This is a genomic window from Pseudarthrobacter sp. W1I19 (assembly GCF_030817835.1).
Classification (GTDB): Bacteria; Actinomycetota; Actinomycetes; order Actinomycetales; family Micrococcaceae; genus Arthrobacter.
Genome location: NZ_JAUSZR010000001.1, coordinates 1,313,576 through 1,428,918 on the forward strand (window position 1 = coordinate 1,313,576; position 115,343 = coordinate 1,428,918).

At 65.7% G+C, this 115,343-nt stretch carries 101 protein-coding genes, 2 tRNA genes, 1 pseudogene and 1 riboswitch (2 of these 105 running past the window's edge); of the genes and pseudogenes, 62 read left to right on the forward strand and 42 right to left on the reverse strand.

The genetic code is table 11. The features are described from left to right. A protein-coding gene (locus tag QF038_RS06160) for a hypothetical protein (protein ID WP_307609357.1) crosses the window boundary here: on the forward strand, positions 1–145 show its 3' end. It extends 467 nt beyond the left edge of the window; the window shows 145 of its 612 coding nt (coding positions 468–612); its start codon lies off the left edge, out of view; the stop codon is at positions 143–145. 19 nt (positions 146–164) lie between these two features. Here QF038_RS06160 and QF038_RS06165 read toward each other — a convergent pair whose 3' ends face one another. Together QF038_RS06165 and dapD are read right to left on the reverse strand one after the other, a co-directional pair. Continuing rightward, positions 165–1,022, reverse strand: coding sequence for a hypothetical protein (locus QF038_RS06165; protein WP_307609358.1), 858 nt, complete (start codon positions 1,020–1,022; stop codon positions 165–167). Positions 1,023–1,030: 8 nt separating this feature from the next. Then, positions 1,031–2,059: a 2,3,4,5-tetrahydropyridine-2,6-dicarboxylate N-succinyltransferase gene (dapD, locus tag QF038_RS06170; RefSeq protein ID WP_307609359.1), complete on the reverse strand. Its 1,029-nt coding sequence runs from the start codon at positions 2,057–2,059 to the stop codon at positions 1,031–1,033. A 50-nt stretch (positions 2,060–2,109) separates the two neighbouring features. Here dapD and dapE point away from each other — a divergent pair, with 50 nt between their 5' ends. Then, complete coding sequence (gene dapE, locus QF038_RS06175) at positions 2,110–3,246, forward strand: succinyl-diaminopimelate desuccinylase (RefSeq protein ID WP_307609360.1); 1,137 nt, start codon at positions 2,110–2,112, stop codon at positions 3,244–3,246. 114 nt (positions 3,247–3,360) lie between these two features. Here the strand turns inward: dapE and QF038_RS06180 are convergent, their stop codons facing one another. The 4 genes from QF038_RS06180 to QF038_RS06195 form a co-directional block, all read right to left on the reverse strand. Then, positions 3,361–4,200, reverse strand: coding sequence for an amino acid ABC transporter permease (locus tag QF038_RS06180; protein ID WP_307609361.1), 840 nt, complete (start codon positions 4,198–4,200; stop codon positions 3,361–3,363). Then, a complete protein-coding gene (locus tag QF038_RS06185; protein ID WP_091415348.1) occupies positions 4,197–4,847 on the reverse strand; it encodes an amino acid ABC transporter permease in 651 nt (216 codons plus the stop codon). The genes QF038_RS06180 and QF038_RS06185 overlap by 4 nt, the downstream gene beginning before the upstream one ends. Positions 4,848–4,931: 84 nt before the next feature. Further along, positions 4,932–5,819: a glutamate ABC transporter substrate-binding protein gene (locus QF038_RS06190; protein WP_307609362.1), complete on the reverse strand. Its 888-nt coding sequence runs from the start codon at positions 5,817–5,819 to the stop codon at positions 4,932–4,934. Positions 5,820–5,889: 70 nt separating this feature from the next. Beyond that, entirely contained in the window at positions 5,890–6,645 is a 756-nt protein-coding gene (locus QF038_RS06195; protein ID WP_050054449.1) for an amino acid ABC transporter ATP-binding protein, read from the reverse strand. A 104-nt stretch (positions 6,646–6,749) separates the two neighbouring features. Between QF038_RS06195 and QF038_RS06200 the strand changes: the two genes are divergently transcribed. The 4 genes from QF038_RS06200 (at position 6,750) to QF038_RS06215 (ending at position 9,722) form a co-directional block, all read left to right on the forward strand. Continuing rightward, positions 6,750–7,532 (forward strand): TIGR00730 family Rossman fold protein, encoded by a 783-nt coding sequence (locus QF038_RS06200; RefSeq protein WP_307609363.1) that lies wholly within the window; start codon positions 6,750–6,752, stop codon positions 7,530–7,532. Positions 7,533–7,563: 31 nt separating this feature from the next. Next, positions 7,564–8,076, forward strand: a complete 513-nt coding sequence (locus QF038_RS06205) for a DivIVA domain-containing protein (RefSeq protein WP_307609364.1) — start codon at positions 7,564–7,566, stop codon at positions 8,074–8,076. A gap of 116 nt (positions 8,077–8,192) precedes the next feature. Further along, positions 8,193–9,320: a hypothetical protein gene (locus tag QF038_RS06210; RefSeq protein WP_307613413.1), complete on the forward strand. Its 1,128-nt coding sequence runs from the start codon at positions 8,193–8,195 to the stop codon at positions 9,318–9,320. A 234-nt stretch (positions 9,321–9,554) separates the two neighbouring features. Beyond that, positions 9,555–9,722, forward strand: coding sequence for a DUF3117 domain-containing protein (locus QF038_RS06215; protein WP_083435355.1), 168 nt, complete (start codon positions 9,555–9,557; stop codon positions 9,720–9,722). A gap of 46 nt (positions 9,723–9,768) precedes the next feature. On the opposite strand, the gene QF038_RS06220 is transcribed toward QF038_RS06215, so the two are convergent. Then, complete coding sequence (locus tag QF038_RS06220; RefSeq protein ID WP_307609365.1) at positions 9,769–10,401, reverse strand: O-methyltransferase; 633 nt, start codon at positions 10,399–10,401, stop codon at positions 9,769–9,771. A gap of 230 nt (positions 10,402–10,631) precedes the next feature. Here QF038_RS06220 and sigE point away from each other — a divergent pair, with 230 nt between their 5' ends. From sigE to QF038_RS06235, 3 genes are all read left to right on the forward strand, one after another. Next, positions 10,632–11,246, forward strand: a complete 615-nt coding sequence (gene sigE / locus QF038_RS06225) for an RNA polymerase sigma factor SigE (RefSeq protein ID WP_142061599.1) — start codon at positions 10,632–10,634, stop codon at positions 11,244–11,246. 7 nt (positions 11,247–11,253) lie between these two features. Then, positions 11,254–12,105 (forward strand): anti-sigma factor, encoded by an 852-nt coding sequence (locus QF038_RS06230; protein WP_307609366.1) that lies wholly within the window; start codon positions 11,254–11,256, stop codon positions 12,103–12,105. Positions 12,106–12,174: 69 nt separating this feature from the next. Then, positions 12,175–12,588 carry a Sec-independent protein translocase TatB gene (locus QF038_RS06235; protein ID WP_307609367.1) on the forward strand — a complete coding sequence of 138 codons (414 nt, stop codon included), beginning with the start codon at positions 12,175–12,177 and terminating at the stop codon, positions 12,586–12,588. A gap of 18 nt (positions 12,589–12,606) precedes the next feature. Here QF038_RS06235 and QF038_RS06240 read toward each other — a convergent pair whose 3' ends face one another. Genes QF038_RS06240 through QF038_RS06250 form a run of 3 tightly spaced genes read right to left on the reverse strand, consistent with a single transcriptional unit; the run spans position 12,607 to position 15,712 of the window. Continuing rightward, complete coding sequence (locus tag QF038_RS06240) at positions 12,607–13,746, reverse strand: Mrp/NBP35 family ATP-binding protein (RefSeq protein ID WP_307609368.1); 1,140 nt, start codon at positions 13,744–13,746, stop codon at positions 12,607–12,609. Further along, a complete protein-coding gene (locus QF038_RS06245) occupies positions 13,747–14,445 on the reverse strand; it encodes a DUF1003 domain-containing protein (protein WP_373461526.1) in 699 nt (232 codons plus the stop codon). It lies immediately after the preceding gene. Further along, a complete protein-coding gene (locus QF038_RS06250; protein WP_091415376.1) occupies positions 14,429–15,712 on the reverse strand; it encodes a magnesium transporter MgtE N-terminal domain-containing protein in 1,284 nt (427 codons plus the stop codon). The genes QF038_RS06245 and QF038_RS06250 overlap by 17 nt, the downstream gene beginning before the upstream one ends. A 77-nt stretch (positions 15,713–15,789) precedes the next feature. On the opposite strand from QF038_RS06250, the gene QF038_RS06255 reads away from it, so the two are divergent. Beyond that, entirely contained in the window at positions 15,790–16,683 is an 894-nt protein-coding gene (locus QF038_RS06255) for a general stress protein (RefSeq protein ID WP_307609369.1), read from the forward strand. A gap of 72 nt (positions 16,684–16,755) precedes the next feature. Here QF038_RS06255 and QF038_RS06260 read toward each other — a convergent pair whose 3' ends face one another. Further along, entirely contained in the window at positions 16,756–18,336 is a 1,581-nt protein-coding gene (locus tag QF038_RS06260; RefSeq protein WP_307609370.1) for an aminopeptidase P family protein, read from the reverse strand. Between the two features lie 80 nt (positions 18,337–18,416). On the opposite strand from QF038_RS06260, the gene QF038_RS06265 reads away from it, so the two are divergent. Then, on the forward strand, positions 18,417–19,265 hold the full coding sequence (locus QF038_RS06265) for a PHP domain-containing protein (RefSeq protein WP_307609371.1): 849 nt from the start codon (positions 18,417–18,419) through the stop codon (positions 19,263–19,265). 69 nt (positions 19,266–19,334) lie between these two features. On the opposite strand, the gene QF038_RS06270 is transcribed toward QF038_RS06265, so the two are convergent. The 4 genes from QF038_RS06270 to thiE form a co-directional block, all read right to left on the reverse strand. Beyond that, positions 19,335–20,207 carry a site-specific DNA-methyltransferase gene (locus tag QF038_RS06270; protein WP_307609372.1) on the reverse strand — a complete coding sequence of 291 codons (873 nt, stop codon included), beginning with the start codon at positions 20,205–20,207 and terminating at the stop codon, positions 19,335–19,337. An 8-nt stretch (positions 20,208–20,215) separates the two neighbouring features. Next, a complete protein-coding gene (locus QF038_RS06275; RefSeq protein ID WP_307609373.1) occupies positions 20,216–21,913 on the reverse strand; it encodes a DEAD/DEAH box helicase in 1,698 nt (565 codons plus the stop codon). Positions 21,914–22,202: 289 nt separating this feature from the next. Further along, positions 22,203–23,690 (reverse strand): RNB domain-containing ribonuclease, encoded by a 1,488-nt coding sequence (locus QF038_RS06280; RefSeq protein ID WP_307609374.1) that lies wholly within the window; start codon positions 23,688–23,690, stop codon positions 22,203–22,205. A 134-nt stretch (positions 23,691–23,824) separates the two neighbouring features. Beyond that, positions 23,825–24,562: a thiamine phosphate synthase gene (gene thiE, locus QF038_RS06285; protein WP_307609375.1), complete on the reverse strand. Its 738-nt coding sequence runs from the start codon at positions 24,560–24,562 to the stop codon at positions 23,825–23,827. A gap of 27 nt (positions 24,563–24,589) precedes the next feature. After that, a riboswitch (TPP riboswitch) is annotated at positions 24,590–24,708 on the forward strand. On the opposite strand from thiE, the gene QF038_RS06290 reads away from it, so the two are divergent. The 4 genes from QF038_RS06290 (at position 24,701) to QF038_RS06305 (ending at position 27,535) form a co-directional block, all read left to right on the forward strand. Then, positions 24,701–26,098, forward strand: coding sequence for an FAD-dependent oxidoreductase (locus tag QF038_RS06290; RefSeq protein ID WP_307609376.1), 1,398 nt, complete (start codon positions 24,701–24,703; stop codon positions 26,096–26,098). Its footprint overlaps the riboswitch before it by 8 nt. Further along, the gene (gene thiS / locus QF038_RS06295; RefSeq protein WP_307609377.1) at positions 26,095–26,331 is read left to right on the forward strand and encodes a sulfur carrier protein ThiS; all 237 of its coding nucleotides are present in this window, start codon (positions 26,095–26,097) and stop codon (positions 26,329–26,331) included. Before QF038_RS06290 ends, thiS begins: the two co-directional genes overlap by 4 nt. Before the next feature lie 3 nt (positions 26,332–26,334). Beyond that, on the forward strand, positions 26,335–27,144 hold the full coding sequence (locus QF038_RS06300) for a thiazole synthase (RefSeq protein ID WP_307609378.1): 810 nt from the start codon (positions 26,335–26,337) through the stop codon (positions 27,142–27,144). Between the two features lie 52 nt (positions 27,145–27,196). Beyond that, the gene (locus QF038_RS06305; RefSeq protein WP_307609379.1) at positions 27,197–27,535 is read left to right on the forward strand and encodes a 4a-hydroxytetrahydrobiopterin dehydratase; all 339 of its coding nucleotides are present in this window, start codon (positions 27,197–27,199) and stop codon (positions 27,533–27,535) included. 78 nt (positions 27,536–27,613) lie between these two features. Here the strand turns inward: QF038_RS06305 and QF038_RS06310 are convergent, their stop codons facing one another. Genes QF038_RS06310 through QF038_RS06320 form a run of 3 tightly spaced genes read right to left on the reverse strand, consistent with a single transcriptional unit; the run spans position 27,614 to position 28,897 of the window. After that, positions 27,614–27,916, reverse strand: a complete 303-nt coding sequence (locus tag QF038_RS06310; protein ID WP_307609380.1) for a hypothetical protein — start codon at positions 27,914–27,916, stop codon at positions 27,614–27,616. A 40-nt stretch (positions 27,917–27,956) separates the two neighbouring features. Then, complete coding sequence (locus QF038_RS06315) at positions 27,957–28,181, reverse strand: DUF3107 domain-containing protein (protein WP_091415405.1); 225 nt, start codon at positions 28,179–28,181, stop codon at positions 27,957–27,959. Positions 28,182–28,231: 50 nt separating this feature from the next. Next, positions 28,232–28,897 carry a TetR/AcrR family transcriptional regulator gene (locus tag QF038_RS06320; RefSeq protein ID WP_050054471.1) on the reverse strand — a complete coding sequence of 222 codons (666 nt, stop codon included), beginning with the start codon at positions 28,895–28,897 and terminating at the stop codon, positions 28,232–28,234. Between the two features lie 84 nt (positions 28,898–28,981). On the opposite strand from QF038_RS06320, the gene moeB reads away from it, so the two are divergent. Beyond that, positions 28,982–30,181, forward strand: a complete 1,200-nt coding sequence (gene moeB / locus QF038_RS06325) for a molybdopterin-synthase adenylyltransferase MoeB (protein ID WP_307609381.1) — start codon at positions 28,982–28,984, stop codon at positions 30,179–30,181. Positions 30,182–30,255: 74 nt separating this feature from the next. On the opposite strand, the gene QF038_RS06330 is transcribed toward moeB, so the two are convergent. After that, positions 30,256–31,581, reverse strand: a complete 1,326-nt coding sequence (locus tag QF038_RS06330; RefSeq protein ID WP_307609382.1) for a glutamyl-tRNA reductase — start codon at positions 31,579–31,581, stop codon at positions 30,256–30,258. A gap of 158 nt (positions 31,582–31,739) precedes the next feature. Here QF038_RS06330 and hemE point away from each other — a divergent pair, with 158 nt between their 5' ends. The 10 genes from hemE (at position 31,740) to hemL (ending at position 42,905) form a co-directional block, all read left to right on the forward strand. Further along, complete coding sequence (gene hemE / locus QF038_RS06335; RefSeq protein WP_307609383.1) at positions 31,740–32,834, forward strand: uroporphyrinogen decarboxylase; 1,095 nt, start codon at positions 31,740–31,742, stop codon at positions 32,832–32,834. Between the two features lie 3 nt (positions 32,835–32,837). After that, on the forward strand, positions 32,838–34,259 hold the full coding sequence (gene hemG, locus QF038_RS06340; RefSeq protein ID WP_307609384.1) for a protoporphyrinogen oxidase: 1,422 nt from the start codon (positions 32,838–32,840) through the stop codon (positions 34,257–34,259). 106 nt (positions 34,260–34,365) lie between these two features. Further along, positions 34,366–35,391 (forward strand): hypothetical protein, encoded by a 1,026-nt coding sequence (locus QF038_RS06345; protein ID WP_307609385.1) that lies wholly within the window; start codon positions 34,366–34,368, stop codon positions 35,389–35,391. A 114-nt stretch (positions 35,392–35,505) separates the two neighbouring features. After that, on the forward strand, positions 35,506–36,207 hold the full coding sequence (hemQ, locus tag QF038_RS06350) for a hydrogen peroxide-dependent heme synthase (RefSeq protein WP_307609386.1): 702 nt from the start codon (positions 35,506–35,508) through the stop codon (positions 36,205–36,207). Then, entirely contained in the window at positions 36,204–37,487 is a 1,284-nt protein-coding gene (locus QF038_RS06355) for a ferrochelatase (RefSeq protein ID WP_307609387.1), read from the forward strand. The genes hemQ and QF038_RS06355 overlap by 4 nt, the downstream gene beginning before the upstream one ends. Beyond that, positions 37,484–38,482: a hydroxymethylbilane synthase gene (gene hemC, locus QF038_RS06360; RefSeq protein WP_307609388.1), complete on the forward strand. Its 999-nt coding sequence runs from the start codon at positions 37,484–37,486 to the stop codon at positions 38,480–38,482. Before QF038_RS06355 ends, hemC begins: the two co-directional genes overlap by 4 nt. Positions 38,483–38,539: 57 nt before the next feature. After that, positions 38,540–39,409 carry a uroporphyrinogen-III synthase gene (locus tag QF038_RS06365; RefSeq protein WP_307609389.1) on the forward strand — a complete coding sequence of 290 codons (870 nt, stop codon included), beginning with the start codon at positions 38,540–38,542 and terminating at the stop codon, positions 39,407–39,409. A gap of 79 nt (positions 39,410–39,488) precedes the next feature. After that, complete coding sequence (hemB, locus tag QF038_RS06370; protein ID WP_307609390.1) at positions 39,489–40,469, forward strand: porphobilinogen synthase; 981 nt, start codon at positions 39,489–39,491, stop codon at positions 40,467–40,469. Next, a complete protein-coding gene (locus QF038_RS06375) occupies positions 40,469–41,560 on the forward strand; it encodes an LLM class flavin-dependent oxidoreductase (RefSeq protein WP_307609391.1) in 1,092 nt (363 codons plus the stop codon). The genes hemB and QF038_RS06375 overlap by 1 nt, the downstream gene beginning before the upstream one ends. Before the next feature lie 13 nt (positions 41,561–41,573). After that, positions 41,574–42,905 (forward strand): glutamate-1-semialdehyde 2,1-aminomutase, encoded by a 1,332-nt coding sequence (gene hemL / locus QF038_RS06380; protein ID WP_307609392.1) that lies wholly within the window; start codon positions 41,574–41,576, stop codon positions 42,903–42,905. Between the two features lie 159 nt (positions 42,906–43,064). On the opposite strand, the gene QF038_RS06385 is transcribed toward hemL, so the two are convergent. From QF038_RS06385 to QF038_RS06400, 4 genes are all read right to left on the reverse strand, one after another. After that, positions 43,065–43,802: an amino acid ABC transporter ATP-binding protein gene (locus tag QF038_RS06385; RefSeq protein ID WP_307609393.1), complete on the reverse strand. Its 738-nt coding sequence runs from the start codon at positions 43,800–43,802 to the stop codon at positions 43,065–43,067. Next, positions 43,799–44,563, reverse strand: coding sequence for an amino acid ABC transporter permease (locus tag QF038_RS06390; RefSeq protein WP_091415441.1), 765 nt, complete (start codon positions 44,561–44,563; stop codon positions 43,799–43,801). Before QF038_RS06390 ends, QF038_RS06385 begins: the two co-directional genes overlap by 4 nt. Before the next feature lie 16 nt (positions 44,564–44,579). Beyond that, entirely contained in the window at positions 44,580–45,515 is a 936-nt protein-coding gene (locus QF038_RS06395; protein WP_307609394.1) for an ABC transporter substrate-binding protein, read from the reverse strand. A 322-nt stretch (positions 45,516–45,837) separates the two neighbouring features. After that, positions 45,838–46,548, reverse strand: a complete 711-nt coding sequence (locus QF038_RS06400; RefSeq protein ID WP_307609395.1) for a 3'-5' exonuclease — start codon at positions 46,546–46,548, stop codon at positions 45,838–45,840. A gap of 63 nt (positions 46,549–46,611) precedes the next feature. Here QF038_RS06400 and QF038_RS06405 point away from each other — a divergent pair, with 63 nt between their 5' ends. The 3 genes from QF038_RS06405 to QF038_RS06415 all read left to right on the forward strand — a co-directional run bounded on the left by QF038_RS06405 (position 46,612) and on the right by QF038_RS06415 (position 53,893). Next, positions 46,612–47,028, forward strand: a complete 417-nt coding sequence (locus QF038_RS06405; protein WP_307609396.1) for an MGMT family protein — start codon at positions 46,612–46,614, stop codon at positions 47,026–47,028. Between the two features lie 104 nt (positions 47,029–47,132). Then, the gene (locus QF038_RS06410; RefSeq protein ID WP_373461621.1) at positions 47,133–50,381 is read left to right on the forward strand and encodes an ATP-dependent helicase; all 3,249 of its coding nucleotides are present in this window, start codon (positions 47,133–47,135) and stop codon (positions 50,379–50,381) included. Next, positions 50,378–53,893 carry an ATP-dependent DNA helicase gene (locus QF038_RS06415; protein ID WP_307609398.1) on the forward strand — a complete coding sequence of 1,172 codons (3,516 nt, stop codon included), beginning with the start codon at positions 50,378–50,380 and terminating at the stop codon, positions 53,891–53,893. The genes QF038_RS06410 and QF038_RS06415 overlap by 4 nt, the downstream gene beginning before the upstream one ends. Before the next feature lie 10 nt (positions 53,894–53,903). Here QF038_RS06415 and QF038_RS06420 read toward each other — a convergent pair whose 3' ends face one another. After that, entirely contained in the window at positions 53,904–55,196 is a 1,293-nt protein-coding gene (locus QF038_RS06420; protein ID WP_307609399.1) for a macrolide 2'-phosphotransferase, read from the reverse strand. A gap of 153 nt (positions 55,197–55,349) precedes the next feature. Here QF038_RS06420 and nudC point away from each other — a divergent pair, with 153 nt between their 5' ends. The 3 genes from nudC to QF038_RS06435 are packed head-to-tail and all read left to right on the forward strand — an operon-like array spanning position 55,350 to position 59,211. After that, complete coding sequence (nudC, locus tag QF038_RS06425; protein WP_307609400.1) at positions 55,350–56,372, forward strand: NAD(+) diphosphatase; 1,023 nt, start codon at positions 55,350–55,352, stop codon at positions 56,370–56,372. A 56-nt stretch (positions 56,373–56,428) separates the two neighbouring features. Next, a complete protein-coding gene (locus tag QF038_RS06430) occupies positions 56,429–58,561 on the forward strand; it encodes an ATP-dependent DNA helicase UvrD2 (protein ID WP_307609401.1) in 2,133 nt (710 codons plus the stop codon). Then, positions 58,558–59,211: a M48 family metallopeptidase gene (locus QF038_RS06435; protein ID WP_307609402.1), complete on the forward strand. Its 654-nt coding sequence runs from the start codon at positions 58,558–58,560 to the stop codon at positions 59,209–59,211. The genes QF038_RS06430 and QF038_RS06435 overlap by 4 nt, the downstream gene beginning before the upstream one ends. A gap of 6 nt (positions 59,212–59,217) precedes the next feature. On the opposite strand, the gene QF038_RS06440 is transcribed toward QF038_RS06435, so the two are convergent. Continuing rightward, complete coding sequence (locus QF038_RS06440; protein ID WP_307609403.1) at positions 59,218–60,690, reverse strand: zinc-dependent metalloprotease; 1,473 nt, start codon at positions 60,688–60,690, stop codon at positions 59,218–59,220. Positions 60,691–60,826: 136 nt separating this feature from the next. On the opposite strand from QF038_RS06440, the gene QF038_RS06445 reads away from it, so the two are divergent. The 5 genes from QF038_RS06445 to QF038_RS06465 all read left to right on the forward strand — a co-directional run bounded on the left by QF038_RS06445 (position 60,827) and on the right by QF038_RS06465 (position 66,756). Continuing rightward, a complete protein-coding gene (locus tag QF038_RS06445; RefSeq protein ID WP_373461528.1) occupies positions 60,827–62,041 on the forward strand; it encodes a PDZ domain-containing protein in 1,215 nt (404 codons plus the stop codon). Positions 62,042–62,191: 150 nt separating this feature from the next. Beyond that, positions 62,192–65,170, forward strand: coding sequence for a UPF0182 family protein (locus tag QF038_RS06450; RefSeq protein WP_307613416.1), 2,979 nt, complete (start codon positions 62,192–62,194; stop codon positions 65,168–65,170). A 132-nt stretch (positions 65,171–65,302) separates the two neighbouring features. Next, positions 65,303–65,376 (forward strand) — tRNA-Met (locus QF038_RS06455). 234 nt (positions 65,377–65,610) lie between these two features. Next, positions 65,611–65,684, forward strand: a tRNA-Met gene (locus QF038_RS06460). A gap of 139 nt (positions 65,685–65,823) precedes the next feature. Next, on the forward strand, positions 65,824–66,756 hold the full coding sequence (locus QF038_RS06465) for a cytochrome b/b6 domain-containing protein (RefSeq protein WP_307609404.1): 933 nt from the start codon (positions 65,824–65,826) through the stop codon (positions 66,754–66,756). A 44-nt stretch (positions 66,757–66,800) separates the two neighbouring features. Here the strand turns inward: QF038_RS06465 and QF038_RS06470 are convergent, their stop codons facing one another. From QF038_RS06470 to QF038_RS06480, 3 genes are all read right to left on the reverse strand, one after another. After that, on the reverse strand, positions 66,801–68,231 hold the full coding sequence (locus QF038_RS06470) for a deoxyribodipyrimidine photo-lyase (protein WP_307609405.1): 1,431 nt from the start codon (positions 68,229–68,231) through the stop codon (positions 66,801–66,803). Between the two features lie 108 nt (positions 68,232–68,339). Next, a complete protein-coding gene (locus QF038_RS06475) occupies positions 68,340–69,131 on the reverse strand; it encodes a PspA/IM30 family protein (protein ID WP_142059404.1) in 792 nt (263 codons plus the stop codon). Positions 69,132–69,253: 122 nt separating this feature from the next. Beyond that, positions 69,254–71,305, reverse strand: a complete 2,052-nt coding sequence (locus QF038_RS06480; protein WP_307609406.1) for a TPM domain-containing protein — start codon at positions 71,303–71,305, stop codon at positions 69,254–69,256. Positions 71,306–71,591: 286 nt separating this feature from the next. Between QF038_RS06480 and QF038_RS06485 the strand changes: the two genes are divergently transcribed. The 4 genes from QF038_RS06485 to QF038_RS06500 all read left to right on the forward strand — a co-directional run bounded on the left by QF038_RS06485 (position 71,592) and on the right by QF038_RS06500 (position 76,074). Next, complete coding sequence (locus tag QF038_RS06485) at positions 71,592–73,253, forward strand: trypsin-like peptidase domain-containing protein (protein WP_307609407.1); 1,662 nt, start codon at positions 71,592–71,594, stop codon at positions 73,251–73,253. Positions 73,254–73,522: 269 nt separating this feature from the next. After that, positions 73,523–74,323 (forward strand): electron transfer flavoprotein subunit beta/FixA family protein, encoded by an 801-nt coding sequence (locus QF038_RS06490; RefSeq protein WP_307613417.1) that lies wholly within the window; start codon positions 73,523–73,525, stop codon positions 74,321–74,323. A gap of 14 nt (positions 74,324–74,337) precedes the next feature. Next, positions 74,338–75,291, forward strand: coding sequence for an electron transfer flavoprotein subunit alpha/FixB family protein (locus QF038_RS06495; RefSeq protein WP_307609408.1), 954 nt, complete (start codon positions 74,338–74,340; stop codon positions 75,289–75,291). Between the two features lie 3 nt (positions 75,292–75,294). Beyond that, positions 75,295–76,074, forward strand: a complete 780-nt coding sequence (locus QF038_RS06500; RefSeq protein ID WP_307609409.1) for a PIG-L deacetylase family protein — start codon at positions 75,295–75,297, stop codon at positions 76,072–76,074. A 78-nt stretch (positions 76,075–76,152) separates the two neighbouring features. Here the strand turns inward: QF038_RS06500 and QF038_RS06505 are convergent, their stop codons facing one another. The 4 genes from QF038_RS06505 to QF038_RS06520 form a co-directional block, all read right to left on the reverse strand. Continuing rightward, positions 76,153–76,992 (reverse strand): anti-sigma factor, encoded by an 840-nt coding sequence (locus QF038_RS06505; protein WP_307609410.1) that lies wholly within the window; start codon positions 76,990–76,992, stop codon positions 76,153–76,155. 10 nt (positions 76,993–77,002) lie between these two features. Beyond that, complete coding sequence (gene sigK / locus QF038_RS06510) at positions 77,003–77,593, reverse strand: ECF RNA polymerase sigma factor SigK (protein WP_307609411.1); 591 nt, start codon at positions 77,591–77,593, stop codon at positions 77,003–77,005. Between the two features lie 253 nt (positions 77,594–77,846). Then, positions 77,847–78,314, reverse strand: coding sequence for a tRNA (cytidine(34)-2'-O)-methyltransferase (locus tag QF038_RS06515; RefSeq protein WP_091416013.1), 468 nt, complete (start codon positions 78,312–78,314; stop codon positions 77,847–77,849). A gap of 37 nt (positions 78,315–78,351) precedes the next feature. After that, complete coding sequence (locus tag QF038_RS06520) at positions 78,352–79,290, reverse strand: J domain-containing protein (protein WP_307609412.1); 939 nt, start codon at positions 79,288–79,290, stop codon at positions 78,352–78,354. 214 nt (positions 79,291–79,504) lie between these two features. Here QF038_RS06520 and QF038_RS06525 point away from each other — a divergent pair, with 214 nt between their 5' ends. Next, complete coding sequence (locus QF038_RS06525) at positions 79,505–80,203, forward strand: hypothetical protein (RefSeq protein WP_307609413.1); 699 nt, start codon at positions 79,505–79,507, stop codon at positions 80,201–80,203. On the opposite strand, the gene QF038_RS06530 is transcribed toward QF038_RS06525, so the two are convergent. Then, positions 80,200–80,580 (reverse strand): hypothetical protein, encoded by a 381-nt coding sequence (locus QF038_RS06530; protein WP_373461622.1) that lies wholly within the window; start codon positions 80,578–80,580, stop codon positions 80,200–80,202. The genes QF038_RS06525 and QF038_RS06530 overlap by 4 nt on opposite strands. Before the next feature lie 157 nt (positions 80,581–80,737). Between QF038_RS06530 and QF038_RS06535 the strand changes: the two genes are divergently transcribed. From QF038_RS06535 to QF038_RS06575, 9 genes are all read left to right on the forward strand, one after another. After that, positions 80,738–81,376 carry a metalloregulator ArsR/SmtB family transcription factor gene (locus QF038_RS06535; RefSeq protein ID WP_307609415.1) on the forward strand — a complete coding sequence of 213 codons (639 nt, stop codon included), beginning with the start codon at positions 80,738–80,740 and terminating at the stop codon, positions 81,374–81,376. A 31-nt stretch (positions 81,377–81,407) separates the two neighbouring features. Then, positions 81,408–82,637: a cysteine desulfurase family protein gene (locus QF038_RS06540; protein ID WP_307609416.1), complete on the forward strand. Its 1,230-nt coding sequence runs from the start codon at positions 81,408–81,410 to the stop codon at positions 82,635–82,637. Between the two features lie 140 nt (positions 82,638–82,777). Beyond that, the gene (mnmA, locus tag QF038_RS06545) at positions 82,778–83,908 is read left to right on the forward strand and encodes a tRNA 2-thiouridine(34) synthase MnmA (protein WP_307609417.1); all 1,131 of its coding nucleotides are present in this window, start codon (positions 82,778–82,780) and stop codon (positions 83,906–83,908) included. A 237-nt stretch (positions 83,909–84,145) separates the two neighbouring features. Continuing rightward, a complete protein-coding gene (locus tag QF038_RS06550; protein WP_307609418.1) occupies positions 84,146–85,783 on the forward strand; it encodes an ABC transporter substrate-binding protein in 1,638 nt (545 codons plus the stop codon). 97 nt (positions 85,784–85,880) lie between these two features. Further along, positions 85,881–86,963 (forward strand): ABC transporter permease, encoded by a 1,083-nt coding sequence (locus tag QF038_RS06555; protein ID WP_307609419.1) that lies wholly within the window; start codon positions 85,881–85,883, stop codon positions 86,961–86,963. Continuing rightward, positions 86,963–87,964 carry an ABC transporter permease gene (locus QF038_RS06560; protein WP_307609420.1) on the forward strand — a complete coding sequence of 334 codons (1,002 nt, stop codon included), beginning with the start codon at positions 86,963–86,965 and terminating at the stop codon, positions 87,962–87,964. The genes QF038_RS06555 and QF038_RS06560 overlap by 1 nt, the downstream gene beginning before the upstream one ends. Further along, positions 87,961–89,676, forward strand: a complete 1,716-nt coding sequence (locus QF038_RS06565; RefSeq protein WP_307609421.1) for an ABC transporter ATP-binding protein — start codon at positions 87,961–87,963, stop codon at positions 89,674–89,676. The genes QF038_RS06560 and QF038_RS06565 overlap by 4 nt, the downstream gene beginning before the upstream one ends. An 89-nt stretch (positions 89,677–89,765) precedes the next feature. Further along, positions 89,766–90,173, forward strand: coding sequence for a chorismate mutase (locus tag QF038_RS06570; protein WP_307609422.1), 408 nt, complete (start codon positions 89,766–89,768; stop codon positions 90,171–90,173). Positions 90,174–90,232: 59 nt separating this feature from the next. After that, a complete protein-coding gene (locus tag QF038_RS06575; protein ID WP_373461623.1) occupies positions 90,233–91,237 on the forward strand; it encodes a hypothetical protein in 1,005 nt (334 codons plus the stop codon). 4 nt (positions 91,238–91,241) lie between these two features. Here QF038_RS06575 and QF038_RS06580 read toward each other — a convergent pair whose 3' ends face one another. From QF038_RS06580 to QF038_RS06605, 6 genes are read right to left on the reverse strand one after another with little or no spacing between them, the layout of a single operon-like run. Then, on the reverse strand, positions 91,242–91,955 hold the full coding sequence (locus QF038_RS06580) for a DUF4166 domain-containing protein (RefSeq protein ID WP_307609424.1): 714 nt from the start codon (positions 91,953–91,955) through the stop codon (positions 91,242–91,244). A gap of 46 nt (positions 91,956–92,001) precedes the next feature. After that, positions 92,002–93,294 carry a DUF58 domain-containing protein gene (locus tag QF038_RS06585; RefSeq protein ID WP_307609425.1) on the reverse strand — a complete coding sequence of 431 codons (1,293 nt, stop codon included), beginning with the start codon at positions 93,292–93,294 and terminating at the stop codon, positions 92,002–92,004. Then, positions 93,294–94,304 (reverse strand): MoxR family ATPase, encoded by a 1,011-nt coding sequence (locus tag QF038_RS06590; protein ID WP_307609426.1) that lies wholly within the window; start codon positions 94,302–94,304, stop codon positions 93,294–93,296. Before QF038_RS06590 ends, QF038_RS06585 begins: the two co-directional genes overlap by 1 nt. Further along, positions 94,301–95,518: a DUF4350 domain-containing protein gene (locus QF038_RS06595; protein WP_307609427.1), complete on the reverse strand. Its 1,218-nt coding sequence runs from the start codon at positions 95,516–95,518 to the stop codon at positions 94,301–94,303. The genes QF038_RS06590 and QF038_RS06595 overlap by 4 nt, the downstream gene beginning before the upstream one ends. Next, the gene (locus tag QF038_RS06600; protein ID WP_307609428.1) at positions 95,515–96,162 is read right to left on the reverse strand and encodes a DUF4129 domain-containing protein; all 648 of its coding nucleotides are present in this window, start codon (positions 96,160–96,162) and stop codon (positions 95,515–95,517) included. Before QF038_RS06600 ends, QF038_RS06595 begins: the two co-directional genes overlap by 4 nt. Next, positions 96,152–97,453 (reverse strand): hypothetical protein, encoded by a 1,302-nt coding sequence (locus tag QF038_RS06605; protein WP_307609429.1) that lies wholly within the window; start codon positions 97,451–97,453, stop codon positions 96,152–96,154. The genes QF038_RS06600 and QF038_RS06605 overlap by 11 nt, the downstream gene beginning before the upstream one ends. 184 nt (positions 97,454–97,637) lie before the next feature. On the opposite strand from QF038_RS06605, the gene mtrA reads away from it, so the two are divergent. From mtrA to secA, 7 genes are all read left to right on the forward strand, one after another. Continuing rightward, entirely contained in the window at positions 97,638–98,312 is a 675-nt protein-coding gene (gene mtrA, locus QF038_RS06610) for an MtrAB system response regulator MtrA (RefSeq protein WP_091415523.1), read from the forward strand. Continuing rightward, a complete protein-coding gene (mtrB, locus tag QF038_RS06615; protein WP_373461624.1) occupies positions 98,287–100,194 on the forward strand; it encodes an MtrAB system histidine kinase MtrB in 1,908 nt (635 codons plus the stop codon). Before mtrA ends, mtrB begins: the two co-directional genes overlap by 26 nt. Continuing rightward, positions 100,191–101,909 carry an LpqB family beta-propeller domain-containing protein gene (locus QF038_RS06620; RefSeq protein ID WP_307609431.1) on the forward strand — a complete coding sequence of 573 codons (1,719 nt, stop codon included), beginning with the start codon at positions 100,191–100,193 and terminating at the stop codon, positions 101,907–101,909. The genes mtrB and QF038_RS06620 overlap by 4 nt, the downstream gene beginning before the upstream one ends. A gap of 86 nt (positions 101,910–101,995) precedes the next feature. Further along, positions 101,996–102,919 (forward strand): ComF family protein, encoded by a 924-nt coding sequence (locus tag QF038_RS06625; protein WP_307609432.1) that lies wholly within the window; start codon positions 101,996–101,998, stop codon positions 102,917–102,919. Positions 102,920–103,063: 144 nt separating this feature from the next. Beyond that, positions 103,064–103,789 (forward strand): ribosome hibernation-promoting factor, HPF/YfiA family, encoded by a 726-nt coding sequence (hpf, locus tag QF038_RS06630; RefSeq protein WP_091415531.1) that lies wholly within the window; start codon positions 103,064–103,066, stop codon positions 103,787–103,789. A 32-nt stretch (positions 103,790–103,821) separates the two neighbouring features. Then, positions 103,822–105,048: a winged helix-turn-helix domain-containing protein gene (locus QF038_RS06635; RefSeq protein WP_307609433.1), complete on the forward strand. Its 1,227-nt coding sequence runs from the start codon at positions 103,822–103,824 to the stop codon at positions 105,046–105,048. Between the two features lie 82 nt (positions 105,049–105,130). Then, a complete protein-coding gene (gene secA / locus QF038_RS06640; RefSeq protein ID WP_307609434.1) occupies positions 105,131–107,869 on the forward strand; it encodes a preprotein translocase subunit SecA in 2,739 nt (912 codons plus the stop codon). Between the two features lie 113 nt (positions 107,870–107,982). On the opposite strand, the gene QF038_RS06645 is transcribed toward secA, so the two are convergent. After that, positions 107,983–108,474 (reverse strand): Rv3235 family protein, encoded by a 492-nt coding sequence (locus tag QF038_RS06645; protein ID WP_307609435.1) that lies wholly within the window; start codon positions 108,472–108,474, stop codon positions 107,983–107,985. A 49-nt stretch (positions 108,475–108,523) separates the two neighbouring features. Beyond that, entirely contained in the window at positions 108,524–109,342 is an 819-nt protein-coding gene (locus QF038_RS06650) for a LysM peptidoglycan-binding domain-containing protein (RefSeq protein ID WP_307609436.1), read from the reverse strand. A 142-nt stretch (positions 109,343–109,484) separates the two neighbouring features. Here QF038_RS06650 and QF038_RS06655 point away from each other — a divergent pair, with 142 nt between their 5' ends. Next, positions 109,485–110,051, forward strand: a complete 567-nt coding sequence (locus QF038_RS06655) for a hypothetical protein (protein ID WP_307609437.1) — start codon at positions 109,485–109,487, stop codon at positions 110,049–110,051. A gap of 40 nt (positions 110,052–110,091) precedes the next feature. Here the strand turns inward: QF038_RS06655 and QF038_RS06660 are convergent, their stop codons facing one another. Continuing rightward, entirely contained in the window at positions 110,092–110,307 is a 216-nt protein-coding gene (locus tag QF038_RS06660; protein WP_306634455.1) for a helix-turn-helix domain-containing protein, read from the reverse strand. Between the two features lie 156 nt (positions 110,308–110,463). Between QF038_RS06660 and QF038_RS06665 the strand changes: the two genes are divergently transcribed. The 3 genes and pseudogenes from QF038_RS06665 to QF038_RS06675 form a co-directional block, all read left to right on the forward strand. Next, entirely contained in the window at positions 110,464–111,108 is a 645-nt protein-coding gene (locus tag QF038_RS06665) for a hypothetical protein (RefSeq protein ID WP_307609438.1), read from the forward strand. Beyond that, positions 111,105–112,413, forward strand: a pseudogene (locus QF038_RS06670) (CpaE family protein). Before QF038_RS06665 ends, QF038_RS06670 begins: the two are co-directional and overlap by 4 nt. A gap of 56 nt (positions 112,414–112,469) precedes the next feature. Continuing rightward, positions 112,470–115,343, forward strand: partial view of an NAD-glutamate dehydrogenase gene (locus tag QF038_RS06675; protein ID WP_307609439.1) — the 5' portion only. The gene runs 1,980 nt beyond the window's last position; only the first 2,874 of its 4,854 coding nucleotides appear in the window; it begins with the start codon at positions 112,470–112,472; its stop codon lies off the right edge, out of view.

Consider the following 115,343-nt stretch of genomic DNA (forward strand, 5'->3'; position numbering starts at 1 on the left):
CAAGCTGACCATCATTGAACTGCCGTTGAACGAACAGCGGGCCTGGTACTTGGAGCCCGACAAAATCATTATGAGCCACCAGTTGATGGGCCAGCCGGAGCTGTTCCGCAGCTACGTCCAGCCTGTGGTGGAAATCCTCGTCTAGAAAAGGCCGGACGGGCGCCTCAGGCTCCCGTGCCTGCCGGCGACACCGTAATCCGCACCTGGCCGTCCGGGACCGCCGACTCCCGCCAGCCGTCCCGCTCGTCGCGCTCCCAGGTCCGCCCGGCAACTTCCACCTGTGTCACCTTAAGGGTCTTGGCATTGGCTACGGCCCATTGCGCCACGGACCATGCCTGGTTGCCGTCAGCTTCCACCAGCAGGGTTTGGCCTTCAACGGCGGAAACAGAGAGTCCGTAGGCCTGGGAAAGCTTGTCAGAAACGGCCGCCGGATCTCCGGCGGCATCTGCCGAGCGGAGGGTGCATCGAATGGCTTCGGGGGTCTGGCCGGACAGCCCGGAGGCAAAAAAGCGCCCCATCTGCTCGTGCTGGGCGTAGGCGGTGGGAAACGCCGATCGCTGCACCCGCTGCGCAGCTTCGGTGATCTCCATCGACTCGTAGCCGGGGATCTGGACCAGTGCGTCGTAAAAGGCGTTCGTCGCGTAAAAGGGGTCCATGATCTGCTCTTCGCTTCCCCAGCCCTGTGAGGGCCGCTGCTGGAACAGCCCCCGCGAATCCGGGCCGGCCTGATCGCCATGTTCGATATTGCGGAGCTTGGACTCCTGCATGGCGGTAGCCAAGGCTATGGTGGCGGCCCGGGGCGGGAGGCCGCGCTGGACCGCAACAGCGGTGATCAGGGAAGCGTTGACAGCCTGGTCCGGAGCCAATTCCGCCGTCTTGCCACTGACGACGGCGGTGCAGCGCTCCGAAACAAGGGTCTCGGAGCGCTGCACAAAAAACACCGCCGCATAGACGCCGCCGGCCACGAGTGCGAGGGCAAGCAGCAGCACCAACAGGCGGCGCAGGCCGCGTCTTCGTGCCATGAAAGGGATCAGTTGGCGTGCAGGGCGTCGTTCAGTTCCACGGTCTGGCCGGCACGGGGGAGTACCTCCACGGCGCCGGTGGTGGAGTTGCGGCGGAAGAGCAGGTTGGGGACCCCGGAGAGTTCGGCGGCCTTGACGATCTTGGTGGTGTCCTCGCCCACCTCGTCCTTGGGGCCGGGTACACGCACGCGGGTCCCTGCCGTCACGTAGAGGCCGGCTTCCACCACGGAATCATCACCAATGCTGATGCCCACGCCGGAGTTGGCGCCGAGCAGGACCCGCTCGCCGATGGTGATCTTTTCCTTGCCACCGCCGGACAGGGTGCCCATGATGGACGCGCCGCCGCCGACGTCGCTGCCGTCGCCGGTGACCACGCCGGCGGAAATCCGGCCCTCAACCATGGAGGTGCCCAGGGTGCCGGCGTTGAAGTTGACGAAGCCTTCATGCATCACAGTGGTGCCCTCAGCGAGGTGCGCACCCAGGCGGACGCGGTCGGCGTCGGCGATCCTGACCCCGGTGGGCACAACATAGTCCACCATGCGCGGGAATTTGTCGATGCCGTAAACAGTCACCGCGCCGCGGCGGCGCAGCCGGGCCCGGGTCAGTTCGAAGCCTTCCACGGCGGCGGGACCGAAGTTGGTCCAGACAACGTTGGGCAGCTTGCCGAAAATTCCGTCCAGGTTGATCGTGTTCGGGCGGACCAGCCGGTGTGAGAGCAGGTGCAGGCGCAGGTAGGCGTCAGCGGTATCGGCCGGGGCCTCATCGAGGTTGATCTGGACGAAGACCACCTTCTGCTCGGTGCCGCGGTCCTCGTCTGTACCGGCGTCGGCGATCCGGGTGAGTGCCTCATCCGCGTTTTCCACTGCCCGCAGGTGTTCGGCAACGACGCCCAGCGAGGGCGCGGGGAACCAGACGTCCAGGACGGTGGCATCACCATTGGCAACGGCAATGGTGGCCACGCCGAAGCCATAGGCGGAGCGTTCTTCAGTGGGGGCAGTCTGGGTTTCGGGCACAGCGGAGGAAGCAGTCTCAGTCATTGCCCCAGTCTATCGACGGGCGGGGACCTGCTCCGAACTAGACTGGCTTCGTGACTGCCGAAACCGCTCCGGAATCTTCCATCCTTCCCCTCGACCTCCGCCAGGACGTTGCGCTCCTGACGGCAGCGATCATGGACATCAACAGTGTGTCCGGCAACGAAACGGAACTGGCTGACGCCGTCGAAGCCGCCCTGCGCGCCATCCCGCAACTGCACATTGTGCGGGACGGGGATGCCATCATTGCCCGGACAGAGCTGGGCAACGCCGAACGCGTCATCCTGGCAGGACACCTGGACACCGTTCCATTGCCCCTGGCCGAGGGGTCCCTGGGTACGGTTCCGTCCAGCTGGGAGTCCGGGATCCCCGGCGTTGGTGTCCTGTACGGACGCGGTGCCACCGATATGAAGGGCGGCGTGGCCGTGCAGCTCGCGCTGGCTGCCAGAATGTTCGACGGCGGGACCGCGCCGAAACGGGACGTCACCTTTGTTTTTTACGACCACGAGGAAGTGGAGGCTGTCAAGAGCGGCCTGGGCAGGCTGGTCCGGAACCACGGCGACCTGCTTGATGGCGACTTCGCCATCCTGCTCGAACCCACTGACGGCACCGTGGAGGGTGGCTGCAACGGCACCAGCAGGTTCGAAGCGACAACGGTGGGGGAGGCCGCCCACTCCGCCCGGGCCTGGATGGGCAGCAACGCCATCCACGCGGCGGCGCCGATCCTGGCCCGGCTGGCTGCCTACGAACCCCTGACGGTGAACGTGGACGGCCTGGATTACCGCGAGAGCCTGAACGCCGTAAGAATCAACGGCGGAACTGCCGGAAATGTGATCCCGGACCGGTGCGTGGTGGAGATCAACTACCGGTTTGCCCCGGACAAGACGCCGGACCAGGCCGAAGCCGTGGTGCGGAAACTCCTTGAAGGCTTCGACGTGGTCCGCACGGACGCTGCCGCCGGGGCACGGCCCGGGCTCCAGCACCCCGCCGCCGCTTCCTTTGTTGCCGCGGTGGGAGCCGAGCCAAAGCCCAAATACGGTTGGACCGACGTCGCCCGTTTCAGTGAGCTGGGAATCCCGGCGGTGAACTTCGGCCCGGGGGACGCCCTGCTGGCGCACAAAGACAACGAGCACGTGGATGCGGATGCCATCCGGAAGTGCCTGCGGGCGCTGGAGGAATGGCTGGCAGGCTGACCCTCAAGGGCCATGGGCGGAGGGTTTCTTAAACAGCAGGGTTTCTTAAACAGCAGTGGCCCGGACCGCGGGAACCCAAAAGGGGCGCGGTCCGGGCCACTGTTGTTTGATCTGTTATGGAACGGGGGCTTCGGCCTTTTCGGGTTCGGCCTTGGCCACACCGCCCGCTGCCTTCTTCGAACCCCTGCGCTCAATCATGACCGCAATCCGGGATACGAGGATGTTGATGGCGATGTAAATCGCCGCGGCCACAAAGAATATGGGGAACAGGAACTGGGTTCCAAGGAAGTCTGCCATCACCTGTACCGCACGCAGGAGCTCGCCGTACGCCACGATGTAGCCCAGGGACGTGTCCTTGAGGAGCACCACCATCTGCGCCACCAGCGAAGGCATCATGCGACGGATTGCCTGCGGCAGTTCGATCAGCATGCGGGACTTGAAGCTGGTCAGGCCAATGGCCAGGCCCGCTTCGCGTTGCCCTTTCGGCAGCGACTGGATGCCGGCCCGGATGATCTCCGCGAACACTGCCGAGTTGTACAGCACCAGGCCGGTGACGACGGCGATGAAGGGCGAGGTGCCAAACCCCAGCAGGACGAACAGCATCATCAGGACCACGGGCATGCCGCGGAGGAATTCCAGCACCACCCGGATGGGAATCCGGATGAACGCCACATCCGAGATGCGCAGCAGGCAGAGAGCCAGTCCCAACGGGAAGGCGATCACGGCGGCCAGTGCGGCGGCGCTGAGCGTGGCACCCAGGCCGTTGCCCAGCAGCGTCCAGACATCGGCGCGGGTGAAGATCTGCCACCTGCGGCTCTCAAAAATCCCCTGTTGGGCGAAGGTCATGATGATCCAGGCGAGCAGGCCCAGGATCAGCAGCGAACCGACAATTGAACCGATCAGGGAGATCCGGCGGGCTTTGGGGCCGGGAACGTCGTAGAGTACCGAGCTCATCGGGCAATCGCCACCTTTCGTTCCACCGTACTGGCCAGGATGCCCAGCGGAACGGTGAGGAGCAGATAGAAGAAGGCTACGCCGAGCAGGACGGGGATCACGGCGTCACCGTTGGCGTTGGCCAGTTGCCGGCCGTAGCCGAACAGTTCAAGGACAAAGAAGGCGCCGGCCACGGAGGAGTTCTTCACCAGGGCGATCAGGATATTGATCAGCGGCGGGATCACCGTCCGCAATGCCTGGGGAAGGATGATGAGGTTCAGGACCTGCCCGAAGTTCATGCCGATACTCCGGGCGGCCTCGGCCTGGCCCACCGGGACGCTGTTGACACCTGAGCGGACAGCTTCGGCGATGAACGCTGCGGTGTAAGTGCTGAGGGCGATAATTGCGGCTATTTCGAACTGCTCGAACTTCACTCCGAGCCGGGGGAGGACGATGGCTGCGAAGAAGAAAGCGATGGTCAGCGGAGTGTTCCGGAGAACTTCCACATAGACGGTGCTGAAGCCGCGGAGCGCTGCCACGGGGGAAACCCTGGCTGCCGCGAGCAGGGTTCCGAGCACCAGTGCGATGACCCCGGAAACTACGGAGAGGAAAAGCGTGCGGAGAAAACCGTTCCAATACAAGGGCAGGTTTTCAAGAATGACGTCCATTGGATCCTTTGGCTGTGGGCGTGGACGGGTATGAAGGCCGTGGTTGCCGGGGCAGTGGAACTGCCCCGGCAACCACTGCGTTACTTAGTAACGGTTGATTTCGGGCAGCTCAGGGGCAGTCTTGATGACTGAACCTGCGGTTGCTTCCCAGGCCTTCTTGTAAGAGCCGTCCTTGTCGAATGCCTCCAGCTGGTCGTTGATCCAGTTGCGGAACTCGGTATCGTCCTTCTTCAGGCCGATGCCATAGGGCTCCTTGGTGAAGGTCTCGTCGGAGGCGAGCTTGAAGGCATCCGGTTCCTTGTCCACGAAGCCGGCGAGGATCACGTTGTCCGTGGTGACGGCTTCAACCTGCTTGTTGCGCAGCGGTTCAAGGCAGGCGGAGTAGGTGGCGGCGGGGACGAGTTCTGCGCCGTACTTGTCCACGATGGTCGCGGCCGGGGTGGAACCCGTAACCGAGCAGACCTTCTTGCCCTTGACGTCTTCAGGCTTCTTGATGGTGTCGTTGTCCTTGTTCACCATCAGCGCCTGGCCAGCCTCGTAGTACGGCCCGGCAAAGCTGACAACCTGCTTGCGCTTGTCGTTGATGGTGTATGTGGCGATGACCAGGTCAACCTTGCCCTGCTCAATGAACGGTTCGCGGTTGGCGGACACCGTCTCGGACCACTCGATCTTGTCCGCGGAGATACCCAGCTTGGCGGCGATCAGCTTGCCGATTTCAACGTCGAAGCCGACAGGCTTGCCGTCCAGGCCGACCTGGCCGAAGAGCGGCTGGTCGTACTTGGTGCCGATCTTGATGGTGCCGGCCGAAGCGAGCTTTTCCATGGTGGTGCCGGCCGCGAAGGTGGGCTTCTCAGCCACGGTGGGGTCGCTGGTGGTACCGGTGCCGCCACCGCCGCAGGCGCTGAGGGACAGTGCGAGGGCAGCGGTAGCCGCCACAACAAATGACTTCCGCCGGGTCAAAAATGCCTTCATGACATTCCTTTCATTGGTGGCCGTGGGTCACGGCCTGGGTGCGAACTGGGAGTGTTTGTTCGTAGGTGTTTCAGTGTGTGAGGAGCTTGGAGAGGAAATCCTTGGCACGGTCGCTCTTGGGATTGGTGAAGAACTCTTCAGGCGTGGCGTCCTCGACGATCTGGCCGTCTGCCATAAAGACCACGCGGTCGGCAGCCTTGCGGGCGAAGCCCATTTCGTGGGTGACCACGATCATGGTCATGCCCTCCTTGGCGAGCTGGACCATCACATCCAGGACCTCGTTAATCATTTCGGGGTCCAGCGCTGAGGTGGGTTCGTCGAACAGCATGACCTTGGGCTTCATGGCAAGGGCGCGGGCAATGGCGACGCGCTGCTGCTGGCCACCGGACAGCTGGGCGGGCAGCTTCGGAGCCTGGTGTCCGACTCCCACGCGTTCAAGCAGCGCCATGGCGTCCTTGTCCGCGGTGGCCTTCGCAACACCCTTGACCTTGATGGGGCCGAGCGTGACGTTTTCGAGGATGGTTTTGTGCGCGAAGAGATTGAACGACTGGAAGACCATTCCGACGTCGGCACGGAGCTGCGCGAGTTCCTTGCCTTCCTCGGGGAGGACCTTTCCGTCGATGCTGATGGTGCCGCCTTCAATGGTTTCAAGACGGTTGATGGCGCGGCACAAGGTGGACTTACCGGAGCCCGAAGGCCCGATGACCACAACAACCTCGCCCTTGCGGACCTGCAGATTGATGTCCTTCAAAACGTGCAGCTGGCCGTAATGCTTGTTTACGGCGTTCAGGGAGACGAGGGCATCGCCGGGCACATGAGTAGTCATAGGAAGAATCTAGCGAACAACGGCACCTTATGACGGGAATCACCCCAGGTTCCTGCGGATCGTGATTCAAGAGATACCTCGCACGGGCAGGTTAGCCTAGGGGAATGAGCATCAGTGCAGATCCGGCCAAAAACACCCAGCCGCGCCGTAAGGGACCCCTTGAGCTTCGCCGCAAGCAGGCGGCCGTGGAAATGTCCGACCAGCATCTGCTTGATACCAAGGGGCCCGGCCAGTTTGTGCACACGGATCCGTGGCGCGTCATGAGGATCCAAAGCGAATTCGTGGAGGGTTTCGGGGCCTTGGCTGACCTTGGCCCGGCCGTGAGCGTCTTCGGATCTGCCCGGACAAAGCCCGGCAGCCACTATTACGAGATGGGCGTGGAGGTGGGCCGGAAGCTGGCCGAAGCCGGTGTCGCCGTTATCACCGGAGGCGGACCTGGTTCGATGGAAGCGGCCAACCGCGGCACCGTTGAAGGCAACGGGGTGTCCGTGGGACTGGGCATCGAGCTTCCGTTTGAGCAGGGGCTGAACCAGTGGGTGGACCTGGGCATCAACTTCCGGTACTTTTTCGCCCGCAAGACCATGTTCGTGAAATATGCCCAGGGATTCATCGTCCTGCCCGGCGGCCTTGGCACCCTGGACGAACTCTTTGAAGCCATGGTCCTGGTCCAGACCCGCAAGGTGACCTCGTTCCCGATCGTGCTGCTTGGCGTGGACTTCTGGGGCCCAATGATTGAGTGGATCAAGGGAACCCTGGTGGCCGAAGGCATGGTCTCGGCCAAGGACCTGGACTTGATCCAGGTGGTGGATGATCCGGCTGAAGCAGTGAACCGCGTGCTGGGCGTGGGGGTTACCCCTTCACTGAACGGCGAACAGCGGCCGGAGTAACCATGGCCGCCAGGTCTGGCACCATGGGGTAGTGAGCTTTTTCCTGGTCTTCCTTGCCGTGCTGCTGATCGGCGCCGTCATCTGGGCAAGCGTGGGGGGCCGGGCTGGCAAGCAGGGCGGCCGCCCGCTCCCGGCCGTGCTGGATGCCGGCCTGGCGGAGCCGCCGGCCAACTTGCCGCCGGTCCTTCTGCCCGCCAATGCCGTGCCCCAGGACGTGGACAGCGTCCGTTTCTCCCTGGGCCTGCGGGGCTACCGGATGGACCAGGTGGACCAGGTGCTTGACGAACTGCGGGACCAGCTGGCGGCCAGCCGGAATGAAGTGGAAACGTTGAAGGCCCGGCTTGCGGACGTGGACCTGCAGGGCCCTGCCGCGGGGACCGAAGCAGGGGAGGCCTTGCCGGGGGACGGGGGCCCGGAAGCACCTGAACCTGGAAACAACAGACCTGGAACTTCTGGGCCCGGTACACCTGTGCCCGGCGCAGCTGTGCCCGGCCCACATGAACCGGGTGCAGGGCAGCCGGCAGCAGGGGAGGGCCAGGCTTGAGTACTGCCACTGGCCGCCGCACGGGAGTGGCGGCGTCGGTCCACTCATTGTCGCTCCGCTACCGCGCGGCCGTCCGGGGCTGGCCCTGGTGGCTGCAGGTCACCGCCATCTATGTCATGGCCCGGCTCGTCAGTGCCGGCATTTTTATGGCAGCGGCCCTGCACCAGGGACCCAACCCCTGGTTCGCGCCAAAACCTGACTACTGGAATTTCATCAACATCTGGGACGCCCGGTGGTACGCCAGGGTCATCGAGGGCGGCTACCCCACCACCCTTCCCGTGGATGCCGCAGGCAACGTGCAGGAGAACACGTGGGCGTTTTATCCCCTGTACCCGTCCCTGGCGGGCGGACTGGGCAGCCTCACGGGGTTGAGTCCGGCCGCCTCGCTGACCATTATCGCGATGCTGTCCGGCCTGGGCGCCGCGCTGGTGGTCTACACGCTGTTCCGGCATTTGGCGTCCCACGGGACGTCAATGTGGGGAGTGGCCTTCTTCGCCACGTTCCCCGTGTCAGCCGTGCTCCAGGTCCCCTACGGCGAGCCGCTGTCGCTGCTGCTGCTCGCCGCTGCTCTGCTGCTGGTGATCCGGCGCGAGTACCTGTGGGCCATCCCGGTGGTGGTGCTGCTGTGTCTTTCCCGCCCGGTGGGAGTTCCCTTCGCCGCGACGCTGGGCATCCTGTTGATCTTCCGCCTTGTCCAGCGCCTCCGGCGCAGCGAAACGGGAGGGCATACAACGCCGGACCTCGTGGCCCTCACCACGCTGACCGCTGTGGCAGGCGCCTCGGCGTTGGCCTGGCCCGCCGCTGCCTGGGCAGCCACGGGGGATATCCAGGCCTATACCAAGACCGAAACCGTGTGGCGGGGCCATGACCTGGTTCCCTTCAAGCCCTGGTTCGATACCGGGGTGGACCTCTTCGGTCCGGTGCTGGGCATCCTGGCGCCGTTCGTTTTTGTGGCCCTCTTCGCGGCCGTGCTGTACCTGCCCCCGGTGGTCCGTCTCGGCGTCGAACTCCGCCTGTGGTGCGCCTGCTACATGGGGTACCTGGTCACGTTCCTCCACCCGCAGACCAGTACTTTCCGGATGCTGCTGCCGCTTTTTCCGTTGGCGCTGGGGGCCGCGCTGCTGTCCCGGTCCAAGGCTTACCGGGGGACCGTTGTGGTGATGTTCCTGCTGCTGCAGATCGTGTGGATTGTGTGGCTGTGGGCCTGGGCGCAATTGCCGGGCGGAGGCGATTATCCGCCGTAGAATTTTCGACTTCTTTGCTGGTCAAGGTGCAAATTGCGCCGTGCCGGAAATGTCCATCGATTAGCTACGCGCGGGTAATTCCGCGATAATGGTAGGTAAGCAAGGACAAAAAGCATTTCAGAATACGCGCGGCCCTGGCGGTGTCCACCCACTCCGTCATGGCAGCTTGATCTACATGCGGACACAGCCCGCCCGGGCTGATCAGTCCTGGGACTAAATGGAGGGGAATTCCTCATGGCGGCTATGAAACCACGCACCGGCGACGGCCCAATGGAAGTCACCAAGGAGGGCCGCAGCCTGATCATGCGCGTCCCGCTCGAAGGCGGCGGGCGCCTGGTGGTCGAACTGAATGCTGCCGAAGCGGCCAACCTTAGGGAATGCCTGGTCGGCGTCACCGAATAATCATGCGGGACAGGGTCCGCAGCCTCGAAAGGCTGCGGATCCTGTCTTATTTTTTGACCGCTACGAGCAGGCCGTCGCCGGTGGGAAGCATGGCTGAAGCCAGCCGGTCGTCGTCGCGGATGCTTTTGCCCACCTGGCGCAGGACCACTGTGGTTGCTTCGCGGCCGGCAGGGTTGGCCACCTTGTCCTTGTCCAGGGCGTCGTTGATGATGAGCAGGCCGGCGGGCTTCAGGAGCCGGATGGCCTGCTCCACGTAGCCGGGCAGACCGGGTTTGTCTGCGTCGATGAAAACGAGGTCGTACGCGCTGTCAGTGAGCCGCGGCAGCACGTCGCCTGCGCGGCCGGAGATGGTGCGCGTCCGGTTGGCGGGGCTGCCTGCCTCCGAAAAGGCTTCGCGGGCGGCCTTGAGGTGTTCAACGTCAACATCGATGGTGGTCAGGACGGCCTGCGGACCGAGGCCCCGGAGCAGGCAGACGCCCGACACTCCGGCTCCGGTTCCGATTTCGACGGCGGTCTGGGCTTTGGAGGCCGCTGCCAGTACGGTGAGGACGGCTCCCACGCCGGGCCCGATGGGGGTGACACCGAGTTCGAAGGAGCGCTCCCGGGCCCGAAGCATGACCTCATCCTCAGCGGGCAGATCTTCTGCATAGGACCAGCTGGTGGACTTGTCGGCGCTCATGGATGTTCGCTTTCTGGGCGGGAGGGGGGAGTATCCTCTACAGCCTACTGTGTCCGGTGCCGGCAACCGGGAAGGCGGGCTGTTGCGCCTACGGCTGAAGTTATCCTGCAGTCAGGAAATTCCCAGCCAAGTTTGAAATGATTATTATCCGCTCATCCATAGGGTGGTCGGCGCCGAATCAGAGATGTCAACAGTATCCGGGCGTTAGCATTCCACGAGGGGAGTGGACGATGTCATCATCAGTTGTGGCACCTGTCCCTGCAGCACATCATGCCGAGGCTGAGTGGGTCCGTCCCACTTGGGAGGAAGTGGTGACCAACCACTCCGCCAAGGTGTACCGGCTGGCCTACCGCCTGACCGGAAACAAGTTCGACGCCGAAGACCTCACCCAGGAGGTTTTTGTCCGCGTCTTCCGGTCGCTGGAGAACTTCAAGCCCGGAACGCTGGATGGCTGGCTCCACCGCATCACCACCAACCTCTTCCTGGACCAGGCGCGCCGGAAAACCCGGATCCGCTTCGATGCCCTTGCCGAGGACGCCGAGTCGAGGATCCCCGGGCGTGAACCCGGCCCGGAACAGAGCTTTGAGCTGAACAACCTCGACCTCGACGTCCAGGCGGCGCTTGAGGAACTCCCGCCAGACTTCCGGGCCGCCGTGGTGCTCTGCGACCTCGAGGGTTTGTCCTACGACGAGGTGGCGGAAGCCCTGGGCGTCAAGCTGGGTACGGTCCGTTCGCGGATCCACCGTGGCAGGACCATGCTCCGCGAGAAGCTCGCCCACCGCGATCCGCGTCCGCAGCAGTCCCGGCCCAAGCTGTCGCTGCCGCGCATCGCCGGCATCCTCTGAACGGCGCATGAGGCCCCAGTTTCCGCTCGGCCGCAGGCATCAGCGCACCGCCAGCCACATCCAGTCGTGCCACGAATGCGCCTCGGCCCTGCGCCGGGAGCGCCAGTACTTGGAGCGGCTGCGGGAAGCCCCCATACCGCCGGCAAGCGATGACCTGACCGCCCGGCTCCTCGCCAGGACCCAGGAGTTGGCGGCGCAGCCCCCGCTTCCCCACACCCACCGCCAGGCTCCCCGGGCAGCAGTCCGTATCCTGGCGATGTCTGCCGGCGGAACAGTGGCTGCGGCCGGCGTTCTCGCGGCCGGCGCGTTTGCGGTCGCCGGTGACCCTGCCGGGCCCGGCGGATCTGTGGCGGCCGCCACCCTCGCCCACGTGTCCTCGCAGACACCGGCCGACGGCAGGCCACTGAGCGCTGAGCGGCTGTCCGCCCTGCGGACCGAGGGCTGGGTATGCCCGGACCTTGAGGCAATGGGATTCCACCTCGAGTCAGCAAAGGCAATGGTGCTGGAGGGCGGGCCCGCCGTCGAGCTGAAGCTTTCCGACGGGACGCACTACGCAACGGTCACTGAACGCCATAGCGCAGGGCCGGAAGCTGAGGCTGACGTGGAGCCGCTGCAGGTCCTCGCGTCCTCGCCCTGGTCGGCCACCTACCGGGCGCCGGGACGGACGTTCACCTACCAGTCCAACCTGCCGGCAGAGCAAGCCGACGATGCCGTCCCCATCCTGCAGCAGTTGAGCGAGCGCGCGGCCGAAGGTGTTTTTGCCGAAGCCGTGGACCGGCCTCCGTCGCAGGGCGGGGAGCCCGTTGCAACCCGGCTGCAGCGCGGATTGAACAAGATCGTGGCTCTTTTTATCCCCTAATGGGGACGGATTCCGCCGGCTACGGACGGGAATCGTCACTGGCAGCCCGGAGAGGGTAATCTTCCTAAAGTGTTTGGAATCAACGGCCCGGAGTTCTTCCTTCTGCTGATCATTGGCGTCCTCGTGATCGGTCCCCAGCGGCTGCCCGAATACACGCAGAAACTGGCCAACCTGGTCAAGGAAGTACGCCGGATGGCCTCTGGTGCGCGCGAACAGATCAAGGAAGAAGTGGGGATCGACATCGACGATGTCGACTGGAAGAAGTACGATCCCCGCCAGTACGATCCCCGGCGCATCATCAAGGAAGCGCTGCTCGACGACGACACCAAGCCCGTCAGCGCCGGTGCGCCCGCAGCCGTTGCTGCTGTCTCGGGTGCGGCTGCCGTCGCCGCAGCTGACACTGCCGCTGCCCAGCGGCCCGAGCGGGTGCTGCAGACGCTGCCGCCCGGCGAAGCCGCACCGTACGATACGGAAGCCACCTAGCCAACCGTCCGGGGAAGGTCAGCGCGGCTGCAGCCCCAGCTTCATTCCCGCCAGGCCGCGCGGCCTGGCAGCCAGCCGGCCGGCAATCGCCGAAAGCGCCTCAGCAGCGGGTGTGCCTGACTGGCCCAGCACGATAGGCTCCCCGGTGTCGCCGCCCTCCCGCAGCTTGATATCGAGCGGAATCTGCCCGAGCAGCGGAACATCTTCGCCTATGGTTGCCGTCAGCCTCTCCGCAAGCACCGTCCCGCCGCCGCTTCCGAACAAATCCATCCGGCTGCCGTCGGGCATTTCCAGGTACGACATGTTCTCGATAACGCCGGCCACCTTCTGACCCGTCTGGGTGGCGATGGCGCCGGCGCGCTCGGCGACGTCCGCCGCAGCTGCCTGCGGCGTGGTGACCACCAGGATCTCGGCCTTCGGCAGCAGCTGGGCCACGGAGATGGCGATGTCGCCGGTGCCGGGCGGCAGGTCCAGGAACAGGGCATCCAGGTCGCCGAAGTACACATCAGTCAGGAACTGCTCCAGGGCGCGGTGCAGCATGGGACCCCGCCAGGCCACCGGCTGGTTGCCGCTGACGAACATCCCTATGGAAATGACCTTCACGCCGTAGGCAACGGGCGGAAGGATCATGTCGTCCACGCGGGTGGGCGCCTGGGTGATCCCCATCAGCGCGGGCACCGAGAAGCCGTAGACGTCGGCGTCCACGATGCCTACCCTCAGCCCCTGGGCGGCCAAGGCGCAGGCCAGGTTGACGGTCACCGAGGACTTTCCGACGCCGCCCTTGCCGCTTGCCACCGCGTACACCTTGGTCAGGGAATCGGGCTGGTTGAACGGGATGCCGCGCTGGCCTCCGGCGCCGCGGAGCAGCTCCTTGAGGGCGTCACGCTGTTCCTGGGTCATCACTTTGAGGACGACGTTGACGGCGGTCACCCCGGGGACTGCCTGCAGCGCCTTGGTGGCGTCCGCGGTGATGGTATCCCGCAACGGGCAGCCGGCGATGGTGAGCAGGACGGCGAGGGTGACCCGGCCGTCGTCGGCAATTTCCACTGACTCCACCATGCCCAGTTCGGTGATGGGCCGGCGGAGTTCGGGATCAATGACGGTGGCCAGGGCAGCGTTGACCGCCTCAGGGGAAGGGCTGGCGGGAAGTGCGCTCAATTAACGTTCCTGGGTTGAATGGCCCGGTTTGACCCGGGGAATCTGCTGGGTGCGCGGGTTCCGCTGCCGCTCACGCTGTTCCTTGAGCTTTTCCCGGACTTTGTCACGCGGAGACTCGTGCTGCCCCTGGCCGGTTGAATCGTGGGTGCGTAGTTCTTCCTGGGCTTCCAGCATGTCTTCCAGGAGCGAGCGCAGTTCGGCGCGGACGTAGTCGCGGGTTGCCACCTCGCGCAGGGCGATACGCAGCGAGGCCAGTTCACGGGTCAGGTACTCGGTATCGGACAGGTTGCGTTCCGCGCGCTGGCGGTCCTGCTGCAGCGAGACGCGGTCGCGGTCGTCCTGGCGGTTTTGCGCGAGCAGCAGCAGCGGCGCGGCGTAGGACGCCTGCAGGGACAACATCAGGGTCAGCAGGGTAAAACCGAGGTCGCGGGAGTCGAACTGCCATTCCAGCGGAGCCCACGTGTTCCAGGCAAGCCAGACAACAACGAACACCGTCATGTACACCAGGAACTGAGGCGTGCCCATAAACCGGGCAAAGCCTTCAGTGGCGTGGCCAAACGCGTCCGGGTCCGGCGAGAACTTGGGCAAAATCCGCTGGCGGCCGCTCAGCGGTGTATCGAGGCTGCCCACCGGCGGCGCCTTGGGTGAGGGCCGCTGGCCGGGGTTCTTTGGAATGCTGTTGTCAGCCAATACGGCCACCGAGCCTTCTTATCGGGGCTTCGCCATCGTGGGCGCGCCAGTCATCGGGCAACAGATGATCCAGAACGTCATCGACAGTCACCGCCCCCACAAGCCGGCCGGCGTCGTTAACCACCGGGAGGGAGTTCAGGTTGTACGTGGCCAGGGTCCGGGCCACTTCGCTGATATGGGCCTGGTCGGACAATGGCTCCAGGTTTTTGTCCACGAGGTTGCCCAGCGACTCGAACGGCGGGAACCGGAGGAGCTGCTGGATGTGGACCACACCTAGGAACCGGCCGGTGGGCGTCTCCAGCGGCGGCCGGGCGATGAAGATCGAGGAAGCCAGCGCGGGGGAGAGCTCCTCGCGCCGCACGTGCGCAAGGGCCTCGGCAACCGTGGCTTCGGGTGGCAGGATCACCGGCACGGGGGTCATCAGGCCGCCGGCAGTGTCCTCGTCGTATTCCAGGAGCCGCCGGACGTCCTCCGCGCCTTCGGGCTCCATCAGCTGGAGCAGTTCTTCTGCCTGCGCGGAGGGAAGCTCACCAAGGAGGTCGGCGGCGTCGTCGGGGTCCATTTCCTCCAGCACATCGGCGGCGCGCTGGACGTCCAGCGCGGAGAGGATCTCCACCTGGTCATCCTCCGGAAGCTCCTGCAGGACGTCGGCCAACCGTTCGTCCTGGAGCTCGCTGGCCACCTCGAAACGGCGTTTGTCACTCATTTCCTGCAGTGCTTCGGCAAAGTCGGCAGGCTTGAGGTCCTCGTGGTTTGCCACGAACTGGGTGGCGGCCTGCGGCTCCGTGCGGGGGCCCTGCAATGCGTCCGCCCAGTCGATGATCAGGGTTTCGTTGCGGCGCAGCCGGCTCAGCGGGGAGAGCGAATGGCCGCGCCGGACAAAGAGCTTGCTGACGAACCAGTCGCGTGAGCGGCTCTGGTCCATGGCTATGTCCTCGATGGTGGCGTCGCCGCTGCCATCACGGAGGGTGACGCGGCGGTCGAACATCTCGGCCACCACCAGCGTTTCGGCGCCGCGCTGTTCAAAGCGGCGTAGATTGACCAGGCCGGTGCAGATGATCTGTGTCTGGTCGATGGAGGTGATCCGCGTCATGGGCACAAAAACGCGCTTTTTGCCAGGGACTTCCACCACGATGCCCACCACGTGAGGGGCTCCCTGGGTCCCGCGGGACAGCACAACAACATCGCGCAGCCGGCCCAGCCGGTCGCCAAGCGGGTCGAAGACGTCGAGTCCCAGCAGGCGCGCCACGAAGACGCGGGTAGGTGTTGTGCTCACTCCTACAGGCTACCGAGTCTGCTCTCTTTTAGCGGAATTTACAGGCAGCACACATGCTGATGGGCAAGAATGGGACTATGGCAAACATATTTGGCGCTCCCAAGGCCGGCGGCCCCAACGGCATGGACGAAGCCAGGGCCGTTCCCACCGGCGACACTGTCGGCTCCTACACCTCTTACCTCGACGCCCAGAAGGCGGTGGACTACCTCGCGGACCAGCAGTTCCCCGTGCAGATGGTGTCCATCGTGGGCAACGAACTGAAGATGGTGGAGCGGGTAACGGGGCGCCTGAGCTACCCCCGGGTGGCCTTGTCCGGTGCGCTGAGCGGCATGTGGTTCGGTTTGTTCGTTGGCGTGATGCTCTCCTTCTTCGCGCCGTCGCCGGGATACTTTTCCATCCTGACGTCCGTGCTGATGGGTGCTGCCTTCTTTATGCTCTTTGGCATTGTCACGTACGCCATGCAGCGGGGAAAGCGCGACTTCACCTCCACCAGCCAGGTGGTGGCCACCAGCTATGACGTGATCGTCTCGCCCGAGGCCGCGCACGAGGCACGCAGGCTCCTGCAGCAGCTTCCCATGACGCGCTCGGACGCTGCCGCCGCCAACGGTCCCTACACGCAGCGCGATTACCAGAACCAGCCCTACCAGCAGCCGGGCCAGGGCCCCGCCCGCCCTAACGGCTGGAATGATCCCTACGGCCAGTCTCCTGGTTCATCTGCGCAGGAAAGCCCGGCCTACGGCGCCCCTGCCGGGCAGCCGGACGACGGCGGCGCGCAGCAGGCTTCCCCGGCGCCCGCCAAGCGTTACCCGGACCTGCCCGACGGCCGGCCCCAGTACGGCGTCCGGCTTCCGCAGCCTGGTCCGTCCGCCGACGCGCCGGCCGCGCCCCAGCGCCCAGCCGAAGACCAGGGCCCCCTTGAGGAGCCTCGTCCCGTGGATGAGCAGCGCCCGTCGGGCGATTCGCGGCAGTAGCCGTTCCCACAACGCAAAAGCGGGGTCACCGGAGGAACTCCGGTGACCCCGCTTTTTGGGTGATACGGGGATTTAGTGTGTCCCCTCGGCTTCGCGGTAAATGCCGGCCATCCAGTTCTCCACGTCCTCCGCCTTGCGGGGCAGGGCGGCACTGAGGTTTACGGGGCCTGCGGCGGTCATCAGGATGTCATCCTCGATCCGGACGCCGATGCCGCGGTACTCCTCCGGGATTGCGAGGTCCTCTTCCTTGAAGTACAGGCCGGGCTCAATGGTGAACACCATGCCTTCGGTGAGGATGCCGTCCAGGTAGAGCTCCCGCTTGGCCTGCGCGCAGTCGTGGACATCGAGGCCCAGGTGGTGGCTGGTGCCGTGCGGCATCCAGCGGCGGTGCTGCTGGCCCTCCGGGCTGATGGCCTCCTCCACGCTGACGGGAAGAAGGCCCCATTCGGCCAGCCGCTCGGCCAGTACGGTGGTGGCGGCAGTGTGGATGTCGCGGAATTTTGTGCCGGGCTGCGCCGCGGCAAACCCGGCGTCTGCGGCGTCGAGGACAGCCTCGTAGACCTTGCGCTGGACGTCGCTGAACACTCCGGTGGCCGGCAGGGTCCGGGTGATGTCCGCGGTGTAGAGCGAGTCGGCTTCCACCCCGGCGTCCACCAGCAGGAGCTCGCCGGCGTTGATCTTGCCCGTGTTGCGGGTCCAGTGCAGGACGGTGGCGTTGTTGCCGGAGGCGGCGATGGTGTCATAGCCGAGTTCGTTGCCCACCTCCCGGGCGCGGGCGAAGAAGGCGCCTTCCACCACCCGTTCACCCCGGGCGTGTGTCAGCGCGCGGGGGAGGGCCTTTACTACCTCTTCGAACCCTTCCACAGTGGCGGCGACGGCGAGTTTCATCTGCTCGACCTCCCACTCGTCCTTGAGCAGGCGCAGCTCGGAGAGGGCTTCGCTGAGCTTCTCATCCAGGGCATCCAGTACGGCGAGGTCCAGGTTGTCCGGGTCCTTGGCGGTGTTGTACCGGGCGGTGTCCACCAGGGCGTCGATGTTCTCGTCCACTTTGCGCACCAGGCGGATGGAGATGCCGCCGATCTCCGGGGCGCCCACATCCTTGGTGATGGCGGTCTCGAGCTGGTCGATATGGGCAGTGGCCAGGCCCAGGCGGGCCTCGAATTCGGCCAGCGTGGGGCGGGCTCCGATCCAGAACTCGCCGGACCGCGAATCGGCGTAGAACTGTTCGGTATCGCGCCCGGCCAGGGGCCGGAAGTACAGCGTGGCACGGTGGTTGCCGCCGTCGTCGCCCTTTCCTTCCTCCACAGGCTCCAGGACCAGGACGGCGTCCGGCTCATGGTCAAGGCCGAGCCCGGTGAGGTGCGCGAACCCCGAGTGGGGGCGGAAGCGGTAGTCGCAGTCGTTGGAGCGGACCTTCAAGGGCCCGGCAGGGATGACCAGGCGTTCGCCTTTGAACAGGCCGGAGATGGCAGTGCGCCGGGTCGCGGCGTAGCTGGCCACGGCGTCGCGCGCCGGGAGTTGCTGGCTGGATGGCGCCCAGTTGCTGGCCATGAAGGCCTTGAAGGCGTCGGAACTGGGCCGCTGGGAGCGGTTGTTGACGCGCTCGTCCAGGGGCTGGGAAGCAGAATCGGGGGTGTTATCGGCATCGTTCACGGCACCATCGTCTCACCAGCATGAAGGCTTGTGCGAATACCTGCATGATCAGGGGAGCCGGGGTCAACTAGGCTGGGCAGGTGAGGATTGACCTGCATGCCCACTCCAATGTTTCCGACGGCACGGAAAAACCGGCCGACGTGATGGCATCCGCTGCCCGTGCCGGGCTGGACGTGGTGGCGCTGACCGACCATGACTCCACCGCGGGCTGGGCCGAGGCTTCCGCTGCTGCCGTGGAGCACGGCGTTGCGTTGGTGCCCGGGATGGAGGTCTCGTGCCGGACGGAGCAGGGGATCAGCGTGCATCTGCTGAGCTACCTGCATGATCCCGACCACCCAGGGCTGCTGGAGGAAATCACCAAGGCCAAGGATGCCCGGCTGACCCGTGCTGAGCGGATGGTCACCCTGCTTGCGGAGGATTACCCGCTCACCTGGGACGACGTTATCCACCACGTGGCGCCGGGCGCCACCCTGGGCCGCCCGCACATCGCCGACGCGCTCGTGGCGGCCGGCGTGGTCGAGGACCGGTCCGAGGCGTTTGCGTCCATCCTCACCTCCCGGTCCCGCTACTTCATCCAGCATTATGCGCCGGACCCTGCCACCGCCGTCGCACTTGTCCGTGCGGCGGGAGGCGTTCCCGTGTTCGCCCACCCGGTGGCCTCGTCCCGCGGCCGCATCGTGGACGAGCGCGTCTACCAGGAGATGATCGACGCCGGGCTGGCCGGCCTGGAAATCGACCACCGCGACAACCCGGAGGAAGGCCGCGGGTTCCTGCGAAGGCTCGCGGCGAAGCATGATCTGCTGATTACCGGGTCCTCGGACTATCACGGGACCGGCAAGCCTAACCTTCTCGGCGAGAACGTCACCGCCCCTGAGGTCCTCGCCAGGATCGAGGAACTCGGAACGGGGACCGCCGTCGTCCGCGCCTGACCCCCTGCCCCTCCCAACTGACTGGCATTTAACGCTCCGAAAACGCGTTTTGAGGACGTTAAGTGCGAGTCAGTTGGGCGGGAAGGACGTGAACTGCGCGTGCGCACCGAGACGCTTGGCCATGATGTCGATGGCGGGCTGGTTCTGGTCCACGCACACAAACTTCCGGCCGAGCTTCGCCGAGACGGCACCCAGGGTTCCCGAGCCTGCGAAGAAGTCCAGGCACCAGTCGCCGGGCCGGCTTGAGGCTGCCACCACGCGGCGGACCAGGCCTTCCGGTTTCTGCGTGGGGTAGCCGGTTTTTTCCTTGCCGGTGGGGGAGACGATGGTGTGCCACCAGACGTCAGTGGGCAGCTTTCCCAGTTCCCGTTTGGCAGGCGTTACCAGTCCCGGGGCCATGTACGGCTCGCGGTCCACCTCGGCGCTGTCGAAGTGGTACTTGGCCGGGTTCTTGACATAGACCAGGATGTTGTCGTGCTTGGTGGGCCAGCGGTTCTTGGCCCGGGCGCCGTAGTCGTAGGCCCAGATGATCTCGTTCAGGAAGCATTCCCGGCCGAAGATCGCGTCCAGCATCACCTTGGCGTAGTGCACCTCGCGGTAGTCCAGGTGCAGGTAGAGGGTGCCGTCGTCGGCCAGCAGGCGCCACGCCTCAACGAGCCGTGGCTCGAGGAAGGACCAATAATCACTGAACGCATCGTCGTAGCGGTGCAGCGCGCCCTTGATCGTGTCGTAGGAGCGCCCCTTGAAGCCCAGGCGGTCGCCGGTGCCGTCAGCATTGGCGACCATGGTGGTCTGCTGCCGCTGCTGGGGCCTGCCAGTGTTAAACGGCGGATCCACATAAATCAGTGTGAAGGCGCCGTCCGGCAGCGAGGGGAGGAAGTCCGCGTTGTCCGCGTGAACCACCAGGCTGCTGCCGTCCGGCGCCCAGACAGTGTCAGTCATGAAGGGGTTTAGGCCTCGGTGCTGCCAGGCTGTGCGGCCTTGTCGCCGGCCACTACCTCACCGTTGCGGCGGCGGGTCCGTGTCCGCGGGCGGCGGGTCCGCGAGGGCTGTTCCGTTTCGGTGGCAGCGGGGGCCTCACCGGCGGCGGCAGGGCTTTCGGCTGCATCGGAAGTACGACGGCGGCGCTCACCGGAGCGGCCGGTGTCGCCGCCCGTGCGTCCGCCTTCGCGGTTTCCGCCCCTGTTGTCGCGGCCGCGGCTGGTGCGGTCCCGGCCGTCGCGCTCCCGTGAGGGCCCGCTGTCACGGCCGCCACGGCTGTTCTTTTTTCCGGTTTCACCCAGGTCTTCGAGGACCTCAGCGTCAACGCCCGCCAGGGTGCGCTTGTCACGGGGCAGCCGGCCCTTGGTGCCCACGGGAATATCGAGTTCCTCGAAGAGGTGCGGCGAGGAGGAGTACGTTTCCACGGGCTCCGGGACACTCAGGCCCAGGGCCTTGTTGATCAAGCCCCAGCGGGGCATGTCGTCCCAGTCAACGAAGGTGACCGCGGTGCCCTTGTTGCCGGCACGGCCGGTGCGGCCCACGCGGTGCAGGTAGATCTTTTCGTCTTCGACGCACTGGTAGTTGATGACGTGGGTGACGTCGTCGACGTCAATGCCGCGGGCGGCGACGTCGGTGGCCACGAGGACATCAACCTTGTTGTTGCGGAAGGCGCGCAGCGCCTGCTCGCGGGCGCCCTGGCCCAGGTCGCCGTGGATCGCGGCGGCGGCGAACCCGCGGTCCACCAGTTCCTCGGCCACCTTGGCGGCGGTGCGCTTGGTCTTGGTAAAGATGATGGTGCGTCCGCGGCCCTTGGCCTGGAGGATGCGGGCCACCACCTCGATCTTGTCCATGCTGTGCGCGCGGTAGATCAGCTGGCGGATGTCGCGCTTGGTCAGGCCTTCATCCTCCGGGTCCGCGGCACGGATGTGGGTGGGCTGCGTCATGTAGCGGCGGGCCATGGCGATGACGGGGCCGGGCATGGTTGCGGAGAACAGCAGGGTCTGGCGGACGGCCGGCGTGGCGGCAATAAGGGTTTCGACGTCGGGCAGGAAGCCAAGGTCCAGCATCTCGTCGGCCTCGTCCAGGATCACGATCTTGACGTTTTTCAGGCTCAGGTGCTTCTGCTTGTAGAGGTCGATGAGGCGGCCCGGGGTGCCCACAACAACCTCCACGCCCTGCTTCAGGGCTTCCACCTGGGGCTCGTAGGCGCGGCCGCCATAGATGGTGGCAATGCGGGCGTTGCGCTTGCGGGACGCGGTCTGCAGGTCATTGGCCACCTGCACTGCGAGTTCGCGGGTGGGAACGATGACCAGGGCCTGCGGCGCACCGGGGACCGCGAGCTTGTCATAGCCGGGATCGTCCTGGCCCACCACGCGCTGCAGCGCGGGGATGCCGAAACCGAGGGTCTTGCCGGTACCGGTTTTGGCCTGGCCGATGATGTCGTGGCCGGACAGGGCCACCGGCAAAGTCATGGCCTGGATGGGGAACGGGTGTGTAATTCCGGCGTCGGCCAGGGATTCCACGATGTCGGCGCGCACGTTGTAGTCAGCGAAGGATTTTTCCGCGATCTCATGCGGCTTCTCGTCCGAGATGATGGTTTCTTCGGGCTCGATGGTTTCGGTGCCGGACTCGTCGGTCAGAAGCTGGTGGGTATGCAATTCACTCACTGGGGAGTTTCCTTATTCATTTGGGCAATGGCGCTGCCTGCTCAACGGGCCTGCCGTAAGGCTGTTCCGGAGCACGCTCGGGCGCACAAGCAATTCCAGTGGAAGCCGATCGCGGGCTATCTAAATGCTGGCACTGGTGACCAGCGGGTAATTCTCAAGATCGCGTAGGGGCGGGCTTGTTGGTTTCAAATCAAGGAAATCAACGACCGGGCATCCATTTCTACTCCTTCAGTCTAGCCGCAGCGAGCCCAAATACCGGCTTTGGGCCTTCAACACCGCCCCGGTGCTGCTATTGCACCAGCTCGAAATGGACTTCCCGCGTTGCGATATCCGAGGAAACCAGGCGCACCCGGACCTTGGTTCCGGGCTCCAGCTCGCCGGCACAGCGGGCCGTCACCGCGGGGTCCGCGATCTGGATGGTCCCCGAACTGCCGTTCCCGTTGCCGTTCCCGTTCTTGCCGTTGCCGTTTTTCCCGTTGTCCTTTTGGGGCTTCGACCCGGAAATGACAATCGCGTCGAACTCCTGGCCCACGTGGTTGACCAGCAGGGCCGCCTCCACAGTGTCCAGGGCCATTTTCTCCATGCGCGACGCCAGCTGGTCCGATCCGGCCATGATTTCGGGCAACGTTGGCAGGGCCTCCCGCGCCCAGCCCGGTACCTTGCCGCCGTTGCTCAACGCCTCACAGATGACCAGGACAAATCGGTCCACCAGGCGGCGTAGCGGGGCAGTGGTGTGCGCATAGGCGGCGCCGATGGCGGACTGGATGGCATCTTCGGGCACGGATCCGTCAAAGGCTGTGTAGGCAGCGCCGCGGAACAGCATCCCGGCGGAGTGCATGATGGCCAGCTGGCGGGGATCGGTGGGGTCCAGGCTCCGCAGGTACTCTCCGTAGCTGACCTCACCGTCCCAGGGCTTGCCCAGCGCTTCGGTCTGCAGCCGGAAATGGTTCAGCGAGCGCTCATCGGGCGATGGCATGGTGCGCAGGATGCCCACTTTTCCCGTGAGCATAAGGCGGGCGGCTGCCATTCCGGTCATCAGCGAGATCTGGGCGTTCCAGTCCTCCACGGGAAGCTGGGGAGCGGCGGCGATCCGGTAGCTGCCGTCGGGCAGCTGGACGATCTCCTGGTCGGGCATGTTCAGGCTGGCGCCGCCACGCGCCCGCTCCAGTTCCACACGCTTGAGCCCCACCTCTTTGAGGAGCCGCAGCACCGGCGGGGCCGTTCCGGCGTCGAGTTCCGACTGTGTGCCCTTGTAGCTGAGTTTGGCCCGGCTGCGGATACGGGCCCGCCTGACGGCGACGGATGTAACCTCCGCGGCGCTGTCCAGGCGGAAATCCCAGACGAATGCAGAGCAGTCCTGGTCCGGAAGGAGGCTGCCGGCCTGTTCGCTGATGATTTCCGGATGCAGCGGGATCCGCCCGTCGGGGACGTAGAACGTCTGTCCGCGGCGCCTTGTTTCCGCGTCCAACGGTCCGCCGGGCATAACGAATGCGGGCACGTCGGCGATGGCATAGAGCACGTGGTACCCGTCGCCGTCGGGCTCGATGAACAGCGCCTGGTCCAGGTCGGTGGAGGAAGCGGGATCAATGGTGACGAACTCGACGGCGGTCAGGTCGTAGGCAGGCAGCTGCAGGGATTCCACGGCTGCTTTCGCATCAGCCACGGCGTCGTCAGGGTAGGCGCCGGGCAATTCCAGTTCGGTCCGCAGCGCACTGAGTGCCGCCTCGAGCGCGTTGTTGTGCTCGTGGACGTTGGGAGCCAGCCGATGGTGTGACACGAAAATCAGCCTAACTCGAATTCCGGCGATAATGCAGGCATCCGGGCCGGGAAGGGCGCGACGGTAAAAGCAGGGTAACGAGCGTCAGCAGACGGAATCGGCAGTGGGCCGCATCGCCAGTGGCCGGGGCAGCCTCAGGAACCGGGGGCATCCAGGGCCGCGAGGAGCGATGCGGCGGCGGCTGCCGGATCGTCGGCTTCCGTGATGGCCCGGACCACCACGATCCGGCGGGCGCCTGCTTCCACCACCTGCTCAACATTGCCGTGGTCAATGCCCCCGATGGCAAACCAGGGGACACCGCCGTCGGACTGTCCTTCCTGCCCCGCAGCACTGGCAGCCGCGGCGGCGTACTTCACCAGCTCAAGCCCGACGGCGGCCCGCCCTGGTTTGGTGGGCGTCGCCCACACGGGGCCCACGCAGAAGTAGTCCAGCCCCGCGGGCCCGGCGGCTGCCGCGAGGGCTGCGTCCACCTGCTTCGGTGCATGGCTGGACAGTCCGATGGCTGCATTGCCGTTGAGCAGGGTGCGCGCGGCAGCGAGGGGGAGGTCTTTCTGGCCGATGTGGAACACGGGCGCGCCGGACAGCACGGCGATGTCAGCCCTGTCATTGACAGCCCACAGCCGGCCGTGGCGCTCCGCGGTTTCCTTCAGCATGGCCAGGAGTTCCAGCTCCTCCGCGGCCTCGATGGTTTTGTCCCGGAGCTGGATGATGTCCACGCCGCCGGCAAAAGCGGCATCTACGAACTGCCCGAAATCGCCTCGGTCCTTGCGGGCATCCGTGCAGAGGTACAGGCGCGCGGAGCTGAGGCCGTTGCTGATTTTGGTGGTGCTGAGGACATCGGTGCCGGCGGCAGGAGTGTGGGACACATTCATGGGGGCAAGCCTAGTTCCTCTACACTTGCCTCGTACTGCGGGAGCCCGCGGCAGCTGTCACAAAGCGCCGGGCTGAGAGGGCGTCAGAGCCGACCGCTTGACCTGATCCGGCTAGTACCGGCGTAGGGAAGGAGACACATGGGCGCACTATCTGGCCGCGGCGCAACGGAACAACAGGCCGCGCGCGCCGGCGGCACCGTCCGGGCCGATGTCGCCGTGATTGGCGGCGGAGTGACCGGCCACGGCATCGCCTGGGAGGCACAACGCTCCGGACGTTCCGTGGTGCTCATCGACGACGCCCCGGGTTCCGGGGCCAGCTGGGCGGCCGCCGGAATGCTCGCCCCCGTCAGCGAACTGCACTACCAGGAGGAGGGCCTCCTGGAGCTGATGCTGGACAGCTCGACGCGGTGGCCCGCTTTTGTTGCCGGGCTACGGGCAGCATCCGGTGCTGATCCGGGATACATCACGACGCCGACCCTCGCCGTGGGTGCCGACGCCGCGGACCGCCGGGCGCTGATGGACCTGCGCGGAGTACAGCAGGCCAACGGACTCACCGTGGAACCGCTCACCGTCCGCGAAGCCCGCCGGAGGGAGCCACTTCTAAGCCCGGCCATCGCCTGCGCGCTGGACACCCCGGCCGATCACCAGGTGGACCCAAGGCTGCTGGTGGACTGCCTGCGGCGCGCGCTCGCCGGCCACCGCGGCCAAGGCAGCGGCAGCGACGCGAACGGGACCAGGGACGAGGGTGCCAACAGTGGGACCGGGGGCGATGGCACGGCTGTGGCCGGCGCCGCCGACGGCTACTCCGTGCCGGACAAAGCACGAGGGCTGCTGTGGCAGGACGGGGCTGTTGCCGGCGTGCAGTTGGCCGGTGGCGGAACCGTGCTGGCCGGCGAGACCGTAGTTGCAAACGGGCTGCAGGCGGCGGAACTGGAGTCCCTCCCGGAGGGTCTGCACCTTCCGCTGCGGCCCGTCTATGGGGACATCCTGCGGTTGGCAGTGCCCCGGCATTTGCAACCGTTGGTGGCGTCCACCGTCCGCGGACTGGTGCGCGGGGTCCCGGTGTACATCGTTCCCCGCCGGGACGGCACCGTGGTGATCGGGGCGACCCAGCGTGAAGACGCGCCCTCCGCGACCGACGCCGTTTCTGCCGGCGGCGCCTACCAACTCCTCCGCGACGCGCAGGTGCTGCTTCCCGCCGTCGCCGAACTCGAACTGCTCGAATGTACCGCCCGCGCCAGACCTGGAACCCCGGACAATGCCCCGCTGCTGGGGCGCGTGCCCACAACGGAGGGCGCGGGCCAGGCCGGCGGACACACCCCCGGGCTCATCATCGCCACCGGGTTCTTCCGGCACGGCGTCCACCTGACGCCGGCCGCAGCCGCCATCTGCCGGGACCTCCTGGACGGCCACGAGGACCCCCGCTGGGCGCCCTTCAACCCGGCCCGCTTCAGCGGGGTACCTGCACCCGCCGCACCTACCCGCTTCCCAACCGGCCACCCGAGCCACCAACCGCCCACAAAGGAAACAGTATGAACATCACCTTGAACGGAACCCCGCACCCAGTGCCGGATGGTGCTTCCATCACGCAGCTCGTCAGCCAGGTCACCGGCCGCCACCTCAGTGCGGACGGGCAGGCCACGGATGGCCAAAAGCTCGGTGTGGCCGTGGCACACAACGCACAGGTAGTGCCGCGCAGCCAGTGGTTTGCCACTGCGCTCGCGGACGGCGACGAGGTCGAACTCGTCACGGCCGTGCAGGGAGGCTGACCCATGGGCGGAACCATCACCACCTCAACCTCCCCGGCGCTGCAGGACCCGCTGGTCATTGACGGCGTCGAACTGGAATCCCGGCTCATCATGGGCACCGGCGGCGCCCCCAGCCTGGACGGCCTCGGCGCTGCGCTCCTCGCTTCCGGCACCAGCCTGACCACCGTGGCCATGCGCCGCTACTCGACCGCGGAATCAGGCTCGCTGTTCCAGCTGCTCGTGGACCACGGCATCCGGGTGCTGCCCAACACCGCCGGCTGCTTCACAGCCCGGGACGCCGTGCTCACGGCGGAACTGGCCCGTGAAGCGCTGGAAACCGACTGGGTGAAGCTGGAAGTCATTGCCGACGAACACACCCTCTTGCCGGACGCCGTGGAACTGGTGGACGCCACTGAGCAGCTCGTCAGCAGAGGCTTCAAGGTGTTCGCCTACACGAACGACGATCCTGTCCTGGCCCTCCGGCTCGAGAACCTTGGCGCCACGGCTGTAATGCCGCTCGGATCACCCATCGGCACGGGGCTTGGCATCCTGAATCCGCACAATATTGAACTGATTGTGTCCCGGGCCTCGGTTCCGGTTGTGCTCGACGCCGGCATCGGGACGGCCTCGGACGCAGCCCTGGCCATGGAACTGGGCTGCGACGCCGTCCTGCTGGCCACGGCCGTGACCCGGGCCCAGAATCCTGCGCTCATGGGGGAGGCCTTCAAACACGCGGTAATCGCCGGTAGGCTGGCGAAGACGGCCGGCAGGATACCGCGCCGCGAACATGCACTGGCGTCGTCGGCCATGGAAGGCCGGGCCGAGTTCCTCTAGCCCTTCCGGCCAAGCGGCGGCCCGGGCATGCGCAACGCACAAAGGAGCAGCCATGTCCAGCAAGGACGTTCTTTCCCCCGAACGGCTCGAGGACGCCCTGGCAGTCCTGCCCGACTGGCGCTATCGCGGCGGCGCCCTCCTCACCGTGTATAAAATGCCGACGTCGGCTGCCGCGCTTGAGCTGATGGCCGCCGTCGGGCGCCTTGCCGAGGAACAGAACCACCACCCGGACCTGGACTGGCGGTACAACAGGGTGTTCCTCCGCTACACCTCCCATGACGCCGGGGGAGAGGTGACCGCGCGCGACGTCGGAGCGGCTGAGGCAGTCAGTGAGGCCGCCGCCGCGGTCCATGCCGTTGCGGAGCCCGCGAAGCATCCAGCAGCCGCCTGATCATGCCGCGCGTTCAAACGCCTGTGACCACTGCCCAGGGCAGTGGTCACAGGCGTTTAGCGTTGAGGGTGCCGCCGGTTAGAGCCGCAGGATCGCGGTGAGCCGTTCCAGATCCCGCTTGGCCCGGACGCGGCCCAGGAAGATGACTGCCGCCACGGCCGCTGCTGATCCGAGCACCATGGGAAGGACCCACGGCATCCAGGTCAGCCCCGGACGGTACCCGAAACCTGCGGCCATCAGGATGATCCAGCTCAACGCTCCCACGGCCACGGCGACGCCGGCCGGCACGCCAACCCCGTATTTCGTATGGCGTTTGTCGTTGGCCCAGACGATGAAACCTGCGGCGGCTGTCACCAGCACCACGATGGTCAACGAAAGCATGGCTCTCCTCGGAATAACCGCCCTGTCCGGACGGCAGCGGCTAGAACTGGCCGAAACCTACGCGGCGCTGTTCTTCGGCGCCGATTTCGACGTATGCCAGGGCCTTGCCGGGAACAATGATCAGGCGTCCCTTGTCATCCTTCAGGCGCAGGTCACCGCCGTTGCTGATGGCTTCCTCGACAACCTTGGCCACGGAGTCTGCGTCCTCGTTTGACTCGAGCACAATTTCGCGGCCAACGTTCTGAACGCCGATCTTTACTTCCACAGGGGGCCTCCCAGCCAGTTCACGTTTCTCGGTTATGTCTTATTTGTAGTCTAGGACTCTTTGGGGAAGCGAGAGATTCCGCGCCAAGCTAAACGGTAAATGAGGTCGCTGGCCACATCGAGGTCCAGGTTGCCGTCTGTTTCCAGCCAGTAGCGCGCACTTACCTGGGCCATACCGGCAAGCCCGCGGCCCAGCAGTTCCGCTTCCAGATGGGGAAGTTTGGTGTCCTCCGCGATGACGCGGGCAATGGCATCCGCGAACGTCCGGTTGAAAGTCTCCAGCCGCGAGCTGACATCGGGATCATTGATCAGGTCAGACTCGAAGACCAGCCGGTGGGCCTGGTCATCGTTGGCGATGAACTGGAAATAGGCGCGCATAACGGCCTGAACGCGTTCATCGTTGTCCGTAGTCGAGTTCAGCGCCCCGAGCATCAGCTCGGTGAGGGAGGCCAGATGGCTTTCCAGAAGGGCCAGGTACAGCTCCCGCTTTGAGGGGAAATGCTGGTAAAGGACAGGCTTGCTGACGTGGGCGGTCTCGGCGATCTCGTCCATGGCGGCGCCGTGGTACCCGTTTGCCACAAAAACTTCCTGTGCTGCGGAAAGGAGCTGTGCGCGTCTTTCGTCCCTGGGAAGCCGGGCGGACCGTTGCCCGGCGGGGCGCGGGGCGGTTTGCGGTTCGGCTGCGGACGGGCGGCCGGCCCGTGCTTCATGGACCACAGTTGTCCTTCTTTCCCTTGCTGTTACCCCCACTCTACTTCGGGGTAATATGACCCGGCGGTATCCCGGGGCATACATTGAAGTATGGCTTCGACATTCACCGCAAATGTTTCAACAGTTTCACTGGATCCGCTGGTTGAACCGGCTGGTGAGCTGACTGCTGCCGAGGTGGAGCGCTACTCGCGGCACCTCATCATTCCCGAGATCGGCGCGCTGGGACAGCGGCGGCTCAAGAATGCAAAGGTGCTGGTGATCGGTGCCGGCGGGCTGGGGTCACCGGCGCTGCTGTACCTCGCCGCCGCAGGGGTGGGCACCCTGGGCATCATCGACGACGACGCCGTTGACCTCAGCAACCTGCAGCGCCAGGTTATCCACGGCGTAGCGGACGTGGGCCGGCCCAAAATCGAGTCGGCACGGGACTCCATTGCCGCCCTCAACCCCTTGGTGGACGTCCGGCTGCACGATGTCCGGCTGGATGCCAGTAATGCCCTGGAGCTGTTCGCTGACTATGACCTGATCCTGGACGGCGCCGACAACTTCGCCACCCGCTACCTGGTCAACGACGCCGCCGCCATCCTGGGCAAGCCCTACGTCTGGGGCTCCATCTTCCGGTTCGACGGCCAGGTGAGCGTCTTCTGGGAGAAGCATGGCCCCACGTACCGCGACCTCTACCCTGAAGCGCCACCCGCCGGCTCGGTGCCTTCCTGCGGTGAGGGCGGTGTGTTCGGCATGCTCTGCGCCGCCGTGGGATCGCTGATGGTGACGGAGGCAGTCAAGCTGATCACCGGCGTCGGGCGTTCACTGCTGGGCCGCGTGGCACTCTTTGACGCCCTGGGCGGAAGCTGGCGCGAGATCCGCGTGTCGAAAGACCCCGCGGCCGCGCCCATCACGGAGCTGACGGATTACGAGGCCTTCTGCGGCATCACGCCGGCGGCCCCGTCGGATACTGAACACACCGTTACGGCAACTCAACTGGCCACCATGCTGGCGTCGCGCAAGGCGGGGCTGAAGGACTTCGAACTGGTGGATGTGCGGGAATCGGGGGAGTACGACATCGTCCGGATCGACGGCGCCACGCTGATCCCGCAGGGCCGGATCCTGGCCGGCGAGGCGTGGAATGAACTGCCGCAGGACAAAGAGATTGTGTTCCACTGCAAAGCCGGCACCCGGTCCGCCAACGTGCTGGCTGCGGCGCAGAAGGCGGGCTACCAGCGGGTGAGCCATCTCGACGGCGGCATCCTCGCCTGGGTGCGCGACGTGGAACCCCACAAGCCCGTCTACTGAGGCACTTGAGCTATCACTTTTGGTCCCCAAAAGGGCGGCAAAGGGACCAAAAGTGATAGCTCAAATGGGGGTGGTCAGGCCGTTTCGCGGCCGATGTCATCGTGGTCCACCGGGCACTCCGCCGGGGGGACTGCGCGTGCGGCGGGCTGCTCAACGGTGATGCCGTAGAGCGCTTCCAGGGCGGCCACATATTCGTCCTGCTGGCCGTTGGCTGCCAGTTCGCGGGCGCGGACGGTGGGGACGTGAAGCAGTTGCTTGACCATGCGTCGGAGGGCGAACTCCACTTCTTCGGCAGCAGCGGTGCAGCCGTGCCGGGCGCGGACTTTCTCCATTTCCGCGTCGAGCACGTTCATGGTGTGCCGCCGCAGGGCAACAATGGCGGAGTCCACGGACCGGGCCTCCCGCTCCTGCTCGAAGGCCTTGGCAGCGCCGCTGACGATGCCGCTTGCCTGGGCCAGGGATTCTGCCTGTTCCTGCGGTGCGGCCAGGCGCACGGACTCCAGGGTCAGCAGCTCGACGCCGTCCAGCTCGCCCACGCCGGGGTCAAAGTCGTGGGTGAGGGCGAGGTCTATGGCGATCAGCGGCTGGGGCGAATCTGCACGGACCTGCGCAAGCTCGTCGGCCTCAACCCGGGTGTCCGAACCGCTGCAGCCGATCATGACGTCCGCGGCGGCAACGGCAGGCCGGAGAGACTCTTCGTTAAGGGCGGTGCCCCCGCGGGTGGCCACAAAGCCTTCGGCACGGCCGGAGGAGGAGAAAACGGAAATGTCGGTGCAGCCGCGCTCACGCAGCAGCGCCATGGTGGCGCCGGCGTAGGCGCCGGTTCCGAAGACCACCACCTTTTTGGTGGTCCAGTCAGGGTTTTCGGAAAGATCGGTGGCGAGGTCGAGGGCCACCGAAACGATCGACAGGCCCCGGGATCCGAGGGCAGTCTGGGCGCCCACGTCCTTGGCCGTTTTGGATGCGGCCTGGAACAGCCGGACGAGGCCCGAACTGGCGGTGCCTTCGTGCTGCGCGGTGATCAGGGCGCGCCGTACCTGGCCGGCGATCTCGCGTTCGCCGACGACGGCCGAGTCCAGTCCGGCACTGACGGCGAACAGGTGCTGTGTGACTTCGGGACCTGTGCGGGTGCTGAAGGAGCGGGAGACGAGGGGTTCACTCAGTCCGCTGGCTTCGCTGATCTGGGCAACGAGGGCGGCGCGTGCGGCTTCCACATCGTCCGGATGGGGCGCCTCACCGTAGATTTCGTACCGGTTGCAGGTGGCAAGGACAACCGCACCCGTCACTGCCGGCGATCCGGAGAGAGCGGATGTGGCGATCTCCGAAGCACCGTTGCTCAACTGAGCAACGGTCTCAAGATCGATGTCGGCGTGTGTTGCCACCAATGAAAAAAGAACCACAGCAGGTCAATCATAGCTTTTTCGTTCCGCGGTAGAACAACTGTCCGGCCCGGGAGCGGCAGCCAGGGCCTGTGATTCCTGACACGGGGCGGGCAGTGCCCTTTAGCGTGACAGCCTGTCGTTATCTTTTGCCGCCGTTTTTGGGCACAATCGGAGGCATGACTTCCAGCCCTGCCATGTCCGCTGCCGGCGCCCTCGCTGCAGACCATCCGCTCATGGACGGTCGCACCGCTGACTCGCCGCTGATTACGGCGTACCGGGGCGGCAAGCCGTCCAGGCGCCCCGTCTGGTTCATGCGGCAGGCAGGGCGCTCCCTTCCGGAATACCTGAAGGTCCGCGAAGGCATCGCGATGCTGGACTCCTGCCTTCGGCCGGAACTGGCGTCGGAAATCACGCTCCAGCCCGTCCGCCGCCATGACGTCGATGCCGGCATCTTCTTCTCAGACATCGTTATTCCACTGAAGCTGGCCGGCGTTGGCGTGGACATCGTTCCGGGTGTGGGCCCGGTCCTGGACAGGCCCGTGCGGACAGCGGCGGACGTTGCTGCACTGCCCCAGCTGACCTGGGAGGCACTGGAACCCATTCGCGAGGCTGTGCGGCTCACCGTTGCCGAGCTCGGCAAAACACCCCTGATCGGCTTCGCCGGGGCACCTTTCACCCTGGCGGCCTACATGGTGGAAGGCAAACCCTCCCGCGACCACCTCGGCCCGCGGACCATGATGCACGCTGACCCCGAGACCTGGAGCGCGCTGGCCAACTGGGCAGCTGACGCATCCGGCATGTTCCTCCGGGCACAGCTCGAGGCGGGCGCCTCCGCCGGTCAGCTCTTCGACTCCTGGGCGGGCTCCCTGGGCCTGGCCGACTACACCAAGTACGTAGCCCCTGCATCCGCCCGTGCCCTCGACCACGTGCGGCACCTTGGCGCGCCGCTGATCCACTTCGGTACCGGAACTTCCGAGCTCCTGGTGGCCATGCGCGATGTGGGCGTGGACGTGGTAGGGGTGGACTACCGCCTTCCGCTGGATGAGGCCAACCGCCGGCTGGGCGGGTCCGTCCCCCTTCAGGGCAACATCGACCCCGCCCTGTTGTCCGCCCCGTGGGAGATCCTCGAGGCCCACGTGAGAGCCGTCATCAAGGCCGGCTCAGCGGCTCCGGGCCATGTCCTTAACCTCGGTCACGGCGTCCCTCCGGAAACCGACCCTGCCGTCCTGACCCGGGTTGTAGAGCTCATCCACTCCATCTCCCCGGAGTAAACCGTGGACGCCAACAAGGCCGGGACCGCGGACGCCCTGGTGCTGGGCGGGGGGATCTCGGGGCTGCTGTCCGCCCGGGAACTCGCCGCTGCCGGGCACCGGGTAACGGTCCTGGAAGCGGGCCTGGAGTGGGGTGGTTGCGTGGGCAGCCACAAGGTTGCCGGCGTTACCCTGGACAGCGGGGCCGAATCCTTCGCCACCCGCTCCGACGCGGTCGCCACCCTGGCTGGCGAACTCGGCCTTTCCAGCCGGATCGTCCAGCCCCGGCCAGGCGGCGCCTGGGTGCAGCTCCCGGACGGTCCCCGCGAACTTCCCAAAACCGGTGTCCTGGGCATCCCCGCCAACCCGTGGGAGCCGGAAGTACGCCGAACCCTGGGCCTGCTTGGTTCCCTGCGGGCGTCCCTGGACCGGATCCTTCCCGCCTCCGCAGGCGCCACCGCGGAGGTTGTAAGCGTGGCCGCGCTGGTCAAGGCGCGGATGGGCAGCCGCGTCCTGGAGCGCCTCGTGGCGCCGGTAGTCGGAGGCGTCCACTCGGCTGATCCGGCCCTGCTCGACGTCGACATGGTGGCACCGGGACTCCGGGCCGGACTCCGCAAGCACGGCTCGCTGGCCGCCGCCGTAGCCGCCCAACGGCGCAACAGCGCCGGACCCGCCAAGGCAGGCTCCGCCGTCGCCGGCCTGGAAGGCGGCATGCACACCTTGGTCAGCGCGCTGGTCAGCGATCTCCGGGCCCGGGGCGTCACGCTCCTGGCCGGCACACGCGCGGTGTCGGTGGCCAGGACATCGGAAGGCTGGCGCGTGGACGCTGCCGGAAAGACGTACGACGCCGGCCTGCTGGCAGTTGCCGTCGATGGTCCGGCTGCCGTCGGCCTGCTGGAGTCAGCGGTTCCCGCCATCGCGGGCAAGAAGCCGGGCTCGGGGCCCGACGTGCAGCTTGTCACGCTGGTACTGGACAAGCCTGACCTGGACAGCCGTCCGCGCGGCACCGGCATCCTCGTTGCGCCCCAGACCCCGGGCGTCCGGGCCAAGGCCCTGACGCACGCCACCGGCAAATGGGACTGGCTCGCGGACGCCGCGGGTCCCGGACGGCATGTCCTTCGGCTCTCCTACGGGCGGATCGAGCGGACGGGCAGCCAGGCCGCCGGCCTTGGTACCGATGACGAACTCCTGGCCGCGTCGCTGATCGACGCTTCGGCGCTGCTGGCCGTCGGCATCAGCCGGCAGGACGTTGTGGACTGGGACGTTGTCCGGTGGCCCGGGTCCCTGCCGTTTGCCGCCGTCGGACACCGTGCACGGGTGAACGCGATCCGGGAAGCCTGCAGCGCAGCCGGAGGCCTGGCCCTGGTGGGTGGCTGGGTAGCGGGCAACGGACTCGCCGCAGTGGTATCCGACACAAAAGACCAGATACGGAAGCTCACTTCCTGAACGTTGTTACTGGTCAGCCCGGCGAGTCCTCCGAAAGGGCCTCCCGGTGGCCACCGTTCCGGGCTTTCGCCGGCTTTCATTTCCCCGCGGAGCATCGTTAGGGTCGATGACTATGGTTCAACACAAGTCCGAGCTTTCAATGTCCCGGACTGGTATCCATGGGGGAATCCGGCGCGGCGCTGCAGCCGCGGCAATCGGAGCGGTACTGGTTCTGTCCACAGGCGTCCCGGCGTCCCAAGCCGTGGAAGGAACAGGCGATCCCGGCGACCCTTCGGCTCCGGCCGTGGACACCGCATCCCTGCCGCTGGTGGTCCCGCTGACGGCGCAGTCTGCCGAGGCGCGAGGGGACGCGGCCGGCCGGAACCGCGACAAGAGCCGCAACTCCGCCCGTAACGGCACTCCTGATGCACGTCCGGCAGCCACTGCCTCCGCTTCCGTTTCGGCGGTTCCCTCGGCGCTCCTGCCGGCCATCACCGCCACACTCTCGCCCAATGCGGGGTCGGCGCCGGCGACTACCACTACGCCCTCACCCGTTCCGACGGCGGGCGGCGCTCCAACGTCCAGCACTCCGACGGCCACCCGGCCTGCCACGTCCGCTCCTTCGGGCTCCGCCGCCGTGCCGCAGGGACCTGCTGCGTCTCCCGCGTCCTCCGCCCCGGTCCAGGCCCCCGCCCCTGCATCTTCCGCCGCCGGAACCCCGGCGCCAGGGACGCCGGCTGCTGCCATCCCGTCAGCTGCTGCCCCTGCCGGGCCGGCTACCGCTGGGCAAGCCCCCGGCGCACAGGAAACGCCGGCGGGTGCGGCCGGTGCCACGGCAGAGCAGCGCAGCCCGGCCGGATCCGGTCCAGCGGATCTTCCCGGGACCGCCAACGGCCAGTCCGGAACCGAAGCAACCGCAGGGACTCCATCCAGTGCGGCATCAGCCGCGCAGGCGCCGCTCTATGCAGTGCCTGAGCCCAACTCGGGGTGGACGCCGTCCTATGGTGGAGCCACCCAGGCCAGCAGCGTGCGGAGCAACGCGGAGCTGAATACGCAGGCGGAGCCCAAGAGCGCACTGGTCTGGCTGGGCTCGGGACTGGTGGGAGTGGCCGGGGCTGCGGGGCTGGTCTTTTTCCGCCTGCGGAATCCCTAGGACCGTCCTCCGGTCCGGGCGGGAAACGAATGCGCATGTGACTTTAAGCACTTCTACGCTGTGTAGAACTTGCTGGTTTCGACTTGGCGGGTGTGAAGGGGCAAACTTGTAACCATGAGCCACACTTCTGCCGAATCTGTCACTAAAACCGAAGAATCAGCCGAGCAGTTCTTCACCCTCTGGACGGTCTTCAAGCGCTCCGAAACCCTGATCCGCAGCGCAGACGCTGCCCGTGACTTCGAAGCGCTGCTGGAACGGCTGGCCCAGGGCGGCGTGACACACCGCGGCAGCTACGACGTTTCGGCCATGCGTGCTGACGCGGACGTGATGGTGTGGCTCCACGGACCCAAGCCTGAAGCCCTTCAGCAGGCTATCCGGGACATCCGCCGCAGCACGCTGTTCGCCGGAACCGAGATTGTCTGGTCAGCCATGGGTGTGCACCGCGAGGCTGAGTTCGCCAAGAACCACACTCCTGCATACTCCCGGGGTGTCGCACCGGCCGAGTGGCTTTGCGTGTACCCGTTCGTGCGCTCGTACGAGTGGTACATCCTGCCGGAGGCCGAGCGCGGCAAGATGCTCCGCGACCACGGCCTGCTGGGCCGTGACTTCCCGCAGGTCATCTCCAACACCGTTTCCTCCTTCGCGCTGGGCGACTGGGAGTGGATCCTGGGGCTGGAGGCACCCGAGCTCGTGGACCTGGTGGACCTGATGCGCCACCTGCGCGCCACCGAGGCACGCAACCACGTCCGGGAGGAAATTCCGTTCTACACCGGCCGCCGCATCTCCGCGGCCGAGGTTGCCGAGGTGCTAGCATGAGCCCGCTCGAGGCACGGGAACCGGCCGAAGTTACGGCCGTGAACCCCGTCACCGAGGCAGGACGGATGGCGCCGAAGAACTACGACGCCGTCCTCCTGGCCTCCTTCGGCGGACCCGAGGGCCAGGAGGACGTCATCCCGTTCCTCCGCAACGTCACCCGCGGCCGCGGCATCCCGGACGAGCGGCTCGAGGAAGTGTCACACCACTACCGGGCCAATGGCGGCATCAGCCCCATCAACCAGCAGAACCGTGAGCTCAAGGCGGCCCTCGAGGCTGAACTGTCCGCCCGCGGCATCGATCTGCCCGTGCTGTGGGGCAACCGCAACTGGGCACCGTACATCCCGCAGACCCTGCAGGATGCTTACGACGCCGGGCACCGCCGCCTGCTGATGGTCACCACGAGTGCCTACTCCTGTTACTCCAGCTGCCGCCAGTACCGCGAGGACATCGGCATGGCACTGACCGAAACCGGCCTGGACGGCAGGCTCGAGGTGGACAAGGTGCGCCAGTACTTCGACCACCCCGGCTTTGTGGAACCCTTCATCGAGGGCACCGCCGCCGGCCTGGCTTCGGTCCGCGAACAGCTCGCCGCTGCCGGCACCCCTGACGCGCCGGTCCAGATCCTGTTTGCCACCCACTCCATCCCCACCCGGGACGCCGAAGCGGCAGGCCGGTCAGAGGGTGAACCGCGCGAATTCGAAGAGGGTTCCGCCTACGTTGCCCAGCACCTGGCCACCGGTGCCGCAGTAATGCAGCGTGTCGAAGAGGAATCGGGCCTCACTGCGCCGTGGTCCCTGGTGTACCAGTCCCGATCCGGTGCGCCGCACGTGCCCTGGTTGGAGCCGGACATCAACGACGCCATTGAGGAGTTGGCCGGGCAGGGCGTTAAGGGCATTGTTATTGTGCCGCTCGGGTTTGTCAGCGACCACATGGAAGTCGTCTGGGACCTGGACACTGAAGCCCTGGAAACCTGCGCCAACCTTGGCCTTGCCGCCATCCGGGTGCCCACCCCCGGCACGCACCGCAAGTTCGTTAATGGGCTCGTGGACCTGATTTCCGAGCGGACGGTGGCCAACAACATCAGCGAGCGTCCCGCCGCGACCGCCCTGGGGCCCTGGTACGACGTGTGCCGGCCGGGATGCTGCGCGAACTTCCGCGGGGAAAAGCCAACCGTCGCCGGAGCGGACACCACCGTGGGCACGGGCCACGATCCCTACCCGGGTGAAACACCTGCCGGCCAGGCCGCGTCCAATACTGCCGGGGGAGCGCCGCAGCAGTGACGGTCCGCATCGGAACCCGCGCCAGCAAGCTCGCGCTCACCCAGACGCAGCAGACGGCGGACCAGCTGGCCGCCGTCGGAGGCTTCGCGGTGGAGCTCGTCCATATCAGGACTGACGGCGATGTACTCACCGGTTCCCTGTCGCAGATGGGCGGGACTGGCGTTTTCGTCGCCGCCCTGCGAGACGCGCTGCTGCGCAGCGAGTGCGACGTGGCGATCCACTCGCTCAAGGACCTGCCCACCGGGGCCGCAGTGGGGCTCAGCCTGGCGGCCACCCCGAAGCGGGTGGACGTCCGCGACGTCCTGTGCGCCCGTGACGGGCTCAAGCTTGCCGATCTCCCGTCCGGAGCGACAGTAGGGACGGGTTCGCCCCGCCGGGCTGCCCAGCTCCGCGCCGCCCGCCCGGACCTGGACATCAAGGACATCCGCGGCAACGTGGACACCCGCCTGGGCAGGGTCCCCGGGCTGCCGGGCAACGCCACCGCCGAGGTGGTTCCGGGAAAGTCCTGTGACCTGGATGCTGTGGTGCTGGCCGCAGCCGGCCTGGAACGCATCGGCCGGCTGGACGCCGTCAGCGAATTCCTCGAGACGGACGTGATGCTGCCCGCCGCCGGCCAGGGATCGCTTGCCATCGAGTGCCGCACCGCAGACGCTCCGCCTCGGCCGGGTTCAAGCGAAGGCTCCAAGGAAGTCCTGGCCCAGGCACTGGCCGCGCTGGATGATCCGGACACCCGGCTGGCTGTGACTGCCGAACGCGCACTGCTGGCGCGACTTGAGGCAGGCTGCGCCGCGCCAGTAGGGGCGTACGCCTACCGCAAGGGCAGCATGCTCCACCTCGAAGCCGTGGTGTGCGCCGTGGACGGCACCGCTTCGGTCAGGGACAAGCGGGCAACGGACGGCCTGACGGAAGTGGGCGCCACCCTGTTGGGCATCGAACTCGCCGAGGTCCTCCTGGCCGCTGGTGCCGCCGACATCGCAGACCTGCAGGCTTCCTGAGCCCGCCATGGCACTGCTTTCGCGCCACCGGAACCCCGTTCGCGGGGGTTGTTGAGCATGCCTCCCGGCGCCGGCAGCCTGCCCGGCAGCAAGCCGCTTGACGGGGTGCGGGTCCTGATTACCCGTAGCCCGGAGCGTTCGCTGCCGCTTGTGGCGGCCCTTCAGGAGGCCGGCGCGCAGGCGGTGCTGCTTCCGCTGATCGACTTCGAACGCGCCGCGGACCAGCATTCGCTGGACGTGGCCTGCGATGCACTGGGCGCCGGTGCCTTCGACTGGCTGGTGGTCACCAGCGCCACCACGGTCCATGTGCTCCTGGCCAAGGCGGCCGAACGAGGCCTCAGCCTGCGGCAGTGGATTCCTGCCGGCACCCGGATCGCAGCCGTGGGACCGGCGTCCCGGAACCTTCTGGAAAGAGCCGGCCTGCCGGTGGAACTGACGCCCAGGGACGAACAATCTGCGGCGGGGCTCCTTGAAGTATGGCCGGCCAATGCCGGGAAGGTCCTGCTGCCCCAGACGGAGATCGCATCGGCTCGCCTCGCCGAAGGGCTGAGGGCGGCAGGCTGCCTCGTCACGGCAGTCACCGCCTACCGTACCGTTGATTACCCGGCGGCAGCGGGGCGCAGGCTCGCCATACCGGTGGAGGACGGGGCACCCGGCCAGGTGCCGCCGTCGTACTCCCTGGTGGCGCCGGAAGCAGCGGCCGCGGAAATCGCCGCGGGACGAATCCACGCGGTAGTGGCCGCCTCGCCCAGCGCGGCGCGGCGGATCCATGCAATCTCGCCGCTGCACGGCTGCCGGCTGGTGGCGATTGGACGGTCGACGGCGGAACAGGCCGCCGCGCTTGGCCTTCCGGTGGCGGCCATTGCCGCAGAGCCGACGCCGCAGGGCCTGGTGGCCGCGGTCGAGACGGCGCTCGCCCCGGGTTGACGGGCCGGCGCATGCCGCAGGGTGCGGACAGCCGCCAGCGGGTACACACATTCCACAGACAACGTGAAGGACGTCGAACATGACATTTCCGAGCCAACGCCCCCGCCGCCTGCGCACGACTCCGGCCATGCGGCGGCTGACCGCCGAAACCCGGCTGGCGCCGGCCGAGCTGATCCTTCCCGCCTTCATCCGTGAAGGCCTGGCCGAACCCAACCCCATCACGTCGATGCCCGGCGTTGTGCAGCACACCACTGACACGTTGAAACGGGCAGCGGCGGAAGCCGTTGAGCTGGGCCTGGGCGGAATCATGCTGTTCGGCATCCCCGAAACGCGGGACGCGGAGGGCACCGCCTCCCTGGATCCTGAGGGAGTCCTGAACAAGGCCATCCGGGATGTCCGGGCGGAGGTCGGCGATGACCTGGTGATCATGAGCGACGTGTGCCTGGACGAGTTCACTGACCACGGGCACTGCGGTGTGCTGGACGCCGACGGCTACGTTGACAACGACCGGACCGTTGAAATTTACGCCAGGATGGCAGTGGCACAGGCCGACGCCGGGGCCCACATGCTGGGACCGTCCGGAATGATGGACGGCCAGGTGGCCGCCATCCGGTCGGCGCTGGATCAGGCCGGGCATACCAACACCTCGGTTGTTGCCTACGCCGCCAAGTACGCGTCGGCCTTTTACGGGCCGTTCCGTGAAGCGGTGGACTCGCAGCTCAAGGGTGACCGGCGGACTTACCAGATGGACGCCGGCAACCGGACCGAAGCCCTCCGGGAGGTGGAACTGGACCTTGCGGAGGGAGCGGACGTGGTGATGGTGAAGCCCGCCATGAGCTATCTGGACATCGTTGCCGATGTTGCAGCAATGAGCCCGGTCCCCGTAGCCGCTTACCAGATCTCGGGGGAGTACGCGATGATCGAAGCCGCCGCTGCGAACGGCTGGATCGACCGCCGCGCCGCCATCACCGAATCGGTGCTCGGCATCCGACGCGCAGGTGCCCACGTGGTCCTGACCTACTGGGCCGCTGAGCTGGCCGGCTGGCTGAAGGAGTCCTGATGACTGAAGTCCCTGCCAGCCCCACAGCTCCCGTGGGCCCGCAGCGGATCCTGCTGGGGCTGAACACCTTCGGTGACGTTGGCGAGAACCCGGACGGCAGCCCGCAGCCGCATGCCCGGGTGCTGCGCCAGTTGCTGGAACAGGCGGAACTGGCGGACGCCGTCGGACTTCACGCCTTTGGGGTGGGGGAGCACCACCGCAAGGACTATGCCGTGTCCGCGCCCGAGGTCTTCCTGGCCGCAGCCGCGGCGCGGACCACCCGGATCCGCCTGGGTTCGGCCGTCACGGTGCTGAGCTCCGATGATCCCATCCGGGTGTTCCAGAGATTCTCCACGGTGGATGCCCTCTCCAACGGCCGGGCCGAGGTGATGCTGGGGCGGGGCTCGTTCATCGAGTCCTTCCCGCTGTTCGGGCTGGACCTTGCCGACTACGAGGTCCTGTTCGAAGAGAAGCTCGAGTTGTTCGACAAAGTGCGGGCACAGAAGCCGGTGCACTGGGAAGGCCGCACCAGGCCCGCCCTCGCCGGCCTGAGTGTGTACCCGCCCCTGGAGCACCACCTGCTGCCCACCTGGATCGGCGTCGGTGGCACCCCTGAATCGGTGCTCCGCTGCGCGCAGTACGGCTACCCGATCATTTTCGCAATCATCGGCGGGCAGCCGCGCGGCTTCCGACCCCTGGTGGAGCTGTACCGCGAAGCCATGGCGAAGTACGGCCACCCGATGCAGCAAATTGCCACGCACTCACCGGGCCACGTGGCCGACACTGACGAACAGGCGCGCGAGGAACTCTTCCCGCACTGGCTGAAGCTGCGGAACAAGATCGGAGCCGAGCGCGGGTGGGGACCTGCCGGACGGGGCGAGTTCGATGCCCTGTGCGCTCCGGAGGGTGCCCTGTATGTCGGGTCGCCGGAAACGGTGGCGCAAAAAATCGTCCAGCTCAAGCAGAACCTCGGCGTGGACCGCTTCGACTTCAAGTACAGCAACGGCCCGCTGCCGCACTCGGCGATGATGCGGTCCATCGAGCTGCTGGGGACTGCAGTGGCGCCGCGGGTGGCTGAACTGCTCGCCGCCGGTATCCAGCCGGCTACCTGAGAGAATAGGAACCATGACTTCCAGCAATCCTCGCAACGAGGCACTCTTCGACCGCGCCCGCCAGCTGATGCCGGGCGGGGTGAACTCGCCAGTCCGTGCCTTCGGGTCGGTGGGCGGAACGCCCCGCTTTATGGTTTCAGCCAAGGGCCCGTACCTGACGGACGCCGACGGCAAGGAATACGTGGACCTGGTCTGCTCCTGGGGTCCGGCACTGCTGGGCCACGCGCATCCCGCCGTGCTGGAGGCGGTCCACGCCGCCGTGGACCGCGGCCTCTCCTTCGGCGCCTCCACCCCGGATGAGGCGAACCTGGCGGAAATCGTCAAGGAGCGCGTGCCCGCCGTCGAACGCCTCCGGATGGTCTCCACCGGCACCGAAGCCACCATGACCGCTGTCCGGCTGGCCCGTGGCTTCACCGGCCGGAACCTCATCATCAAGTTTGCCGGCTGCTACCACGGCCACCTGGACGGCCTGCTCGCCGCTGCCGGCTCGGGCGTGGCAACGCTGGCCCTGCCGGGCTCCGCCGGCGTCACCGAAGCCACCGCCGCCGAAACCCTGGTGCTGCCGTACAACGACCTCGCCGCCGTCAAGGAAGCGTTCGCCACCCACGGACCCAACATCGCCGCCGTCATCACCGAAGCGGCACCCGCCAACATGGGTGTGGTCACGCCGGAGGAAGGCTTCAACCTTGGCCTGTCCCGCATCACCCGGGAGCACGGCGCCCTGCTGATCGTGGACGAGGTCCTCACCGGCTTCCGCACCGGCTACTCCGGCTACTGGGGCCTCACCGGCGGCGCGGCGGATGCGGCCGAGCCGTGGACGCCGGACCTGCTCACCTTCGGCAAGGTCATCGGCGGAGGAATGCCGACGGCGGCCCTCGGCGGGCGTGCCGACGTGATGGACTACCTCGCCCCCACCGGCCCCGTGTACCAGGCGGGCACCCTGTCCGGAAACCCGGTGGCCATGGCCGCCGGCGTGGCAACGCTGACCCACGCCACCCGGGATGTCTACTCCTTCATCGATGTCCGCTCGCTGGAACTGTCCTCGGCGCTCTCCAACGCCCTGGACGCCGCGGGAGTGGACCACTCCATCCAGTTCGCCGGGAACCTTTTCTCGGTGGCTTTCGGCACGTCGGCCCGTGGCGTCCACAACTACGCCGACGCCCAAGCACAGGAAGCCTTCCGGTACGCGCCGTTCTTCCACTCCATGCTGGAATCCGGCGTCTACCTGCCGCCGTCCGTCTTCGAAGCCTGGTTCCTGTCCGCCGCGCACGATGACGCCGCCATGAACCGGATCTTCGACGCTCTTCCGGCGGCAGCCAAGGCGGCAGCAGCCGCCCAGGGGTAGAGACCCGGGCGAGTCCCGCCGTCGTCCGTCTCTCTCCCGCGAGATGGCACTTAACAGCAATCCCTGCGTGTGGAACTGCCGTGAAGTGCCATCTCGCGGATAAAAGGAAATCCCCGGTTGCATTCCGCAACCGGGGATTTTCTTTTAGAGCTTCAGGAACTACAGGACGTCCGAGAGGAAGCCCTTCAAGCGCTCGGTTTCCGGGGCGCTGAAGATCTTCTCGGGCGGACCGGACTCCACCACCACACCGGCGTCCATAAACGTCACCGTGTCCGACACATTGCGGGAGAAGCCCATTTCGTGGGTCACCACCACCATGGTCATGCCGCCCTTTGCCAGGTCCGCCATCAGCGCCAGGACACCCTTGACCAGTTCAGGGTCCAGTGCGGAGGTGGCCTCGTCAAAGAACATCACTTCCGGCTTCATGGCCAGTGCACGGGCGATGGCAACGCGCTGCTGCTGGCCGCCTGAGAGGTTGGCGGGACGGGCTTCGGCCTTGTGCTTCAGGCCCACCAGGTCCAGCTGCTCCAGGGCCTCGGCGCGGGCCTGGTCCTTGGACAGCTTACGCAGCTTGCGCAGTGCCAGGGACACGTTGTCCACCACCGTCTTGTGCGGGAACAGATTGAACTGCTGGAACACCATGCCGATACGCTGCCGGAGCTCATCCGGGTTGTCCTTCAGCACTGAGCGGCCATCGAGGAGGATATCGCCCTGGTCCGGCTCGATCAGCCGGTTCATCACGCGAAGGAGCGTGGATTTGCCGGAACCGGATGGGCCGATCACCGAAGCTGTGGTGCCCTTCTCCACGTGCAGGTCAATGCCGCGCAGGACATGGTTGTGCCCGAACGAGAGGTGCAGGTTCTTGCCGGTCAGGGTTCCGGAAGCGAATTCCGTCATGCCTGTGCCCCCTTGCCGATAGGTGCCGCCAGCTCATCCGGTTCCTTCTTTTCCGGCTTGCCGGTGCGGAGCCGGTTGTCGATGAAATTCACGAAGTGGGTGAGCGGGACGGTCAGGATCAGGTACAGCACACCGGCTGCCACCAGCGGCGAGAGATTGCCCGTGTTGGCCATGGCGTCGTTGCCGATCCGGAAGATTTCCCGGTCTGAAGCAGCGAGGCCGAGCATAAACACCAGCGAGGAGTCCTTCAACAGCGAGATGAACTGGTTCACCAGCGCGGGAAGGACCCGCCGGATACCCTGCGGCACCACCACGAGGCGCATCGAACTGCCGTAGCTGAAACCAAGCGCCCGCGAGGCCTCCAACTGTCCCTTCTCCACGCTCTGGATGCCGGAGCGGAAGATCTCACCGATGTAGGCGGCCGCGATCAGCGTCAGGGCAAGGATGCCCAGCGGGTACGGGTTCCGGGACCCTGTGATTTCCCGGGCAATAGGGCTGAGCCCGATGCCGATCACCAGGATCACCAGGATGGCCGGGAGGCCGCGGAAGATATCGGTGTAGATGCGTGCCACCCAACGGGCTCCCGCATTGCGGGAGATCCCCATCATGGCCAGGCCCAGCCCCAGCAGGGAGCCGAGGATGCCGGAGGCAACGGCCAAGATCAGGGTGTTGGGCAAGCCCACCATGAGCAGGGCGGGAATGACTTTGGCCATTTCCTCCCAGTTGAAGAAGGTGTCAGCCAGCTGGTCCAAGAGATCCATGAACGTCCCGGCTCAATCAGCTCTGGGGAACCGTGGCGGCCTTGCTGCCCGGCTTCCAGTCAGTCGGCATCTCGCGGTCCGGGTACCATTCCTTGGTCAGTTTGGTCCAGGTTCCGTCGGCGATGACAGCGTCCAGGCCGGAGTTCAGCGCGTCGATCAGCGGCTGGTTGTCCTTGGCCACTGCGTAGGCGGTGAAGTTCTGCGTGTTGACGACGGATTCGACGATCGCGGTGCCGTCACCTTCCTTGACCTGGCCGGTGGCCTGCTGCGACGGGGCCACCCAGGCATCAACCTGGCCGTTGCGCACGTTGGCGTAAACGGTGGCGTAGTCCGGGAAGCGGATCGGCTCAAGCTTGAGGGTGTTGGTGACGTAGTCGTCCTGGACGGTGCCCTGGACCACGCCGATGCGCAGATCGCCCTTCAGGTCGTCAAAGCCCTTAATACCGCTGTCGGTCTTGGCAACCACTGCCATGAAGCCGAAGTCATAGCCGTTGGTGAATCCAACGTTCTGGCGGCGGGCATCCGTGGTGGAGATGGAGGAGGATCCGACGTCAAACTGCTTGGTGGAAACCTGGGAGAGCAGGGCGGAGAAGTCCGTGGCAACGAATTCGACCTCAAGCCCGAGCTTGCCGGCGATGGCGCGCAGCAGTTCGTTGTCGTAACCGGTGAACTTGCCGGAAGGGTCAATGAAGATGTTCGGCGGGGCGTCGGAGAGGGTGCCCACCTCGAGCTTGCCTTCGGTGTTCAGGCCCAGCTTGGTCTTGTCGATCTGGTCCACCGGCGTAACGCTGGCGGTCGTGTATTTGTCCAGCGTCTGCTGGTCGCTGCCGGCGAGGGCGTCCGTCGGGGTGCCGCTCGGCTGGGCGGATCCTGAGCCGCACGCTGCCAGGGAAACCGCCAGGGCGATTGCCACGGGAGCGGTTGTCAGCCACTTCATCGCTTTGATTTTCATCAGGTAGTCGCTTTCATTGAGTCATAAGTCAACCGGGCCGCAAGGCTGCGCTGGTGGCGCCTGGCACCTGCCCGGTGCTGGTCCAGCAAGGCCGGGGCAGGGGTGACCGCAAAACTAAATTGTCTCACTTCACCCTTTTGGGCCCGTGAGCTGAATAATCAGGAGGCGTTGGGGGAAGGAGTCCGAATAAAGTTCGGAAAAACTGCGCCAGCTGCATGCAGCTGCTTTAGGAGCAGGCTGCTCAACGAATCCTGAGACGAAGAAGTCAGCCCACTTATTAAGCGATGTGACTGATATCTCCCGCCGGGACTGTCAGTCTTGGCTAGAAACCGCCGGTGCTGGCGTCCTGTGGTGGGAGCACAGGCCAGTCGCCTTCGATAACGGCAGCGGGCTTGGTCTTGCGCAGGTAATCCTGGAAATCCGCGGCCTGGCTCACGGCCCAATCCACCTGAAGCTGGTGCAGCTGACTGGCGGGCATGCTGAGTTTGGGAAACTTACCGGCCATGGCGTCCAGGACCCGCAGGGTTGCCAAGGCATCCGCAGCGGACGTGTGGGCATTGTCCAGGACCACACCGTACTCTTCGCACAACGCCGTGAGGGTCCGCTTGCCCTTGCGGTAGCGGTCCACCTGCTTGTTCATGATGTACGGGTCCAGGACCGGAAACCGGGTAAGTTGCGGCACCCCGTAGCGTGCTGATTCGGCCGCGAGCACCGTGAAGTCGTAGCTGGCGTTGAACGCAATAACAGGTACGCCGTCGTCGAACAGGCCCTGCAGCACGGCCGCGAGCTCCTGCGTCACTTCGTGGGCCGGCCGGCCGTCACGCCTGGCCTGCTCAGTGGTGATGCCGTGGACGTCACTGGCCTCGGTGGGAATTTCAACGCCCGGGTCAGCCAGCCACTCATGTTCGGCGATGACGTCGCCCTGGTGGTCCACCACTGTGACAGATGCGGTGACAATGCGGGCCGAGCGCGAGTTTCGGCCGGTGGTTTCGAGGTCGAAGGCTGCGCGGGGAAGGGTGTTCCAGGTGCTCATGAATCCACGCTAACGGGGACCGCCGACAATTCCCGGGAGCGCCACTGCCGATAGATTGGATCAATGCGGATTGAGTATGTGGAGGCGGTGTTGGCCATCGTGCGGCTGGTGCCGCCAGGGTCCGCAGTCTCGTACGGGGACGTCGCCGAACTCCTGGGATCGGGCGGGCCCAGGCAAGTTGGCTCGGTCATGAGCCACTACGGCAGTGGCGTTCCATGGTGGCGGATCCTCAAATCGAGCGGACACGCGCCCGAAGGCCATGTTGGTGAAGCGCTCCGCCACTACCGGCAGGAGGGAACCGCCCTCCTCGGCGCTTATGAGGCCTACCTGCGGACGGGGGAAGGCTCCTGGCGCGTGGACCTTGCAGCTGCGCGGTGGGCCCCGAACGATGGAGACTTTGAGCACATCGACGCAATTGCGGCCCAGCTTGAGCGCGGGCTCCAGCAATTGTCGGTGGCTGATGATGGAATGTCGGCGTGACAGTAACAGTTCCTTTTACAGATCCGCTCGACGAGTACCGGGAACCGGCAGAGTCTGACGCGGAATTTGATGCCCTGCCGGGAGCCGTTCACGACGACGGCACCCTGCCTCGGGATGCAGGGCACCAGCGTGCCACAGGCTTTGGGGGCCTCAGGCTCCTGCCGCCGCGGAACCTCCATGCCGAGGCGCCGTCGCTGACGCCCGATCAACAGGCAGCTGTTGACGTGGTCCAGGGGTCCGGGCCTGTGCTGGTTGCGGGTGCGCCCGGAACGGGTAAAACCACTGTCCTCATCGAAGCGGCAGTCACACGGGTCTTCCGCGACGGGCTGGATCCCGAACGGATACTGATCCTGGCCCCCAGCAGGCTCGCGGCCGATTCCCTCCGGGACCGGTTTACGGCCCGGCTCAACAGAAGCCTCAGTACCACCCCCGCCCGGACGTGGGCATCCTATGCCTTTGACGTGATCCGCCGCGCCAAAGCTGAGGGTGTGCTGCCGCTCGCGAGGCCGCCCCGGCTCCTCTCCGGACCGGAGCAGGACCTCATCATCAAGGAACTCCTTGAGGGCCACCGCCTGCCGGGGCTGGAACTGCCCTGGCCTGACGATCTCGCCGGAGCGCTGGAGACACGGGGTTTCCGGCACGAGGTGCGCCAGCTCTTCGACCGCGTTATCGAATCGGGCCTGACCGCCGGTGACCTCGCGGACCTTGGCCGGCAGTGCGGCAGGCCGGACTGGTCGGCCGCCGCCGCTTTGTACGCCGAGTATCGGGACGTCCTTGACCTGCGGATGCCTGAGGCTTTTGATCCTGCCGGCATCATCACTGCTGCCCGCCAGGTCTTCCAGGATGCCCCGGATTTCCTTGCCGCCGAGCGCGCGCGCCTGCAGCTGATCGTGGTGGATGACGTCCAGGAAGCCAACCCCGCCGTCTTCGAGCTCCTGGCGGACATTGCCCGCGGGCAGGACTGCTATGTGGCCTCCTCGCCGGACACCGTAGTCCAGGGGTTCCGGGGAGCCCGGCCGGACCTGGTGGCTGAACTCCCACGGCTGCTCTCACCGGATGGGCCGGTCCTCGAACGTCCCCTCCGGTACGCGCACAGGCACGCGCCGGAGCTGACCGAAGCGTGGCTGGGGGTGGCCGCCCGGATCTCCCAGCGGGCCGGAGGGCAGTTGGCCAGGCAGCTCGAGCCGATGGAGGGCCGGCCGCACGGAGCGGTGGAGGCCCATCTTGTCCCGTCCCCCGTGCACGAGCTCAGGTACGTTGCCCAGCGGATCCTTGACCAGCACATAAACCACGGCCGGGATCTGTCCGAGATGGCGGTCATTGTGCGCAACGGGGCACAGGTCAGCGAACTGCAGCGGTATCTTTCCGGCCAGGGGATTCCCGTCCGTGTTCCGGTAGCGGAATCTGCCGTCCGGGATGAGGTGGCAGTACGTCCGCTGCTCGACGCGTTCGCCGTTGCCCTCGATCCTGACCTGCTGACCCCCGAAACAGCTGTATCCCTTCTGACTTCGCGGGTGGGGGGCGCCACCTCCATCGAGTTGCGCCGGCTGCGGCAATCACTGAGGCGCGAAGAGCTTCTGGGGGGAGGGGGACGCACCAGCGACACCCTGCTCGTTGAGGCCCTCCTGGAGCCCGGGGCCCTGTCCACCCTTGGCATGGAGGGCAGGGCTGCGCGTCGTACGGCAAGGATGATCCAGGCCGGGCGGCAGGCCGCCGCCGAACCCGGCGCCAACGCGGAATCAGTCCTGTGGGCATTATGGAATGCCACCGGCCTCGCTGCCGCCTGGACAGAGACAGCCCTTGCCGGCGGACCGCACGGAGCCAGGGCTGACCGCGACCTTGACGCCATGATGGCACTGTTCCACACGGCGGAGCGCTACGTCGACCAGGTTCCGGGCGCCGGGCCGGAGCAGTTCCTGGAGTACCTGTTGAACCAGGAGCTGCCCATGGACACCCTGGCTGCCAGGGCCCAGGTGGATGACGCCGTCGAACTAATGACACCGGCAAGTGCGGCCGGCCGGGAATGGCCGGTGGTCCTGGTGGCCGGCCTCCAGGAAGGCGTGTGGCCCAACACCAGGCTCCGCGGCGAACTTCTGGGCAGCACGCTGTACGCCGATGCGGTTGAGCACGGAGTCGAGTATGCGCTGCAGCGGGACCCGCTCAGCCGGCTCCGGGATATCCGCTACGACGAACTGCGCAGCTTCTCCACCGCAGTATCACGGGCCCGGGAACTCTTGATCTGCACGGCCGTCTCCTCGGAGGACGATCAGCCCTCGTCCTTCCTGGACTATGTGGCACCGCTGGATCCGGGCCAGGAAGGCAGGGCATTTACACCAGTTGAACGCCCCATGACCTTGCGGGCACTCGTGGCCGAACTCCGGCAGTATGCCCAGCTGGACGGAAGGCATGAAGCTGAGGCTGCTGAAGCGGTGAAGGTCCTCGCCGGGCTTGCGGCTGCGGAGCCGCCGGTCCCCGGGGCGCATCCGGACAGCTGGTGGGCATTGCCGCCGCTGACGTCGTCCGAAGCTGTGGTTCCGGCGGGCGGAACGGTATTTGTGTCGCCGTCGAAGGTGGAGACAGTCCGGAAGTCCCCGCTTGACTGGTTTGTGCAGGCCGCCGGAGGTGAGGCCGCCACCGACTTTGCCAGAAGCCTGGGCACGCTTGTCCATGCCATCGCCCAGGAACTTCCCGATGCCTCCGGCGCCGAGTATGTGGCCGAGCTGGTCCGCCGCTGGCCGGCCCTCGGCATGAAGGACAACTGGGAGGGCCGGCTGGACTACCAGCGCGCGGAAGCGATGGTGCGAAAGCTTGCCCAGTACGTGCTGGTCATGAGGAGCGAGGGCAGGAGCCTGCTGGGCGTGGAACAGGACTTCGACGTTGCCCTCCCTGAGGTTGCTGTTGATGATGGGCCGGCCCGCGCCGCGGTCCTTCGTGGACAGGTGGACCGTCTCGAGATCGACCCCGAGGGCAGGCTGGTCATCGTCGACCTCAAAACTGGTAAGCGCCAGCCGGGCAAGGCCGAATTGTCGGCGCATCCGCAGCTGGGCGCGTACCAGGCCGCAGTCCTAGCAGGCGGATTTAACACAGGGGAGGACGGTGCCCCAAATATTCCTGGCGGCGCGGTCCTCGCCCAGCTGGGGACCGGGGCCAAGAGTCCCGCCATCCAACAGCAGGATCCCCTGGATCCGCGGGAGAACTGGGCCATGGACATGGTCACGGAGGCCGCTGCCGTGATGGGCGGCAGCGCATTCGAAGCCAGGCATGACCCTTCGAAGGGGAGCCATGGCGGCCACGGCTGCCGGCTGCCGGAAGTGTGTCCTTTGTGCGTGCGGGGAAGGCAGGTTACGGAATGAGCCCGGATACAAACGTGAACAGGCCTGGCGTTCCCGAACCGCGGTTCACCCCGGAAGAGCTTTCCCGGCTGCTGGGCGAGAAAAATGTTCCCACGCCGGAGCAGTCCGCCATCATCAGTTCACCCCTGGCGCCCCGGCTGGTCATCGCCGGCGCGGGTTCGGGCAAAACCGCCACCATGGCTGACCGCGTGGTCTGGCTCGTGGCCAACGGCTGGGTACGGCCGGAAGAAGTCCTGGGTGTGACGTTCACCCGGAAGGCGGCCGGTGAACTGGCATCGCGGATCCGGGCGAAGCTGGCTGCCCTGCAACGGCTGGCCGGCCAGGACGGCGGGCGCCGGCTGTTCCCCGAGCAGCCGATCTCGAGTGATTCCCTTGAGCCCAAGGTCTCCACCTACCACTCCTTCGCCAGCGGAATAGTGTCCGACTATGGCCTGCGGCTCGGCGTGGAGCGGGACGTGGTCCTCCTCGGTGGCGCCCAGGCCTGGCAGCTGGCCAGCGAAGTGGTGGAAGCCTACGACGGCGAATACGCCCACTTCCGCGCTGCGAAATCCACCCTGGTCAAGGCCGTTATCCAGCTCGCCGGCGAATGCGCGGAGCACCTCCAGGAGCCCGAGGACGTGGAAGCCTGGCTGATGGCGCGGCTTTCGGAATTTGAGTCCCTTTCGTATATGGCGGACAAAAAGAAGAACCCTCCCCAGGCGGCGGCCGAGCTTGCCGGAATGCTGCGCACCCGCGCCAGTGTCGCGGACATGGTTGGCCGGTACGCGGCGGCCAAGCGGGCGCGGGGCGCCCTCGACTTCGGAGACCTGGTGGCGCTCGCAGCCAAGGTGGCGCAGGATGTTCCCCTGGCCGCGCAGATGGAGCGGCAGCGCTACAAAGTGGTGCTGCTCGACGAATTCCAGGACACCTCGTATGCCCAGCTGGTGCTTTTCTCGCGGCTCTTCGGCGCCGGCCATGCTGTGACTGCGGTGGGTGACCCGAACCAGTCCATCTATGGTTTCCGCGGCGCCTCGGCCGGCCAGCTCTTCCACTTCGTCCGGGAGTTTCCTGTCCGCACCGGTCCGGCAGATTCACCCGGAAACTGGGCTCCGGCACCAACGTCCTACCTGACCACGGCCTGGCGGAACGGGCGGTCCATCCTCGCGGCAGCAAACGTGATGTCCGACTCCCTGGGCAAGGCAGCCGCAGCGCGCGGACCGGCCGGCGGGGGCAGCGCACCCGGCGGAGGCGGGACGGCAGCCGCTGACGTCCCGCCATTGCAGCCCAGCCCCTACGCCGTCGACGGCACTGTAGTCCTGGGGCGGTTCGGCACCGATGCGGACGAAGCTGCCGTATTGGCGGACGAGGTCCTGAAGTACCGGGTGACGGACTTTGAACTGAAGCCGGACGGCACGCCCGTGCCCCCGGCCATCGCCGTGCTGTGCCGCCGCCGCGCCCAGATGGAAACAGTCCGGCGCCAGTTCGAGGCACGCGGCATCCCGTACGAAATAGTCGGGCTTGGCGGACTCCTGGACACCCCGGAGATCGTGGATCTGGTGGCCACCCTGCGTGTCCTCGCAGACCCGGGCCGGTCCGATTCCCTGATGCGGCTCCTTGCCGGTGCCCGCTGGCGCATCGGTCCCGCAGACCTCATGGCCCTGCGGGACTGGTCCAGCCAGTTGGCGCGCCGGCGCGGACAGTCCGCCGTGCGGGCCGGGGACGACCGGTCCATGGACGGGCAGCCCGACGACGGCAGCGACACCGTTCTTGAGGGGGACCTGACGGACGGTGCCAGCCTGGTGGAAGCCTTGGACTGGCTGCCCCGGGAGGGGTGGACATCTGCTCACGGCCGTTCGCTCAGCGGTGCCGCCCGAGGCCGGCTTGCCCGCCTGTCGGCCGAGCTCCGGCAGCTTCGGGGCTACCTCGGCGATGACCTCACAACCCTTCTGGGTGAAGTGGAGCGGGCCATGCTGCTGGACATCGAGGTGGCGGCACGCCCGGGCATCAGCATCCACCAGGCCCGCCGCAACCTCGATGCCTTCCAGGATGCAGCCGCAGGGTTCCTGCGGACGTCCCAGCGTGTGGATATCCTTGCTTTCCTGTCCTGGCTCGAGGCCGCGGCCGCCGAGGAAAACGGGCTGGAAGCGCCGGCCGCCGACGTCAACCGCGAAGCGGTCCAACTCCTGACGGTCCATGCCTCCAAGGGCCTGGAATGGGACGTCGTTTTTGTTCCCGGGCTCAATGCAGGGGCTTTTCCCAGCGACAGGGACTCCCGCTGGAGCAGCGGCTCGGCGGCCCTGCCCTGGCCGCTCCGTGGCGACAGGGCAGATCTTCCGCAGTGGGACCTCGACCAGCCGGACCAGAAGGGCTGGCTGGATGCGGAAAAGGAATTCAAGGCCGCAGTCCAGGCCCACGGGGAGTCGGAAGAACGCCGCCTCGCATATGTGGCGTACACCAGGGCCAAGCACGTGCTGTGGGTATCGAGCGCGGCGTGGGTCGGATCCCGGGCAGGGCGGGCGGACATGTCGCCGTTCCTCGCCGAGCTCGAGCCGCTGGCAATTGTGGTCGACGGCAAGGCTCCTGCCGCGGTAGTCCATCCGGCGTCGCAGGATGAAGCTTCCCTGCCGGAGACCAGCCCGCTGACCCTTGAGACGGAAGTTGCGAGCTGGCCCTACGATCCCCTCGAGGGCCCGGTGGATCCGCGGACGGGGGACCGCCTGCGCCTGTCCTCCGGACGGCGCGGGGCCATGGAGGCCGCAGCAGCCAAGGTGCTCGCCGCGCTGGAACACCACGGACAGGAGCCTTTCGCGGGTGAAGGAGCCCCCGGCGGGGACCCGACCGACGGCAGGCTGCTCAGCGGCGTGGCCCGGGGTTGGGCACGGGAAGCAGCGTTGCTGCTGGAACGCCGGTCCAGGAGGTCCGCCAGCCGCGATGTGCACCTTCCGGGGCACATCTCCGCCTCCACACTGGTGGAGTTGCGGGAGGACGCAACAGCTGTGCTTGGGAGGCTCCGCAGGCCCGTACCACGGGAACCCGGGATGTCAGCACGGAAGGGAACGGCCTTCCACTCATGGGTGGAGGAATACTTCGGCGCTGCGGGCATGCTTGACCTGGACGAAGCTCCCGGTTCCGATGACCACATCGATGCCGCCTATGACCTGGATGCGATGGTGGCAACGTTCAAGGCGTCCCCCTGGGCAAGCCGGTCACCGGCCTTTGTCGAAGTGCCCGTGGAGACGCGCGTGGGTGATGTTGTGGTGCGCGGCCGGATTGATGCAGTGTTCCGCGATGCCGACGGCAGGTGGGACCTGGTGGACTGGAAAACCGGGCGGCGGCCCTCCGCTGCCGCCCTGAAGACGAAAGCCGTGCAGCTTGCCGTGTACCGGCTGGCCTGGGCGCGGCTAAAGGATGTACCGCTGGAGGAGGTGCGGGCCGCCTTTTTCTACGTTGCTGATAACGAGGTGGTAAGGCCTCACGATCTCGGATCAGCCCGCGAGCTGGAGCGGATCGTCAGCGCTGCCCTCAGTTCTTAGGCGCCGCGCCCTAGTTCTTCGTGGGGTCGACAATGGAGATCGCGGCCGTGGACGTATCGTCCGGCCCTGCAGCGGCTTCAGCTTTGGTGCCTGGATCCTCCGGGCCCCGGTCGCCGCCGTTGTCCTTCGCGGCCCCGCCGATGACGGCCGCGCCTTCGCTGGCGGCCCCGGCCGGCGGCTCCACCGGAATGGGGGTGACGTGGACCGCCGGCTGGACCGGGGCGGGGACGGGCAGCGGCACCACGGTAACGGGGGGCACCGGACCCGATGGACCGGCGTCGGCCGCCCTGACTACAGCCTCGGGGCCGGCAGCCGGGACAGCGGCAGCGGTACCGCCGACAGCAGGAGCGGCCGCTGCGGGCTGCGGCTCAACACTGATGGGCTGCCCGCCGTACTCTTCGATGTCCCGGGCCAGGGTGGCCAGCATGTCCTCCGCCTCAGAAATCATGCCGCTGTCATCCGAGGCGATACCCTTCACCAGGTACTGGGCCAGGGCGAACTCGGCGGACAGCGCCGCCCGCCGAAGCAGATGGTTGTCAGGGGTATCCCTGCGGCTGGCCGTGTAGGCATCCAACACCGCGTCAACAAAGTCCTGCTCATTGGAGGCAACGAGCCAGGCGAAGTCATCGGCCGGATCGCCAATCCTCAAGTCTGTCCAGCCGGTCACGGCGGTGACTCGCTGGCCTTCCACCAGGAGGTTGTCCTCGTGGAGGTCGCCGTGCACCACGCTGGGGTTGAAGCGCCACAGCGACACGTCTTCGAGGGCATGTTCCCAGCGCAGCAGGAGGGCCGGCGGGATTTTTCCGGTGGTGGCGGCCTGGTCCAGTTCGTTGAGCCGGCGCTGGCGGAACTCGTTGGGGGTGTAGCTGGGCAGGTCGGCATTGCTGACCAGCGAACGGGGAAGGTCATGGATGGCGGCAAGGGCAACACCGATTTCGCGGGCCAGGACATCCGGCCCGGCGGTGAGCTCCTCGACGCTGCGGGTGCTTCCGGCCAGGTGCGAGTAGACAAATGTGCTGAGCGTGCCCAGCCGCACGCTGCCCGCCACAGTGGGCATCAGGAAGGGAAGTTCGGCACGGATGCCCGGAGCAAAGGCGCGCAGCACAAGAAATTCCGTTTCCAGCCTGGCGCTGGCCTCTGCATGCCGGGGCGAGCGGACGCGCCAGCGCTTGCCCTCGGAATCGAGCAGCAGGGCTGAGTCGAAGTCGGCGGGATCATCCGGGGCAGAGCTAACGGCCGTCGGGGTCAGTCCGGGGACTGCCGCGGTTGCTACGGCTGCCAGTTCAATCGGTTTTCTTCTCACTGTTCCACGGTAGATTGCGCGCAGTCCAAGACCCCGGTCCGAGGACGGCGAGTCTTCAGATAGAGTCCAAATCAGGGTAGGACTGGCAGCCGGGAGCGGCAGGCGGCCGCTCCCAAATATCCATTTGTCGGTCCCAGTCAGTACGGTGGACACATGAGCCACGCGGAGTCTGCCACACCGGTCCATCAGGGCAACGCTGCCCGGCTGCCGGCCAACCACCTCATGGACACGGTCCTCCCGGTGCCGCCCGCGCTGGTGGACCGCGGATCGGTGGCACGGGCACAGCCGGGAATGGTGGACGATCTCCTCGCCAGCACAGAAACCTTGGCCGTAGTGCTCGCCGGCAGGCAGGGCCTGATCCGCGATGGTGGGCTGTATCTGCCGAACGCGCGCGAACTGCACGCTGCCCTTGCCGCCGCAGATGCTGCTCCCCAGCCGGCGGTCTACCTGGGCTCAGCCCTGCCGGACTCGGAGCTTCCCACTGGAACCGAGTTGCTGCTGTTCGTCCTGCCGGAGGCAGTTGAACCTGGGACGGCCGGGATTCCGGGAGATGCCGTCTGGGCAGGTTTCCGGGAGGTAGCTGCCGGGCTCACCCCCATGGACACGGCGCTTTTTGTTGAGGCCAGCGCCATCACCAACTGGCACGCCACCCATACGCACTGCCCGCGCTGTGGCACCCCCACGGAGGTCGAGGCAGGGGGATGGGTCCGGCGCTGCCCGGCGGATTCCTCCGAGCACTACCCGCGGACCGATCCTGCCATCATCGTTACCGTCGTAGGCCCGGACGGCCGCCTGCTCCTGGGCGGCGGCGGAGCACGTGATGCAAAGAACTTTTCCACGCTCGCCGGGTTTGTGGAACCGGGGGAGTCCCTGGAACAGGCCGTGGTCCGGGAGATCTACGAAGAAGTCGGGGTCAGGGTAACTGCGTGCCAGTACCTCGGCTCGCAGTCGTGGCCGTTCCCGGCCTCCCTTATGCTTGGATTTACCGCCGTCACCGAAGACGCCGAGGCAACGCCCGACGGCGTGGAGGTCACCAGGGCACGCTGGTTCAGCCGGGAGGAACTCCAGGAAGCCGTGCTCACCGGCGAGATCACCATCTCCAGCCGGCTGTCCATTGCCCGCTCCCTCATCGAGCATTGGTTCGGCGGACGCATTCAGGACCGGGCAGGCGCCTGAAGCATATCTACCCATCAGACTCCAGCACGCGGTAGTCGAGACGAAAAAGCAGCAAAGTGACTACACAGAATTTTGACAGCGCAGCATCGCTGGAGGACCGTATCCTCGGCGGCCTGGATGCCGAACAGCGCGAGGTTGCCAGCACACTGAACGGGCCGCTGTGTGTCCTTGCCGGCGCCGGCACCGGCAAGACCCGGGCCATCACCCACCGCATCGCCTACGGTGTCCACTCAGGGGTCTACACACCCCAGCGGCTCCTGGCCGTAACCTTCACGGCGCGCGCGGCCGCAGAAATGCGCAGCAGGCTGCGCGACCTCGGCGCAGGCAACGTCCAGGCCCGCACATTCCACGCCGCGGCACTGCGCCAGCTGCAGTTCTTCTGGCCGCAGGCCGTTGGCGGAACGCTTCCCAACCTGCTGGACCACAAGGCCCAGATGCTCGCCGAGGCTGCCCGGCGGCTCCGGCTGAGCACGGACAGGGCGTCCATCCGAGATCTTGCCTCGGAAATCGAATGGGCTAAAGTCTCCATGCTGACCCCCGCCAACTACCTCGAAAATGCGCAGGACAGGGGCACTCCCGGCGGCTTCGACCTCACCGCCGTGGCCCGGGTCTTCCAGTCCTACGAGGATGTCAAGACAGACCGCAATGTCATCGACTTCGAAGATGTCCTGCTGATCACCGTGGGCATCCTGCAGGAGGACGAGAAGGTTGCTGCCACCGTGCGGGAGCAGTACCGGCACTTTGTGGTTGATGAGTACCAGGACGTCTCCCCGCTGCAGCAGCGGCTCCTTGAACTCTGGCTGGGCGGCCGGGACGAGCTGTGCGTGGTGGGGGACGCCAGCCAGACCATCTACTCGTTCACAGGTGCTTCGCCGAAGCACCTGCTGGAATTCAAGGCCCGTTATCCGCAGGCCAATGTAGTGAAGCTGATCAGGGATTACCGCTCCACCCCGCAGGTAGTGAAGCTCGCCAACGACCTCCTCGCCGGCAGGCGCAGCGGCGGCCCCGTGGCTGACGCCGCGTGGGCGGCCCCGCTGCAGCTCGTGGCCCAGCGCCCCGCCGGGCCTGCACCGCAGTTCACCGAGTGCTCAGACGACGAAGCGGAAGCCGCCACGGTGGCGCAGAAGATCAAGGCGTTGCTCGACGCCGGCACCCCGGCCAGCGAGGTGGCCGTCCTTTTCCGCACCAATGGACAGTCCGAGGCCTACGAACAGGCCCTCGCCGCTGCCGGCATTGGCTACCAACTGCGCGGGGGAGAGCGCTTCTTTGCCCGCAAGGAAGTGCGCGACGCCATCCTGCAGCTGCGGGCAGCCACCCGTGCCGTCTCCGCTGAGTCTCCGGAACCGCTCGGCCAGCTGGTCCGCGATATCGTGGCCTCGCTCGGCTACACGGATTCGCCGCCCCACAACGGCGGTGCGCTGCGAGAACGCTGGGAGTCCCTGGCGGCACTGGTGGCCCTCGCCGATGAACTCGTCCAGTCGCGGGGTCCGGAGTTCGGGCTGGCTGAATTTGTGAACGAACTCCAGGAACGCTCGCTGGCCCAGCATGCGCCCACGGTGCAGGGCGTCACCCTGGCGTCCCTGCATGCCGCGAAAGGCCTGGAGTGGGACGCGGTATTCCTGGTGGGACTCAGCGAAGGGCTCATGCCCATCTCGTTCGCCGACTCGCCGGAGGCCGTGGATGAGGAGCGCCGGCTTCTCTACGTGGGTATCACCCGGGCCCGCGAACACCTCTCTTTATCCTGGTCCACGGCCCGCACCCCCGGCGGCCGGGCCAACCGCAAGCCCTCCCGGTTCCTGGACGGGCTGCGCCCCGATTCGGTCGCCAGCTCCAGTGCGCGCGGGAAAGGCGCGGCACCGCGCCGCAAGGCCGCCGCCCCCGCGGTGTGCAGGGTTTGCGGCAGCATGCTCAGTACGGGAGCCGAGCGGAAGGTGGGGCGCTGCAACTCCTGCCCGCCGAGCTATGAGGAACAGACGTTCGAGGCCCTGCGGACGTGGCGGCGTGAAACGGCCCTGTCCGCCGACGTACCCGCCTTTGTGGTGTTCACCGACGCCACGCTGACAGCAATTGCCGAAGCAAAACCTTCCTCACTGGAGGAACTTGCCGCGCTTGCCGGTGTGGGCCCGTCCAAGCTGGAACGTTACGGCGAAGACGTCCTCCGGGTCCTGGTTGAAAGCACCTCGCTGTGATCACCACAGAGGGTGCTCCCGTTGAAGTCCGCCGCTCTGCGCGACGCACCAGGACGGTTGCCGCTTTCTGGGAGAACGGGACGGCCGTGGTGGCCATCCCTGCGCGGTTCACGGCCGCCCAGGAACGGGAATGGGTCCAGCGCATGCTGGCCAAGCTGCACAAACAGGGGGAGCGCCGCGCAGCTTCCGGCCGGAAACGCCCGGCCTCGGATGCCGCCCTGGCCGCGCATGCTGCCCAGTTGTCCGAACGGTACCTCGGCGGGCGGTCGAAGCCGGCCTCGGTGCGGTGGGTCAGCAATCAGAACTCGCGCTGGGGTTCGGCCACCCCGGCTGAAGGCACCATCAGGCTTTCGGACAAGCTGCGTCCCATGCCCCAGTGGGTCATCGACTACGTCCTGCTCCATGAGCTCGCCCACCTCCTGGTGGCAGGGCATAACGCGGAGTTCTGGAAGCTTCTGGAGGCCTATCCGGAGACGGCACGGGCGAAGGCCTTCCTGGACGGTGTGTCCTTCGCCATGGCCCGCGGGCTCAAGGACGGCGGAGCACCGGATGTTGCCGGCGCCGCCGGACCCGGGCAGGCGCCCTGGTCCGGCGAAACGTCGTCCGGCGAAACGTGGCCCGGCGAAACCTGGACGGACGACGCCGACTAGGCCGGCTTAGCTTTTCGGCGCACCGTCCGGGCCATCCTGGTCGCCCTGCCCACCTTCGGTGCCGCCGTCGGACCCAGCCTGACCGCCGCCCGCCGCCCCGCCGTCGGACTCTTCGGTCCCGTCGGACGGGGTAGCGTCAAACCCGCCGCTCAGCAGTTTCTGCAGGGCGTCGTCCACTTCGCTGTCACTGGCCTCGGCCAGCTTGCGGCGGCCGCTGAAGCCCTTCGGATCGTCCAGGTCCTCAGCGGTGGGCAGGAGGTCGGGGTGGTGCCAGATGGCGTCGCGGCCTTCGATGCCGCGTTCTTCCTTCAGAGTGGCCCAAAGTGTTGCAGCCTCCCGCAGCCGGCGGGGTCGAAGTTCCAGCCCCACCAAGGCGGCGAAAGCATGCTCTGCAGGCCCACCCGTAGCCCGGCGGCGGCGGACTGTTTCGCGCAGCGCGCCGGCGGAAGGCAGCACCTTGTCCGTGGCTGCGGCGGTCAGTTCGTCCACCCAGCCTTCCACGAGGGCCAGCGCCGTCTCCAGCTTCTCCAGCGCCTGGTCCTGGGCAGGAGTCCGCTGCGGCATAAACACACCCTGCGACAAGGCTTCCTGGATGCCCTCGGGATTGCTGGGGTCCAGGTCCCTGGCCAGTTCTTCAATCCGGGACGTGTCGATGTGGATGCCGCGGGCGTAGGCCTCGATCGCGCCCAACAGGTGGCCCCGGAGCCACGGAACCTGGACGAAGAGCCGTGCGTGGGCAGCTTCCCGGACCGCGAGGAAGAGCCGGATGTCGTTTTCTGGCAGGGACAGCCCTTCGCCGAAGGCGGCGATGTTCACGGGCAGGAGGGCCATTTCAAGGTCGGCAAGGGGTACGCCGATGTCGGTGGAACTGACCACGTCCTGGGAGAGGGCGCCGATGGCCTGTCCAAGCTGCATGCCGAAGATCGCGCCGCCCATGTTCTGGAGCATGGATGATGCCCCGCCCATCATGGATTTCATCTCCTCAGGCATCTGCTCCGTCATGGCGGAGGAGAGCGCATTGGCGATGCTGTTTGCCACCGGCTCGGTGAGCCTCTTCCAGGTGCCCAATGTGGCCTCGACCCACTCTGCGCGGGACCATGCCCGGCCGATCAGGCCGGTGGCGGGAAGATCGGTGACGGGGTCGAGCCACAGCTCAGCGAGCCGCAGCGCCTCGTCCACCTCACGGGACTGCTGTGCGGTGACTGACGGATCGGCACTGGATGCTGCCACCCGCCGGGCATTCTCATGGGCAAGCTGCCAGTTCACGGGCCCCTCGGACGGGGCGCTCATCATGGCCTGCACCTGAGAGAACATCTGGGCCAGCAGGTTGGGGTCGTTAGGAAGGCCGGCTGCCTTGGCCAGTTCGGCGGGGTCGAAATTCTCCATCCCCTTGCCGCCCATCAGGTTTTGCAGCATCTCGGTCAACGGGTCCTTGGGGGTATCGTCGCCGTTGGACGGATTAAGTGGGTTGGAGGTCATGATCCCGCCGATCGTCGGTGTGACTGGTGCTCAACCTTCACGGTACCCCGGTGCCGGTCGACTGTCTGCCGCACTGCGTTGCCGTTCGCTGTAGGCAAAGAACTGCCGCCGCCGGGCACCGCGTAGTGTTGGTTCAGTGACTACAACCCGTGGCGGCCACCCTTCAGAGGACCACGCTGCCGAGCTCCAGCCCGGCCCCTGGCGGGCGGAAAAAGATGAGTACGACGCCGGCAGCGCACCTGAGGGTGCGCCGTCAGGACCGTTGCCACCCGCCGGGACGGGACTGGCTGCACCGGCGCGCCGGCATCCAAAGGTCTCCGCCATGATGGTGGCCGGCATGGCGGCCCTGGGCCTGGGCATTGCCGCGGGAACCTTGCCCGTGCCTTATGTCATTGAATCGCCCGGCCCCACATTCAACACGCTGGGCCAGAGCCAGGGAAGCCCGGTCATCAACGTCACCGGCCGGGAAACCTATCCGGCGGCCGGAAACCTGGACCTGACCACCGTCTATGTCGCTGGCGGCCCCAACGGGCCGGTGAGCATCCTGGGCGCTTTCTCCGCCTGGCTTGACCGTTCCAAAGCGGTCTACCCAGAGGAATTGATTTACCCGGCCGGTACCACCAAGGAGGAGGCCAAGGAGCAGGGAACGGAAGCCATGGCTACCTCTCAAGAAAACGCGGTGGCTTCAGCTTTGAAGGAACTGGACATTCCTTTCGGGCAACGGCTGCAGGCGGCGGGCCTCTCCGACAGTTCCGCCGCGGCCGGGAAGATTGAGCCGGGGGACATCCTCAAAACCATCAACGGCAAGGAGATCACGTCCCTTGCCGTCATCCAGCAGGAACTGGCGGCGGGAAAAGGCGCGCCCGCCACAGTGGTGGTGGAACGGGGCGGCCAGGAAGTCAGCCAGGCCATAACGCCCAAAGACAACGGCGAAGGCCGTTTCATCCTCGGCGTGATGCTTAAATACCAGTTCACCTTCCCCTTCCAGGTACAGATTGCCCTGGACAAAGTGGTCGGCCCCAGCGCGGGCCTCATGTTCTCGCTCGGCATCATCGACACCGTCACCCCGGGCGACCTGACCGGCGGCAAGCACATTGCCGGAACCGGCACCATCACCCCGGACGGAACTGTGGGACCCATCGGCGGCATCGGACAGAAGATGCAGGGGGCCCGGTCCGGGGGAGCCACGCTGTTCCTGGCCCCCGCCGCCAACTGCGGCGAAGTGGTGGGGCATGTTCCGGACGGCCTGCAGGTGATAAAGGTCGGGAACCTGGCGGAGGCGCGGCACGCCGTCGAACTCGCCAGTTCAGGCCAGGACACATCCGGCCTGCCGGCGTGTACAAACAACTAGACTGGGCAGGAACTAAGCTCCACCGCCACTCGTGGCAATTATGACGGCTTAACCAGCGTTTGACCGGTAAGGACGTCGCTCGCACGCACGCTACGCATCATCTGACCGACCAGCTATGAGGTACCGAGTTTGTCCCGACCCGCCAGCACCATGTCCACAGGTAAACCCCCTTCAAGACGCGGCGCGCTGACGCCCACCCTGATCGTTGTTGCCCTGGTGGTTGTGGGCTTCATCTTCTTCGCAAACGTCTGGACCGACGTCCTCTGGTACCGCCAGCTCGGCTTCATCGAAGTGTTCGTCACCGAGAACCTGGCCAGGATCGGCATCTTCCTGGGCGGATTCGCCGTGATGTTCCTGGCAGTCTTCTTCGCCATCCGCATCGCATACCAGTCCCGTCCCGTGTACGCGCCGGACTCGGAAATCCGGGACAACCTCAACCGTTACCAGGCACAGCTGGAACCGGTCCGCCGCGTGGTGATGGTGGGCCTGCCCGTCCTCTTCGGACTGTTCGCCGGCAGCGCCGCCGCCAGCCAGTGGCAGAAGGTCCTCCTCTTCTTCAACCAGGAGCCCTTCGGCGAGCAGGACCCGCAATTTCACCTGGACATCAGCTTCTATCTGATGACCCTGCCGTTCCTCGGCTTCATCACAGGATTTCTGATCAGCGTGGTGGTCATCGCGGGAATCGCCGGAATCCTCACCCACTACCTGTACGGCAGCATCAGGCTCATGGAGCGGGGCATCTTCACCAGCCGTGCCGCCCAGATCCACATTGCCGTCGCGGGTGCTTCCTTCCTGGTCCTCCTGGGCATCAACTTCTGGCTGGACCGTTATTCAGCAGTGCAGAGTAACGGCGGCCGCTGGGCCGGTGCCCTCTACACCGACGTCAACGCCGTCATCCCCACCAAGGCCATCCTCGCGGTGGCAGCGGCGCTGGTTGCCATCCTGTTCATCGTCGCCGCGGTCATCGGCCGCTGGCGCCTGCCCGTCATCGGCACCGCGATGCTGGTCATCACGTCCATCCTGGCCGGCGGTGTCTACCCCTGGGTGATCCAGCAGTTCCAGGTGCGTCCGTCGGAAGAGACACTGGAAAAGGAATTCATCCAGCGCAACATCGACAACACGCGCAAGGCCTACGGCCTCGATGCCATCCAGGTGAACCGCTATGACGCCACCAACACCGCCAGCACCGGAGCCCTGGCGCCGGACGCACAGACCACGGCTAATATCCGGCTGCTGGACCCGAACCTGATCTCGGACGCTTTTTCGCAGCTGGAGCAGTACCGGCCGTATTACCAGTTCCCCGACGCCCTCAACGTGGACCGCTACGAAGTGGACGGCAAGATCCAGGACACCGTGATCGCGGTCCGTGAACTGAATCCCACCAACGTGGCCACCAATCAGCAGGGCTGGCTGAACCAGCACGTGGTGTACACCCACGGCTACGGTGTGGTGGCAGCCAAGGGCAACAAGTTCACTGTGGACGGCAAACCGGACTTCCTGCAGTCGGGCATTCCCTCAACCGGCGTGCTCGGTGATGATTCGACGTACCAGCCCCGGATCTACTTCGGCGAGTCCTCGCCGGAATACTCCATTGTGGGCGGCCCGGACGGTGCCCCGGCCCGTGAGCAGGACAGGCCCTCCGGCCGCGAAGGGGAAGGGGAGACCCAGTACACCTTCGAAGGAAACGGCGGACCCAACGTTGGAACCTTCTTCAACCGGGTGCTGTACTCCATCAAGTTCCAGTCCTCGGACCTGCTGCTCTCGGACGGCGTCAATGCGGAGTCCCAGGTCCTGTATGACCGCAATCCCCGTGAGCGCGTGGAGAAGGTGGCCCCCTACCTGACCGTGGACGGCAACGCCTACCCGGCCGTGGTGGACGGGCGCGTGAAGTGGATCGTGGACGGTTACACCACCAGCCAGTACTACCCGTACTCGCAGCAGGAACAACTCTCCAACGCCACCGAGGATACGCAGACCACGTCGGGACGCGCCGTCGCGCTGCCCAACAGCACGGTCAACTACATCCGCAATTCCGTCAAGGCCACGGTGGATGCCTACGACGGCTCGGTCACCTTGTACGCGTGGGATGACCAGGACCCGCTGCTCAAGTCCTGGCAGAAGGTGTTCCCCTCGTCGCTGAAGCCGTATTCGGAGATGTCGGGCGACGTGATGAGCCACGTCCGGTACCCGGAGGACCTGTTCAAGGTCCAGCGCCAGCTCCTGGGGCAGTACCACGTCACTGATCCATCCAGCTTCTACAAGACCAATGACGCCTGGAGCGTGCCGGCGGATCCCACCGTGGACACCGACGTCAAGCAGCCGCCGTTCTATATGTCGCTGCAGATGCCGGACCAGGACAAGCCCGCCTTCCAGCTGACGTCGTCGTACATTCCACAGATCGTCAACGGAAACGCCCGCAATGTTCTTTACGGCTTCCTTGCTGCCGATTCCGATGCCGGCAACCAGGCCGGCGTGAAGGCCGACAGTTACGGCAAGTTGCGGCTGCTGCAGATCCCGCCGGAGATCCAGGTCCCCGGCCCCGGCCAGGCGCAGAACAAGTTCAACTCCGATCCCACGGTGTCGCAGGCCCTTAACCTGCTCCGCCAGGGCGCATCGGACGTGCTCAACGGCAACCTGCTGACGCTTCCGGTCGGCGGCGGCATCCTCTACGTCCAGCCCGTGTACCTGAAGTCCACCGGTGAGACGTCCTACCCCACGTTGCAGCGCGTCCTGGTGGCCTTCGGCGACAAGGTGGGTTTTGCCCCCACCCTGGACGAGGCACTGAAGCAGCTCTTCGGCGGTGATTCCGGAGCCGCCGCCGGCGACTCGGACAACAACGGCCAGACGCCCGCCGAACCTGGAGCACCTCCAGCTCCGGCAGGAGCGGACGCCAAAGCTGAGTTGAAGGCGGCCCTGGACGAAGCGAACGCTGCGATCAAGGCCGGCCAGTCCGCATTGGCGGGTGGCGACTTCGCCGGCTATGGCGAGGCGCAGAAGCGGCTTTCGGCGGCCTTGGATAAGGCCGTGCAGGCTGAGGCGAAGATCCCCGTGGCCGCACCTGAGGCCACCCCTGCCCCGGCGTCCTCGGCAACTCCGGAAGCCACGCCGTCGCCTTCGCCGAGCAGCTGAGGGACGGGTACTGATTCCGACGACGGCAGCCGGCACCCGCTTCTTTCCGAGCGGGTGCCGGACTGGCGAGACGGAGATCACGCCCTCCCGATTTGGCCTGCTGTTCACCTCCCGGTAAAGTAGTTCTTGCGACGCGGGGTGGAGCAGTTCGGTAGCTCGCTGGGCTCATAACCCAGAGGTCACAGGTTCAAATCCTGTCCCCGCAACTGGAAAAAAGGTCCGGACACTGGAAACAGTGTCCGGACCTTTTGCTTTAACCTCGCGCAGCAGCACCGGCGTCGGACGTCATGATGGAGTGATGGAGCGATGCGCTGAAAGCCGCAGAAGCTGGTGGAGCGTTGTGGGGGAAGCGGCAGGAGGTGCTGGCGCGTCGGGGTGGGGGCCCCGAAAAGGCGGGTGGCAAAACCCACCGCAAAAGTAGGGTAGTGTTGATTCTGCGACGCGGGGTGGAGCAGTTCGGTAGCTCGCTGGGCTCATAACCCAGAGGTCACAGGTTCAAATCCTGTCCCCGCAACTTATGTGAAGACCCCGACCGGCAGACAAGCCGGACGGGGTCTTCTTTTTTCCTTGAAAGCCGGCAGTTCCTAGTATTCTCTTTCGCAGAGCCTCACAGATCGTGAGCACCAAGTCATTCTCGAGAGGAATGTTGCTCGATGTCCACACCCACGAAGAAGCCCGGCACTGTCGCGGGCAAGCGGTCCCGTCTCTACTGGGGTGTGCCCGCCGTCCTCGTGGCGCTGGTCCTGGTGGTGCTGATCGCCAAGTGGCTGGTGGGGCTGCCCGCTGTCGCTTCCTTCGTCACCGACTATCCGGGCCATTCCGAGCTTCCGGCCAGCGCGCCGGAAGGATTTCCGGCCTGGCTGGCGTGGCAGCATTTCCTGAACGCGTTCTTCCTGCTGCTCATCATCCGGACCGGCTGGCAGGTGCGGACCACCACGCGCCCCAGCGGCCACTGGACCCGGAACAACAAGGGCCTCATCAAAACCAAGAACCCGCCCACCAAGATCAGCCTTGAGCTGTGGTTCCACCTCACCCTGGACGCGCTGTGGATCCTGAACGGACTGGTCTTCGCCGTCCTGCTGTTCGCCACGGGTCAGTGGATGCGGATCGTGCCTACCAGCTGGGATGTGTTCCCCAACGCGCTCTCGGCGGCCCTGCAGTACGCGTCGCTGGACTGGCCCACGGAGAACGGCTGGATCAACTACAACGCCCTCCAGCTGCTGGCGTACTTCGTAACGGTGTTCGTCGCCGCCCCGCTGTCCTTCATCACCGGCCTGCGCATGTCCTCGGCGTGGCCCAAGAAGGCAGCCGGCCTCAACAAGGCTTTCCCCATTGAATGGGCACGCGCGGTCCACTTCCCGGTGATGATCTACTTCGTGGCCTTTATCGTGGTGCACGTCTTCCTGGTGCTGGCCACCGGTGCCCTGCGCAACCTCAACCACATGTACGGCGTCCAGGACGGCGACGGTTGGTTCGGCTTCTGGGTATTCCTGGCCTCGGTGGTGGTCATGGTGGCTGCATGGTTCTTGGCCCGTCCCATCTTCCTGCGTCCCATTGCGTCCCTGATGGGCAAGGTCAGCCGCTAAGGCGGGCACCGGCCGCATGCGGCCGACAAGCCTTAGACGGCAGATCAGTGCTTGAGTTTGGCGTAGGCTTCCAGGGCCCGCTCCCGTGACTCTGGCAGCCCCACCAGCGGTCCGGGGTAACCAGGTGCGTCTCCGGCTTTCCACGGTTCGTGGATGGCCTTCCCGTCGAGGTCTGCCAGTTCGGGAATGAAGCGGCGCAGGTAGTGGCCCGCGGAATCAAACTTCTTGCTCTGCGTCACCGGGTTGAAGATCCGGTAGTAGGGGGAGGCGTCCGCTCCCGATCCCGCCACCCACTGCCAGTTTGCCGGGTTGCTGGCGGCGTCCGCGTCCACGAGCGTGTCCCAGAACCACTCCTCGCCGATGCGCCAGTCGGCCAGGAGATTCTTGACCAGGAATGACGCAGCCGCCATCCGCACCCGGTTGTGCATCCAGCCCGTCTGCCACAGCTGGCGCATACCGGCATCAACGAACGGGTATCCGGTGCGGCCCTGCTGCCAGGCCCGCAGCTCGCTTCTGTTCAGCGACTGCCATTCAAACCGGTCAAACTCAGGCCGGTAGTTGCGGGTGGCCAGTTCGGGGTTGGTGTACAAGAGGTGCCAACAGAATTCCCGCCAGCCGAGTTCGGAACGGAAGATCCCGACGTCGGCCGGTATCTTGTGCGGGAACGTGCGCCTGATCTCCTGCCATACCCGAAAGGGACTGACTTCGCCGAAGCGCAGGTGCGGCGAAAGGCGGCTGGTTCCCTCCACACCCGGCACGTTGCGGCCCGTCCCGTAGTCTTCGGCCGGCCCCTCCAGGAAGTCCTCGAGGCGGTGCCTTGCGCCTTCCTCTCCCGGCTCCCACGTTTCGGCCAGGCCGCCGCTCCAGTCAGGGGAGTGCGGCAGGAGGTGCCATGTGCGCAGGTCTTCGGTGATTGGCAGCGCCCCTCCCCGCGCAGTGGCGGGCGGTGGCAACTGCCGGGGCGGTTCGAGGGGCTCGCGGACCTCGGTGCCGGCAAGGCAAGCACGCCAGAAGGGCGTAAAGACCTTGTACGGGCCGCCGGCCCCGGTGCGCACAATCCACGGCTCGAACAGAAGATTTGCCTGGAAGCTCGAGGCCTGGACGCCATTGGTGCCGGCCCACTCCTTGATGGCGGCATCCACTGTCCGCTCCGGCAGTCCGTAACGCCGGTTCCAGAACAGATGGGCCGCCCCGGTCTCGCCCGCAAGACCCTGGATAACTTCTGCAGCTGGTCCCCGGCGAAGGAGGAGCCGGGAGCCGTTGGCCTCCAAAGCTGCGGCCAGGGCTGTAAGGGAATGATGCAGCCACCAGCGCGTTGCTCCACCGAGCGGCCGGATGCCGTCAGACTCCTCGTCCAGGACGTAGACCACCGTCAAGGGCAGGCCAAGCGATGCCGCCTCGGACAGTGCCGGGTTGTCGTCCAGGCGAAGGTCATCGCGCAGCCAGACGAGCGAGGTGGGGTGGGAGGAAGCCATGACCCAACGCTACACATACGGGCAACAGAAAGGCCGGGGCGGCGGCCCCGGCCTTTCATCAGCCCACAGCGTCCCGGCTATCCTCAGCGAGGACGCTCACTGGGACTGTCAGAGCTTGTCGAAATCAGCTTCGTTCACAGTGGATTCAGCGCCTGCAGCGCTGCCTGAACCGATGGCGGGCTTTGAGGTGCCACCGGATTTGAGGGCCGCAAGGCGTGCCTCGATCTCCACCTGCTCGCCGAGGTCCTCCAGCTGGTTGAACTGCGCGTCCAGGCTGGACTCGGTCAGTTCCTGCTGACCGCGGACCCGGGCCTCTTCGCGGCGGATCTTCTCTTCGAAGCGGCCCACCTCGCTGGTGGGGTCCATGATGTCGATGCTCTTGATGGCATCGTGCACCTGCGACTGGGCCGCGGCGGTCTTGGAGCGGGCCACCAGTTCGTTGCGCTTGCTGGTCAGCTGGTTGAGCTTGCCCTTCATCTGGTCCAGGCCGGTCTTGAGCTTGTCCACCACTTCACGCTGGGAGGCGATGGAAGGCTCGGCGCCCTTGGCTTCGTTCTCGGCCGACATCTGGCGCTGCAGTGCCACCTTGGCCAGGTTGTCGAACTTCTCGGCGTCGGACACGTTGCCACTGGCGCGGTACTCGTCCGCCTTGCGGGATGCGGCCAGGGCCTTGTTGCCCCAGTCGCGGGAGTTCTTGACGTCCTCGTTGTAGTCGTCCTCGAGCATCCGAAGGTTGCCGATGGTTTGTGCTACGGCGGACTCCGCCTCAGCGATGTTGTTGGTGTAGTCCCGGACCATCTGGTCCAGCATTTTCTGCGGGTCCTCGGCGTTGTCCAGCAAGGTGTTGATGTTCGCCTTTGCCAGCTGCGCGATACGGCCGAAAATGGACTGTTTAACCATGGTGCTACCTTTCGTCCTGCTCTGTGATGACCACTGAAATCAGTGAACAGTTGTGTGTTCCGTCTGTCGTTCTCAAGCCGTTGTGGTTCGGCCGGACAAAGCCAGGGGAGGGTTTCCAGGGACTAGAAGTCTCCGCCGCCGCCGGAGTCCCCACCCCAGCCGCCGCCCATGTCTCCGCCCCCGAAGTCGCCGCCGCCACCCCAGCCGCCGCCGTCGCCGTGACCGCCGCCCCAGCCGCCACCACCGCCACCATTGAGGATGGAGTTGATCAGGATGCCGCCAAGAATGGCGCCGCCGAGTCCACCGCCGCCACCTCCGCCGAACATTCCGCCCCGGCCGTAGCCCTGGTTGGCGTAGCCGTCGAAGTGGTCAACGTCAGCCTGGGCCAGCTGGGCTGCCTGGGCAGCGAGAGCATGTGCCTGCTGCGCGTAGGTCAGGGCGGTAACGGGATCGGTGCGTGCAATGGACAGCGCGTAGTCCAGGTTCCGCTGCGACTCGGCCAGCCGGGTGCGGGCCTCGGTTCCCACGCCGCCGCGCCGGGCGGTGATGTAGTCGGAGGTGGCACTGATTTGCGCCTGGGCAGACATGATGGTCTGCTGCAGTGATGCTTGCGCCCGGCGTGCCTGCTCCTGCTGGTCGCGGATTCCGCTCAGCGCCTGGTCCAGGGACTGGTGGGCGGTCTCCACCCTTTGCAGGGTAGCGATCGGATCGATCTTCCCGCCCTGGATGTCTGATTTGACCTGGGCCAGCGTCGCTTCGACGCCAGCCACGGGGCCAGCCAGTTCGGGATGGGCGCCGGACTGGATTATGGCACGTGCCTGGGCAAGGTCCTGCGAGGTGTCCGCCACCGCTGACTCCAGCCCGTTGCGGGCCTCGTCAAGGCTCGACGAGACTTTGGAGATGGCATCCAGGAGCACGTTCGTCTGGTGGAGGCTCTCCTCGGCTGCCCGGACGGCCACTGCAGCCATGCTTCCTTCACCCTCACCCAGCTTCTGCTCGGCAGTCGCTGTTGCGTTCTGGACGAAAGCAAGCCGCTCCTTGGCCTGCAGGATGTTGTCCGAGACCTGCGCAAGTGCGCTCTCGGCATACTTGGCCCGCAGCGCGGTGAGGGACTGCTCCGCGCTGGAGATCTTGGCGTCTGCTTCGCGCGCGCCGGCATTCACTCGTGCCAGGGCCTGCGGTGCGTTCTTCTCCAGTTCACGCAGGGAATCGAAGTCGGCCTTCTGCTCCTGCAGCGATGCCAGCGCAGCCTCCGAGCGGCGGATGATTTCGCCCAGCCAGGTGCGCTGCTGCTCTTCAGTATCGGGAATATGATCGTCCAGCTGCTGCTGCAGCTTAAACGACTCCGTCATGTGGGCTTTGGCTTCGTCCAGCGCCTTGGTGAAGTTGCCGACGGCGGAATCGCCGTACTGTGCCTGGGCGAACATCAGTTCCTGCTCGCTGGACTTGATGGCGTCGTCCGCTTCGATGAGCAGCGAACCGCTCTTGCGGCGCAGCTCCTCCACACTGAGGGACGCGAGCGGGTCCACCTGGCCACCCTGCGGGCCGTAGCTTGCGCTGGACGACTGGGCTTCGCCGGCTTTCTTCCGCCGGTTGCGGAAGTAGAGGTAGGCACCTGCACCACCGGCGGCTACTACGCCGGTCCCCACCAAAACAGCGGCGCCGGCACTTCCATCAGAAGGGACGTTGCCGCTTCCCCCTCCCGCAGCGTCACCGATCGCGCCTGCAGCGTTAATGGCAGCCTGGGCATAGTTGTCATTTGCCAGCTGGGGCCCGATGGCCTTGCTCTTGATGTTTTCGACCTGGGCGTTGGTGATCTTGCTGCCGCCCTTGTTCAGGATGTACTGCCGGGTATCGGTAGCCACCGCGAGGATCAGGGCATTCGAACCAAGGTTTGCCTTTTTGGCCACCTCGTCTGTCCAGGCCTCCCGGTCGGCAGGGTTTTCGAATTTCTTGACGGTGACGACGTGAAGCACCATGGCGTGGTCAGTGCCCAGCTTCTTGATGGCTTCCTGCACCTCAGCCGTTTTTCCGCCCAGGACCCCGGCTGAATCCACAACCTTGGTTGAGGGATTCAGAGTGACCGGATCCTCCGCCCAGGCCGCACCGGCGGGTACCGCCAGCAGCCCGGTAAGGCCGATCACGGCGAGAATACGTTTAAACTTTGACCGCATGTGCAACCCTTCAGCACGCCTGACACCGATTCGGGACGAACCGGTCGTCTCAGAATGCAGCAGCGCCCCCACGCATGGTGTAAAGCCGCAGGTCGCTGTGGCAATCATCTTGATTCTATGGTGCACCCCACAGCCCGTCCATTGAGCTGAATATGCCACCAGCGAAACGATGCAGGGCCAGCGAAATCCAGTCCATGACGGGATTCAGCAAGCTCTCAGCAAACATCCGAACTTGTTACAGGGAGGGAGTCCATAGTTAATGCAGACGAGGATGAAAGGAAGTCCCATGACTGAGAACCAAACCCCCGGTGACGCTTCCGGGAACCGCGGTCCGGGCCGGCAGGATCCGTGGCAGCAGCAGTCCGCACAGCCCGGTAACAACCCGGATCTCCAGGACGGTGAGGGCATGGGAGCCTCGAACCCCGCGGCGGCCAACGAAGCACCGGGGCATCGTCAGCAGAACACTGAACGGCTTGACCCGGAGAACCCCACCCGGGAACTGCCCGGGGCACGCCCGGCGTATCCGCAGCGCCAGCCCTATCCGCAGCGCCAGCCGTTCTATGGACAAAGCGCCCCGGACGGCCAAGGCAGCGAGCCGGGCCATGGCCAGTCCCAGGGATATGGCGGACCGCACGACGCTCAAGGCCACTATGGCTACTACGGCCAAGGACAGCACAACAGCCAGCACGCAGCGGCCGGCGCTCCCGTGGGGCTGGCCCCGAACCCTAAGGACGCCCCGCGCAAGAAGGCATCGTTCGGCGTCGGCACCCTGGTAGCCAGCATCCTCGCCGCCGGCCTGGTGGGCGGGGGAGTGGCCACCGTTGGCTCCGGAGGACTGTTTGATAATGACGGCTCTACCGCCATCACCAGCAGCAACAGCCAGCCCGGCACGGTCATCGTCAACAACAAGGACAATGTCAACGCGATCACCGCAGCTGCCGTAAAGGCCTCGCCCAGCGTGGTGACCATCAGCGCCACGAGCGGCGGCTCCGGGGGCACGGGTTCCGGCATCGTCCTGGACGATCAGGGGCACATCCTGACCAATACCCACGTGGTCACGCTGGACGGCCAGACGGCCAATGCGTCCCTCGAAGTCCGGACCAGCGACGGAAAGGTGCTGAGCGCCAAGCTGGTGGGCACGGACCCGTTGTCCGATCTCGCAGTCATCAAAGTGGACAACATGTCCGGCCTCACGCCAGCCACGCTCGGTGACTCCGGCAAGCTCAACGTAGGGGATACCGCGATTGCCATCGGTTCCCCCCTGGGCCTCACTGGCACGGTCACGGATGGCATTGTCTCCACGCTGAACAGGACCATCAGCGTGGCCTCCGCGGCGGCCCCGGAAGAGGGCGACAACGCAGAGGGTGACGACGAAGGCGGATTCCAGTTCGCCCCGCCGGGCGGCGGACAGAGCCAGCAGACAACCGGCCAGGGCGAAATTTCCATCAACGTGATCCAGACCGATGCCGCCATCAATCCCGGCAACTCCGGCGGCGCCCTGGTGAACAGCAGCGGTGAGATCATCGGGGTCAACGTGGCGATTGCTTCTGCCGGATCAGGGTCTTCGTCCTCGTCCAGCGGCAACATCGGTGTGGGCTTCAGCATCCCCATCAACCATGCCAAGCGGGTGGCCCAGGAAATCATCGACACGGGCAAGGCCTCGCACGGCCAGCTCGGCGTCAGCGTCAAGAAGAAGGCCGCCTCCAGCGCCGCTTCCGAATTCTCGGTGGGAGCGGAGGTCGCCACAGTGGAAGCAAGCTCGGCGGCCGGCAAGGCAGGGATTAAGGTGGGCGACGTCATCACCAAATTCAACGACCTCGCCATCGGCGAGCCCGAGCAGTTGACGGCCGCGGTCCGGGAACAGCCCGCGGGTTCCAGCGTAAAGATCACCGTGCTGCGCAACGGCGCAGAACAAACCCTCGACGTCACCCTCGGTACCGCAAGCTAGGAGCAGCGCCCGGCACCGGTAAGAGGGTGTGGCGGCACCTTTAGGAATGGTCGACGGCGGCGATTCCCACCTCCGGTGGGGACGCCGCCGTCGACCATTCCCGCCGTCGTCGTAAAAGTGCTGACACTGGCGTAATGGAAGAGGGCGGCGCCCAACGTCGATATGGTTAGCTAGGAGCTACCCGTACGCCGGGCATCCCGCGGCCATGACCTTACCCGGCTGGCTGTCCACAAGCATGGAAGGCTGCTGTCGATACAGTGGAGAAGACATTGAAGATCATCGTCCTGGTCAAGCATGTACCGGACGCCCAGTTCGACCGTCACCTCACCGGGGAGCGCTACACGACGGACCGTGACGAAAGCATCCTGTCCGAGCTGGACGAATACGCGCTGGAGGCCGCACTGCAGCTGGCCGAGGCGCGGGGCGGCAGCAAGGCGGGCAACCAGGTCATCGCCCTGAGCATGGGGCCTGCCGGTGCCGTCAACGCCGTGAAGAAATCCCTTCAGATGGGTGCCACCGAGGGCGTACACCTGACGGACGAGGCGTTGGCGGGCTCGGACGCCGCGGCCACTTCCCTCGCACTGGCGGCTGCCGTCCAGCGGCTCGGCCAGGACGGACCGGTGGACCTCATCATCACCGGCATGGCCTCCACCGACGGCGAGACCTCCCTGGTGCCCGCGCAGCTGGCCGAGCGCCTTGGCCTTCCCCAGGTCACGTTCGCGTCCTCCCTGGACGTGGACGGCGGACGGCTGGTGGCACGCCGGGACGCGGACACCACCTCTGAAACGGTCGAAGCCCCCCTGCCCGCAGTGGTGTCCGTGACGGACCAGATCAACGAGCCGCGGTACCCCAACTTCAAGGGCATCATCGCCGCCAAGCGCAAGAGCATCACCACCTTGTCCCTCGCGGACATCGGGGTGGATGCTGCCCAGGTGGGACACTCCGGTTCCTGGACCACCGTGGCCAACGCTGAAGAGCGGCCGCCGCGCACCGCCGGCACCATCATCACCGACGAAGGCGACGCCGGCATCAAGCTGGTTGACTTCCTGGCCGCCCAGAAGCTGCTCTAAGAGGGATCACCGACATGGCAAAAGTACTCGTTTTTATTGACAACCCCGGCACTGCGCTGAAGAAGAGCAGTCTCGAGCTGCTGACCCTGGCCCGCACCCTCGGTGAGAGCGTGGTGGCCCTCAACGGCGAACTGCACAGCGACGTCTCCTCCACTTTTGCGGAATACGGCGTCAGCACCATTTTGCGCCCCTCGGCACAGGACCTGGACGACTACCTGGTGGCGCCCAAGGCTGCGTACCTCGCGGCGGCGGCGGAGAACACCGGGGCGACTACCGTTCTGCTCGACAACTCACCGGAGGGCAAGGAAATCGCTGCCCGGCTGGGTATCCGCCTCAACGCCGGCGTCATCACCGATGTTGTGGCCGTGGAAGCGGACGGCACGGCACACAAGTCCGTGCTCGCCGGTTCCTACAACACAGCCTGCAAGGCCAACACCCCCGTCTCGGTGCTGACGGTCAAGGCCAACAACGTGGTCCCCGAGCCGGCTGCCGCACCCGGCACGCCGGAAACCGTCACGGTGGAGGTGCCCGCCGGCAGCACGGCGGCGGCGGCACGGATCACGGCCCGCGAGCAGAAGGTGGCCAGCGGCCGCCCGGACCTTACCGACGCCCGCATCGTAGTAGCCGGCGGCCGCGGCGTGGACGGCGACTTCGGCCCCGTGGAGGAGCTCGCCGACGCCCTGGGAGCGGCCGTGGGAGCATCACGTGCGGCTACCGACGCCGGCTGGATCAGCCACGATGCCCAGGTGGGCCAGACAGGCAAGACCGTGTCCCCGCAGCTCTACATCTCTGCCGGGATTTCCGGTGCCATCCAGCAAAAGGCCGGCATGCAGACCGCAAAGGTCATCGTGGCGGTCAACAAGGATGCTGAATCGCCGGTCTTCGAGATTGCGGACTTCGGCATCGTCGGGGACCTCTTCGATGTCCTCCCGCAGGCCACGGCCGAGATCAAGAAGCGCAAAGGCTGATTATTGACTGCCTCCGCCAGCCAGGCACAGAGCCCGTTCAACCCGGCCACGCACCGGATTGGGCGGGTGCTCTGTTTTGCGGCCCACCCTGACGACATCGACTTCGGCGCTGCCGGCACCATTGCCGCCTGGACAGCGGCCGGTGTCCAGGTCAGCTACTGCATCATGACCGACGGCGATGCCGGCGGCTTCGATCCCGCCCACCGGGCCAACATCATCGCCATGCGCGACGCCGAACAGCGCCGTGCTGCCGAGCTGGTCGGCGTCTCGGACATCCACTACCTCCATCAGCGCGACGGCTACCTCGAACCCTCGCATGAGGTGATGCGCGGGGTGGTGAAGCTCATCCGCGAACTGCGTCCCGACGTCGTACTGGCCATGCATCCGGAACGGAACTGGCGCCGGATCCAGAAGAGCCATCCGGACCATCTCGCAGTGGGGGAGGCCGTCACGCGGGCCGTTTACCCTGCGCTGGAAAACCCGTTCGCTTACCCGGAACTCGCCGAAGCCGGGCTGGCGGCGTACAAGCTTCCGTGGCTATGGCTGTACGCAGGCCCTGAAGAGCGGGAAAACCATTTTGTTGACGTGACGGAGCATGTGGAGGCCAAACTGCAGGCCATCCATGTCCACGTCAGCCAGCATCCCGACGTCGCGGCCATGGAAGCGGCGGTCCGCCAGGGCATGCACGTCAATGCCGAACGCGCCGGGCTGGCGGCGGGCCGCAGCGCCGAAGCGTTCCATGTAGTAGCCGTCAATGGGCCGGGAACCATCGCCGGTTTCTGACCGTCCGCGTAAAAACGCCCCGTGACCATCCTTGGGGATGATCACGGGGCGTTCCTATGTTCAGCGGGGACGATGCTGCTACGCGCCGAGCGGGGCGGCGGCCACCGTGGGCAGCGTGGGGGATTTTGATCCGCCGGCAGGCTCAACGGTTATTCCGAGCGATGCGGCAGAGGCGATGCCTTCCACTACAGCGGGTTTGGACAAGGCGGCCTCGTCCATCAGGCCCTGGGACACCGGCGCCGACCCGTCCTTTGGAATCAGCCACATCTGGTAGACCTTGCCTTCGGGAGGGGCAGGAACGCCGTTCATCTTGACCACCAGTGCGTCCTTGGAAGACGAGACCAGAACCGTTGCGGTTCCACCCGCGGCCACGGGTACTGAGGCTTCGCGGACGTCATCGGCCCGGACCACCTGGTTCAGGGGGTCGTTCTGGTCCGCGATATAGGACCCGACGCCGACGCCGCCCAGGGCAATGGCCGCGGCGGCCGCAATGCCCGCCAGCCAGCGGCGGGTTCCGGCCGGACGCCGCCGTTCCTCCCGGCGTTGCCGGGCCTTGGCGAGCTCGTCGGTGGGACCTTCAGGGACGGGGCCCGCCTGCGCCGGCCCAGGCGACGGCAACTGCGCGGGCAGCTGGGCCGGCAGTTGGGCGACGATCCGGTGGAAAAGATCTGCGGGCGGCTCTTCCTCTGCTTTGAACGTGCGGGTAAGGGTTTCCCGGGACTGGCGGACCCGTTCGAAGAATGAAGTCCGTTCGGCAACAGGAGCGGCTGAAATGTACTCTTCGATCGCGCGGCGTTCATCGTCTGTTACGGCATCGAGGGCGTACAGCTCGGCCAGGTCAATGACGCGGCCCGACGCGAGGTCAGCTGCGACGGTATCGCCGAAGCCGCCTGAACGGCCGGCTGGTCCATGGTTCATTTCTGTCATTTCAACTCACCCCCAAACAGGTCTTCAAGCGGATCAGTCCATCGCGGATGCGGGACTTTATGGTGGGAACTGCAGCATCCAGCCGCTCGGCGACTTCCCGGTAGGTCAGGCCGCCGTAGTAGGCAAGGCGCACAGATTCCTGTTGCGTTTCGGTCAGCGTTCCCAGGCACCGCACCACGGCCTCGGCTTCGAGCCTGCTGCCCACTTCGTCCGAAACGGTGTCGTGGTCGATGTCCTGGGTGCTGGCACCGTAGCGGGCCTCCCGGTCCGTGGCCGACTGCGCGGACCTGACCCTGTCCACGGCACGCCGGTGGGAAATGGTCATCAGCCAGGAGAGCGGGCTGCCGGCGGCGGGATCGAATCTGGCGGCGTTTTGCCAAACCTGCAGGAAGACCTCCTGGGTGGTGTCCTCGCTGAGCTCGGCATCAATCAGGACCCTGCGCGCCATACCGTAAACACGGCGCGAGGTCAGCCGGTAAAACTCCGCAAAGGCAGCGCGGTCACCCTGGGAAATCTGTCCCAGCAGGACTGTGAGCCGTTGGCTGAGCTCGGCCGGCGTGTCCGTGACCGCGGGAGCATCGGGAGTATCCATCACTACCAAGCATAAGTCTCCAGGTGGTGAATCCTGCTCAGTGCTGCCGGGGATGCCCCGGCTGGTTCTGGAACCTGCCCGGAGAAGTGTCACCTGCCGCTCCTTGATCGCTAATGGACTGTTCTCAGGAGGGATTCGGCACACGGCCGCGTGCGGATGGGGCAGTGCGGGAAAATGTTTCGGCAGCGTCAGGCCGCGGGGGTTTCGGGGCCCGGGCGGTTGCCGGTGGACTGCAGCACTGACGGGGCGCTCCTTAGATGCGGGCGCCGGCAAAACCCTGCTGCCGCCAGGCCTCGTAGACGGCGATGGAGGCCGCGTTGGCCAGGTTCAGCGAGCGCAGTGCCGGCAGCATGGGCAGCCGTACGGTGGCGGTCACGTGCGGATCCGTCTTCATTTCCGGCGGCAGGCCCACCGATTCCCGTCCGAACATCAGGACGTCACCGGGCTGGTAGGCGATGTCCGTATAACTTGCTGCCCCGTCGGAGGTGAAGGCGTAGACACGCTCGGGCTGCAGATGCTGCCAGGCGTCCTCGATGTTGCGGTGCACGGTGACGACGGCGAGGTCGTGGTAATCCAGGCCCGCGCGGCGGAGCTTCGCGTCTGAGAAGTCGAACCCCAGGGGTTCCACCAGGTGCAGTTCGGCGCCGGTAATGGCTGCCAGCCTGATGGCGTTTCCGGTATTGCCGGGGATCTCGGGTTCATGGAAGAGGATGCGGAACACCATCCCATCCTAGTCAACACTGGTCAGTGCATGCGGCTCAGTGCATGCCGCGCAGCAGCCTGGCCAGTACTGGGACGTTGACAGTGTTGGGAGCGGGTCCTGAGGCCAGGAACTCCTTGACGCCGCGCACCATGCCGGCAGCGTTGACGATCCGGACCGGCTCAAGGTCGCCAGGAGACCGGCGGTGGTTGTCGATCACCGGTTCATGCAGGTTGCCGCCCGGGCTCAACACCACCGTCCAGCCGGTCACGTTCAGCTCGGGGAAGATGTCCTGCATGGCGCGGACTACGTGGGCCAGCTGGGGAGGGGCCATTGAACGGCCGCCGTGGTTCAACGTCCTGCCGTCCCAGGCATAGGCGCCCTTGGGCAGCAGCATGGAGCCGATGAGGGCCAGGCGGTATCCGGACAGCACCGCGTGGTCGATGTGGCTGTTGTCGGCCGGGGACTGGAGCCCGTTGATCAGGCGCGCCGCCGGAATGGCGGGCAGTACCTGCCGGGTCAGGAGCTGGACCGTGCGCATCTCCCGCTGGATCCGCGCTTCGGCCCCGAAAATCCCGCGCTTCCGGGGCATGCCGTGGACCTGCTGGCTGGCCTGCGCCAACGGAACCAGGGGCACGTCCTCCACTCCCGGGCCGTAGGGCGGGACGTAAACAGGCGGGTCACCCGCGGTGTTCCGGGCGCCGCCGGCCTTGTGCACGGTGGCCGATGCCCTGCTGCCCGCCGGCGGTGCATCGAAGTGGGGCTCGGCGTCGACGGTATTGGCGGTACCGGCGGCGTAGGAGCGGTCGTACGCTTTCCTTCGCTGCGGGTCGATCAACGTTTCGTAGGCGCTGGTGACCCGGCGGAAAGCGGCAGGGTCCCCGCCGTGGTCGGGGTGGGCACGGCGGGCGGCACGCCGGTAGGCCACCTTGATTTCCTTTTCGGTGGCGGTAACCGCCACGCGAAGCACCTGGTAGTGGGAGCTGCTCTCGGTCAAGCACTCATCCTTCGTGTTGATACGGCCGGTCCCCGGCGGGCAGCCCTGTGGGGCCAGCTTATCGGCCCTTGATCTGTCAACGTCGGTGCCTGGGCTTCGGGTTCCCGGCGCCGGCGGGATCCGGCGGAGTTTAGACTCGAGAAGGATGGCTGCCACGGCAGCAGGCAAGTAATGCAGGCAGCAGCTGCAGGTCAGGGAACACGTGGGGGCGGACATGGAAAAGCCGACGACGGCGGCACGGGCCGGCATGCGCGGGCCGGGACGGTTGACGCTGGCGGCAGCAGTCCTCGCCTGCCTCACGACGGCCGGCTGCAGCGTTGGCGTCCCGGACCCCTCGGTACCGCAACCTGTGGAAACTGCCTCAGTACTTGCCACCCCTACCATCACACCGGGCCACGATGCTGAGGCGGTGGCCGCGCAGGACTTGCCTTTCGCGGCCGGCGGCATCCTCGCACCGGGTGTGCCCGTGGGTATTTCGGACGGGCTGAAGGACGCCCCTGGCTGGAAGATGGTGAAGGACAGCGTGGCGGGCGAAAGCCAGTACCTCAGGGCCGACGGGTGCCTTGTTGCTGCAAGGGTCCGGACCAACCAAGCGGTGCTGGCACGCGGTGATGACCGGGAATCAACAGTTGCACTCTTTCAATATCTTGATCCCACCATCCTGCCCGAGTACCTGAAACCCGCCACGCTGCGGTGGGGTGGTAACGAGTCCAACCCTGGCCACACGCTTGAAGTGCTGGCCCTGGAAGAGGCGGCGCCGCAAGGGGGCAAGGCCACAGTGGTCCTGGCCAGGCTCTTCGGCACGTCCGGATCGTCGGTCTACCTTTCTGTTGCATGCCCGGAGGCGTCTGCCCTGGCCGCGGCCAGGGCAGACGCCGTCCGGTTCCTGCCGGTCCTGCCTCCGTCGGCCTAAATCCCGGACTGCCGGGCAGTCCGCTGGGAGAGCCGGTTCAGCGCGAGGGCGGCAACGAGCAATCCAAAGTCCCGCAGTGCCACGTCGAAGAAGCTTCCGAGCAACAGAAGGTTGACGATGATTCCGGCCAGCCAAGCAGCCACCAGGAGCGAGCCGAACCTGGGCCGCACGGCAACCGCAATGCCCGCGAGGACCTCCACGACTCCCACCACGTACATGATGGTCTGGGCAGGCAGGGGCACCAGCGCCGTGGCCTGCGGCGCAAGGTAGACGGTCCAGTCGGCAAGGATGTTTGTGAACTTATCGAGCCCGAAGATGATGGGCGCAACCGTAAAAACAGTCCGCAGCAACAGGAAGGCCTGCCTGGCGGGATCCATCGTGGTGCTGCTGTTGGCACGCAATGCTGATGTGGTTTTCACAACTGACTCCTTCTAAAAGTAGGTTCTTCTATTTTAGAAATGATGAAGGTCTATAATCAATGGATCTTGACTTTGGATTGGTGGAGCAATGGCCAGACTTCCCTGGGCGAACCGCATGGCTGCGCTCGCTTCCCTCGGTGATGAAAAGCGGCGCCAGCTTTTTGAACTCGTGGCGTCGTCCCCCGGCGCACTGGGCCGCGACGACGTCGCGCAGCGGACCGGAATTCCCCGCAGCACGGTGTCCTTCCACCTGGACCGCCTGGTGCAGGACGGCCTGCTGGCGGTCGAGTTCCACAAGCCGGCCGGGAAAACGGGACCCGGCTCGGGCCGTCCGGCCAAGATGTACCGTCCTGTGGCTGGCGAAATCGGGGCCTCCGTGCCGGACCGGAACTACGATCTCGCCGGGGAACTGATGGCGGCGGCCATCGAAAAATCCACAACCGCGGGGGAGCCCATCGAACAGACCCTGCCTGCGGAGTCGTACCGCAGGGGGAATGCGATGGCGGAGGCATCCGCGTCCCTCCAGGACTTCCTGGTCCAGGCGGGCTATCGGCCCCAACCGGACGGCGGCGGCGGCTTCATCCTGCCCAACTGCCCTTTCCACCGCCTCTCGGACAAACATCCGGGGGTGGTGTGCACCATGAACGGGGCGTTCCTGCAGGGGGCGGCGGCCTGCCTGGAAGAATCCGGCGGCAGGGTGGTGCCCTCCGATCTGCCCGGTCACTGCTGCGCCAGGATCACGCCGGCCCCCTGAACCGCCGGGGCATGGCGGCTAGAATTACAGGGTGCCCGTTTACCTCGACCATGCCGCCACCACCCCTCTTTCTCCCGAGGCGCTGGCTGCCCTGACGCGTGAACTCGCCCGCACCGGCAACCCGTCATCCCTGCATGGTTCGGGCCGGCGCGCCCGGCGGGCGGTGGAAGACGCCCGCGAGGCACTCGCCGCAGCGGCAGGGGCGCATCCTTCGGAAGTGATCTTTACCTCCGGCGGCACTGAGTCGGACAACCTCGCGGTTAAGGGATTGTACTGGGCCCGCGCGGGCGAAAAGCCGGCGCGGCGGCGCGTTCTGTGCTCCGCCGTCGAACACCATGCAGTGATGGACACTGTGGAGTGGCTGGAACGCCACGAAGGGGCCGACGTTACCTGGCTCCCCGTGGACAGCGACGGGGCCGTGGACCTCGCGGTCCTGGAAGCGGAACTTGCCCGCGACCCGGACTCCATCGCGCTGGTCACCGTGATGTGGGCCAATAATGAGGTGGGGACCATCCAGCCCATCCACCGCGTTGTGGAACTCGCGCACGCAGCTGGTGTCCCGGTCCACTCCGACGCCGTGCAGGCCTTTGGTTCGCTGCCGGTGGACTTCAAAGCGTCCGGTCTTGACGCCATGTCGATTTCCGGACACAAGATCGGCGGGCCCGTGGGAGTGGGTGCCCTGCTGTTGGGCAGGTCGGTAAAACTTACTCCGGTCCAGCATGGTGGCGGGCAGGAGCGCGACGTCCGTTCGGGCACCCTGGATACCGCCTCGATTGCGGCGTTTGCTGCGGCGGCGGAGAATGCCGTGGTCCACCTGGGCACGGAATCTGCCCGGATCGCCGCCCTCCGCGACCGGCTGATCGACGGCGTCCGGGAGCGGGTGCCCGAAGCCGTCCTGCGCGGGGCGCCAGGAAACGGCCGGCTCCCCGGCAACGCGCACTTCACCTTCCCCGGCTGCGAGGGGGACTCCCTGCTGTTCCTGCTGGATCTGGCCGGTGTGGAATCATCCACTGGATCAGCGTGTACCGCTGGTGTTCCGCGGCCATCGCATGTGCTGCTCGCCATGGGCCTGGACGAGGAAACTGCGCGCGGGGCCCAGCGCTTCACCCTGGGGCACTCCTCAAAGGATGCGGACGTCGACGCTTTGCTCGCCGCCCTTCCGGATGCTTATGCCAGGGCCCGTCAGGCCGGCATGGCCGGCCACGAGTCCTCGATCCAGACCGCCGGTACGGTAGCACGCCAGGGCTTGGGCGGCCGCTAAGACTGCCCTTGCGGCAGGTGCGTAGAATAGATAGGCGAAGATCGTTTCGACGGAGGCTGCCTGTCTCCGCTGCAGCGCATTCAGCCAGCACCGGCACCCAGCACCGGCCACAAGCCGGAACCACCCAACAGAAAGCAACCATGCGAGTTCTTGCAGCCATGAGCGGCGGCGTTGATTCCGCCGTTGCCGCCGCCCGCGCCGTCGAGGCGGGGCACGACGTCGTCGGCGTCCACTTGGCGCTGTCCCGCATGCCCGGCACCCTCCGCACCGGAAGCCGGGGCTGTTGCACCATCGAGGACTCCCGCGATGCCTGGCGCGCCTGCGACGTCCTGGGCATTCCTTACTACGTGTGGGACTTCTCGGAGCGCTTCAAGGAAGACGTTGTCCAGGACTTCATCGACGAATATGCCGCCGGACGGACACCCAACCCGTGCATGCGCTGCAATGAGCGGATTAAGTTTGCCGCGCTGCTGGAAAAGGCCATTGCGCTGGGCTTCGATGCCGTCTGCACGGGGCACTATGCCAAGGTCATCGAGGACGCCGACGGCAACCGCGAACTCCACCGGGCCGCTGACTGGGCGAAGGACCAGAGCTACGTCCTGGGTGTCCTGACCCACGAGCAGCTCAAACACTCCATGTTCCCCCTGGCTGACACGCCGTCCAAGGCCGAAGTGCGGGCAGAAGCTGAGCGGCGCGGCCTCTCCGTGGCCAACAAGCCCGACAGCCACGACATCTGCTTCATCCCCGACGGCGACACCGCCGGCTGGCTCGCCGAGAAAATCGACATGGCCACCGGCGACATCGTGGATGAGACCGGCGCGAAGGTGGGTGAGCACCCCGGCGCCAACGCCTTCACCGTGGGCCAGCGCCGCGGGCTGAAGCTCGGCACTCCGGCGGCCGACGGTAAGCCGCGTTTCGTCCTGGAAATCCGGCCCAAGGAAAACAAAGTGGTGGTAGGGCCCGAAGCCCTGCTCGCGATTGATGAAATCCGCGGCATCAAGGTGTCCTGGGCCGGCCTGCCCATCGCCGAAGTGGATACCGGCGAGGAATTCCAGTGCCACGCCCAGGTCCGTGCACACGGCGACCCCGTTCCCGCCACTGCCCGGATGGAACGCGGCGAATCCGATGGCGCAGCCCAGCTGGTGGTCACCTTGACCAACCCGCTGCGGGGCGTTGCGCCCGGACAGACTGTTGTCCTCTACCAGGGCAGCAGGGTCCTGGGCCAGGCAACCATCGACGCCGCCCGTTCCCTGCAGCGCGCCGCGCTCTAGCCTCCCGAATTTTCCATCACCGCCCCGGTCCTGCCGGGGCGGTTTTGTTCGTGCTGCCGCCGGTGCGAGGAAGTCCCTCAGCGATCAGGTAAATTTTGTGTCTCAACTCACTAAATGGTCCGCCGTGAGGGTTCACTCTCTGATTGAATCTAGGCATCAGCACAGCGTGCTCCCGCCCGGCCAAAGATATCCAGCAGCGGTCCGCGGGCACGTACTCATCGAACAGAAAGTTCACAGATGACCAAGAGCAACAAAGCACTGCACGGCGCTATCGCGCTGGCAGGCATATCCGCGCTCGCACTGACTGCCTGCACGGGCCCGTCGGGCGGTGGCGGAGGCAGCACGGCATCCGGGAATGCAGGAAGCACTATCGCGTACGGCACCACCGACAAGGTCACCGCTCTTGACCCCGCGGGCTCGTACGACAACGGCTCGTTTATGGTGATGAACCAGATTTACTCCTTCCTGATGAACTCCAAGCCCGGCGGGGCGGAACCCGCCCCGGACCTCGCTGAATCGGGCTCCTTCACTGCACCCACAGAGTTCACCGTAAAGATGAAGAGCGACCTCAAATGGGCCAATGGACACGTGCTGGACTCGAAGGACGTGAAGTTCTCGTTTGACCGCCAGACCAAGATTGCTGACCCCAACGGTCCTGCATCACTGCTCGGCAACATCAAGTCCATCGCCACGCCGGATGCCAACACAGTGGTGTTCACGCTCAGTAAGGCCAACGACCAAACCTTCGCGCAGATCCTGCAAAGCCCCGCCGCCCCCATCGTGGACGATGAAGTCTTCCCGGCGGACAAACTCCTCAGCGACGAGGAGATCGTCAAGGCCAAGGCGTTCTACGGCCAGTACGTTATCGATTCCTACAACAAGAACACGCTGATCAGCCTGACAGCCTGGCCCGACTACAAAGGCGTCCTGGGCAAGCCGGCCAACGCCGGGGCCACCATCAAGTACTACACCGACCAGACCAACATGAAGCTGGAAGTCAAGGGCGGGCAAATCGACGTGGCCAACCGCAGCCTGAGCGCCACGGACATCGACGATCTCAAGAAGGACTCCAACGTCACGGTCAATGTTGGACCCGGCGGCGAGATGCGCTACATCGTTTTCAACTTCGACACCATGCCCTTCGGCGCGAAGACTCCGGAAGCAGATCCCAAGAAGGCGCTGGCGGTCCGCCAGGCCGCTGCCAACCTGGTTGACCGCCAGGCAATCTCGGACCAGGTCTACAAGGGCACCTACCTGCCCATGTGGTCCAACGTTCCGTCCGGCTTCCTCGGCGCCAACGAATCCTTCAAGGAAGCCTACGGCGATGGCTCGGGCAAGCCCAGCCTGGACAAGGCCAAGAAGGTTATGTCCGATGCCGGTATCAGCGGCCCCGTGAACATCAAGCTGCAGTACAACCCGGACCACTACGGCAAGTCCTCCGGGGACGAGTACGCCATGGTCAAGGACCAGCTGGAAAAGAGCGGCCTGTTCACGGTGGACCTGCAGTCCACCGAGTGGGTCACGTACAACGCGGCGTCGAAGAAGGACAGCTATCCGGTCTTCCAGCTTGGCTGGTTCCCGGACTTCAGTGACGCGGACAACTACCTGACGCCGATGTTCCCGAAGGGCGGTTTCTTCAACAACCACTACTCGAACACGGACGTCGAAGCCTTGATTGCCAAGCAACTGGTCACGGCGGACAAGTCGGAGCGTGAGAAGACCATCAAGGACATTCAGGACCAGCTGGCCAAGGACATCTCCACCCTGCCGTTGCTGCAAGGCGCGCAGGTAGCTGTCTCCGGGAAGAGTGTCAAGGGCGTGGATTCCACCCTGGATGCATCGTTCAAGTTCCGGCTGGGACAAGTTTCCAAGTAATCCCCGGTACGCCAGCTTAGGAGGTGGGACCCTTGGCGGTCCTGCCTCCTAACTGTTGGCCCCACACCCGTCGTTTTTTATACCAAGCAGGGACAGCATGGCCACAATGATCGATGCGCCACCGCCAACGGTTGCGCCGCCCAAATCCAAATCCGCGGGAGGTGGCCTCGGGAGATATATCCTGATCCGCTTCCTGCTCATTTTCCCGACGATCTTCATCCTCGTCACCCTGGTCTTCTTTTTGATGCGGATCACCGGCGATCCCATCACCGCAGCCCAAGGCGGACGCCTGCCGCAGGAGCAGATTGACGCCTTGATTCACCAGGCCGGTTACGACCGGAACCTTTTTATCCAATACATCGAGTACCTCGGCAACATCGCCACAGGCAACTTCGGCAGGACCATTTCAGACGGACGGCCAGTCATTGAGATGCTGACCACCTTCGGCGCCGCCACGCTGGAACTGAGCATCAACGCCCTGCTGGTGGCTTTGCTCGTGGGGATCCCCCTTGGAATGTTCGCCGCCCACAAACGCGACAAGGTCCCGGACGCTTTCCTGCGCTTGTTCGCCATCCTTTGCTATGCCACCCCGGTCTTCTTCGCAGGCCTGCTGCTGAAGCTGGTTTTTTCCGTCGGCCTGGGCTGGTTTCCGGTCGCCGGCCGTGCCTCCACCACCACGGAGCTGGCGATGGGGAGGCTCGGAGCACCCACCGGCATCTACTGGCTGGACGCCCTGCGCAGCAACGATCTGGCAGCTTTTGGCGACATTGTCCATCACGCCGTCCTGCCCGCCGTCGCCCTGGGCCTGCTGACAGCCGGCGTCTTCCTCCGCCTGGTCCGCACTAACGTGATCGGCACCCTCGGCAAGGACTATGTTGAGGCCGGCCGTTCACGTGGGGTCAGCGAATTTCGGCTGGTGACGAAGCACGCCTACAAGCCGGCCCTGATCCCCATCATCACGGTGATGGGTCTGCAGATCGCCCTGATGCTCGGCGGTGCAGTGCTGACTGAGACAACTTTTGAGTGGAAGGGCCTCGGGTACCAGCTGGCGCAGTACCTTACGGCGCGTGATTTCGTTGCCGTCCAGGGCATCGTTATGCTCCTGGCCGTCATTGTGGCGGTCACCAATTTTGTGGTGGACATTGCCGCCGCCCTGATTGATCCGCGGGTGAGGTACTGATGAGCATCGACGGCTTGCCCCATCCCAAGAAACCGATACTTGACCGCATTCCCGTTGCATCCCACATCCGCCAAAGCGTTGGCCTGCAGCGCACGATGCTGCTCATCGGCGTCGTGCTTTGTGCCGCTTTTGTGGTGACGGCCATTTTTGCGCCGCTGCTGGCGCCCTTTGGATTTTCGCAGATTTCCGATGATGCCGGCTCTTTCCCGGCCCAGGCCGCACCCGGCGGCAAGCATCTCCTGGGAACAACTGTGGGCGGCTACGACGTCCTGTCCCGTGTTATCTGGGGATCGCAGACGGCAGCAGCAGTACTTGTCGCTGCCGTGTTGATGTCCATCTTCCTGGGAGTGTTTCTTGGACTCGTCAGCGGCTACGTTGGTGGCTGGCTGGACCGTGTCCTGGTGGTAATCGCTGACGCCATCTACGCTTTCCCCACCCTCCTTGTGGCGATCGTTATGTCCATTGCGATCAACAAGGGCCAGTCCGGATTCTGGGGTGGAATCCTCGCCTGCGGGTTAGCGATCACGGCAGTGTTCGTCCCACAGTATTTCCGGGTGATCCGTGCCGAAACCATCCGGCTCAAGGCAGAACCGTTCGTTGAATCGGCCCAGGTGGTGGGTGCATCCAGTGCAAGGATCATCGGCCGGCACATTTTGGCCAATGCCACCAGGACCCTGCCCCTGATCTTCACCCTCAACGCCTCCGAGGCCATCCTCACCCTGGCGGGCCTGGGCTTCCTGGGCTTCGGCATCGAGCCGAGTTCCGCTGCTGAATGGGGATTTGACCTCAACAAAGCACTTTCTGATGCATCTTCCGGTATCTGGTGGACGGGCGTGTTCCCCGGCCTGGCCATCGTGCTGACAGTGGTGGGACTGACCCTGGTGGGTGAGAGCATCAACGACCTGAACGATCCGCGGCTCCGGGGCCGTAAACGCGCCAGCGGCAGCTCCCCGGTGACCGGAGCGAATGCCGCCATCGCGGCAGAAGTGAGGAGTTCATGACCATCAACATCGATCCGTCGCCGGCCCATCAGGCCGACGCCGGCCATCCCGTCCTTGACATCGACCACCTTAGAGTTACTTTTGCCACCGATGCCGGTGATGTCCAGGCAGTCAAGGACGTCAGCCTCGAAGTCAGGAAGGGCGAAGTGCTGGCGATCGTGGGGGAGTCGGGCTCCGGCAAAACGGTCACCGCCAAAACCATCCTGGGCCTGCTCCCCGAAACAGCCACCAGCTCTGGCACTGTGCTCATCAACGGGGCCAACGTGATCAGCGTCAGCGCGGCGCGCCTGCGCCAGATCCGCGGCCGGGACGTTGCCATGGTGTTCCAGGAACCATCCACCGCATTGAACCCGGTGTTCACGGTGGGCTGGCAGATCGCCGAGGGCATCAGGGCCCATGCGGGAAGCGGCGGCGGAAAGCGGGTTTCGGCCAAGGCAGCGAAGTCCCGGGCCATCGAAGCCCTGCGCAAGGTGGGTATCCCGGATCCCGAGCACCGGGTGAACTACTACCCCCACCAGTTCTCCGGTGGGCAGAAGCAGCGGGTGGTCATCGCTGCGGCGCTGGCATTGAACCCTGGCCTGATCGTGGCTGATGAACCCACCACTGCCCTGGATGTCACGGTCCAGGCCGAGATCCTGGAGCTCCTGCGGGACCTGCGCGACAAATACGGTACATCCATCGTGCTGATCACACACAACATGGGAGTGGTGGCGGACCTCGCCGACCGTGTGGTGGTGATGTACCAGGGTGACGTGGTTGAGGAAGCGCCGGCGCGCACCCTGTTTGCCGAACCCCGGGAGGATTACACCCGGAAGCTCCTGGCGGCGGTGCCGCACCTGGGGCACAATTCGGCGTCGGAGGGACTGACCACCCGGGCCCACCAGGATGAGGACATCCTGGTGGAAGCCACCGACCTGACCATCGAATATCCGGGCCGGTTGGGAACACCGGCATTCAAAGCCGTGGACGGTGTCAGCTTCACCTTGTCCCGGGGCGAGGTTTTCGGGCTGGTGGGGGAATCCGGCTCCGGAAAGACCACCATCGGCCGGGCCATTGCAGGGCTGAACCGGACCACGGGCGGCAGCCTGAAAGTGCTGGGCTACGAAATGCTCAACCTCCGGGAGCGGACCTTCAAACCGCTCCGCAAGGACATCGGCTTCGTGTTCCAGGACCCCGCCGCATCTTTCAACCCGCAACTGACTATCGGCGAATGCATCGCCGAACCGATGGTCATCCACACCAGGCCCAGCCCGGCGCAGGCGCGCAAACGCGTTGGAGAGCTGCTGGAATCAGTCCAGTTGCCGGCGTCGTACGCGGGACGCTACCCGCACGAACTTTCGGGCGGCCAGCGCCAGCGGGCATCACTGGCGCGGGCGCTGAGCCTCAACCCGCGGCTGCTCATTGCTGATGAGCCGACGTCGGCCCTGGACGTTTCGGTGCAGGCGAAGGTTCTGGAGCTCTTCCGGGACATTCAGCAGGAGTTCGGCTTTGCCTGCCTGTTCATCAGCCACGACCTGGCGGTAGTGGACATCCTGTCCCAGTGGGTGGGTGTGCTGTACAAGGGCAGGCTGGTGGAACAGGGCATCGGCAGCCAGGTGATGGGGAACCCGCAGCACGACTACACGCGGCGGCTCATCGCATCCCTGCCGGTTCCCGACCCCCAGGAACAGGCGAAGCGGCGCGAAGAAAACAGGGCGCTGCTCGGCATCTGAGACCTCATCAGCTGAAAGTGCCGGTGCCGGCGCAATGCCGGCACCGGCGCCACCCGGTTGATTGCTTCGGCTGCCCATAGACTTGAACCATGACGCAGCACAACCCTCACGCTCCTGACTCCGACGACTACGATCCCTCAGCCAGCTCATTGGCCGGCCAGGTGGACAAGTCGGTGATGGCTGAACTGCTGTCCATCCGTTCCAGCATCGACAATATCGACGCCACGCTGGTCTATCTCCTGGCTGAGCGCTTCAAGGCAACCCAGAAGGTGGGTTTCCTGAAGGCCGCCCACCGGCTGCCCGCCGGTGACCCCGGCCGCGAGGCCGCCCAGATTGCCAGGTTGCGCACGCTGGCCGAAGACGCGCACCTGGACCCCGCGTTCGCGGAGAAGTTCCTGAACTTCATCATCGGTGAGGTCATCCGGCATCACGAGGCGATCGCCGAAGACCACGAGGCCGCCTCCGGACAGCACCCGCAGGCATCAGCGCTCGCGTGACCAGGCAACGGCACGAATCCGGCACGTTAACCGGCTCGGATGCGGCACCGCCGCAGGAGGTGACGGCCACCGGGCTGGGCCCCTGGCCGGGCGAGGACCCACTGGAAGCAGCCAGAATCATCCGCGGTGAACTGGGCAGCCCGCACCTTCCATTCCTCGCCGAACTCCCGGACCGGGGCGTCGGTTCAGATGCCCTGGGGCGGACGGCCACCCTGCTGGAAGAACTCGCCGTCGACGTTCAGCCCTACGGTTGGCGCCTCGTGGACCGGCCCGGCAAGGACTTCCGCCGCGCTGCCTCTGCCCTCGCCACCGATATCAACGTCCTCGCCGATGTGGCCGGTGCGGAGGACAAGCCGGCTGCCGGGATCAAAGTGCAGCTGGTAGGGCCGCTCAGCCTGGCGGCCGGCCTTCACCTGCACAACGGCGAGCGCGCCCTGATCGACTATGGTGCCCGGCGCGACCTTGCCGCCTCACTTGCGGCCGGCGTGGGCCAGTACCTCTCCCGAGTGACGGCAGCCGTTCCGGGTGCCCGGGTGGTGGTCCAGGTTGACGAGCCGGATATCGCGGCGGTACTGGCCGGCACCATTCCCACCTCCAGCGGCTACCGCACCTTGCGGGCGGTTCCGTCCTCCGAGGCCCGGGAATCATGGCGCGTGGTGCTGGACGCGTTGCGGGATGCCGGCGCCGAGGAGGTGGTGATATCCGTGCCCGAGGTCGAGGCCCCGTTTGAACAGATCCTGGCCGCCGGAGCAGACGGCATCGCCGTTCCGTTAAGGGCACTGACGTCCCGCCAGTGGGAGCAGCTGGCCGGAGCGGCAGAAGCAGGCAAGCGCTTGTGGATCGGGGCATTGGACGTCTCGGGGAAGTCCCTGCCCCGGGTGGCTGACTGTGTTGATGCAGTGTGGCGCCCGTGGCGGCAGCTCGGTCTGTCCCCCGCAGGGATCAGCACCCTCCGCGTCACGCCCTCGTCCGGACTTGCCAGCCGGAGTCCGGCCGACGCAACATCGGTCCTCGGCCGTCTTACCCAAGTGGCGGACGGGCTGAACCAGCTGGCGCAGGGTTAAGGCGTCAGACCCGGTTTTCCCAGCGGTCCGGCTGCGCATAGCGCGGCAGGAAGCTTTGCGCCGAGCTTCCGCTGGTGTAGGGGCGAAGCCTGTAGTCGAAGCTGCCGGCGTACACCAGGACCAGTCCGATGTGGGGCTGGATCACCTTGACCTGGATGCGGTGCTTGCCGCTACTGCCTTCTGCCGGGTCCCACCACTGTTCCGCGTAGGCCTTGGCATCCAGTGCGGCGGGAAGGGGAATTCGCAGGGGGCCAAGAAACAGCCGCGAGGATTCCGACACTCCCCGCAGCCGTCCCTCCGGCGTGACGCTCAGGTTCAGGTCGGTCACCAGGCGCCGGAGCCGGCCCACATAGTCAACCAGCTGGGGCGCGCTTGCCCGGCGGGTCACGCTGGTGGTGTCCTGGAAGATCCGCGTGCGCCCCGGAAACCGGATTTCGCGGCGGGCCGTCAGGCTGGAGCGGCCAAAGGGATCCTGATGGGCGTGGTTCTCAATCCGGAAGGGGATGCCCTCTCCGTACTCCGGAAAGAAGGCTTCCTCACTGCCGGTGAGCCGCAGCAGCGGGCGCAGCCAGTCCTGCCGGCAGCCCACCACATCGAAAATCCCTTCGCCCACGCCGTACCGGCCGGAGCCCGGCGCGAGGGCAAAGTACTCCTGGAGTTCGGGCTGCAGGCGGCCGTAGTCCGCACCGAGGGCCTGCTGGTAAATGGGAACGTTCATAGAGGGACCTCCTCGTGACGGGGCCGGACAGCGGCCTGCTGGATTTTCACAATCTACCTGCCGCCTTGAGCCTGATGTACATGTCGGCCAGCCGGGGCGGCAGCTCCTGCGGTTCTGCGTCCACCACCTCCACACCGTGCTGGCGAAGTTCGGCCGTGACTGCTGCCCGCTGCAGGAGCGCCCGTTCGGCGGCGGCCGCCCGGAAGACACCGGCGGCATTGTCACGCTCCTGCAGCATCAGGCCGAGCTGTGGGTCCCGCACCGCTGCCACCACCACGACATGCTGACGGGCCAGTTGCATCGCGGTGGGGATCAGGCCTTCTTCAGGTGCGCCGCCTTCCAGCGACGTCAGCAGCACCACCAGGGACCGGTGCGCTGACACGGCCCGGACCTGCGCCGGGATTGCGTGCCAGTCCAGCTCGATGAGCTCAGCCTCCAGCGGGGCCATGGCCTGGACCAGCCGGCCGAGGAGGTTCCCCTGGCCCGCTGATCCAGCCCGTGCCCTGGTCCGCCGGTCGAAGGCGAGGAAGTCCACGCGGTCTCCGCCCCGCTCGGCGAGGACACCCAGCAGGAGGGCCGCTTCCATGCCGGTGTCCAGTCGGGGCTCGTCACCGATCCGGGCCGCAGACGTCCGGGAGGTATCCAGCACCATCACCACGCGGCGGTCGCGTTCAGGCCGCCAGGTGCGCACCACCACGGCAGACCGGCGGGCTGTTGCACGCCAGTCGATGGACCGCACATCATCGCCGCGCACGTAATCACGAAGGGAATCGAACTCCGTGCCCGCGCCCCTGATCTGCACGGCAGCCTTGCCGTCCAGTTCCCGCAACTTCCGCAGCTTGGAGGGCAGGTGCTGCCGTGAATGGAACGGCGGCAGGACCCGCAACAGCCCGGGGCGCTCGATGGTCCGCTGGCGGGCTGCGAGCAGCAGCGGCCCGAAGCTGCGGACGGTGACATGCGGGGCTTTGAGGTCTCCGCGGCGGACCGGCCGCAGGCGTACCGCAACCCGTCGGCTCTCACCCGCCGGAACATCAAGATCCTGCAACGGATTCTGGGCCCCGGCGGATGGCTGCCAGGCATCCCGCAGGCTGCCGCGCAGCCGGCGCCCGCCGTCGTTCGTGACAGTCAGTACCGATTCTGCCGTCCCATGCAACGTCACGTTGCCAGGGTCCCGGCGAATAATCCGGATCCGGCGCGGCGAACCGGCCAGGACAAGGTCCAGGGCAGCCAGTGCTAAGAGGCAGCCGGCCACAAGGAAGAACGTTCCCCAGCCGGGAACCAGCAGGACCGGCACCAGGCCCACCAGCACCAGGAGGACAAAACGCCCGGAGATTGCCATCAGCGGGGGACGGGAACGGAAGCCAGGATGCTGCCCAGCACGTCATCCACGCGGACCCCGTCCATCTGCGCTTCCGGCTGCAGCGCCACCCGGTGGCGCAGGCAGGGCAGTGCCAGGGCCTTGACGTCATCAGGGGTGACGTAGCTCCGCCCGGAGAGCCAGGCCCAGGCGCGGGAGGTGTTCAGCAGCGCTGTGGCGCCACGGGGCGAAACGCCAAGCTGGAACGATGGTGCCGAACGCGTGGCCCGGACCAGGTCGACGATATAGCCGATGATTTCAGGTTCCACAGAAACTGTGGCAACGGCTTCCCTGGCGCGTTCCAGATCCGCGGCGCCCGCCACGGCACGGACGCCCGCGGCCGCAAGGTCGCGGGGATCAAAGCCGGCCGCATGCCGCCGGATGATCTCCATCTCGTCGCGGCGCTCCGGAAGCGGCATGGTGAGCTTGAGCAGGAACCGGTCCAGTTGTGCCTCGGGGAGCGGATAGGTTCCCTCGTATTCCACCGGATTTTGGGTGGCTGCAACCAGGAACGGTGCGGGCAGCGGGCGGGCGGCACCGTCCACGGAGACCTGCCGCTCCTCCATGGCTTCGAGCAATGACGCCTGCGTTTTAGGCGGCGTACGGTTGATTTCGTCGGCGAGCAGGAGGTTGGTGAACACGGGACCCTCGCGGAACGAGAATTCCGAGGTGTGCGAGTCGTAGACCAGGGACCCGGTGACGTCGCCGGGCATGAGATCGGGGGTGAACTGTATCCTCTTGGTGTCAAGGCTGAGGGCTGCGGACAGTGCACGGACCAGCAGGGTCTTGGCCACGCCGGGCACACCCTCCAGCAGGACATGCCCCTGTGACAGCAGGGCGATCAGCAGGCCCGTGACGGTGGCGTCCTGCCCCACCACGGCCTTTGCCACCTCATGGCGTACGTCCAGGAGGGCCTGCCGAGCTGAAGCATGTCCGGCGGAACCCTGCCCGTTGGAATCAAGGACCCGGGGCCCGCTGCCTTGTTCGCTCATCGGCTACTGACCTCTTTCTCTAGGGTGTTCAGTTCCTGCGCCCAGGCCACAAGCCGTGCCTCCGTGGGCGGGTGTTCGTTCAGGAGTTCCTTGATGCCTTGCGACGGCCGGGACAGGAACCGGGCCACCGCCTCCGCGGCCTCATCAGCGGTGGCTTCCGGACCCAGGCGGAGTTTCCTGGCCAACCGCACGAGTGTCCCGGCACGGAGGTTGTCCCGTGCCTGCCCGATGGCGCGGGCCTCCTGGTACAGCCGGGCCCTTCCTTCGGCTGTTTCCACTGCCTTGACCACCACGGGCAGCGGTTCGAATACGAGCGGTCCATGCCGCCTGCCGCGCCACAGGATGGCGGCCAGTGCCACCAGCGCAAGCCACAGCCCGATGAAGCGTGACCAGTCCGGAGCGAGCTCACTAAGTGTCTGGGGGGAACCGGTGGTATCCAGATCCTCAAGGGACGGGAGATACCACACCAGGTCCGCCGAGCTGCCCAGCGTGCGGAGAGCCAAGGCGGCGTTGCCCAGTTCGTCGAGTTTTTCGTTGCTGAGGATGGCCGTACTCCCCAGGACGGTGACGCGGCCATCGCCACTGACCGTCAGTAGCCCGGCGCTGGTACCGGCGGGCCGGTAACAGGACGTCCCGCCGTCGTACACGAAGCCCGATGTTCCGGTGACCTGGCCGGCGGCCCCGGCATCAGGCAGGGAACAATCCGGCTCGAGTACCGGTGCCGACTCGGGCACAACACCGGCCTGCGTGATGCTGCTGTCCAGGGCGCCCAGCGTCTGGAGGCGGGGCGAAATCACCACCACCCGCTGGGCGGCGTCGATCAGGTCAGAGAGCCGCTGGTCATCCAGGTACCCGTTCCTGTCGTAGAGCAGGAGGGTGGGGAAGTCGCTGTCTTCCAACGCCGCCATGGCCTCTTCGAAGCGGTCGACGCCCTTGACGTTTACGCCGTGCCGGCCGAGGATCTCGCTGACGGCACGTGCCCCCTCCGGTCCCGGGTTATGGACGGAGAGGGAAACACCGTCCCCCTTTGGCGCAAGCTGCCCCCAGATCACCATGCCCAGTGCAGTGGCCACAACGGCTGCGAGGGCCGCCAGCCCGCGGTGCTGCCGGAGCCAGCGGATGGGACTCCTGCGCACCGCGGACCGGGAATCCTGGCTGGTGCTTCGATCTACAGTGTTTTGTTCTCCAGCGACGTCCTGCAGCGCTTCGGTCATGGCAGCGCCGCCGTGTCCAGCCCCGCATCCTGGCGTACGGGACGGGCCGCCTCGAGATCTGTGTCCAGTCTTTTCATTGCCGCGTAGTCTTGGCTGCCCGGCGTCCAATTCCCGTAGCGGACTGCGTCGAAGGTCCGGGCGGCGTGGTCCAGGCGCGCGGCCTCCGCCGGGAAGGGCCGCGACAGGGCGAAGGCGGCTTCATCCGCGGTCCGGCCAGGCTGGGGTTCCAGCACCACACGGTCTTCGGCTGAGCGGACCACTGCACGGAAGCGGTCGACGACGGCGTCCCCCCACTTTCCTGCCGCGGCCGAAGCGTCAGCGCGCTGCCGGTAGTCCGGGGCAGTGAGTGCGTTGTCCGGCTCAAAGACTTCCTTGGCCTGCCGGGCTTTGGGGTTCAGGCGGGGCCGGGCGAGGATCACGGCGACGGCGATGACCACGGCGATCACAATCCCAATGACGGGGCTGGGCACGGGGGCATCGGCTCCCGCCGGTCCGTCCAGGGACTGCAGCCAGTCCAGGAAGCTGCGCCAGAGCGAGTCAAGCCAGCCGGGCTCGGCTTCCCGGTATTCGGATTTGGCCAGTTCCTCCGCGGCCCAGCGGCGGGCTTCCTCCGCCGAGGGCAGCACAGGAGGCTCAGCGGACATCCGGCCAAACCCCGGGCCGCCCGGTTCCGGGAACCGGTCCCGGCCTGGCGGCACGCATTCCGCGGCCCGGTATGACATCCGGATCTGCACCCGTTTCCAGTTGGCGGAGCAGCGCGATGTCCAGGCCGTCCTTACGCATCCGCAGATCCATGTAGATCAAGGCCATCACCGACGTCTGGAAGGCATACCCCACAGCCCCCACCAGGGCGCCGACGACGGCAGTGGCCACCCCTACTGCAACTGCAACGGCGATTTCCTGCTCGCTGCCGGCATGCGGGGACAAGAAGCCGGAGAGCATCGAGGGCAGCAGGCTCACCGGGATCATGACCACCTGCCCGATGACGCCCACCATGATGCCCACCACCAGGGTGATACCCAGGATCCGCCACCAGTTGGCGCGGGTCAGCGACCACGAACGCCGCAGGGCATCGAGGGCGCCCAGCTCTTCAATGACGACGGCGGCGGGCGCCACCATCAGCTTGATATAGATCCACAGGAGCAAGGCAAAAACAGCAGGAATCATAGGGATGAGGAGGAAGATCCCGGCCCGTTCCCTGGTGGCGATCACCGCCACGACAAGGGCTGCCGGCAGCAGCAGCGCCAGCATTCCCGCCAGCATCATCAGCGCCGCCAGGCGGGTCAGCGCCCAGGCCCGCGAACGTGCCAGGACCCACATCTGCCGGAAACCCGTGGGGCGGTTAAGGATGGACCGTGCGACCGGCACCACCATGGCCCCCTGGAGGACGGCCGAGATGAACATGGTCAGGACTGACACCAGCAGGACGGCGGCCAGGAACCCCAGGCCCAAGGAGGCGAAGTCGGCGGGGCTGGCGCTCTCCGCCCAGGCTTCGATGGAGACCATGGAGGTTGCGGTGACGGCAGTGATCACCGCGGCAAGGATCGCAGCAAAAGACTGGGCAATGAGGGAAGCGCCGAGCATGGCTTTGGCGTTCCGTCTGATTGTCTGGAATGAGCCGTCCAGGATCTCACCGAACATCAGGGGGCGGAGCGGGACGATCCCCGGTTTGGGCGGCGCCACATAGCGGGGCTGGCCGTAGGGGTTGGCGGGAGGCTGGCCGAAACCAGGCTGGCCGTAGGGGGAGCCAGGGTATGGCGGCGGGGGCGAACCCCAGTGCTGCTGCCCCTGCGGCTGTCCCCAGGCCGGCGGCGCGCCCCAGCCAGGTTGCTGGCCCCACTGGGGCTGCTGACCCTGTTCGGGCGGCTGCCCCCATGCGGGCTGCTGCCCGCCGGAGCCCTGGGGCCGCTCCGCGCCCGGATCCTGTTCTGACACCCGTGTTCCTTCCCCCTGCAGCAGTGCCTCCGCAGCCAGGCCCGGTCCGCGACAGAACGGTGGGCACCGGGAACCGCCGGCAATGCTCCCAGCCTATAGTTCCGTGGGCACGGCTACCTAGCGTTCCGCCATGCCGCAACGCCCTGAACAGGACAAAGCCTGTCTGATAAGGGAATATATAACTATGAAGGCACGCATTCTGGTGGTAGACGACGACGAAGCACTGGCCGAGATGATTGGAATTGTTCTTCGCAATGACGGCTTCGAACCAGTCTTCTGCGCTGACGGCGCCAAAGCGCTCGACGTTTTCCGTTCATCCAGGCCTGACCTTGTCCTGCTGGACCTGATGCTTCCCGGCGTCGACGGTATCGAGGTCTGCCGGCAGATCCGCTCGGAGTCGGACGTGCCCATTGTGATGCTGACCGCCAAATCGGACACCTCCGACGTCGTCCGCGGGCTTGAATCAGGCGCTGACGACTACGTTCCCAAGCCCTTCAAACCGGCCGAACTCGTGGCGCGCGTGCGCGCCCGGCTGCGTCCCGGCGACCAGAAGGCCCCGGAAACCCTCAAAATCGCCGACATCACCATCGACGTCGCAGGCCACACGGTCAGCCGGGGCAATGAGCGGATTTCCCTGACGCCCCTGGAGTTCGACCTCCTGGTGGCCCTCGCCCGCAAACCGTGGCAGGTGTTCACCCGCGAGCTGCTGCTTGAGCAGGTCTGGGGCTACCGCCACGCCGCCGACACGCGGCTGGTCAATGTCCATGTCCAGCGCCTCCGGTCCAAAATCGAGCAGGATCCGGAAGCTCCGGAAGTTGTCTTAACGGTGCGTGGTGTCGGCTACAAAGCAGGGGCCTGACCCCGCAGTTCCCCCCGGGGGACCTGCACACGAACCCGCCACGGAAAGTTCTGCCGAACAACCTGGCGGGCACCACCGGCCTGAGCACCACAACGCTCCAGAACACACCGATGCCCGCACTGCAGGCTTCCAGCGGCTGTCCCTCCAGGCCAGGATCTGGCAGCGCCGTGCCCTGATTGTCAGCCTTCGCGTCGCGCGGCTGGTGCGGACCGGATTCCGGAAGTTCCTCCCGGCCCTCCGGTACATGGGGCGCGCGCTGCACCGGCGGTGGCGCCGGTCCCTGCAGTTCCGCACGGTCCTGACCACCCTGCTCCTGGCCATCACGTCCTTCGCCGTAGTGGGCGCTTATCTTTCGAACCAGATCGCCAACAACCTCTTCCAGGAGCGGCTGACCCAGGCGGAGTCCGAGACACGCTACAACGTCAAGCAGGTGCAGGACACGTTCGACGGCGCCCAGGTCACCGACCAGTCCAGCGTGATCACCCTGGTGTACGACACACTGAACGCCGTGGAGGGCCGCGGCTCGGTCATCCAGCGGAGGTACGTGTTCGAGGCCATGCCCGAACAGACCAAGCCGCGGAACCGCTGGGTGGAATCACGGGCATCGGACCAGCTGACCGTCAGCGTCATCCCGCCGGAACTGCGCAAGGCCGTCCAGGAATCCGGGAAAGACCAGTACTGGGCCTCAACCGTTATCCCGGTAGGCACTGAGGACCGCCCCGGCATCGCCGTGGGAAACAAGGTGACCTTTAACGGCACCGTCTATGAGCTGTACCTGATTTACGACCTCAACACCGCCCAGCAGACCCTGAACGAAATCCAAAGCGTATTGTGGGCCGGCGGAGCGGTGCTGGTCCTGATGATCGGCGCCATCGCCTGGTATGTGACGCGCAATGTGGTCAGCCCGGTGAGCCATGCCGCGATGGTCTCCGAAAAACTCGCCGCCGGCCAACTGCAGGAACGGATGGTGGTCCGGGGCGAGGACGAGGTGGCACGCCTTGGTGCCTCCTTCAACCACATGGCTGCCAGCCTCCAGGAACAGATCACCCAGCTGGCTACCTTGTCCCAGATGCAGCAGCGCTTCGTCTCCGACGTTTCGCATGAACTGAGGACGCCGTTGACCACTGTCCGGATGGCCGCGGAAGTGCTGTACGACGCACGGGACGATTTCGACCCCATCAACAAGCGCTCGGCAGAACTCCTCTACAACCAGGTGGAGCGGTTCCAGTCCCTCCTTTCGGACCTTCTGGAAATTTCCCGCTTCGACGCCGGCGTGGCCATGCTCGATGCCGAGCCGGAAGACATCCTGCAGGTGGTGGCCCACGTGATTGAAGGTGCAGCCCCCGTCGCGGCCGAATATGGCTCCGAGATTATCCTTAGCGCCCCGGCAGGAGCCATCATCGTCGAAATGGACGCCCGCCGGATCGACCGCATCCTGCGAAACCTCATACTCAACGCCGTGGAACACGGAGAGGGGAAGCCGGTGACGGTCTCCGTGGGAGCCAGTCAGACCGCCGTCGGCATCGCCGTACGCGACCACGGGATCGGCATGGCGCCCGCGGAAGCCGCGCGCGTCTTTGACAGGTTCTGGCGCGCCGACCCTGCCCGTGCCCGCACTACCGGCGGCAGCGGCCTTGGGCTTTCCATCGCGATGGAGGACACCAAGCTCCACAACGGGTGGCTGCAGGCATGGGGCAAGAAGGGGAGCGGTGCCAACTTCAGGCTGACGCTGCCGTTGCGCCAGGGGGAAGAAATCGACAAGTCGCCCGTGCAGCTGGAACCGGAGGACATCACCATCCCTGGCGAAACAGACAACAGGAACATGCTGGTCCTTGAGGCCGGCACTCCGCTTGCTCCGGCGGCCTCAAAGGACACTCCATGACGGGCCGTACCCCGCCCAGGGCCAGGCTGGCCGCTTCGCTGCTGGTGGTCCTGCTGGCACTGCTGGCCGGTTGCGCGCGGATTCCCACGTCCGGCCCGGTGGGCAAAAGCAGCGAGGGCAGCGCCGGCAACCTCAGCGCACCCGTGTTCCTGCCGGCAGCGCCGCAGCCCGGCGCGTCACCGGAAACCATCATTGACTACTTTTACCGTGCCGGCAGCGGCTACGAGGACGACTACGCCGTCGCACGCCAGTATCTGACCCAGGCTTCCTCCGTCTCGTGGAAGCCGGACCAGCGCGCCCTCGTTTACCGGGAAGCCAAGGTAGTGGCGGGTGAGGCCGAAAATGTCTACAACTACGAGCTCGACGTCGCTTACACCGTGGATTCCGATGGGATAGCAACGCAGTCACCGAAAGGAACCATCGAAAAAATCCCCGTCACTGTCACTCAGGTGGACGGGCAGTGGCGCATTTCGGCCCTGCCGGACGGGACAGCCATCGCCGAAGAAACCTTCAAGGTGATCTACGGCGCGTACCCCATCTACTTCTATGACCCCACGTTCACCTACGCCGTGCCGGACGTGCGCTGGTTTATCAAGAACAAGACCGTCAAGGCGATGACCAGTGCGCTGCTCGCGGGGCCGGCGCCGTACCTGCGGGGCGCCGTGGCCAGCGCCTTCCCCTCGGGGATCAAGCTGGCCCGGGAATCAGTACCCGTTGTCTCCGGTGCAGCCCAGGTGGACCTGACGGCCAAGGAACTGACGGAAACCTCGCCCGAGGACCGGCTGCGGATGCAGATGCAACTGACATTGACCTTCCGCAGCCAGCCGGACGTAGTCAACGTTGAGCTCCGCGCAAACCAGGACCTGGTCCGGGTCGAGGACAATGGCTCGGTCCTGCCGCCGGTAGTGGATAAGAGTGTGCCGTCGCGGCAGATTGCGGTCAGCGGTAACGAGTTGGTCCGCTACGAAAACAACAGAATTTCGCCGTTGCCGGACATCCAGCCGGTGTCCTCCCTTACTCCGCGGTTCCCCGCCGAGTCGCCTGTATCGCAGACGGCGGCCTTCCTCAACGAGAGCCGCACCACCCTGTACAGCATCAGTCCCGGCCAGCCTGCAAGGGCGCTGACCACGCGAAGCACGCTGACCCGGCCGTCCTTCGGGCTGAACGACTGGCTGTGGTCGGCAGGCCCGGGCGCCTCGGGGGAAACGGAAATTGTGGCGTTCCGGCCCACAGGAGTGGCAGAGGGCGCCACCGTGCCCTCAGTCACGCTGACACCGGCCTGGCTGGCAGGACGGACGGTCAAGGACGTCCGGATTTCGCGCGAGGGGGTCCGGGCGCTGGTGATTTCCGAACAGAACGGCAAGACCCGGGTGCAGGTAGCCGGCATCATCCGGGGCGGTGACGGAACGCCCCGGGAGCTCACGCCACCTGCTACTTTGGCTACCGAAAGCGGGCCGGACCAGGGTGTCTGGGTCAGCGATACCACCGTTGCCGTGGTGAAGGGGGCCGCCGGCTCGAACGTTACGCCGGAACTGCTCTCGCTGACGTCGGGGCAGCCGCAGCAGCTGGCACCATGGCCGGGGCTGGTGGCCCTCAGCGCCGGAAACGGCCCGGAGGAAATCTACGCCCAGTCCGCGGAGGGCGTTTTCCAGCGGCTGGGCAACGGCTGGTCGCCCCAGATCAAGGGCCCGGTCGATCCAGCCTTCCCCGGCTGACCCCGCGTTCCTTCCGGCCCTGTCCCTGTCCACATAGCGTGTTGACGGTGTGGTGCTGCAGGCGCCTCGCGTCAGATGCTTGGCGGGTGAGCCGCAAAGTCACGGGCCCAGCCCGCGCACCATGGAACGTCCGGACCGATCCGGACCTTGTGCCGTCCGCCGAGCGGCCCGCCAGGCACCGGTCGGACCACCGGAGCGCGTTACTGCGCCTCGTGGACCAGTCTGCGGGCGCTTTTGGCGATCTCCTGGCGCTGTTGGTTCCGGTGGACTGCGTGTGCTGCGGAGCCGAAGACCGGGCGCTGTGCGTTTCGTGCGACCGCAACATCCGCCGGCTGACGTACCAGCCCTTCAGGGCTGAACAAGGAGCTCCCGCGCTGATGGACGTCGGCGGGACGGTGCTGCTGCCGGTGGTGGCTGCCGGCGTGTACAGGGAAGAGCTGGCGCAGGCCCTCCTTTCCTTCAAACGGCACGGGCAGCACGGGCTCGGGAACAGCCTGGGCCGGGCGCTCGGCGCGGCTGTCCGGACAGCTACGGCTGGGATGCAGGAGATTTGCCTGGTGCCTGTGCCCACCAGCAACGCAGCCTTCCTGAAGCGTGGCTTCAGCCCGGTCCACCTGCTCCTGCGGAAGGTGCCACGGCAGATCCCGGGGCTTCCCGTGCTGAACGTGCTGGAAAAAACCGATGGTGGAATTCTGCAGCTGCCCGGAGGCCAAAAAGGCCTGGACCGTGGCGGCCGTGCGAGGCGGGTGCGGGGGTCCATGCGTGTCCGCGGGCGGGCCCTGGCCCAGCTGGCCGGACGCCGCTGCGTCATCGTCGACGACGTCCTCACCACAGGTGCAACCCTTTCGGAAGCTGCGCGGGCACTGCACTTTGCGGGCGCCGTGGTGGCAGGTGCGGTGGTCCTCGCCGCGACACGCCCGCCGGACTCCGCAGCCGCCGGCGCCGCATCCGCTGAACCCAGCGGGGAGGGGCATGACTTAGAAAAAAATAAACCACGAAAGGATGAATAACGGATGGCTATGAACTAACGTCGGTGTTGGGTACCAAGAACAGAATGTACCTGTCGATGGCGGCTCGGAAAGGGGCTTGACTGTCAATCAGATCGGCCCAGCGAAGTGCTGCCGTCGTGTCACCGAAGTCATTTGGAGGGCACCATGGAGTTTATGATCAGCGGACGAAATCTGACAGTCTCAGACCGGTTCCGCGAATATGCCGGGGAGAAGATCTCAAAGATCGAGTCGCTGGGGGACAAGGTCCAGCGCGTCGATGCAAAAGTTTCAAAGGAGACCAGCTCACGGCAGACCGGCGACCAGCTGACTGTTGAAGTGACAGTATTGGGCAGGGGGCCGGTGATCCGTGCCGAAGCAAGTGCCGCTGATAAATTCGCTGCATTCGACCTCGCATACAACAAGCTGCTCGAGCGGCTCCGCCGCGCCAAGGACCGCAAGAAGGTCCATCACGGACGCCACACACCCAAAGCCGTCCGTGAAGCCACCGCCACGCTGGAACCCGCCAGCGCCCACGAACCGATTTATGTAGAGGCGAGCCACCGGACCGAAACAGCGCCGGCCCCCGCAGAGAAATCTCCCTACGATGTCGATAATGACATTCCGGCCGGCGATTCCCCGGTCCTGATCAGGCGCAAGGTCTTCCCGGCCGCTTCGCTTTCGCTCGATGATGCCGTGGACAACATGGAACTTGTGGGCCACGATTTCTACCTTTTCGTGGATAAGGCCACGAATACACCGTCTGTTGTGTACCGGCGCCGCGGCTGGACTTACGGGGTCATCACCCTGGACCATGAATGCGAACCGGGCGACACCGTGGTTGAAGAAAAAATCCTCGCGTACCGTTCTGACGACGCAGCAGCCAACGCCTAGGGTGGTAATCACCATCCACAGAGAGGACTGATGTGCCGACGCTGAGCCTGGACCAGGCCCGGCGGATCGCATTGGCAGCACAGGGACTCGACAAAGGACGGCCCGCCGGCCCCGTGACATCACGGACGGTGGGCCGGACTTTTGCCCGGCTCCAGCTTGTCCAGATCGATTCCGTCAATGTCCTGGCACGGAGCCACTTCCTTCCTTTCTTCTCCCGGCTTGGGAACTACGACCGCAACATCCTCCAGCGGATGTCAGCCACACATCCGCGACGCATGGTGGAGTACTGGGCGCACGAAGCCAGCTACATCCGGCCCGAGCACTTCGCCGACCTGCGATTGTGGCAGAAACGTTCCTGGGTGGGCGCCCACAGCATGGATCCGGCCTTGCGCGCCACCATTTCCGCCAGAATCCTGGAAACGCTCGCAACGGCAAGGCCTCTGACCGCCGCCCAGATTGCCGACCGCATCGGCCACGTGGAGGAGAAACAGAACGCCAACTGGGGCTGGAACTGGAGCGCGGTCAAGAGGGTACTGGAGCACCTGTTTGAGGAGGGCGTTGTTTCAGCCGCCTCCAGGACGGAGCAATTCGAGCGGAGGTACACACTCACTGCGAAGGTGCTGCCCAATCTTCCCGGCGCGGAACCCGGGGAACGCGACCTCGAGCCGGCCCTTCACCGGCTGATCGATGCCGCGGCGCAAGCCCACGGCATCGGGACCGTGCGGTGTTTCGCTGACTATTTCCGCACCCCGGTCAAGGCCGCAGCGGCATCAGTGAACCATCTCGTGGACTCCGGCAGGCTGGAACCTGTAACGGTGGCAGGCTGGAACCGTGAAGTGTTCCTTCACACGGAAGCCAGGCTGCCGCGGCGTGCGACAGGCCGGGCGCTGTTGAGCCCGTTCGATTCCCTGGTCTTTGAACGGCGCCGGCTTGAGGAGCTGTTCGGCTTCCATTACCGCATAGAGATCTACACTCCTGAACCCAAAAGGCGCTATGGATACTACGTCCTGCCCTTCCTCCTGCGCGACAGAATCGTGGCACGGGTGGACCTCAAGGCTGACCGCGCAGGCGGGAAACTGCTGGTTCGATCCGCTTATGCCGAGCCTGATGCCCCGCCGGATACCGCCGTCGAACTCGCTGCAGAGCTTCGCTTGATGGCGGACTGGCTGGGACTGCCCGGCATGGAGATCTGTCCGCGGGGCGATCTTGCCTGCGAACTCGCCCAGGCCGTAACAGGCGGATTGGCCGCTCCGCTCTGAGGGAAAACACGCAGCGGCCCGGTGTCTCTCCCGTAGACTAAAAACGCCAGAATTCGGCGGCAACGACTGGGAGCATCTTCACGTGGCATCACTTATCGAAAAACTTCTCCGCACGGGTGACAAAAAAACCCTGCGGCAACTGCGGAACTATGCCGACTCCATCAATGCCCTGGAAGACTCATTCAAGACGTTCACGGATGCCGAACTCCGTGAGGAAACTGACAGGCTGCGCGAACGCCACCAGGACGGCGAGAAGCTCGACGACCTGCTTCCGGAGGCCTTCGCCGCGGTCCGGGAAGCTTCCTCGCGTACCTTGGGCATGCGCCACTTCGACGTCCAGCTGATGGGCGGCGCCGCGCTGCACCTGGGCAACATCGCGGAAATGAAAACCGGTGAAGGCAAGACCCTGGTGGCAACTGCTCCTGCCTACCTCAATGCGCTCGCCGGCAAAGGTGTCCACGTGGTCACCGTGAATGACTACCTGGCCGAATACCAGTCCGACCTCATGGGGCGCGTGTACCGTTTCCTTGGCCTCACCAGCGGCTGCATCCTGTCGAACCAGGATCCCTCTGTCCGGCGCCAGCAGTACGCCGCCGACATCACGTACGGCACCAACAACGAATTCGGTTTCGACTACCTCCGCGACAACATGGCGTGGGACAAGGCCGAACTGGTCCAGCGCGGGCATCACTTCGCCATCGTTGACGAAGTGGACTCCATCCTCATTGACGAGGCCAGGACACCGCTGATCATCTCCGGTCCGGCGCAGGGCGACACCAACCGCTGGTACAGCGAATTCGCCAAGGTGGTCCTGCGGCTCCAGCCGGAGAAGGATTACGAGGTTGACGAAAAGAAGCGCACGGTAGGCGTCCTGGAAAGCGGCATCGAGAAAGTCGAGGACTACCTCGGGGTCGAGAACCTCTACGAGTCCGCCAACACACCCCTGATCGGGTTCCTCAACAACGCCATCAAGGCCAAGGAACTGTTCAAGCGGGACAAGGACTACGTCATCCTCGACGGCGAGGTCCTGATCGTGGACGAACACACCGGCCGTATCCTTGCCGGCCGCCGCTACAACGAGGGCATGCACCAGGCCATCGAGGCCAAAGAAGGCGTCGAGATCAAGGCCGAGAACCAGACCCTGGCCACGGTGACGCTGCAGAACTACTTCCGTATGTACCACAAACTCTCGGGCATGACTGGTACTGCCGAGACCGAGGCCGCGGAATTCATGGGCACCTACAAGCTTGGAGTTGTGCCCATCCCCACCAACCGGGACATGCAGCGGATCGACCAGCCTGACCTCGTATTCAAGAACGAGACCGTCAAGTTCGACGCCGTCGTTAAGGACATCGCGGAGCGGCACGAAAAGGGCCAGCCTGTGCTTGTGGGAACCACCAGCGTCGAGAAGAGCGAATATCTGTCCCGGCTCCTCGGCAAGGAGGGCATCCGCCACGAGGTCCTGAACGCGAAGAACCACGCACGCGAAGCTGCCATCGTGGCCCAGGCCGGACGCAAGGGCGCTGTCACCGTAGCAACCAACATGGCCGGCCGCGGTACCGACATCATGCTCGGCGGCAACGCCGAATTTACTGCAGTGGCCGAGTTGGCGAAGCGCGGGCTTGACCCGGAAGAGAACTCTGAGGAATACGAGTCCGCCTGGCCAGAGGCATTGGAAGCTGCAAAGCAGTCCGTCAAGGACGAACACGAGGAAGTACTGAACCTCGGCGGCCTGTACGTTCTGGGTACCGAACGGCACGAATCGCGCCGCATCGACAACCAGCTCCGCGGGCGTTCCGGCCGCCAGGGTGACCCGGGCGAGTCCAGGTTCTACCTCTCGCTGACCGACGACCTGATGCGCCTCTTCAACTCCGGTGCTGCGGAACGGCTGATGAACAGCTCGGTGCCGGACGACGTCGCCCTGGAATCCAAGCTTGTCTCGCGGGCCATCGCCTCCGCGCAGGGCCAGGTGGAGGGCCGCAATGCTGAGCAGCGCAAAAACGTCCTGAAGTACGACGACGTCCTCAACCGCCAGCGCGAAGCCATCTACGGCGACCGCCGCCGCATCCTTGAGGGCGATGATCTGCACGAAAAGGTGCAGTACTTCGTGGAGGACACCATCACGGCGCTCATTGACGCTGCGACAGCCGAAGGAAACGGAGACGACTGGGACTTCCACCAGCTCTGGACCAACCTCAAAACGCTCTATCCGGTCAGTGTCACCCCGGAGGAGATCATCGAGGAAGCAGGCGGAAAGTCCAGGCTCACTGTCGAGATGCTGAAGGAAGAGCTGCTGTCCGACGCGCGTCTGGTCTACCAGGCCCGGGAAGAGGCGATTGGCTCCGAAAGCATGCGCGAGCTGGAGCGCCGGGTTGTGCTGTCAGTTATCGGGCGTAAGTGGCAGGAACACCTTTATGAGATGGACTACCTCAAGGAGGGAATCGGACTGCGGGCCATGGCCCAGCGCGATCCGCTCGTTGAGTACCAGCGTGAGGGCTTCGCCATGTTCCAGAGCATGATGGAGGCCATCCGCGAGGAAAGCGTGGGTTTCCTGTTCAACCTGGAAGTGGAAGTCACCCCCGCCCAGGATGTGGTGGTTGCCGACGCCGAGGGCGGGCACACCGAGCACGTTGAGCCCCAGGTGCGGGCCGCCGGCCTGGAAGCGCCGGCGCAGCCGGCCCAGCTGCAGTACACCGCTCCGAGCGAAAGCGGCGGAACGCAGACCCGCGTGGAGACGCGGCAGTCCGGCCGTTCCGGAAACCCGGCCAAGGCAGCAGCTCAGGATGCAGCTAAGCGTCCCGCAAAGAAGAAGAAGCGGTAACCGCCATGAGTGGGCCGGCGGGCAATTAAGAACACGGAGCAGGGCCGGGAATGTGATTCCCGGCCCTGCTCCAGTTCCAGTCCATTCCGCTGCTGCTTATAGCCATGACGCCCTCAGCCGATGACAAGCTCAGTGACCCGCCATACCTGCTTGCTCCGTTCCAGGCGGACAGCGACAGCCCGGGCACGGACGTCGTCCACCACCACGGCGCTTGCCTCGTAAATCCCCTCGGCCACTTCGCAAACGCGCACCGAGCGGACGGTGGAATTTCTGTGCAGCCGCGCCAACGCCGGATTGTTCGTCCGGGCGACTTCGCGCCTTATCAGGCAGGCACGATGCTGCAGCGCTGACAGGCACCGCGGATCGAGGCGGCGGGCCAGCTGGTGGACGGGACGGATTCCCGCCAGCACTTCCATGGCGGCCTGCACCGTGCCGCGGGTGATTGCGCGGACCTCGGACAGCTCATCAACAGCCCGCAATCCGGAAGGAGCTCCGGCTTGGTTTGGCGTTAAGTCCCGGGTGCGGGCCGGCAGGACATGAGGGGCCGGGGTATTCTCAGCCCTTCCAGATCGCTGGCCGGCCCTGATCGGTGTCACTGCAGTCATTGCTTTCCCCTTAATTAGCGGCTGGGATACTTCGGAGCCCGGCCCGTAGTTATGCCGCGGTTGGCGGCTGAAGGATTTGTCCCGGAAGCAGCACATCCGGATTCAGGCCGATAACTGAGCGGTTGGCCTCGTACCATCGGGGCCATGCCATGGCGATCTCCACGTCTGTTGCTTCCGGCCCCATCGCGAAGGCGGTGATGTCCCATAGGGTGTCGCCGGCAAGCACTGTCACTGCCTCCGTACCGGCATCACTGGAGTTACGCACAGCCGGCGCCGCCAGGAGCCCTGGGCCGACCACAGGGGCTGCCGGCTGCCAGCCCGGCTCGAAATCGGACGGAGGAAATGCCTTGTCCGTCACAGGTTCTTCAAGCGGGTCAAGTTCCATGGGCCCGTCCGTTCCGATTCCGGTAAAGCTTGACGGGTTAGTAACGTTTCCGGGACCCGCCGGAGCGGACGAAACGTGCTCCTGTGTGGGAGCCCATTCCGGGCCTGGAATGGTCGCAGCCGCGTTCGCCGCTGGGCCGGCCACCAACTGGACCGACAGCGCAGCAAGTACAAGCCGTTGCATAAAAGCAGGCGACAGCCGGCGCGTAAACGCTGCAGCGCGCATTTTTCCCATCCGGTCAAAGACAATAGTGGCTCCGGCCAGGAGCAGGGACAGAAACCACCAACCCACCAGAATGGCTCCGGCAGCAGCTGCCGTTGCTCCCAGCAGGTCCTCCGCTTGGAGTTCCTGGCGGTGTGCCGAGGAATGCTGCCACTGCTCCAGCAGGCCGGCCCCCACCAAACAGAGCAGACCACCCAGCAGCAGAATTGCTGCAGCGCAGAGGGCGTCGGTCCATGTAGAAGATTCTGCTTGCTTTGGCATGTCAGTCCCTGTTTGGTGCAATTTGATGCTGTTTGATGCAGCAAGCTTTAGTTTGCCCCTTTTATTCTTCCTTTGTCCAGACGTTGGAGAGAAAAAGTCTGGTGCGTTGACCAGGGGAAGAAAGGGGCCCTACGCTTGCCGAATGCGCTGGGATGCACTCTTCAACGATCTGGAAAGCCAATTCACCGAGGCGGACAGGCTGGCGCTCGACGCGGAGATTAACGAGCGGGCCAGGGCAGAGATGGTCGGCCTGGAACTCGCGGACCGTCTGCGCGGAGTGTTGGGGTGCCGGCTTACGGTTTACCTGGCATCAGGGGAGTCGTTTTCAGGCACGCTCGTGCACACTGGCGGCGATGCACTGGTACTTAATGAAGGACAGCACCAAACCCTTATTCCGTATGCAGCGGCTGCACGGTACATGGGGCTGGGCAGGTTCTCGACCGCGGAAATGTCATCGGTCCGGCGAAAGTTGGGTCTTTCCCATGCCCTGCGCAGCATGGCCAGGGACAGGGCAGAACTCTCGGTCCTTGTCGGGGGTACTTCAGGGTCTGTGCGGCTGGCAGGGGTCATCGACCGTGTGGGCAAGGACTATCTTGACCTTGCCGTCCTCAACCCCGGTGAGGTGCGGCGGAGCCAGCAGGTCAGCCACGTTGCCACCATTCCCTTTGCTGCCTTGGCGGCCATTACATCGCGCCGTACAGGCGAGTGAGCGTCAGTCTGTCCCGGACGGCACCTGCCGCAGGCGGAAGTCACACTGACTTGGACTTGGACTGTTGGATCATGCGGCTCGCCTCGGCATAACGTTCCTCGATGTACTGCTCAAGCATTTTTTCCTCGACGCGCCACTGGCCGCGGCCGCCCACCTGGATGGCTTTGAGCTCGCCGCTGCGCACCAGGGCGTAAGCAGCCGGGGAATTGATCTGGAGCTGTTCCGCGACATCTGCGAGCGTAAGAAACCTGGGCATGGACCCATTTTGCCACCGGCAGGTGTATTTTGCTGGCGTTATCCACAATTTGATCCTGTTTGAATTTATGACTTTCGTTACCGGGCCCCTGCGGCAACAATGGGGAGTCCGGGCACACCGCGCAGTCCCGGTGCACATTGGGGGGAGAAAAAGGTAATGGTTCCTGAGTCATCTGCTTCGGCGGCCAGGCTGAAACGACCTTCCTGGAAGGACCCCCGGCTGCTGGCAGGTGTTCTCCTTGTGCTGGCATCCGTGGCAGGCGTCGTTTTCCTGATGGACAGCGCGGACCGGACCACAGAGGTCTACGCTGCCAGGGATGGCATTGCCGTGGGTGAAAGGCTCACGCCGGAGAACGTCGTCCGGGCCAAGGTGAGGCTGGGCGAGACCGAGTCCCAGTACATCACCGCCGAGTCGGGGTTGCCGGAAGGCGTTGTTGCCGTCCAAAGGATAGGCAAGGACCAACTTGTGCCGAGGGCCAGCCTGGGCGCAGTGGATGAGCTTGACCGCAAGCCCGTTGCCCTCACCATTGAAGAAGCGTTGCCCGCCCAGGCGGTTCCGGGCGCAAGGGTTGATGTCTGGGTAGCCCAGCCCGACGCGCGGAATGGGTTCAGTGAGCCGAAGCTTCTGCTGGCTGGCGCTGAGATTGCCGAGGTCACCGAGGGCACCACAACCCTGGGATCCTCCCGGACCACCGTGTTGATGGTTCTCGTCGAGGACATCCAGATGCCCGCCCTGCTCGGTGCGCAGGCCAATGAAGCGAAAATTTCCGTGGTCTGGAATCCTGGGGGTGGCACTCGATGAGCATTCCCGTCGTCACCGTGGGCCAGGGCCGCGAGGACCTGGTCGGCGGACTGGAACGCCTTCATGGACCTGTGACGGTAGTGCGGAGATGTACGGAACTCACCGAACTGCTGGCAGCCTGCCAGAGCGGACTGGCGCGCGCCGCGGTAGTTGCGGACGGCTCGGAAGATCTCACCGCCTCACTCGTGGACCGGCTGGGGGCTGTGGGCGTAGCCGTCATCGCCCTGACCGACTCGGCCGAGGAAGCCGCCAGGCTGCGGGGGATAGGAGTAGCCTCGGCCCTGACCGGGGTGGAATCGATGGTGCTGTCGGAAAGGATCGCCGAGGCAGTGGCGCTGCTGACCGGTGGCGGACCCGGCGAAGCCTACCGCAGCGCCCCCGCCGATCCTGGTGCTGCCCTCACCCCCGTTGAGGTGGACACCGCAAGGAGCCCCGACGAGCCGGGGCCCGGAGAGATCATCGCGGTCTGGGGCCCGGCAGGATCGCCGGGCCGGACAACCCTTGCCGCCAACATTGCCGGCGAACTGGCCACCGAGGGAAAATCGGTCCTCCTCGTGGACGCTGACAGCTATGGGGCGAGCGTTGCCGCGGTCCTGGGCCTGATGGATGAATCAGCCGGTCTGGCCCAGGCCTGCAGGCTAGCCGACCAAGGCTTGCTGGACACCGAGGCCTTGAAGAAGGTGGCCACTCCGGTTGCCACGAAACTGGGCTCCTTCCGCGTACTGACCGGCATCACCCGCGCGGACCGGTGGACCGAACTGCGGGCACCGGCCCTTGGCTTGGTGCTGGAGCGTGCCCGGCAGATCGCTGAGGTTGTTGTGTGTGGACACCGGCTTCTGCCTGGAAGCCGATGAGGAATTGAGTTTTGACACTATGGCTCCCCGGCGGAACGCAGCCACCCTGCGTTCGCTTGAGCTGGCGGACACCGTTTATGCGGTCGGCGCAGCGGACCCTGTGGGGGTGCCACGGCTTGTGCGCGGCCTTGCCGAGCTTGAGGATGCGGTGCCGCAGGCTGCGCCCGTCGTCGTGATGAATAAAGTCCGCTCCTCCTCCGTGGGCCGGGGCCCGGAGCGCCAACTGCAGGACGCCTGGGCACGCTACGGCCCGGCGTCGGAACTCAAGGCCTTCCTGCCGCACGACGCCGCGGCAGCCGATTCCGCGCTGCTTGGCGGCTCACTGTTGCTGGAAGTGGCCCCGGATTCTCCGCTTCGTCGCGCCATCGCCGAACTCGTTTGTGCACCCGCCCAGCAAAAACCGAAAACCTCTGTATTTTCTTCCACAGCACGGCGGAAACTAAAGGACTAGGCTCGCCGTAAGAGCTGCGACGATGCAGCGAAGACTTGTGATGGAGGCGTTTGTCGATGTCGTCTGGATCCAGCGTGGAGGATCAGCCCCTTTCCATTGAAGGCCATGAAGGCTTTCTCGGGGACTACTATGAGCACCTGGCTGACGAGGACGCCCGGAGCTACACCGGGGATCTGCTGACCGCCCGGGCGGAGGGGCACCGCAACGTCGCTTCCATCAGGAAGCCGGGCCAGGCGAACATCGCCATCCATGATGAGGAAGACAGCAGCGTGGTCTTCGTAGTCACCGATGACATGCCGTTCCTCGTCGATTCCGTCAACGCGGAGCTGGTCCGCCAGCACGCGGCCATCAGGCTGGTGGTCCACCCGCTGTTCGTTGCGGCCCGCAACAGGGAAACCGGCGCACTGGTGAAGGTCAACAAAGTCCCCTCCCATATCGGCATCTCCAGCGGTGACACCGCCGCCATGCCCAGCCTGTCCCACCTCATTGCACAGGGTGAGAACGCCTCTTATATGGAGTCGTGGATCGCCGTCGAGATCAACCGCGTCACCGATGAGGCCAAAGCCTCTCTCCTGGAAGGCTTGCAGCGTGTACTGAACGACGTCCGGGCCGCAGTTGAAGACTGGCCCAAGATGCGCCAGAAGGCGCTGGAGATCGCAGAGAACCTGGATAAGGTGGCCAACCCGGCCCAGATCGCCGAGCTGCGCCAGGCTCAGGACCTCCTGCACTGGCTCGATGACGGCAACTTCACTTTCCTCGGCTACCGGGAATACGACCTCGTCAATGTGGACGGGGAAGATGTGCTGGAACTGCGCGAAGACAGCGGCCTGGGACTGTTGCGCGCATCCGCTGACTCACCGCACATCCAGCACCTGACCGACACCGGCAGGAAGAAAGCACGTGAAAAGCGTGCCCTTGTTATCACCAAGGCCAATTCGCGTTCCACGGTCCACCGTTCGGCATACCTTGACTACATCGGAATTAAGAGTTTTGATGCCGCAGGCAATGTCAACGGCGAGCAGCGCTTCATCGGCCTCTTCGCCACCAGTGCCTACACAGGGTCCGTCCGCAACATTCCCATCGTCCGGGAAAAGGTCGATGACGTCCTGAGCAGTGCCGGCTTCCCGCCGGACTCGCACTCCGGCAAAGACCTCCTGGGCATCCTGGAAACATACCCTAGGGATGAACTCTTCCAGATCGAGGTTCCGGACCTCGCTGCCACGGCCCTGGGAATCCAGAAACTCCAGGAACGCCGGCGCACCCGGCTCTTCCTGCGTCCCGACATCTATGGCCGTTTCATGTCCGCCGTCGTCTACCTCCCCCGGGACCGGTACACCACCAACGTCCGGCTCCGCATTGAGCAGGAACTGCGCGAAACCTTCCAGGCCGTGTCCATTGACTACGAGGCGCGCATGACGGAGTCTGCCCTCGCCCGGCTCTTCTTCCGCATCCGCCTGCCCAAGGGTGCCGACGTCAGCCATGTCAACACGGAGGAACTGGAAAAGCGGCTCGTGCTCGCCGCCCGCTCCTGGAGCGAAGGCATCGCTGAAGTCCTGCGCGAAGGCCGGGATGTGGGTGAGGCCAAGGAGTTGGCGGCCATATGGTCGGAAGCCTTTCCTGCAAGCTACCGGGTGGACTACGAAGTTGAGGACGCCCTCGAGGACATCGCCCGCTTCGAAAAATACGGTGCGGCCGCGGAACGTACAGCAGGTGCCAAGCAGGAACGCCCCGGCGTCCACGTCTACCTTCCCGAAGGGGCAGGGGCAACACTGGAGGAGGACGCCCGGGTCAAGCTCTACATGCTGGAGCCAAAGAGCCTGAGCCAGATCCTGCCCTTCTTCCACAACCTTGGCCTGGAGGTGCTCGACGAGCGCCCGTTCGAGATCGAAACCGCGGACCGGCGGGACTTTTTCCTGTACGATCTCGGCCTGAAATACCCAGCGGGTGTGGATCCGCTGGCCACCAATGAGCTGCTTGCTGATTCCTTCGGTGCCGCCGTGACCGGCGCGGCCGAGTCCGACGCCTTTGACAGGCTGGTCCTCCGGGAGGGACTGCAGTGGCGCCAGATCACTGTGCTGCGCGCCTACGCCCGGTACATGCGCCAGATGGGCAACAGCAATTCCTTCGGATTCATGGCTGACACCCTGCTCGCCAACCCGGACGTCACCAGGGGCCTCAGCGCGCTCTTCGCCGCCCGCTTCGATCCTTCGCTGAGCGAAGACCAGCGGGTTCAGGCCCAGGCATCCGTGCGTGGAGAACTGGCGGAGGCCATCGAAAAGGTGGCCACGCTGGATGCGGACCGCGTCCTGCGGACCTTCCTCAACCTGATCGAATCCACGCTCCGGACCAACTTCTACCAGTACAAACCGCACCTGAGCTTCAAGCTTGATCCCCCACAGATCAAGGGGTTGCCCTTCCCGCGCCCCATGTTCGAAATCTGGGTCTACGCCCCCCGCGTCGAGGGTGTCCACCTTCGATTCGGCAAGGTGGCCCGCGGCGGACTGCGCTGGTCCGACCGGCGCGAGGACTTCCGCACCGAAGTCCTCGGCCTGGTGAAAGCGCAGACGGTCAAGAACGCCGTCATCGTGCCCACCGGAGCCAAAGGAGGTTTCTTCGCCAAGCAGCTCCCGGATCCCACGGTGGACCGCTCCGCGTGGATGGCCGAAGGCATCGAAAGCTACAAGACGTTCATCCGCGGCCTGCTCGACCTCACTGACAACCTCCTGACGGAGGGCGACGACGAGCGGCTCGTGCCGCCGTCGGACCTTGTACGGCACGACGGCGACGATTCCTACCTCGTGGTGGCGGCGGACAAGGGCACCGCAACCTTCTCGGACATCGCGAACGGGCTGGCTGCCGAATACGGGTTCTGGCTCGGGGACGCTTTTGCCTCCGGCGGGTCGGTGGGCTACGACCACAAGGCTATGGGC

Excerpts from the sequence above, each read along its gene's own strand:
- QF038_RS06655 (WP_307609437.1), top strand. The coding sequence starts at position 109,485 with ATGCGCTGGGATGCACTCTTCAACGATCTGGAAAGCCAATTCACCGAG.
- QF038_RS06230 (WP_307609366.1), top strand. The coding sequence starts at position 11,254 with ATGAGGCCCCAGTTTCCGCTCGGCCGCAGGCATCAGCGCACCGCCAGC.
- dapD (WP_307609359.1), bottom strand. The coding sequence starts at position 2,059 with ATGACTGAGACTGCTTCCTCCGCTGTGCCCGAAACCCAGACTGCCCCC.
- QF038_RS06590 (WP_307609426.1), bottom strand. The coding sequence starts at position 94,304 with ATGAGCGAACAAGGCAGCGGGCCCCGGGTCCTTGATTCCAACGGGCAG.
- QF038_RS06400 (WP_307609395.1), bottom strand. The coding sequence starts at position 46,548 with ATGAGCACCTGGAACACCCTTCCCCGCGCAGCCTTCGACCTCGAAACC.
- sigE (WP_142061599.1), top strand. The coding sequence starts at position 10,632 with ATGTCATCATCAGTTGTGGCACCTGTCCCTGCAGCACATCATGCCGAG.
- QF038_RS06390 (WP_091415441.1), bottom strand. The coding sequence starts at position 44,563 with ATGGATCTCTTGGACCAGCTGGCTGACACCTTCTTCAACTGGGAGGAA.
- QF038_RS06495 (WP_307609408.1), top strand. The coding sequence starts at position 74,338 with ATGGCAAAAGTACTCGTTTTTATTGACAACCCCGGCACTGCGCTGAAG.
- moeB (WP_307609381.1), top strand. The coding sequence starts at position 28,982 with ATGGCTTCGACATTCACCGCAAATGTTTCAACAGTTTCACTGGATCCG.
- QF038_RS06290 (WP_307609376.1), top strand. The coding sequence starts at position 24,701 with ATGGGCGCACTATCTGGCCGCGGCGCAACGGAACAACAGGCCGCGCGC.
- QF038_RS06300 (WP_307609378.1), top strand. The coding sequence starts at position 26,335 with ATGGGCGGAACCATCACCACCTCAACCTCCCCGGCGCTGCAGGACCCG.
- hemQ (WP_307609386.1), top strand. The coding sequence starts at position 35,506 with ATGAGCCACACTTCTGCCGAATCTGTCACTAAAACCGAAGAATCAGCC.
- QF038_RS06180 (WP_307609361.1), bottom strand. The coding sequence starts at position 4,200 with ATGAGCTCGGTACTCTACGACGTTCCCGGCCCCAAAGCCCGCCGGATC.
- QF038_RS06395 (WP_307609394.1), bottom strand. The coding sequence starts at position 45,515 with ATGAAAATCAAAGCGATGAAGTGGCTGACAACCGCTCCCGTGGCAATC.
- QF038_RS06220 (WP_307609365.1), bottom strand. The coding sequence starts at position 10,401 with ATGAGCGCCGACAAGTCCACCAGCTGGTCCTATGCAGAAGATCTGCCC.
- QF038_RS06475 (WP_142059404.1), bottom strand. The coding sequence starts at position 69,131 with ATGGTTAAACAGTCCATTTTCGGCCGTATCGCGCAGCTGGCAAAGGCG.
- QF038_RS06210 (WP_307613413.1), top strand. The coding sequence starts at position 8,193 with ATGGCCCGGCTCGTCAGTGCCGGCATTTTTATGGCAGCGGCCCTGCAC.
- QF038_RS06190 (WP_307609362.1), bottom strand. The coding sequence starts at position 5,819 with ATGAAGGCATTTTTGACCCGGCGGAAGTCATTTGTTGTGGCGGCTACC.
- QF038_RS06645 (WP_307609435.1), bottom strand. The coding sequence starts at position 108,474 with ATGACTGCAGTGACACCGATCAGGGCCGGCCAGCGATCTGGAAGGGCT.
- QF038_RS06195 (WP_050054449.1), bottom strand. The coding sequence starts at position 6,645 with ATGACTACTCATGTGCCCGGCGATGCCCTCGTCTCCCTGAACGCCGTA.
- QF038_RS06480 (WP_307609406.1), bottom strand. The coding sequence starts at position 71,305 with ATGCGGTCAAAGTTTAAACGTATTCTCGCCGTGATCGGCCTTACCGGG.
- QF038_RS06365 (WP_307609389.1), top strand. The coding sequence starts at position 38,540 with ATGCCTCCCGGCGCCGGCAGCCTGCCCGGCAGCAAGCCGCTTGACGGG.
- QF038_RS06580 (WP_307609424.1), bottom strand. The coding sequence starts at position 91,955 with ATGAACGTTCCCATTTACCAGCAGGCCCTCGGTGCGGACTACGGCCGC.
- QF038_RS06665 (WP_307609438.1), top strand. The coding sequence starts at position 110,464 with ATGGTTCCTGAGTCATCTGCTTCGGCGGCCAGGCTGAAACGACCTTCC.
- QF038_RS06565 (WP_307609421.1), top strand. The coding sequence starts at position 87,961 with ATGACCATCAACATCGATCCGTCGCCGGCCCATCAGGCCGACGCCGGC.
- QF038_RS06355 (WP_307609387.1), top strand. The coding sequence starts at position 36,204 with ATGAGCCCGCTCGAGGCACGGGAACCGGCCGAAGTTACGGCCGTGAAC.
- mnmA (WP_307609417.1), top strand. The coding sequence starts at position 82,778 with ATGCGAGTTCTTGCAGCCATGAGCGGCGGCGTTGATTCCGCCGTTGCC.
- sigK (WP_307609411.1), bottom strand. The coding sequence starts at position 77,593 with ATGGATACTCCCGATGCTCCCGCGGTCACGGACACGCCGGCCGAGCTC.
- QF038_RS06345 (WP_307609385.1), top strand. The coding sequence starts at position 34,366 with ATGACTATGGTTCAACACAAGTCCGAGCTTTCAATGTCCCGGACTGGT.
- QF038_RS06255 (WP_307609369.1), top strand. The coding sequence starts at position 15,790 with ATGGCAAACATATTTGGCGCTCCCAAGGCCGGCGGCCCCAACGGCATG.
- QF038_RS06485 (WP_307609407.1), top strand. The coding sequence starts at position 71,592 with ATGACTGAGAACCAAACCCCCGGTGACGCTTCCGGGAACCGCGGTCCG.
- QF038_RS06415 (WP_307609398.1), top strand. The coding sequence starts at position 50,378 with ATGAGCCCGGATACAAACGTGAACAGGCCTGGCGTTCCCGAACCGCGG.
- QF038_RS06470 (WP_307609405.1), bottom strand. The coding sequence starts at position 68,231 with ATGGCTTCCTCCCACCCCACCTCGCTCGTCTGGCTGCGCGATGACCTT.
- mtrA (WP_091415523.1), top strand. The coding sequence starts at position 97,638 with ATGAAGGCACGCATTCTGGTGGTAGACGACGACGAAGCACTGGCCGAG.
- QF038_RS06620 (WP_307609431.1), top strand. The coding sequence starts at position 100,191 with ATGACGGGCCGTACCCCGCCCAGGGCCAGGCTGGCCGCTTCGCTGCTG.
- thiS (WP_307609377.1), top strand. The coding sequence starts at position 26,095 with ATGAACATCACCTTGAACGGAACCCCGCACCCAGTGCCGGATGGTGCT.
- QF038_RS06270 (WP_307609372.1), bottom strand. The coding sequence starts at position 20,207 with ATGACTGACACTGTCTGGGCGCCGGACGGCAGCAGCCTGGTGGTTCAC.
- QF038_RS06385 (WP_307609393.1), bottom strand. The coding sequence starts at position 43,802 with ATGACGGAATTCGCTTCCGGAACCCTGACCGGCAAGAACCTGCACCTC.
- QF038_RS06535 (WP_307609415.1), top strand. The coding sequence starts at position 80,738 with ATGGCTGCGCTCGCTTCCCTCGGTGATGAAAAGCGGCGCCAGCTTTTT.
- QF038_RS06450 (WP_307613416.1), top strand. The coding sequence starts at position 62,192 with ATGTCCACAGGTAAACCCCCTTCAAGACGCGGCGCGCTGACGCCCACC.
- QF038_RS06375 (WP_307609391.1), top strand. The coding sequence starts at position 40,469 with ATGACTGAAGTCCCTGCCAGCCCCACAGCTCCCGTGGGCCCGCAGCGG.
- QF038_RS06185 (WP_091415348.1), bottom strand. The coding sequence starts at position 4,847 with ATGGACGTCATTCTTGAAAACCTGCCCTTGTATTGGAACGGTTTTCTC.
- QF038_RS06570 (WP_307609422.1), top strand. The coding sequence starts at position 89,766 with ATGACGCAGCACAACCCTCACGCTCCTGACTCCGACGACTACGATCCC.
- QF038_RS06165 (WP_307609358.1), bottom strand. The coding sequence starts at position 1,022 with ATGGCACGAAGACGCGGCCTGCGCCGCCTGTTGGTGCTGCTGCTTGCC.
- QF038_RS06550 (WP_307609418.1), top strand. The coding sequence starts at position 84,146 with ATGACCAAGAGCAACAAAGCACTGCACGGCGCTATCGCGCTGGCAGGC.
- QF038_RS06440 (WP_307609403.1), bottom strand. The coding sequence starts at position 60,690 with ATGACCTCCAACCCACTTAATCCGTCCAACGGCGACGATACCCCCAAG.
- QF038_RS06200 (WP_307609363.1), top strand. The coding sequence starts at position 6,750 with ATGAGCATCAGTGCAGATCCGGCCAAAAACACCCAGCCGCGCCGTAAG.
- QF038_RS06465 (WP_307609404.1), top strand. The coding sequence starts at position 65,824 with ATGTCCACACCCACGAAGAAGCCCGGCACTGTCGCGGGCAAGCGGTCC.
- QF038_RS06310 (WP_307609380.1), bottom strand. The coding sequence starts at position 27,916 with ATGCTTTCGTTGACCATCGTGGTGCTGGTGACAGCCGCCGCAGGTTTC.
- QF038_RS06650 (WP_307609436.1), bottom strand. The coding sequence starts at position 109,342 with ATGCCAAAGCAAGCAGAATCTTCTACATGGACCGACGCCCTCTGCGCT.
- hpf (WP_091415531.1), top strand. The coding sequence starts at position 103,064 with ATGGAGTTTATGATCAGCGGACGAAATCTGACAGTCTCAGACCGGTTC.
- QF038_RS06305 (WP_307609379.1), top strand. The coding sequence starts at position 27,197 with ATGTCCAGCAAGGACGTTCTTTCCCCCGAACGGCTCGAGGACGCCCTG.
- QF038_RS06600 (WP_307609428.1), bottom strand. The coding sequence starts at position 96,162 with ATGTCCGCTGAGCCTCCTGTGCTGCCCTCGGCGGAGGAAGCCCGCCGC.
- QF038_RS06595 (WP_307609427.1), bottom strand. The coding sequence starts at position 95,518 with ATGACCGAAGCGCTGCAGGACGTCGCTGGAGAACAAAACACTGTAGAT.
- QF038_RS06585 (WP_307609425.1), bottom strand. The coding sequence starts at position 93,294 with ATGGCAATCTCCGGGCGTTTTGTCCTCCTGGTGCTGGTGGGCCTGGTG.
- QF038_RS06530 (WP_373461622.1), bottom strand. The coding sequence starts at position 80,580 with ATGGATCCCGCCAGGCAGGCCTTCCTGTTGCTGCGGACTGTTTTTACG.
- hemL (WP_307609392.1), top strand. The coding sequence starts at position 41,574 with ATGACTTCCAGCAATCCTCGCAACGAGGCACTCTTCGACCGCGCCCGC.
- QF038_RS06660 (WP_306634455.1), bottom strand. The coding sequence starts at position 110,307 with ATGCCCAGGTTTCTTACGCTCGCAGATGTCGCGGAACAGCTCCAGATC.
- QF038_RS06405 (WP_307609396.1), top strand. The coding sequence starts at position 46,612 with ATGCGGATTGAGTATGTGGAGGCGGTGTTGGCCATCGTGCGGCTGGTG.
- hemE (WP_307609383.1), top strand. The coding sequence starts at position 31,740 with ATGACTTCCAGCCCTGCCATGTCCGCTGCCGGCGCCCTCGCTGCAGAC.
- thiE (WP_307609375.1), bottom strand. The coding sequence starts at position 24,562 with ATGAATGTGTCCCACACTCCTGCCGCCGGCACCGATGTCCTCAGCACC.
- QF038_RS06215 (WP_083435355.1), top strand. The coding sequence starts at position 9,555 with ATGGCGGCTATGAAACCACGCACCGGCGACGGCCCAATGGAAGTCACC.
- QF038_RS06555 (WP_307609419.1), top strand. The coding sequence starts at position 85,881 with ATGGCCACAATGATCGATGCGCCACCGCCAACGGTTGCGCCGCCCAAA.
- hemB (WP_307609390.1), top strand. The coding sequence starts at position 39,489 with ATGACATTTCCGAGCCAACGCCCCCGCCGCCTGCGCACGACTCCGGCC.
- QF038_RS06525 (WP_307609413.1), top strand. The coding sequence starts at position 79,505 with ATGGAAAAGCCGACGACGGCGGCACGGGCCGGCATGCGCGGGCCGGGA.
- QF038_RS06560 (WP_307609420.1), top strand. The coding sequence starts at position 86,963 with ATGAGCATCGACGGCTTGCCCCATCCCAAGAAACCGATACTTGACCGC.
- QF038_RS06505 (WP_307609410.1), bottom strand. The coding sequence starts at position 76,992 with ATGAACCATGGACCAGCCGGCCGTTCAGGCGGCTTCGGCGATACCGTC.
- nudC (WP_307609400.1), top strand. The coding sequence starts at position 55,350 with ATGAGCCACGCGGAGTCTGCCACACCGGTCCATCAGGGCAACGCTGCC.